This is a genomic window from Caloramator sp. Dgby_cultured_2, assembly GCF_028872215.1.
GTDB classification, from domain to species: Bacteria; Bacillota; Clostridia; order Clostridiales; family Caloramatoraceae; genus Caloramator; species Caloramator australicus.
The window spans coordinates 816,030-931,372 of record NZ_CP118396.1; the positions used below are offsets into that span (position 1 = coordinate 816,030).

Below are 115,343 nucleotides of genomic sequence, written 5' to 3' on the forward strand. Positions count from 1 at the left end.
AGGACTTTACACAGGGCTATTAAAAGGGCTAAGCTTCCAATAGTTTATTCTAAGGGTTTTAACCCACATCCTTCAATATCGATTGCTTCTCCTTTATCAGTAGGGATTGGTAGTTTAGGTGAATATGCAGATATTGAGCTTGAGGGGATTTTGATGAGGAAGTTATTAGGGATAGTTTAAATCAATGCCTTCCTAAAGGCCTATATATTACTGATTGCATAAAGATAAAATCAAAAAGCCTTCAGCTATGAGTGTGGTAGAAGCTGCAAGTTATCAAATACAGCTAGCATGTAACTTTTATAAGTTAGGTGGTGTTATCGAAAAAGTAAAAAATGAAAAGTATATATTAAGAATAAAAAGGACAAAATCAGGAGAAAAGGAAATAAATATAAGACCGATGATCTATGAAATTTCTTTAGAGAATAACGAAAAAATAAGTAACTTGAAGGTGTTAGTTCAAAATAGCAATAAAGGAAGTTTAAATCCTGAGATGCTTATTGAAGTATTAAGGGATTATGGAGTTGACTTTTCAATTTTTGAAATAACAAGATTAGAGCTTTATGCAAAGACAAACGATTTTATAGCATTAGATAAATTTTTAGACTACCATAGAGGTGTTTGGATTGAAGAAAATTTTTGTTGACACTGGAATAACACAAAATAGGTTTTTAGTTTTTGAAGATGAGGAACTAATTGATATTTATATTGAAGATATTTCATATAAAAAATTAGAGGGAAACATATATAAAGCACGGGTAGAGAACATTAACGCTTATTTAAACATAGCCTTTTTAAATATAGGCGAAATCAAAAATGCCTTTATAGATTTAAAAGAAGCTCCAAATTTAAAAATTGGCGATGAAATAATAGTGCAAATAAAGAGGGATTCTGAAGGCAAAAAGCTCATAAAGCTTCCAGTCGAATATTATTTCCTGGGAAAAAATTACATTTGTTAGTGGGCATAAAAGATATAAAATCACCAAATAAAGAAATTTACAAGAAAATAAAATCAATGTTTGAAAATAACATAAAAGAAAATTATGGTGTTTTAGTTGAAGCTGAAGAATTTAATACTGAAGAGTTAATAAATGAATATCATTCTTTAATAGAAAAGTGGGAGAATATTAAAGACAAAGCAAACTACATAAAGGCTCCATGTCTTTTGATGAAGTCAAAAGATTATATTTCAAAACTGATAGATGATCACATTAATGGAAAAGAATCCATAGAACTTTATTTTTCAAAGGAAAAGGATAAATCTTTATTTCAAAAATACATCGACGTCAAAAACTTTAACGTAAGTATAGATATAATTAACACCATCGATAATTGCATTTTGGATACCATGAAAAGGAAGCACTTCTTGATAGGTGAAGCCAATATCGTGATGGATGAAGTAGAGGCATTTACAATAATAGATGTTAATTCAGGAAATATAGATTATCATAATGCTGAAATTAAATCATTGATGGAATTTAATAAATTGGCCGCCCAAAGGATATTTAGACTTTTAAAGCTTAGAAATACAGGAGGAATTATATTTATCGACTTTGTGGATGTAGAAAATAAGCAAAAACAAGAACTATTAAATTTTATTATGGAACTGTCAAAAACGATAATAATATAAGCAGGATTTACGGTTGGACTAAATTAGGAGTTCTTGAGCTTGCAAGGGCAAGAAAGGGTAAGAAACTGAAGGAACTAATCTATTACGATTATTATAAGGATATTTTAAATCCAAGTTATGTTTTAAAGCTTATTGAAAATAAATGCCTCTACAACAAGGAAAAGTTTTTTAAAAAAGAATTTGTCGTATCCATTCCACAAACTACATTTGAATTATCAGAAAAGATTGGCTTTAAGGATAAATTAAAAAAGAGTGGGATATAGAATTAAAATTTTTAATAGAACCAAATGTCATAAATTATGAATTCAAAAATTAGATTGTCCATTGACAAACTAAGGGTATTATGTTAGAATTGCTTTGTAAACCGCTCGCAACGGGCTAAAAGGTAAGACCTGCCTAGATTGCGGCGAGTCTCGGTTGAGGAGGTGTAAAGGAATGTACGCATTAATAATGACTGGCGGAAAACAGTATAGGGTTCAAGAAGGTGACGTGCTATTTGTTGAAAAGCTTGCTGCAGATGTTGATTCAACAGTAGAAATCAAGGAAGTTCTTGCAGTTTCAAAGGATGGCAAGCTAGTTGTTGGAAAACCATTCGTTGATGGTGCTAAGGTGACTGCAAGAGTAGTAAAGCACGGAAAGGCAAAGAAGATAATCGTTTTCAAGTTTAAGAAGAAAAAGGATTACAGAAGAAAACAAGGTCACCGTCAACCATATACTCAAATTAAGATTGAAAAAATCGAAGCATAATTGAAATAGAAGGCCTTCAAAGGAGGTGTAATAAATGGCTCATAAGAAAGGTGTCGGCAGTTCCAAGAACGGTAGAGATAGTGAATCCAAAAGACTGGGGATTAAAAGACATGATGGTCAATTCGTTTTAGCGGGAAATATACTTGTAAGACAAAGAGGAACTAAGATTCACCCAGGAGCAAACGTTGGAAGAGGAAAGGACGATACTTTATTTGCTCTTGTAAGCGGAATCGTAAGATACGAAAGATTAGGAAGAGACAGAAAAAAGGTAAGTGTATATCCACAAGAAGCTGTTCAATAATTAGATTAAAATGCACCCTTAAGGGTGCATTTTTGTGGTTTAATAGAGGTGGATTTTATGGATGAAGAAAAATTAGTCGAATATACAGTTAAACAGCTAAGATTATTAAGACATAATTTTATGAATACTCTCCAGGTTATATATGCTTATTTACAGATAAATAAACCGGATAAGGCTATTGAGTATATGAAAGAAATAAATAAAAATATGTTTAGTTTAAGTTTAATTTATAACCTCGAAAATCCCTTTATTTCTCTGCTTATGCAGGACATAATAATGGAAGTAGAAAAAATCGGGGCAGACTATGAAATAATAACAAATATTGATTACATACCAACTGAAGTTTTTACAAAAATAAAAACGAAATACTAACATTGTTTGAAAACATTAAAAAGTATTTGCTTAATGGCTTAAAAGGCAATAACGTTAGTAAAAAACTCTACATTGAAATAGGCGAAGATGATAAGGCATACTTAATCGACTTTTATAACACTGGCCTAAAGGAAAAAATTAAGTCTACCAATTATGAAACGCCATATAAAATAGATGGTTTAAATTTAAGGCTTTACGAATTTGGAAACTCCTTTCTTTTGGAAGTGAGTATTGAAAAAGTAGGTGATTATATGTTCGTAGATGTTGCTAAAATATATGTCAAAGCCGGAGACGGAGGACATGGAGCAGTATCTTTTAGAAGAGAAAAATATGTTCCGTTTGGTGGACCAGATGGAGGAGACGGAGGAAAAGGCGGAGATGTAATTTTTGTGGTCGACAAAGGCCTTAGAACTCTTTTAGATTTTAGATACAAGAAAAAATATATAGCTATGTCAGGAGAAAATGGGGGAACGAACAACAAGTTTGGTAAGGATGGAGAGGATTTAGTCATTAAAGTTCCACCAGGAACAGTCATAAAGGATGCAGAAACTAATAGAATTATAGCAGATCTTAAGGATGAATCAGATGTGGCAGTTGTTGCAAAGGGAGGACGCGGAGGTAGAGGAAATACGAAATTTGCAACCCCTACAAGGCAAGCTCCTAACTTTGCTGAACCAGGAATGCCTGGCGAAGAAAGATGGATCGTTTTGGAGCTCAAATTATTAGCAGATGTTGGTCTCGTTGGATTCCCGAATGTTGGAAAGTCAACTATATTATCGATGGTTACAGGGGCAAAACCTAAAATTGCCAACTATCATTTTACAACTTTAACTCCTAATTTAGGCGTTGTAGATCTTCCAGGAGTTAAAAGCTTTGTTCTAGCTGATATTCCTGGAATTATTGAAGGCGCCCATGAAGGAGCGGGCTTGGGAATAGACTTTCTAAGGCACATTGAAAGAACAAGGGTGCTTATTCATGTTGTGGATGTTTCGGGAATAGAAGGAAGAGATCCCATTGAAGACTTTTATCAGATAAATGAAGAATTAAAATTATATAACGAAAAACTTTCTAAGAAGCCTCAAATAGTAGCAGCTAACAAAATGGACATTCCTGGTGCAGAAGAAAATTTTGAAAGGCTTAAGGCTGAAATGGATAAACATGGAATAAAGGTCTTTAAAATTTCAGCAGCAACCAATCAAGGCCTTAAAGAACTTATGCAGTATGTAGGACAGGTTTTAGAAAATGCACCTTATGATGAGGAACCATTAGGTGAATTTTATATCCCTGAAGACAAGAAATTCACATATACTATTAAGAGGGCAGATGATGGCGCATTCGAAATAACTGGATCTTTTGTAGATAGACTGCTGCTTAGCGTTAATATTTATGATTCTGAGTCATTAAAATACTTCCATAAGGTATTAGAAAGAAAAGGTATTATCGAAGAATTAAAGCAAATGGGAATTAAGGATGGAGATATAGTAAGGATGAATGATTTTGAATTTGAATTCGTCGAATAGAGGTGAATATATGCTGAAAGGAAAGCAGAGGAGCTATTTAAGAGGCCTTGCCAATAATATTGAATCGATTATCCAGATAGGCAAAAATGGATTAGATGAGGCGGTATTAAAGCAAATAGATGAAGCCTTAACTGCCCGTGAATTAATCAAAATAACCGTTTTAAAAAATAGTCTTTTAGATCCTTATGAAACATGCCAAGATGTTTGCCATAGTTTAAAAGCTGAGCCGGTTCAAGTTATAGGAAACAAATTTGTAATTTATAGACGAAACGACAAAAACCTCAAATAAATTTTCCAAATTAGTCCCTTAAGGAATTATCCTTAAGGGATTTTTTATGATATAATAACATTTGGAATTTTAATTTGGAGTGATGCCATTTGCAAAATATAGGCTTATTTGGAGGAACCTTTAATCCAATTCATTTGGGACACTTAATCATTGCAAACGAAGTTTTGGAAAGCTTGAGATTGGATAAGATAATTTTTATCCCAACCGGTGTTCCACCCCATAAGGACATAGGAGTTGTTAAAGGGAAACATAGATTCGAAATGGTTAAACTTGCAATAGAGGATAACCCCTATTTCGAGGTAAGCGATATAGAAATAAAAAGATTAGATTATTCCTATACATACGATACATTAAAAGAATTACAAAAATATATTATGTAAACAAATTTAGGTTTATTATTGGATACGACGCATTTTTAGAAATAGACAGCTGGAAAAATGTAAAGGAAGTTTTTAAAATGGCACAATTTGTAGTAGTAAATAGAAATGTAGAATCGAGAGAAATGTTAAAATTGATTGAGGAAAAATGTAATAAATTTGATGGAGAAGCTATATATTTAAAAGTTCCAAATATAGAAATATCTTCAACTGAAATAAGAAAAAGAATAAACGAAGGAAAAAGTATAAAGTATTTGCTTCCGGATAAAGTTATTGATTATATCCAAAAAATGACCTATATAGAGGAGATTGATAACATGATTCATAAAATAGAACAAAAATTAAAGGAAATGCTAGATGAAAAAAGATATATTCATTCAAAGAATGTTTTAAAAGCCGCAATAGAACTTGGTAAAAATTTCAATGTTGATTTAGAAAAAATAAAGATAGCCGCATTACTACATGACTGTGCAAAAAATTTAAGGGATGATGAATTGTTAATTAAAGCTTATAAATATGGTATAATTGTTGATGAAATACAGAAAATACAGCCTTTTCTCTTGCATGGTCCTGTAGGAGCATATTTGAGTAAATTTGAATTTGGGATTGATGACGAGGATGTTTTCAATGCAATATACTATCATACAACTGGAAGAAAGGATATGACGACTTTTGAGGAAATAATTTACCTTGCAGATTTTATATCTATTGATCGTAATTTTGAAGGCGTTGAAGAAATAAGAAAAAAAGCCTTTGAAAATTTTGAAGAGGCGCTTTTAATGTCCTGTAACAGCACACTAACTTATGTTATTAATAGAAATCTTCCTATCCATCCCTTGACTATTGAATTTAGAAATTGGCTTTTAATGAAAGGTGGAAAATAGATGAACAAAAGGACTAAAAGGGCTAGAAAGAAAAGTGTAAAAAATTTTTTTAATGTTATTAATTTTCTTTATTTCCTCTATTGGATTAGCTTTTGGATATGGTTTTTACCAGCTTAATAAAATGTCAAATGATGATTTTAAAGGGACAAAATTAAGTTATAACGAACCTGTTAATATATTGGTATTAGGCGTTGATGCAGGAGATTATAAAAATAAAAAATCATCTCATACTCGTTCTGACACAATAATGCTGGTAAATTACAATCCAAATGAAAATAAAGCCTTTATTTTATCTATTCCTAGGGATACAAGGGTAAAAATTAACGGCGATTATTGTAAAATAAATTCTGCCCATTCCATCGGGGGGACGGAACTAACTATTAAAACAGTAGAAAATTTTTTAAATGTCCATATAGATTATTATGTTGAGATAGACTATGAAGGCTTTAGAAGGGCAATAGATGCCATAGGTGGAGTTGATGTAGTAATTCCGAGGGATATGCATTATAAATCCTATGATCTCGATATTAACTTTAAAAAGGGAGAAAAGGTCCACTTAAATGGGGAGCTTGCTGAAAAATTTATAAGATGGAGAAAAAACAACGATGGGACTGGATATGCAACGGGGATTTAGGAAGAATCTCAACTCAACAGGAATTTTTAAAGCTTATTCTTATGAAACTTAAGACTCCGGAAGGAATAATTAGAATTCCCAATTTGTTGAATACAGTTGTAAGATGGACTAAAACGAATATTCCACCTAAATTGATGGTTTATTATGCCTATAAGGCTATCGGAATGCATGCTGACTCTATTGAAAGTGAGACATTAAAGGGGAACCTAAATATATTTCGGGGATTTCATATTTTATTTACGATGAGGATAGCAATAAAGAGCTTCTATCATATTTTAAAAAGGATAATGAGTTTAAAATAATTATATTAAATTCTACTAATGTTAATGGACTTGCAAAGAAATATAAAGAAAGGTTATCACAATTAGGTTATAAAAATATTAAGACTGGAAATTATTCAGTTGCCTATGAAAAAACAGAAATACAAACATCAAATGTTGAAATTGCCCACAAGATTAAGGAATTTTTAAAAATTGGAGAAGTAAATTATTTGAAAGATAACGAAAATGAAATTATAATTATACTTGGGACAGACGCTATTAAATGAAACTAATGTCATAATAAAACATAAAATATACTAAGATAAAATGAGGAGGTTATAATTTGAAAAGTTCAGCAAGCTTAGCTTATTATATTTCTAATGCTGCTTTAAATAAAAAGGCTAAGGATGTTAGGATATTAAACGTATCCCATTTAAGCCCAATCGCAGACTATTTTGTAGTATGTAGCGGAACTTCTACAGCCCAAGTCAAGGCAATAGCCGATGAAATAGAAGAAAAGCTTTCGGAGAAGGGGTTTTACGTAAGGCATAAGGAAGGATATAATTCTGCAAGATGGGTTTTATTAGATTATGGTGATATAATTGTGCATGTCTTTTATACAGAGGACAGGGACTTTTATGATATAGAAAGGCTCTGGGCAGATGCAATTGCAGTAAATGTATAAAACTTTGACAAAATTTAAATATTAATTTATAATATACCATAATTGAATATTGATAGCATATTAAAAGGAGTAGTAAATAGGCACGGCTTTCAGAGAGCTGGTGGAGGGTGCAAACCAGTAAGCACGGCTTATTGAACTCGCCTTTTAGAAATATGCAGGGAGACCTTTATCTAAACGAGAGGGCCTATGGCCAATTAGGGTAGTACCGCGGGGTTCCCCGTCCCTAAAAAGGGATGGAGAACCCCTTTATTTATATAATACTTTAGGAGGTGGAATCATGGCTTTTTATGATTTTTTAGAAATTGAAAAGAAATGGCAAAAGATTTGGGAAGAAAAGAATAATTTTCATGGTGAGGATTTTTCAGATAAGGAAAAATATTACATGCTAGTTATGTTCCCATATCCATCTGGAAAATTACATATGGGCCACGTAAGGAATTATTCCATAGGTGATGTTATTGCAAGATTTAAAAGGATGCAGGGATATAATGTTTTACATCCAATAGGATTTGATGCCTTTGGCCTTCCAGCTGAAAATGCAGCAATAAAACACGGAATTCCTCCAAAGGATTGGACAATAAATAACATGGAGGAGATGGAAAAACAATTAAAAGCACTTGGAATTAGCTACGACTGGGATAGAGAAGTTAAAACTTGTATGCCGGATTACTACAAATGGACTCAATGGATGTTCCTTCAAATGTATAAAAACGGCTTAGCGTATAAGAAAAAGTCCTTTGTAAATTGGTGTCCATCCTGCCAAACTGTTCTCGCTAATGAGCAGGTTGTAAATGGTAAATGTGAACGTTGTGGAACTGCTGTAGGCAAAAAGAACTTAGAGCAATGGTATTTTAAAATCACCGATTATGCAGATAGGCTGTTAAAGGACATTGAAAAATTAAAGGGTTGGCCTGACAAGGTTAAGATAATGCAGGAAAACTGGATAGGAAAGAGCGAAGGTGCCCAAATAGATTTTGCTATTGAAGGAAGACAAGAAAAGATTACAATATTTACAACAAGGCCTGATACCGTATTTGGTGTAACCTATGTTGTTCTTGCTCCTGAACATCCGCTTGTTAAGGAGCTTGTAAAAGGAACAGAATATGAAGAAAAAGTATTAGAGTTTGTAGATAAAATGCAGTATTTAAATGAAATTACAAGAACATCAAATGAAACAGAAAAAGAAGGTGTATTTACTGGCGCCTACGCAATAAATCCAGTTAACAATGAAAGAATTCCAATTTGGATAGCCAATTATGTTCTTTTAGATTATGGAACTGGTGCAGTTATGGCAGTTCCTGCCCATGATGAAAGGGATTTTGAATTTGCTAAAAAGTATAATCTTCCAATAAAGGTTGTAATATCACCCAATGGAGATGAAAGCTCAACCCTAACAGAAGCTTATACAGGCGAGGGAATAATGATTAATTCTGGCAAATTTAACGGGATGAGAAACTCTGAAGCCTATGGTGAAATTGTAAAGTTTATAGAAGAAAATAATTATGGAATAAAAAGGTAAACTTTAGATTGAGGGATTGGCTGATTTCAAGACAAAGATATTGGGGAGCACCAATTCCGATAGTTTATTGTGAAAAATGTGGTGAAGTTCCAGTTCCAGAGGATCAGCTGCCAGTATTGCTGCCAGAGGATGTTGTATTTACAGGTAAAGGGAATCACCACTTACTACATCAGAAAGTTTCCTTAATACAACTTGTCCTAAGTGCGGAGGCAGAGCTACAAGAGAAACAGATACAATGGATACATTTGTATGTTCTTCATGGTATTACTTTAGATATACCGACCCCCATAACGATAAAGAAGCCTTTAACTATGATAAGGCAAAATACTGGATGGCTGTTGACCAGTATGTAGGCGGGGTAGAGCATGCAATACTTCACTTATTATACTCAAGATTTTTGCAAAGGCTTTATATGACTTTAAAATTTCACCAGTTGATGAGCCTTTTACAAACCTTTTAACTCAAGGTATGGTTTTAAAGGACGGGGCAAAGATGTCAAAGTCTAAGGGCAACATTGTAAGCCCGGAAGAAATAAGAGCAAATTATGGAGCAGATACAGCAAGATTATTCATCTTATTTGCAGCACCGCCAGAAAGGGACCTTGAATGGAGCGATCAAGGAGTAGAAGGATGCTTTAGGTTCTTAAATAGAGTATGGAGATTGGTTGATGAGCTGGAACCGATGATTAAAAAGGCAAATAAGTTGGATGTAAATAAGTTAACAAAACAAGATAAAGAAATGAGAAGAATTGCCCATTATACAGTAAAAAGGTAACAGAAGACATAGCACAAAGATTCAATTTTAATACAGCAATAAGTGCAGTCATGGAGCTTGTAAATGCAATGTATCAATATAAAGACATTGAAAATCCAAATTACGATGTTCTTGCTGAGGCAATCGAAAAGATGCTGCTTATATTAGCACCTTTTGTTCCACACATAACAGAAGAACTTTGGGAAAGAATAGGAAAGACTGGCAGCATCCATGAGCAAAGATGGCCAGATTACGATGAAGATGCTCTTGAAGTTGATGAAATTGAAATAGTTGTTCAGATCAATGGTAAAGTAAAAGGAAAACTCATAGTTCCAGTTGATGCATCAAATGAAGAAATATTAAATACTGCAAAGGAAGATTCAAAGATTAAATCCTTCATAGAAGGAAAGACAATTGTAAAGGAAATAGTTGTTTCTGGAAAACTTGTTAATATTGTGGTTAAATAAAAGGAGGTAAAGTTATGGAAAAGGTTGTTCTTTCTACAACTAATGCTCCAGCAGCAATTGGACCATATTCCCAAGGTATTAAGGCTGGCGATTTTATCTTTACATCAGGCCAGCTTCCTATTGACCCTAAGACTGGAGACCTTATCAATAACGATATAAAGGCTGCTGCAAAACAGTGCTTGGAGAACATAAAGGCGATATTAGAATCAGCTGGTTCAAGCCTTGAGGATGTTGTTAAAACTACAGTTTTCTTGAAGGATTTAAATGATTTTGCAAGTGTAAATGAAGTTTATGCTGAATATTTTAAAGAAAAGATGCCAGCAAGATCAGCCTTTCAAGTTGCAAGGCTGCCCAAGGATGCGCTAATTGAAATTGAAGCGATTGCCATTGCAAGATAATAAAAAAGTAAAGGGTCTATCCCTTTACTTTCCTTTTTTATTTTAAATTTTCCTTTTCTTTTAAACTTTTTATAAAAGAATAGGGTTACGACTATTATAGTAGGAATTACAATCCAGTTTGAAGGTCTTTTCTTGTATTTACCAGTTTCAACATATTTAAGATCATAAAACAAACTACCAAAATCTTCATTTGCAATTAAGGGAACGGATTTAAGAAGATTATTATTTTTATAAATATCTACAGAACCTAAGGTTTCACCTTTTGTAAATTTTTCTATATTAGAAACAACATTAATCTTTTTTCTATATCATTAAAATTATCATTTTTCTTTAATGTAATATATATATCTTCAGCTGGATAAAGGGGAATAGATTTGTTATCTATAATTATATGAGTGGCAGCTGTGTTTTTATCTAAAATCAGCTTTGTTTGGAAATCGTTAAAACCGTAATTAAAAAGTTTGATAATATCGTTATAATATTGGGCATTGCTTTTTAAAACTACAGCTATTAGGGTTCTGCCATCCTTAGTTGCAGAACCTACAAAGGCATGCTTTGATTTTATCGTATATCCAGTTTTAACACCATCTGCCCACTGATACCGATATCTTCTATTGCCATTAATAAGTTTATTATGACTATAAAGGTATCGGGTTTGGGGCTGTTTGTTGGTAGGTGGAATTTCATATCTAACTTTTGATACTATTTCTCTAAACTTTGGATATTCGAAGGCTTTTTAGTTATTAGGTATAAGTCATATGCGCTGGTATAATGGTTAGGATCATAAAGCCCTGAAGCATTAACAAAATGAGTGTTTTTACAGCCTAATTCTACAGCCCTTTGATTCATTAATTTTGCAAATTCTTCTTCGCTACCGGAAATATATTCTGCAAGGGCCTGGGCAGCATCGTTGGCTGATTCAATCAAAAGGGCATTTAGAAGCTGTTCTACCGTTAACTCCTCGCCCTCTATGAGATAAATTTTGCTTCCATCTGCAAAGGGAGGCTTTTTCCCTATAATGACTTTATCGTTTAAGTTGCATTTTTCAATTGTTAAAAGAGCTGTCATTATTTTTGTTGTGCTTGCTGGTGCAAGCTTTAGATCCTTATTTTTTTCAAAAAGTATCTTGTCCGATTGCAAGTCTACCAACACACATCCTTCAGCATCAACATTTATGGAAGCATTTACATTTGCAATGTTAAAGAAAATACATATTAACATTAACACTAATACAGCATATTTTTTCATAAACATCTCCTTCCGTCATTCATAAACAAATTTATTTTAACAAAAACTATATAATTATTCAATGTTTAAATGAATTAATTTTTGTCAATATTCTATTTGGGGTGATGTTCATGGATTTAACAAGGAGAGAAAAAATAGGCTTGGCTGTTTTCCTTTTTATTATCCTTTTTATAACCTCTTTTTATTATTACAAGGATAAAAGAAAAAACGAGATGATGGTTATTAAAACTTCAAGGCTTCAAGAAGAACAAAACGAAAATGATATTAAAGAGATAAAGGTGTATATATGTGGGGAGGTTAAGAAACCGGGGGTATATACTTTAATTGAAGGAGAAAGATTGTATAAGTTAATAGATATTGCAGGTGGATTTACTGATAAGGCAGCAAAGGAAAACCTAAATTTAGCTATGAAATTAAAGGATGAAGACTATATATTTGTTCCTTCAATTGAAGGCTTATTAAACAATAGTGAAGGTAAAACAATAAGTTCGAAGATAAATATTAATACAGCAACACTTGAAGAGTTAAAGATGCTTCCAAGAGTTGGTGATGCCATAGCCCAAAGAATTATAGATTATAGAGAAAAAAATGGGCCATTTAGAGATATAAAGGATATAAAGAATGTTAGCGGAATTGGAGATAAGATGTTTGAAAATATAAAGGATAAAATAACAGTAAGATAATATTGAACATATGTGCATTTTTGGCTAAAATTATCATGAGGATAGGATTATTGAATATAGGAAGGATGTGATGAAATGGAAAAGATAAAGCTAACTCAAATGGTTGAAGCATCTGGATGAGCTGCGAAAATTGGGCCGGAGGCCTTATCGGATATATTATCAAGATTGCCTAAATTTTATGATGAAAATCTTATAGTAGGATATGATACATCAGATGATGCAGCAGTTTATAAGATAAGCGATGAAATTGCCATTATTCAAACCTTGGATTTTTTACTCCTGTGGTTGATGATCCATATACCTTTGGACAAATTGCAGCTACAAACTCCTTAAGCGATGTCTATGCTATGGGTGGTAAACCAGTTTTGGCATTAAACATCGTTACCTTTCCACAGTGCAAGGATATGGAAATTTTGGGTGAAATTTTAAGGGGTGGAGCAGATAAAGTAAAAGAAGCTGGAGCAATAATCGTAGGTGGGCATACAGTTGACGATGATGAACCTAAATATGGTCTTTCGGTAATGGGAATTGTCCACCCCAAGAAGGTTTTATCCAATTCCAATGCAAAGGAAGGAGACATATTAATTTTAACAAAGCCAATTGGAACAGGGCTTATAAACACAGCAATAAAGGGAGAGTTAGCCAGCGAAAAGGAAATAAATGAAGCGATAAAATATATGGCTATGCTTAACAAAGGTGCAGCTGAGATTGCAGAAAAATATTCTATTAATTCCTGCACTGATATTACAGGCTTTGGCCTTATAGGACATGCTTTTGAAATGGCAAAGGGAAGTAATGTTACTATAAATATACTAAGCAAGAATATAAGATATATAGAAGGTGCCGTAGAATACGCTAAAATGGGTTTAATTCCTGCTGGAACATATCGAAACAAAAACTATTTGAACGATCAATATAAGAATAATACAACTGAAGATTATGTTCTTGATCTTTTATTTGACCCACAAACTTCTGGAGGACTTATGTATTCGCTACCTGAAAAGGAAGGGCTAAAATTATTAAGTGAACTTAATGAAAATGGAATAGATGCTTATGTAGCTGGATATGTCGAAAAGTTTAAGGATTATCATATTATTATAAATTAATAGGAGGCAAAAGGATGCAAAATAAGAATCTGCTTTTATCAAAGCTGCCTAAGGTTGATAGGATTCTATCTGATGATAGAATACAGGACTTTGATATTGCGCGAAATTTAAAAATTGACATTATAAGAAAAATTTTAGATAGCTATAGAAAAGATATATTAGATGGAAATATAGAAGAATTTACTTATGATGATGTAATAGATAAAATAATAAAACTTTTGAATGTTAAAAGCAAAAATCACTTAAAAAGGGTTATAAACGCAACGGGAACTATTTTGCATACCAATTTAGGTAGGGCAGTTTTATCAAAGGATGCGATTGATGCAGTTGTTGAGATAGCATCAAGATATAACAATTTAGAATATGACCTTGAAAAGGGTGAGAGGGGATCAAGATACAGCCATGTGGAAGAAATCATTTGTAAAATAACTGGTGCTGAAGCGGCGATGGTAGTAAACAATAATGCAGCAGCAGTAATGCTAGTCTTGTCAACCCTTGCCAAGGGAAAAGAGGTTATAGTTTCAAGAAGCCAATTGGTTGAAATTGGTGGTTCCTTTAGAGTTCCTGCAGTTATGGAACAGAGTGGGGCTAAACTTGTTGAAGTTGGAACAACCAATAAAACCCATCTTTACGATTATGAAAATGCAATAAATGAAAATACTGCCCTTATCCTAAAGGTTCACCAAAGCAATTTTAAGATACTTGGATTTACTAAGGAAATTTCCCTTGATGAGCTTGTGGAATTAGGGAAAAATATAATCTTCCAGTTGTTGAAGACATAGGTAGCGGTGTATTGATAGATTTTTCAAAGTATGGACTTCCCTATGAGCCTACTGTTCAGGAGAGCATAAAAAGGGGGCAGATGTAGTTACCTTTAGCGGTGATAAACTCCTTGGAGGCCCACAGGCAGGAATAATTGTAGGTAAAAAGCATTTAATAGATAGGATGAAGAAAAATCAATTAACAAGGGCATTAAGAATTGATAAAATGACTTTAGCTGCTCTAGAGGCAACTTTTAAGCTTTATTTAGATGAAGAAAGGGCAATAAAGGAAATACCTGCTCTTAGAATGATGACTATGGATATTGAGTTAATCCAAAAAAGGGCTAAAAAACTTTATAGTCAATTAAAGAAAATAATTTCAGATAGGGCGGAACTTAATATCGAAAAGGATGTATCACAATTTGGTGGAGGAGCAATGCCCCTTGAGACCATTTCAACATATGTAGTTACAATAAAACCTAAGTTTAAGAAAATCGAAGATGTAGAGTTAGAACTAAGAAGGCAGGAAGTTCCAATTATAGTTAGAATATATAAAGAAAACATTATTATTGATGTTAGAACATTATTTGATGATGATTTTCATATTATTGTTGATTCATTGAATAAAATTTTATAATCAGGGGTGGAATATATGCAGCATGTTATAATCGGAACAGCAGGACACATAGATCACGGAAAAACTACTCTAATTAAAGCCCTAACAGGAAGAGATACAGATACTCTAAAGGAGGAAAAGGAAAGAGGTATTTCTATAAACTTAGGTTTTACCTATTTTGATTTGCCTTCAGGAAGAAGGGCAGGAATAGTTGATGTTCCTGGACATGAAAAATTTATAAAAAATATGCTGGCAGGGGTAACTGGAATAGACATCGTTCTTTTAGTAATAGCAGCTGATGAGGGGATAATGCCCCAGACAAGGGAACATCTAAATATACTCAATCTTTTGGATATAAAAAGGGCATTGTTGTTGTTACCAAAAAGGATCTTGTAGATGAAGAATGGTTAAAGATGGTTATTGAGGATATAAAAACAGAAATAAGTGATACGTTTTTAAGGGATGCACCAATTATACCTGTATCATCCTATACTGGAGAAGGTTTAGAAAAATTAGCTCTAACCATAGATGAACTTACAAAGGATATGGAGGATAGAGATACTTTTACTGATTTTAGGCTGCCGATAGATAGAGTTTTTAGCGTAAGCGGTTTTGGAACTGTAGTTACAGGAACATTAATATCAGGGACGATATACGAAGGGGATATATGTTCTATTTATCCTAAAGAAATAACAACAAAAGTTAGAGGATTACAAGTCCATGAAAAATCCGTTAAAACTGCCTATGCAGGTCAAAGGGTAGCTATAAATCTTGCAAATGTAAAAAGGAAGATATTGAAAGGGGAGATGTTTTATCTAAACCCAACTCCCTTCAAGTTAGTATGATGCTAGGCTGTAGACTAAATTATCTTAAGGATGCACCCTATCCCCTTGAAAATAGGGATAGAATAAGGATATATCATGGCACTAGCGAGCTTTTAGGTAGGGTATATATATTAGATAAAGAAGTGATAAATCCTGGAGAAACAGCTCTAATTCAAATAAGATTAGAATCCCCTATAGCGGCAAAAGGGGAGATAAATATGTCATAAGGACATACTCTCCAATGATTACTGTCGGTGGAGGAACTATCCTTGATCCAAATCCAGTTAAGCATAAAGCCTTTGATGAAAAGGTTATTAATGAGCTTTTATTAAAGGAAAAGGGTGACCCTATCGAAATAATAGAACAAACTATTAAAAATAACAGCAAGGACTTTATCGGCATAAACGATATTATAAAGCTTTCGGGTAAAAACTACAGCAATTTGGACGATATATTGGAAACCTTGATAAGAAAAGAAAAAATCATAAAGTTAAATATAGGTGATGAGGAAGTTTATCTGCATAAGACCTATTTGGAAGAAATAAAGAAAAATATCGCACAAATTTTAGCAGATTATCATAGGATAAATCCATTGAAATTTGGAATAACTAAGGAAGAGTTAAAGATTAAAGTTTTTGGCAAAAATATTAAACAAAAGATTTATGATAAGATCTTAGAACTTTTATGCGATGATACAATAAAGATTGAAAACATTTATATATCTTTAAAGGATTTCAATATTTGTTTTAATCAAAAACAAGAAAATATAAAACAAGAAATTTTAATGCGTTTTGAAGAAGCGAAATATCAACCTCCAAAACCTGAAGATTTGATAAAAGGGTTTGGAAGGGATGAAAGGGATGCAAAAATGGTATTTGAAGCTTTAGTTGATTTAGGGACACTAGTTAAAATTAATGAGGAAATTTACTTAAAAGCTCAAGATTATGAAAGGGCAAAGGACATGCTAATAGATTTTATAAAAAGGGAAGGCAGTATAACCGCAGCTCAATATAGGGATATGCTTTCAACCAGCAGAAAGTATGCAGTAGCAATACTTGAATATTTCGATTCAATAAAGCTTACCAAAAGAATAGAAGATCAAAGGGTATTGGCTTAAATTAAAAAAGCCTGACGTCTTAAGACATCAGGCTTTATCTTATGGCGGGAGTGTGTGGGAATCGAACCCACCCAACGGGGTTTCAGCCCGTCAACACGGTTTTGAAGACCGGTAGGCACACCAGCACCTATCCACCCCCATGAACCGACAAGTTATATTCTATTAAAAAATATATTATTGTCAACTGGTTAATTGGGTCTATAAATAATTCTCAGTTAAAAAATATTTTTTATTTTATATTTTAATAAAACTAAAATTTATGCTATAATTTTATATGTCAATTATAAACTGAGGTGAAAAGACATGGAAAAGTTTTTGGAAAGTTTTATAAATTTTATAAGTAAATTTGGTATAGTTGGACTTTCAGTTCTTTCCTTTACAGAGTCATCTTTTTTCCTGTTCCTCCAGATGTTGTTTTAATACCTATGATGTTAGTTAACAAAAGTTTGGCTTTTTTTATGCTGCAATAACTACTGTTTTTTCTGTTTTAGGAGGTATGTTTGGATATCTTTTAGGTTATAAACTTGGGCGCCCTTTTTTAAAAAGGTGGTTTTCACAGGAAAAAATAATAAAGGTTGAAGAGTATTTCAATAAATATAGCGGATGGGCTGTTGCAATTGCAGGATTTACACCTATTCCATATAAAATTTTTACTGTTTCAGCTGGAGTCTTTAGGATAAGAAAAAACGTATTTGTAATTGCGTCGATAATCGGAAGAGGAATGAGGTTCTTTTTAGAAGCAACGTTGATATTTTTCTTTAAGGATGCAGATAAGTTTATAAAAAACAATTTTGAATACATCACAATTGGAATCACCTTTATATTTTTATTAGCCTTCTATAGCATAAAAATATCGAAGGATAGACTAAACTTGAATAAAATAAAATTATTTTCTAATATAAAAAATTTAGTAGAAAATGTTTACAAAGGATTGCAAAAATACAGGATTTTAGAGAAGATTGGATATTACATGATTGCCACATTTTTATTATCATTGTTTATTTTGATGCTTATTTTTGATTTAATTGAAGATCATAGTTTTTATTTGTTTGAAAGATACGATGCATATATATTTAAGTTTATTCTTGCGCTAAGAAATCCATTTTTAGATGGACTTTTTAAAGCAATTACATCCCTTGGTAATTTTTGGACGGTATTAATTTTAACTTTAATTATTACGATAATATTATTAGTTAAGAACTATAAAATGATTTCCCTTTATTTTGGAGCAAACATTTTTATAGTTTGGATATTTAACGAGTATTTAAAATCCTTATTTAAAAGGCAAAGACCTTATAATTTTAGGCTAATAGATGCAGCTGGCTATAGTTTTCCGAGTGGACATGCAATGATTTTTTTAACATTATCCTTATTTATAATTTATTTGATTAAGTATGTCTTTAAGTTTAAACATCAAAATTTATATAAGGGGTTAGTCTTGCTTTTAGCAGTTTTAGTGGGTTTTAGTAGAATCTATTTAGGTGTTCATTACTTAAGCGATGTTTTAGCTGGTTGGATAGTTGCTGTTGTTTATTATTCTGCTTCAATTATATTGCTAAGGGGCATTAGCAGGAGGGGGATTTTAATGAGTAATAGTGAAGGAAAAATAGGAATTAAATCAGGAAAAATAATTTATGTTGATGGGGAAAATCCGCCTAAAATTATAGTTGGAGAAGGTGTTGAGGTTTATATAAATGAAAAAAGATAGACGGAGAGTGCCATGTAAAAAAGAAGATATAGTTAAAGTTGTCCCCAAAATAATAGAGGGAAAAAGAAATTTGAACATTTACGTTACGGAAGATGCTATGGAAGTTTATATAGATATTTCCTATGAGCCATATATTGAATATGAAATAGAGGATATGGAACCCCAGCATGAATTATTTATAACTGGGAAAATAAAACATAAGAGCATAAAGAAATTCACAAGGGAAGAAATAGAAAAAAGCCTAAGGGAAAAAATATTATTTATGGAATTAAAAAGAAGAAATAGAAAGGGCAATAGATGGGGGCAGATTCCTTGTTGCTGAGGGGAAGAAAATCAAAGAACCTGAGGATGATAGGATTGTTTACTATTTTGGCAATAAAAATGAAGAAGATGTTGAAAATGCAATAAAAGTAGATTATTTTAATAGAATAACATACGAATATGTGGAAAAGGGAGATGTCCTTGCAGAAAAATTTGACGGGAGAGACGGGTCAATAGGTTTTGACGTTTACGGTCGACCGGTTAAGCCAAGAAAAAGGGTTGTTAAAAGGCTTTTATCGGGACCAGGATGTGTTGTAAATGAAAATAAAGCCTATGCTGAAATTTCAGGTATGCCAGAGGTTAAATCAGGAAAGGTATGTGTATTTGAAGTATTAAGGATAAATGGAGATGTTGATATAAAGACAGGAAACATAAAATTTGATGGGAATGTTGAAGTAGTGGGAACGGTAAAGGAAGGATTCAAAATAAGAGCAGGAAACAATGTTATAATCCATGGCGATGTCCTTGAAGCAGAGATTGCAACAAATGGCAATATTGTGGTTAAGAAAAATGTAATTTCATCAAATTTAATAGCAGGGTGTAATCAAATAAACAATGAGAAGGCCCTTAAGTTGATAAAAGATGTATATGATATTCTTAAAACTTCTCTAATTGCTTTAACGGAACTTATAAAGCTTGGCAAAATAAAGATCGATAAAAATATTGGACGCGTTTTAATGCTTATCATTGAATCAAAGTTTCCTAATAAAATGCAGGAGATCATAAAGAACGATGAGTTTATTTCATCAGGTTTTCATAATGATATTTATGTTAACTGGAAAAAATTATTTAATTATATTTTAATGATTAAGAATAATGATCTTTTGGACTATGATGGATTGACTAATATGCTTAAGGAAGTGGGAAATTTTATCGATACTTTTCAACTTCTTAACACTCCAGCAGATGTTTATGTTTCCTATTGTCAAAATTCGAAAATTTTTGCCAGCAACGATGTAGAAATAACTGGACAAGGTTGCTATAATACAAATATAGTAGCTAAAAATCAAATAAGGTTTATCTCCGACAAGGCTATATTTAGAGGAGGCCAGATGGTTGCGGAAAAGGCAATTAAGGCATCTGAAGTAGGTTCAAGCGCAGGGGTTGTAACGATCCTAAAAACATCAAAACATGGAATTATAGAAGCAAGGGTTGCCTTTCAAAACACATTAATCCAATTTGACGATATAACCTACAAAATAGAATATCCTGTAAAAAATTTAAAGGCCTACATCGAAAAGGGTGAACTCATTGTAGAAAAACTAAAATTATAGGGGTGATGCAGTTGGAAAGGAAGGTTATTATTTTTAAGCTGGGCAACGAGGAGTTTGCCTGTGATATTCAACATGTTGAGAGAATATTAGGTTATGTTGAACCTACAAAGATCCCTGAGGCTCCTTATTATGTTGAAGGAGTTATAAATTATCAAGAATCAATTTTACCTATCATTAATTTAAAAGGAAATTTAACATGGATTACAATGAATCATCCGATAAAAAGATCATAGTAGTAAAGAGCAATCAAAAAACAGTTGGCTTTTTAGTGGATACTGTATTAGAGGTTTCAGATATAAGAAATGAAAACATTGAGACTTCACCTGATATTGTTACAGCTTCAAAAAATAGATATATTCAAAACATGATTAAACTAAGCGGTAGAATTATTTTAGAAATTAATCCAGATAAAATTTTAAGTAAAGATGATATCGACAGCTTACTAAACTAAAAAATGGAGTAGATAATATGGAATCAAAGGAAATTAAGGTTGGCATAGGGGATTTGAATACAGCCTTACCACCTGATAAACTAATAACTATTGGATTAGGTTCATGCGTAGGCATTGCTCTTTATGATGGAATAAAAAGAATTGCCGGTTTAGCTCATATTATGCTACCAGAAAGCTCAAAGTTTACAAATAATACCAATCCGATGAAATATGCTGATCTTGCCATACCAATGCTTCTTGATAGGATGTTAGAACTTGGAGCTAAAAAACTAATATTACCGCTAAAATTGCAGGTGGAGCCAGCATGTTTCAAACTAGCGATAAATCTCCACTGATGGACATTGGAAATAGAAATGCTCGGGCTGTTAAGGAAATATTGGAAAAGCTAAATATCAAAGTAGTTGCTGAAGACCTGGGAGGAAACTACGGAAGAACTATGATAATAGATGCAGAAACTGGAAAGGTCTATATAAGGACAGTAGGAAAAGGAACGAAGGAGCTGTAGTTATGGATAAAATTAAGGTTTTAGTTGTAGACGATTCAGCCTTCATGAGAAAAATGATTACAGATATGATAAACAGCCAACCTGACATGGAAGTTCTCGATACAGCAAGGGATGGATTGGATGCAATAAAAAGATAAACTCATTAAATCCTGATGTTATAACGCTTGACGTTGAAATGCCAAACAAAAACGGATTAGAAGTTTTAAGGGAGATCAAGGATAGTAATGTTGCAGTTATTATGTTAAGCAGCTTAACCTCTGAGGGTTCATCGACAACTATTGAGGCTTTAAGGCTTGGGGCCTTTGATTTTATCCAAAAACCTTCCGGTTCTATTTCCCTTGATATAGACAAGGTTAAGGAGGATTTAGTAGAGAAAATAAGATATGCAAAGGTTCACCTTAGAAAAAAACTAAAAAGAGAAAAGGCTATTGATAAATTTTCTCCGATAAACAAAAGTGCATATAATAAGAAAAAATATGAAGCAGTTTTGATTGGTGCTTCAACTGGTGGGCCAAAGGTTTTATTTGAATTAATAACTAAGCTTCCAAAGGATTTAGAGGTTCCCCTTCTTGTAGTTCAGCATATGCCAGCTGGTTTTACCAAAGCCTTTGCTGAAAGATTAGATAAATACAGCAATTTAAAAGTTATAGAGGCAACGGATGGCGATAAAATAGAACCAAACGTTGTTTATATTGCTCCAGGCGGGTTCCACATGCTCGTTAAAAACAAGCAAATAAAACTTGATTTGTCGCCTCAAATTCATGGTGTTAGGCCTGCAGTTGATAAGCTTTTTCTATCTGCGGCAGAGGAATTTCGCGGAAATAATCTTGCAGTAATTTTAACCGGAATGGGAAGGGATGGAGCAGAAGGAATAAAGGCTATCAAGTTAAAAGGCGGAATAACTATTGCACAAGATGAAGCAACATCCACAATATTTGGTATGCCTAAGGCAGCCATCGAAACAGGATGCGTCGACTACGTAATGCCAGACTACCAAATAGCAGAAGAAATAGTAAAAATTATTCGGGGAGAAGTTGATGGACTTTAAGAAAATAGAAACATTTGTTTTTAAACAATACGGAATTGATCTTAGTGCATATAAATCAAAGCAATTAACGAGAAGAATTGAAAGCTTTATGACTAGGGCCGGCGCAACAAATGAAGATGACTTTATTTTAAAATTAAAAACAGATCCCAATCTAAGTAAAAAATTTTTGGACCACTTAACTATAAATGTTTCCGAATTCTTTAGAAATAAGGATCTTTTTATGGACCTTGAGATGAAGGTCAAAGAATTACTAAATCCTGATAAAAAAATATTAAAAATTTGGAGCGCAGCTTGTTCAAACGGCGCTGAGCCTTATACATTAGCCATAATAATGGATAGATTGACTCCAAACAAGAGGCATCAAATTATAGCTACAGATATCGACAAAACTATTCTTGAGGTTGCTAAAAGGGGGTATATAAGCCCCAAGATGTAAGAAATGTGGACAAGGAAATTTTAGATAAATATTTTACTATTGAAGGCGATAATTATATTGTGAAGGATACTATAAAAAATAGAGTAACCTTTAAGCATCATGATTTAATATTAGACAAATATGAGACAGGCTTTGACCTTATTGTTTGTAGAAATGTAGTCATCTACTTTACACAGGAGGTAAAAATCAGATTTATAAAAAGTTTTATGAAGCTATGAACCCGGGAGGACTTTTGTTTGTAGGGGCAACCGAGAGCATATATAATTATAGGGAACTTGGATTTGAAAAGGCGTCAACATTTATATATAGAAAACCAGGAGGCGTGTAATTATGGATATGTCACAATATCTTGATATATTTCTTGAAGAATCAGAAGAAAATATTCAAAGGTTAAATGAAGGCCTTTTATCCCTTGAGAAAAATCCAGATGATAAGGAAATTATAAACTCAATATTCAGAGCTGCCCATACTTTAAAGGGAATGGCTGCCAGCATGGCCTTTGAGAGGGTAGCAGATTTAACCCATAAGATGGAAAATGTCCTTGATAAAATTAGAAATGACCAATTAAATGTTAATTCTGACATTATAACACTATTATTTAAATGTGTGGATAAACTTCAGGAAATGATTGAAAATATAAGGGAAAAAGGGACTGAAGATGCAGAGATCGAAGAAATAATTGAGGCCCTTAAAAACATTGAAAAAGGAAAAGCTGCATCTATTACAGAGAAAAAGTAGAGCTAGAAATAGAATTTAATGAATATGATAAAGATATTATAAAAAGCGCCCTTGAAAAGAACTATAATGTTTTAAAGATAAATGTTACAATATATAAGGACTCCATATTAAAATCTGCAAGGGCATTTTTAGTATATAAAACCCTTGAAGAATTAGGAGAGATTATTAAATCAGTTCCTTCAATTGAGGATCTTGAACAGGAAAACTTTGAAAACCAATTCTATTTAATACTTATAACCCAAAAAAGTGAAAAGGATATTAAATCAAAGATAGAGGGTATCTCTGAAGTTGAAAAGGTAGAGGTTGAAAGGGTAAAAATTAATAAGGATGACAGGAAGGAAGAAACAGTAGAAAAAGTTGAGGGAAATAAACAAAAAGATGTAGTAAATACTTCAGAAATAAAAGAAGAAGATAAAAACACAAAAAGGTATCCCAATCAGTAAGAGTTGATCTTGAAAGACTTGATAAATTCATGAATTTAGTTGGGGAGCTTGTAATCCATAGAACGAGGCTGGAGCAGATAAGCAGAGACTTTAAGTCTCAGGAGCTACATGAAACATTAGAACAAGTTGGAAGAATAACGACAGATCTTCAAGATCTTGTAATGAAGGTTAGGATGCTCCCAATAGAAAAGGTATTTAATAGATTCCCAAGGATGGTTAGAGATCTTGCCCAGGAACTTGGAAAGGAAATAGAATTTGTTATGAAGGGCGAGGATACAGAACTTGACAGAACAGTTATCGATGAAATAGGAGAACCCCTTGTTCACCTTCTTAGAAATGCAATAGATCATGGCATTGAAACACCTGAAGAGAGAATAAAACAAGGAAAAAGCTCAAAGGGGACTGTAAAGCTTGTTGCTTACCAAGAAGGAAATAAAGCCGTTATTAAAGTAGAAGACGATGGAAGGGGCCTTGATGTAAATAAAATAAAGAAAAAGGCAAATCAGCTTGGCATAAATACTGATGGTATGTCAGAGCAGGATATAAGAAATCTCATATTCCTTCAAGGATTTAGCACCAGCGAAAAGGTTACAGATATATCCGGTAGAGGCGTTGGAATGGATGTCGTTAAAACAAAGATAACTTCGTTAGGTGGAAGCATTGAGGTTCAAAGTGAAGTTGGAAAGGGAACAGCCTTTATAATAAGGCTTCCATTAACATTGTCTATAATACAAGCCCTACTGGTAAAGGTTTCAGAAGAAACATTTGCAATATCCTTAGGCTTTATAGATAGGGTTATTAAGATAAATCTTAGTGAAATAAAAATATCCAATAATAAAGAGGTAATAATCTACAGAAACAATGTTATTCCTTTAATTAGACTCTCTGAAAAATTAAACTTAATGGAGGTAGAATTAGAAGAAAAATTCTGTGTTATTGTAAAGGTGGGAGAAAAAACTGTGGGACTATTGGTGGATTCCCTTTTAGGACAGCAGGAAATAGTTATAAAACCTTTAGGGAAGTTATTACAAAAACAAAAAGAATATGTTGGCGCAACTATATTAGGAGATGGCTTGGTAACTCTAATATTAGATGTTGCAGCCTTAGTATAAGCGGGTGATTTGCGTGGAATTTAACTTAAATGATATTCAGCTTGATGCCCTAAAGGAGATAGGCAATATTGGGGCTGGTAATGCTGCAACAGCCCTATCACAACTTATAAATAAAAGGTCGATATGACAGTTCCACAGGTGGATGTCCTACTTTTTAACGATATGGTATCAAGAATTGGAGATGAAGAAGATTTAGTTATTGCTGTTCTTTTAAAGGTTTTAGGAGATGCCCCTGGTAATATTTTGTTTGTTATGAAACCTGATAGTGCAAGGCTAATAGCAGACGAAATGCTCATAGGATTTGACATTCCAAGTGAGGAAATTTATTATTCAGTATACCAGGAGCCTGGCAATATATTAGGCAATTCCTATTTAAACGCACTTTCAAGGTTTACTGAGCTTAATTTAGTTGGTTCAGTCCCTTACGTAGTTGAAGATATGCTTGCAGCAATTTTAAGCACTACCTTTATTGATGCGGAACAATATAGTGATTATGTTCTTGCTATTGATACGACGTTTATGCAGGAAAATAAGGAATCTGGTGGTTACTTCTTTTATATCCCAATGCCAGGTTCTTTAGAAAAAATATTATCAAAATTAGGATTATAAAGGGAGGATTTAACATGCCAAGAGTGTTAATCGTAGATGATGCTGCTTTTATGAGAATGATGTTAAAGGATATCTTAGTAAAGAATGGTTATGAAGTTATAGGTGAAGCTCCAAACGGCCTAAAGGCTGTTGAGATGTATAAACAAGAAAAGCCAGATGTAGTGACGATGGATATTACTATGCCTGAAATGGATGGAATACAGGCTGTTAAGGAGATAAGAGCCTTTGACCCAAATGCAAAAATAATTATGTGCTCTGCTATGGGACAGCAGGCAATGGTTATGGAGGCAATAAAATCTGGAGCGAAGGATTTTATTGTAAAGCCCTTTCAGCCTGAAAGAGTATTGGAGGCATTAAAGAAGGTTTTAGGATAGGAGTGACCTTTATGCAGATAGTGATTTTTACGTTGGGTAATGAAAAGTTTGCCCTTGATACCAAACTTGTTCATGGAATAGAAAAAATGATGAGTATAACAAAAGTTCCAAATGCACCATACTATGTTAAGGGACTTATAAACTTAAGGGGTTCAATTATAACGGTTGTTGATTTAAAAACATTATTAAATAAGCAAAATAAAGATCAGGAGGAAAACATAATAATCGTTGAAATTAATCAGGAGAAAATAGGACTTATTGTCAACAAAGTTGATGAAGTTATTGAAATTGAAAACGATAAAATCGAAAAGCCTGTTGAAAATAATTCCTATATTAAAGGTATAATAAATCTAAAGGAATATATTGTAACACTATTGGAGGGAGAGGCCCTTATAGAAGGATAGGAGGGATTATATGGGAGAAATTTTGTCACAAAGTGAAATAGATGCCCTCCTTTCAGCCCTATCGGCTGGAGAAATTGAGCTTGAGGAACATTCTTCTGCAGAAAAACAAAAGTAAAAAAATACGATTTTAAACGTCCCAATAAATTTTCAAAGGAACATTTAAGAACCCTTGAAATGATTCATGATAATTTTGGAAGGATTGTTGCCAACTATCTGACGGCAAACTTAAGGACGTCAGTTCAAATTAAAGTTATTTCTATAGAACAAATAACCTTCGAGGAATTTATACATTCTGTTCCTAATCCCACAATTTTGATGACATTTTATTTAGAGCCCTTTACTGGGCCCTTTATGTTCGAAACTGGTCCCAATTATGTTTTTGAAATAGTAGACCTTATGTTTGGAGGATCAGGAAAGGGGCAGGTAAAGACAAGGGATTTTACGGATATAGAAAAGAATATAATAAAAAATTAAATCTTAAAATTCTTGAAAACCTAAAAATGGCATGGGAAGATATTATAGATGTTAATATTGTCTTTGACAATATAGAAACAAACCCAATATTAAACCAAGTTATTGCCCCTAATGAACCTGTTTGTCTTATTACATTTTCAACTCAAATTGGTAATAATCAGTGCTATATTAACATGTGTATTCCTTATATATCAATCGAAAACTATGTAGATAAGTTAGTCGTTCAATATAAAAGCACAGCTTCGGATAAGCTGGATCAAGATTTTAAAGAAAAAATTAAGAATAACCTCATGCCAGTTAAGGTGGATTGCTGCGTAGAATTAGGCAAAGCAATTTTAACAGTTGAAGACTTTTTAAACCTTGATGTTGGTGACGTTGTTAAGCTCAATAAAAAGATTAGTGAACCTCTTAATATGTTTATAGAGGATAAACTTCATTTTAAAGTTTATCCTGGAAAAATTGGTAAAAAGTTAGGAGTTCAAATATTTGAAATAAAGGATAAGGATGTGGAAGAGGATGCATGATGGTATACTTTCACAAGCAGAAATAGATGCTTTGCTTAGCGGGGTTACACCTGCTAATATCGGCAGTGATTTGACTGACGATGAAAAGGACCTCTTAGGAGAGATTGGAAATATATCAATGGGTTCAGCCTCAACGGCATTATCCACAATATTAGGCAAAATGGTTAATATAACAACTCCAAGGGTTACTTTAACCACCTTAAACGATATGAAAAAGGAATTTAATGTTCCCATAATGGCCCTTGAGGTTGAGTATATAGAAGGTCTTAAGGGGTCTAACCTATTACTTGTAAAGATTGATGACGCTTCAGTTATTGCCGATATCATGATGGGAGGAACGGGCTCAAACATTAAAACTGAACTTAGCGAGATAGAAGTAAGTGCAGTTCAGGAGGCGATGAACCAGATGATAGGTTCATCGGCAACATCCCTTTCAACTATGCTAAATATGCCTATAAATATCACTCCTCCTGCGGCAAGAATATGGAATAGAGATGTTGATAAAATTTCTGAGCTAATTGATGAAAATGAAAGGATAGTTAGAATATCCTTTAGGCTTACGATTGCTGAACTATTAGATAGCGAAATTATGTTATTACTTCCTGTTGAAACTGCAAAGATGATAATAAACAAGATGACTGGCGGCCTTTCAGAGGAACCAATTGCTGAACCGGAACCTGTTAAAGAGGCTGCCTATGAAAAGGTTGAGGCAAAAGAACAAAAGATTGAGACAAGGCAGGAAATAAAAGAAGAAGTCAATGTTTCAAAGGCTTCCTTTGCTGAACTTACACCACTAACTCCGAAGGAAAAGCAAAACATAGAACTTATACTGGACGTTCCCCTTGAGATTTCTGTCGTTCTTGGAAGAACTAAAAAGACAATAAAGGAAATACTCGAACTCGGTCAAGGTTCATTAATCGAACTTGATAAGCTAACCGAAGAGCCTGTTGAAATTTTAGTAAACGGAAAAAGGGTTGCTTATGGTGAGGTTGTTGTTATAGATGAAAACTTTGGAGTTAGAATAACAAGCATAGTAAATAATGTTGAAAAAATTAAAAGCCTTCAGGGATAATCCTGAGGCTTTAAATTTTTGTGTAAAGTTTAATACTTAAATTACGATATATAATATAGAAAAAATAAGGGAGTGATAAGAGTGAGGATAAGGTTAGATGTCAATAATGTCATAAATATATACAATAAAAACGCAAAGGCTGTAGCAAAGGAAAGCCCATCAAGAAAATCAGATACAATTGAAATTTCAAAGGAAGGAAAGGAAATTGCTAAATTTTTAGAGATAGCAAAAACATTGAAATTGAAACCAAGGATGTTGAAAGGATAAAAAATCTTATTAAAGAAGGAAAATACCAAATAAACGATGAGGATCTTGCAAGGAGTATCCTAAATTTTATGAAGGAAAGTGATAAATGATGGATATAAAAGAGTTATTTTTAGAATTTATTAATCTTTTTCTTCAGCTTACTGAACTTTTAGATAAGGAAAGGGAAGCCCTTATAAAGGACCAAGGTGAGATTATTGCATCATTATTGGAGACTAAAAAGGATATAGCCATAAATATAAATAAGCTTGAGGGTGAAAGGCAAAGGCTTTTAAAGGATAAAAAAATACAAGACCTTGTAAAAGAAGGCCTTATATCTGAAGATTTAGCAAGAGAATTTGAAAGGCTTGCCCTTGAGGTTAAGGAGAAAAACGAAACAAACCTTGCCTTAACAAAGCAATCATTATCCTATATTAGAATGATGAACAATATCCTGTCACCCAACAAGAGTGTAACCTATAATCCAACAGGAGAGATAAACGCAAAATCTTCAAGCAATATATTTAATGCTACCGTTTAGGAGGAAGGGCCATGAGCGGACTTTTTAATACATTTAACATAGTAAAAGGGGAATGTTTGCACAGCAGACAGCTTTAAATGTTGTATCCCACAACGTTGCCAATGCCAATACCGAAGGATATTCTGTCCAAAGAGCAAACCTACAAACAACTAAACCCTTCGGGATGCCCTCATTGACTACAGCAGCAGAACCAGGGCAAGTAGGAACAGGAGTTGAAGTTGCAAGCATCACAAGAACAAGGGATGAGTTTTTAGATTATTATGTTCGAAAGGAAACAAGCACCCTAAAAAGGTTTGAGTCAAGGGAATATTTTTATCAGAAATAGAAGCCATTTTTACAGAACCCTCCGATACAGGTCTTGCAACTCTTTTAACCCGATTTTGGGATGCATGGCAGGGACTTTCTACAAACCCTGAAAGCTCAACAGCAAGAACCCTTGTTGTAAGCAACGCAGAGGCTTTAGTTAACGGCATAAACCAAAACTACGCCCAGCTTGTTGATAGGGAAGTTGGCATCGCTGACCTTATTCAGCAGCAGATTTTTGAAGTTTCGAATATATTAACTCAGATAGCTGATCTTAACGAACAGATTAAGGCGGTTGTAGTTGGAGGAAAAATCCCTAACGACCTTTTAGATAGAAGGGACCTTTACTCGATAAATTATCCGAAAGATTTGATTTTGATATAAAAAGACCGATTACATGGGGATTAAAATTATTCCTAAGACAGGAACCGGCCTTATTGATGAAAACAACCCAATCCTTACCGATTCAAAAATAAATAAAGGTCTTGCCTTTGTTAACGATGTGATAATGAATATAGATGGTAAAGAAATAAAGAAAAAGGATTTTCCATTAATTATTGAAAAGGACAAATTATCAAGTATAAAACTAAATATTAACATCAACGGTGATATAAATAAGCCCTACGATGTAGAAATTAGCGGAATAGATGAAATTAAAAAATATTTAAACATTGAAGAAATAAAGGACTCTAATGGGAATGTAGTATCCTACAAGATTAATTCTATAATGCCCCATGTTGTCCTTTACGATATGCAGGAGTTTAACCAGGGCAATTTAAAGATAGAGAGCATAAATTTTTATAACGGAAGCTTTAAGGGGTTAGATTCCCTTTATGGTGAAATAAACGACTATAAAACACAGCTAAACAATCTAGCAAGAGCCCTTGCAATATCCGTAAATACCATTCATTCAAACTCTTCAGACCAAAGCAAAGGAATCAATTTCTTTAATATAGAAGCAGAGACTGATATAAAGGCAGCAGAAAAATTATCGATAAACGCTAAAATTAAGGAGGATGTATTCCTTATTAATGCAGGTAAAATAATCGACAAGAATGATTCTAATTATGCTCCGGGAAACGGAGAAAGGGCACTTATAATAGGACAGTTAAGAAATATTAGAATGGAAATACTAAAGATAACATCAAGGGAAGAATTTTTGAAAAACGTTTATACAGACTCAAATGGAAATCCTATAACTTCTGTAGAACCAAGCGGTTTAAACCTTGCGGATAGAAATCAGACGAAAATATTTAGCAATAATTCAGGAACTACCATCGACAATTATTTTAAGGCGACCATATCCCAGCTTGGTGTATCAAACCAGGAGGCAAAAAGGATGGTAAAAAATCAACAGGCCCTTGTTGACCAGCTGGTTGTTCGTAGGGAATCCATATCTGGAGTATCCCTTGATGAGGAGATGACCAATATGCTTCAATTCCAAAGGGCCTACGAGGCAAATGCTAAAATGATAAGCGTAATAGACCAGCTTCTTGACGTTGTTGTGAATGGACTTGTAAGAAGGTAGGTGATTAGATGAGGATTACAAATAAAGTTTTAACTAAAAATTTTCTTTCAAATCTTAGGGTAAACCTTGAGGAGATGCAAAAATATCAAGACCAATTATCCTCTGGACATGAGGTAAGAAAACCCTCAGATGACCCCTTTAAGGTTGCAAGAACTATGGAATTAAAGGCATCGATTGCAGCCAATGAAAGATACCATACGAATATACAAGAGGGTATGGACTGGCTTAATACATTGGATGAGGCCCTTGGACAAATAGGGAGGCTCTTCAGACTATCCGTGAAAAGACCATCCAGGGCGGTAACGGCGCCTACACTAAGGAGGAGCGCCTTGCAATTGCAAAGCATATTAGCCAGCTTAAGGAGCACATTATGCAGGTTGGCAATACTGCCTATGACGGAAGATATTTGTTCGGCGGAGATAAGACAACAAATCCACCCTTTAAGATGGAAAACGGAAAGGTTATATATCAAGGTTCTAAAAATGGCCTATTTAAGGAGATGGCAAACGGAGTTATAATTGACATTTCCGTAAAGGGAAGCGATTTTGCAAATGATCCTTCTTCAACTGATGAGGGTGGAATATTTGCAACCCTTTCAAAAATAATCAATAAGCTGGAAAACGATCAAAACCCAAGCGACCTTTTAGGAGAGCTTGATGAGCATTTTAACAATCTATTAAGATTGAGGGCAGATGCGGGGGCAAGACAAAAAGGCTTGAGGATATGCTCTCTAAAAATGAAACAGAGACCTTTAATATGACTGAGCTTTTATCAAAAACTTATGACGTTGATATTGCCAAAAAGGTTATGGAGTATAAGGTTATGGAATCCGTTTATACTGCATCACTTCAGACAGGTGCAAAAATTCTTCAGCCAAGTTTATTAGACTTTTTAAGGTAGGTTGATTTAGATGATAATAGAAACTAAATTTTTGGACAAATTGAAATAGATGAAAATGATATAATCCATTTTGAAAAGGGGATCCCTGGCCTTGAGGAATATAAAAGATTTATCATTTCAAAGGTTGAGGAGGCAAACATTTATTGCCTTCAAAGTATAGAAGAAAAAACATAGCACTGCTTTTAATAATGCCTTGGGATCATGTTAAAGACTATGAATTAGAACTTTCAGAGGATGAGATCAAGGAACTTGATATAAAATCCCATGAGGATGTTTTGGTTTACAACGTAATTACCGTCCGTGAGGACAAAATAACCGCCAATCTCCTTGCCCCGATAATAATTAATGTAAAAAACAACAAAGGAAAGCAAATAATATTAAATGATAAAAAATATAGCATAAGGCAGGAGATAAAATGCTTATCCTAACACGAAAAGAAGGAGAATCCATCCTTATCGGTGAGGGCGTGGAGATTAAGATTTTAGAAATTTCTCAAGGGACAGTTAAAATAGGAATCGAGGCACCTAAGAATGTAAAGGTAATAAGAAAGGAGCTTTTAAAGGAGATCAGAGAAGAAAATCTTGAATCCCTTAAAAATGTTGAAAAAATCCTAAAGGGGCTTTAGGAGGTGAATTTATGCCAAGCACCTTAAGAATTACAGGCCTTGCAACAGGCCTTGATGTGGACAACATGGTCAAGCAGCTAATGCAGGCGGAAAAAACAAAGGTTGACAAAGTAAAGCAGCAAAGGCAGTTAATTCAGTGGAGACAGGACCTTTATAGGGAGATAATAGGCGATTTAAACACCTTTAAAAGCACCTTCTTTGACGTTCTAAACAAGGACAAGTATATATTATCAGCCAACAGCCTTGCACCATATTCTGTTTCAATTGATTCAAATGCTCCAATAAAGGTTACTGCAACTGCTGATGCCCAAGCAGGACAATATGAAGTTGCTGTATCGCAGCTTGCAAAGGGAGCAACGGTTGTTGGAGAGCTTAATGCTGAAAATTTGAATCTAGATACTAAGTTATCAAGTTTAGGATTATCAGGAATAACAAAAATTGATTTAACCTATAATGGGACAGGCACATCCATTGAAGTTAATGGTGATATGTCCATTAGAGATCTAATAAACGAAGTAAATTCTGAAACAAACGGAGCAGTTAAGGTTAGGTTTAGCGAACTTACAAAAATATAACCTTTGAGACTTCAAAAACTGGCGAAAGTGCTTCATTAAAAATTACAGGTGCATCTTTTTTAAATATAAACGATATGACTGATGCAGTAACCGGACAAAACGCTAAATTTAAAATAAAAACCCCTAATAATTCTTCCTTTGTAGAAGTTCAAAGGGAAACCAATACATTTACTATAGATGGCATAACCTATACTTTAAACGGACTGGCTTCTGAAGAAAATCCTGTTAAGTTTACTGTAAATGTTGACTCTAAACCTGTTATTGATAAAATTAAAGAGTTTGTAAATAAATATAACGAAATTATAGACAAAATAAATAAAAAGCTTTCAGAAAAAAGGGCCTATTCCTATCAACCTTTAACTGATGATCAAAAGAAGGAAATGAAGGAAGACGAGATTAAAATGTGGGAGGAAAAAGCCAAAGAAGGTCTATTAAAGGGAGACAGCATCCTTCAAAATATGATCTTTAATTTAAGACAAGCCTTTTTCCAATCGGTAAAGGATGTAGGAATATCCCTCCAGGAAGTAGGTCTCTCAACCTCCAGCGACTATACCCAAAAGGGAAAAATAATAATCGACGAAGCAAAACTAAAAACAGCCCTTGAAACAAGAGGCCAAGACGTTATAAACCTATTTGTAAAAACATCAACCATAGCATACGATCCAAATAAAACCTATAGCGGAAGAGAAGACAGAAATGCAGAAATAGGAATCTTTCAAAGGATTAAGGATATTTTAGAAGATAATATAAGAACAACAAGAAACAGCTCAGGTAAAAAGGGGCTTCTTCTTGAAAAGGCAGGAATAAAGGGAGATTTTACTGAATTTAATAACCTTTTATCTAAAGAATTACAAGAAAAAGATAGACTTATTGATGAGCTTAATAAAAAACTTGCCGAAAAAGAAGATAAATACTATAGAGACTTTGCAAAACTTGAAGCAGCGATGCAAAAATTTAACGACCAGGCAAACTGGCTATATTCCCAAATAGGAGCGATGAATAAATAATGGATGTATTTGATATTTTAGCTCAGTATAAAAATATCTCATTAGAAATTTTAAAAGCCCTTTTAGAGGATGAATTTGATAATCTTGATACTTTGCTTGACAAAAGGCAGGAGCTTATAGATATTCTAAATGATAAAAATAAAAACCAATTAAACAATATAATTGAAGAATTAAACTTATTGGAATTAGAAACAAAAATACAAAATCTTTTAAAGGAAAAATTGCAATCTTTACGAAACCAACTAAAAAACTTCAACGAAAAAAATCAGCCGCAAAGGCTTATACTAACAAAGAAAACCTTGACTCGATATTTTTAAACAAAAATTTTAAAAAACCCCTAAAGTTTATCTAAAACCTTCCGAAACTAATATTAGAAAACAAAAAGCGGCCGCTTTAAGTTAAAGCTAAAATGAGGGAAAGGACTCCCTCTAAAATATAAATCAAGGAGGAGATATCATGATAATCAATCACAATCTTAATGCGATGAACGCACACAGAAATCTTGCTATGAATAACACTGCTTTAGGAAAGTCAGTTGAAAAGCTATCATCAGGTTTAAGAATTAACAGAGCAGGAGATGACGCTGCTGGTCTTGCAATTTCAGAAAAGATGAGAGGACAAATCAGAGGTCTTGAACAAGCTGCAAGAAACGCACAAGATGCTATATCACTTATCCAAACAGCAGAAGGTGCATTAAATGAAACCCATGCAATTTTGCAAAGAATGAGAGAACTTGCAGTTCAATCAGCTAACGATACAAACGTTTCAGAAGATAGAACAGCTATATCAAATGAAATTAGCCAATTAAAGAGTGAAATTGATAGAATAGCAGGACAAACTGAGTTCAATACTCAAAAGCTTCTTGATGGAACATTTAGTTCAAAGGCTTTCCAAATAGGTGCTAATAAAGCTCAAACAATAACATTTGGTATTTCTAATATGAATTCATCTTCACTAGGACTTGGTTCTTTAACTGTTACTAGTGCAGCAAATGCTACTGCAGCTATTTCAACAATTGATGCTGCTATTAATAAAGTTTCATCTCAAAGATCAAAACTTGGGGCTCTTCAAAACAGATTAGAACACACAATTAACAATCTTGGAACTGCTGCTGAAAACTTAACTGCATCAGAATCAAGAATTCGTGATGTTGATATGGCAAAGGAAATGATGCTATTCTCAAAGAATAACATAATTGCTCAAGCGGCACAAGCAATGCTTGCTCAAGCAAATCAGCTTCCACAAAATGTATTGCAATTATTAAGATAATTAATAAAGGCTCTGGAGCATCAGAGCCTTTATTTAATAATTAAGTGAGAGGAGTATATATTATGTTAATAAATGTGTTAAAAGAAAAAATTGTTGGGCTTGCTAAGGCTTTAGATATTGGCAATACTGAAGAAATTAATTTATTAATTATAAAAATAATTGATGATTTAATTCTTTTTCAAATAATATAAATGAAAGTATTTTTGATGTGAACTTTTTTAATGAAAAATTGAATCAAATGCTTTTTGCAATGAAGGAAGGAGATTATTATCTATTTTTAGATACTTTAAAATACGAACTTATTCCTATTATCGAAGAATATTTGAAACTTAGTGATAACTGAGGTGAGCTTATGCCTAAAATAAGCATATGTATGATGGTTAAGGATGAAGAAAAAATATTAGAAGATGCTTAGACAGCATAAAAATATTACTAACTAACGATTTTGCTGAGCTTATTGTTGTAGATACTGGTTCAATTGATAAAACTCCGGATATAGTTAATGAATATACGAATAATTTGTATTTTCATCCGTGGAACAATAATTTTGCAGAAATGAGAAATATTACAATATCCTACGCAAAGGGAGAATGGATATTCATATTAGATGCCGATGAAGAATTAGAGAATGCAAACGAACTTGTAGAGTTATTTAAGTCAATTGATACTAAAAAAATTAATACTATTGGAGTTTTAGTTAAAAATGCATCAAATCTAACTAGTAAAGAAGGATACATGATAAGCATGTCTCCGCGGTTGTTTAAAAATGATGGTAACTTCAAATATATAGGTGCTGTCCATAATCAACCATTGTTTAAAGAACCTATTTATTATTCAAATATTTCAATTTGGCATTATGGCTATATAACTAATGATAAAGCTTTGATGGAGAAAAAATACAAAAGGACTGCTTCTATATTACAAGAAGAACTTAAAAAAATCCAAATAATTTGTATTATAGGTATCAACTTGGCGTTAGTTATTCTATGTATGGTGAAATTAATAAGGCGTTAGAAGAATTTAGGAAAGCATATGAATTATTGAAAAATAAAAAGTCCCAAGATAAATTTGTATATTCTTATATTTACTCTGCTTATGCTAGGGAAGCTTATAGAAATGAAAAATATAGAGAAGTTATAGAAGTAACTGAAGAAGGAATAAAAATTCGAAATGATTTTATCGATCTTTATTACCTAAAGGGATTTGCATATTATAAATTAGGATTAATTAGCGAGGCAATCAATACTTTTCAAAAATACTTGAAATTAAATGATGATATTAATAATCTTAACATTATTAAAGACATGTCGATTTCTTTATATAATATTGATAATAATTCAAAGGATAATGTTTATTTAGTTTACGTTCAATATTATTTAGAGAACAAAAACTATGAAGATGCTTATAAATTCGCTAAAAAATAAGTGACAACAAAAGAAAAATATATGAAATAATTAATATTTTAATAAAAGATGAAAAAATAGACGAATTAAAAAATGTTTATTTAAATATAAACATAGAGGAAGAAAAGAAATATTTTGAATTTGTTTTGGAAGAGCAGATTGATAAAATAGAAAAAGAAAAAGCTTTTTGATTCGCAAAACATTTTCTCAAATAGAAAATAATTATGGCAAATTATGCCTTTCAATAATGTCTGATAATTTATTAGAAGTCTATAATTTTATAAAAAGTTTAGAATTAGATAAAGAACCTATATATTATTTTAAATTATTTAACAAATTAAAAGAAAATATGGAAGTTGTAATCAAGCTGTTAAAAGTTTTAAATCCAAATAAGCAAAGAAACGTGATTAATTTTTGATTAATAGATATGAGTTTGAAGAACATTTCAAAAAATATTTGCATAACGTTAATTTTAATATTCGCGATCTACAAATGATCGTATTATTAAAAATAATTTTAGAGATTTTATTAACTAATTATGTAAGTAATACAGATATAATAATAAATGAATATTATGAATTATTTCTTAAATATATAGATGTTGGAACTATTTATATAGAAAATATGTATCAAACAGACAAAATTAGATTGAATTATAAATATGTAGAAAGTAATGAGATTAAATTTTTAATGATTTTCTACTTAATAAAAGTTCATCTATCAAAGAAAGAATACAAGATTGCTTTCAAGTATCTAAAGGAAATAATTGAAGTTCAACCAAATTATGCAAGATTAATTCAAATGTATATGGAAAAAATTGATTTTGAACTAAAAAATAATTGATTTTTATTTGGTGGTGTTGCTATGATTGAAGAAAGAAAGAAAAAAATTAAATCAATGATAGAAACCCTAATTAATGATAACAAGCTAGAAGATGCAAAGTTAGCAATTGAAGATTATAAAAAAGTTGTTCCAGATGATATAGATATTTATTCAATGCTTGGGGTAATTTATATTTTAAAACATGAATTAGATGATGCAAAAGAGATATTGTTAGAAGGGTTATTAAAAGATGAATCAAATTTTGATATTAATTATAATCTTGCTTTTATTGCTGAAGCAGAAAACAATAAAACTAATGCATATTATTTTTATAAGAGAGCTTATGAAATATGTATTGATGCCGATTTAAAAAACCAAATTGATAATAAATTAAAAATCCTTTTAGAAGAAAGTAGAGAACTGTTAGATTATAATAGAACAAAATTAGCCATTTTCTGCATAAAAGGACTAGATAATTTCTTGTATGATATTATTGTTCATCTTTTATATGATTATGAAGTAAAATTAGTCTTAGTTTCAAACAATGAAGAATTAAGATTAGTTGATAAATGGATGGAATGGGCAGATATTTGCTGGTTTGAATGGTGTAACGAACTTGCAGTGTATGGAAGTAGGTTGCCTATTGCAAATGAAAAAAGGTTATATGTAGATTGCATAGTTATGAAGCCTTTACTGATAATATAAAAAATGTTAACTGGGAAAATATTGATAAAGTTATATTTGTATCAGAGAATTTAAAACAAATAGTTACTAAAAAAGTCAACATAGAAGAAGATAAAATTGAAGTTATACCTAATGGAATTAATCTAAAAAATGGACTTTCAAACAAAGAGATAAGGGGTATAATATTGCATATGTTGGATATATAAATTATAAAAAGGGCCTATGCTCTTGTTGCATACTTTTAAGGCGATTTATGATAAAGATAATAGATACAAATTATATATTGCTGGAGAGTTTCAGGATGAAAGATATGTACTTTATTTTAATCAAATGATAAAAGAGCTAGGATTAGAAAACAACGTATTTTTCGAAGGTTGGCAGAATGACTTGGATAAATGGCTTGAAGATAAAAATTATATTTTGTGTTCGAGCCTTTTAGAATCACAAAACTTAAGTGTGATGCAGGCAATGGCAAAGGGAATTAAACCTATAATTCATAATTTTGTTGGTGCAAAATATATTTATCCAGAATATTTGTTATTTAATAAGATTGATGATGTATTAATAATGCTTAATTTAGACTATAATTCTAATTTTTATAGAGAATATATTAAAAATAATTATAGTTTAATTAAACAAATATCATTGCTAAAGAAAGTTTTTAACAAGTTAGAATATAATAAAATTGAGCATAAGGAAAAACCACTGGTTTCAATTGTAATGACTGTTTATAATAAAGAAAAATTTTTAAAAGATGCGATAGAAAGTGTTTTAATTCAAACTTATAGTAATATTGAATTAATAATAATAAATGATGGTTCTACTGACAATTCAGAAGAAATTATTATGAAATTTAATGACTCAAGAATAAGATATTATAAGATTAAAAATGCAGGTCAATTAGAGGCACTTAAGTTTGGAATACAACAGGCTAATGGAGATTATATAGCTCGTGTTGATAGTGATGATAAAATTGATAGTAAGTATGTTGAAATATGTTTGTTTAATATTATGAAAGACAATGCAGATTTTGTATATACTGATTTTTTACAATAGATGAGAATGGAGAAATTCTTAATAAGATTGAATTTAATGATTATGATAGTCCAAAAGAAATTTTGATTGATATGTTTAATAAATTTACATCGGTGATTCCAGATCATGGATTCTGGAAAAAGATTATATTAAATATGTGATACAAAATTATTGCATTGATAATGTTCCATTTTATTTGAACAACATTTTTGATTGCAAATATAAACATGTTAAATTACCACTATATTTTTATAGGATTCATGGTCAAAATTTTTTATTAACAGGTAATAAAAATAGAGAAATAGTATTTGGAGGAAAAGTTAAGTTTATAGATTATATAATAAGAAGGTATATAATACAAAAGAACATTTTAGGTAACTTTAATAAAAATAAAGTTTATTTTTATAACTTGATAACAAACTATTATTTGAATTTGTTAGAATTTTATAAAGATGAAACGATAGAAATAAAAAAATGTTTTTAAATGAAGCAATTTATTGGTATCGTAAATATCGTCTTCAAAAAGAAAAAGAATATAAATCTAGTAATAACGAGGATATTTTACAAATAAGAGTCGAACAATTAAGTTCAACATTAGGTATTGATATTGATAATCAAAAATATTACTATAAAAATATTAATATATTAATAGTGTCAACAGATAATCCTAATAATGGTAAGGCTGTAGGTGGAAAACATATTCATATTGATTTATTATCTAAGGGTTTGAATAAATTAGGAATATCTAATGATTTAGTAACATATATTCCAGATGAGAATGCGACTTTAAATATTAATGAAATGATTAAAGAGTTTAGTATACAAGAGGACATGATAAAAAATCAAAATATAAATTTTATATATTTAGTTTATATTATTCAAAAACAATTAGAGAAAAAATAATGGATATTATAAATAACAAATATATCAGCCACATTAATTGTCATGATGTTATTTCAATAATTGCAGCCAAAAATGCACTAAAAAATTAAATATAGACATTCCTATAATTTCTACTATACATGGTTATTTTACTTTTGAGAACAAAGATTATGGATTGATAAAAGATCAAGAGGTGTATCAATTCTTCTTAAAGTATGAAAAAAATGCATATGAATATTCTGACTTAATAATTGCTGTTGATACAAAAATTAAAAATTATATTAATGATGAATTAGATAATAAAAACTCAGATAAAATCATAATATTAAAAAATGCAATTAATGATGAGATATTTAAATATGATGAAAAAGAGAATATAAAATATTTTAATGAGAATATTATTTTAATACCAAGACGACTTGTTCCCAAAAATGGTGTTATATTTGCAGTAAAAGCAGCTAATGAACTGGTAAAAAAGGTGTTAAAAACTTTAAAATGTATATTATTGGAGATGGAATTGAAAAACAAAATATAATTAGTTTTATTAATGAGCATAATTTAATTAATTATGTAAAATTATTAGGCCCAATTAGTCATGATAAGGTTTATGATTTTTTTAAGGTATCTAAAATAGTTCTAATACCTTCAATAAAATCTAATTTGGTGGAAGAAGCAACTTCTCTTGCTGCACTTGAAGGTATGGCTTGCGGGAAAATTGTTATAGCATCTAATATTGGAGGCCTTAAAGAAATAATAGTTAATAATAAAAACGGCTATTTATTTCAACAAAAAACTTTAGAGAATTAGCAAAAATAATTGAGAAAGTTCTATCATTGAATTATGATGAATATAAGAGAATATCATATGATGCTTATCAATATGTTAAAAATAATCATAGTTATGTTAATCATGCTAAAAAGTTTATTTCTTTCTTGAATAAAGTATAATTTTTGAATTAATGTTTGATTTTAACAACTTCAGGAAATTATTTTATACTATGGACATAGCTGTTCTATCAATCAATCTAAACCAAGCAAAAATAGCCCAAGAAACAAGCCTTGCAGTGATGAAACTTGTAATGGAAACAGGCAAACAAACTGCTAATGAAATAGTAAAGATGATTGAAAAGAGCATAGATCCAAACTTAGGAAAAATAATAGATGTAAGCGTGTGAAATTATGGAAGATAAAGAAGAATTAATAAAAGAACTTCAATGGGTAAAATATAGGATACATATTCTTGATATGGTAGAGGAACGACTAATAATGATGAGGAAATTAGCTGTTGAAGCTTTTGAAAATGACTTAAGCAAAGCTGAAAGAGAAGAAATAGGAAGGCAGATTCAAAAGCTTCAGCAGGAGATAATGCTACTTGAAATGGAAAATACCAATGAGCAGTAGAAGACCTTAAAGGGTCTTTTTCCTTTAGAAAGTGAATTTAAAATATAAAATCAACTCTCTGAAAAACTTATAAAAATCTCGCTGAAAAACAATTGTCAGAATGTATTATAAATCAAAAATCCATCATTTCCAATACTTCATAAACAATTACATCAAATAAAACTCGTTTAATAATTCAAATTAAGCAACCAGCTAAAGAAATGATGGAAAAAGGTTGAAAATTAAAATTTTAAATAAATATTAAACCTGGGAAATAATAAGGGGAAGGTAAGATAAAAGCCTTCCTCTTTTAGCATTTATGTGGAAATTGCTAATACAATATAAATGGTAGCATAAAATACAAAATCCTGCTAAAATGTAAGTGGTAAAATAAAATGGAGAGATTTCGGAAGTTAAAAATCCCGAAAATTTACCAGTAATATATACAGCAACTATCTTCTCCTGTTAAAATTTAATTAGTTTAAGATAACAGGGGAGATATTGTGGGAATCATAAATGGTAAAAGAAGGGATGGAGATTGTTTTCTGAAATCAAAAACCTAAAGGGAAATGGCTTGAAAAAGTCTCAAATTGCAAGATATCTGGGGGTGGATTACAAAACGGTTAGTAAATACTTCAACATGACACCTGATGAATTTTCAGATTTAAACAGAAAGAGAAAAAGAAAAAGCTTGATATCTACAAGGATCAGATACTTCAATGGCTTAGCACTTATCCTGATTTATCATCGGCTCAGATAACTGACTGGATTAAAGAAAGATATGGCAATGTTCCGTGTTCTGAAAGATCAGTAAGGGCATATATAAGTTCCTTGAGAAGTGAATACAAAATACCAAAGCAGGGACACAAAAGACAATATGAAGCAGTAGAAGAATTAGAAATGGGATTCCAATCACAGGTGGATTTTGGTCAGATTTGGGTTGATACTATAGATGGCTCAAGAATAAAGCTGTATTGCTTTGCCATGGTTCTATCACATTCAAGAATGAAGTTTGCCTACTGGCAGGCCAAGCCTTTTACTACTGTTGATTTTATCGAAGCACACGATAAAGCATTTGAATTCTTTGGTGGAAGCACTAAAGAGATTGTTTATGATCAAGATAGGCTTCTTGCAGTTGATGAAAACTTTGGTGATGTAATATATACTGAAGAATTTCAAAAATATGTGGACTTTATGAAATTTAAAATTAGATTATGTAGACCATATGACCCAGAAAGTAAGGGGAAAATAGAAGCGGTAGTGAAATATGTTAAGAATAATTTTGCAAAACATAGAATTTTTGAAGATATAGATTCATTTAATAAATCCTGCTTAGAATGGCTCGATAGAACAGGCAATGCAAACGTTCATGGGACAATAAAAGAATACCGAAAGAAGTGTTTGCACTCGAAAAACAACACTTAATTCCGGTATCCCCAAAACAAAATTCACCTAAGAACATTTTAACCTATGTCGTTAGAAAAGACAATACCCTATTGTATAAGCAAAATAGGTATCAATTACCCAAAGGAACTTATGAACCTGGTAAAAAGGTTAATGTTGTTATCGAAGGTGAATTTATCAAAGTTTTGGATATTGAAAAAAATAATTTAATAGTTAAGCATAGGATATCCAATGAAAGGGGAAGTTGATAAAACTTTCGCATCCTGAAAGAGATAGAAATACTGAACTTGATAAGCTTTATGATGATGTTTTTAGATTGCTTGGCTTTTCAGAAGAAGCTAAAATCCTGTTAGATGAAATCAGAAAAGAAAAAGCAAGATATTTTAGGGATCAATTAAGTCTTTTAAAAAAAGCAGTAGAAGGCATTGATGCTGATGTAATTAATAAAGCTTTAATGTATTGCTTGGAAAGAAGGATGTATTCAGCTACGCTTTTAAAGAAGCGGTTGAATATTTCAATCTTAAAGAAAAAGAAAAAATAGGCACAGAAAAACAGAAAACAAATCCTATCCCTGAAAAATACAAGAATGTAAAACCTGACATAAGAAGCATTGAAGAATATTGTAAGATAATTGGAGGGATAGGGCAATGGATAAGATAAAGATAATCAAAGATTATGCGAGGAATCTTAAGCTTGGGTATATACGGGATAACGTCCAGAAGATTATTGATGATGCAGATAATAAAGATTTATCATACCATGATTTGATAATAGAGCTATTAAAGGGTGAGATAGAGCAAAGAAATAGAAAGGCACAGGAAAGAAGGCTAAAACAGGCTGGATTTCCTGTGATAAAAACAATAGAAAGCTTTGACACAGAGTTTCAAAGATCAATAACTAAAAAGCAGATAAACAGGCTTTTAGAGATGGACTGGATAGATAATATATATAACCTAATATTTTTAGGACAACCTGGAGTAGGTAAAACGCATCTTGCAATAGCACTTGGATACAAAGCTGTTGAAATGGGATACAAGGTAAGTTTCACAACGATGGACAGGCTAATGTATCATTTAAAAACACAGGATATATCAAGGAAAAGCAAAAGTAAAATAAATAGGATATACTCTTCAGACCTTGTCATAATTGATGAAATTGGATATTTACCGATTTCACATGAAGAAGCAAATATGTTTTTTCAATTAATATCAAATCTACATGAACAAACGTCAATAATTATCACATCTAATAAAGGGTTTGAAGAGTGGAGTGAGCTTTTGCAGGATGTAGCATTAACCACAGCTATATTGGACAGGCTAACCTACCGATGTGAGATTTTTAATATGACAGGCAAAAGCTACAGGTTGGAAAACAGGAAGTCGCTATTTAATGATTAGATGGAAAAATTTCGGGATAAAAAATTTCCGAAATTTCTCCAAAAATACTTGCCGATTACAAATAATAAGGAATTATGAGGTTGATACAATGCCTAATAAGAATAAAATAAAAGAAGTAATTAAAGATGAATTGATTAATAAAGACTATGAAATAATACCACCCAAAATAGATTTTGTGTTTAAGCACATATTTGGCAATGAAAAACACAAACAAGTATTAGTTTCATTTTTAAGTGCAGTTTTAAGAGTTCCAAAGGAAGAATTAGAGGGGCTTGAGATACTAAACAGTGAATTAATAAAGAATCACAAGAAAGATAAAAGGGAGTTCTTGATGTAAGAGTAAAAACGAAAGATGAAAAAGAAATAGACATAGAAGTTCAAATTTAGATAGTGGTTACATGGCAGAAAGGACTCTTTTTACTGGAGTAAGATGTATACTGGGCAAATAGAAGCAGGCGAAAATATACTGACCTTAAAAAGTGTATAACAATAAACATAGTAGATTTTAATGTAACACCATTAAAGAAGTTAAACTCAATCTACCATATATTTAAAGATGAAACAAATTACAAGCTAACAGATGTATTAGAAATACATTTTTTAGAGCTTAAGAAGTTATATGACAAAGAAGTTTCAAGAGATGAAAACGACTCACTAGTAATGTGGATGGAATTCATAGATGGGAACAAGGAGGTGATTGATGTGCTCTCAAAGAAGAATGAGGACATCAACTACGCATATGACCTTCTAAAAGTTATAAGCAAGGACAAAGAAGCAAGAATGGCATATGAAGCAAAGATGGCTGCGTTAAGGGATGAGAAAACAAGGTTAGTTGAAGCAAAAGAAGAAGGAAAAATGGAAGGAATAGAAATAGGAATGAGGAAAGGAACAATAAATGTAGCTAAAAACCTAATATCCTTAGGTGCTGATATGTCAATGATAATTAAAGCAACAGGACTTAATGAAGATGAAATACGAAAAATTAAAGAAGAAATTGAAAACTTCAAACATTAAAGAATAAAATGTCTATTAATAGGAAGTAGCGTATAAGCTATTTCCTTATTTTTGTTTCCGTCCCTAAAGCTCAAAAACTTTTTCCGATAAATAAAATAGAATAAGTAAGGGGTGGGAAGGATGGAAATACAAAGGGTAAATAACATTAATTTTCAAAATTTGAAACAGGTTGAGTTAAATAACATTAAGTTTGATAAGCAAAATAATGAAGTTAATAATGAGGTTAAATATAATAGGAAGGATGTTGAAAAGGCAGTTGAAACTGCTAATAAATATTTAAAGGATTCTACCCATCTTAAGTTTGAGATACATGAAAAAACAAATGATATTATTATAAAAATCATAAATGACAACACTGGGGAGGTTTTAAAGGAAATTCCGCCTAAAAAGATACTTGATATGGTGGCCAGCATGATGGAGGTATTTGGGCTTTTTATAGATGAAAAAGATAGGGGAAGGTTTATGCCGATTAATCCTATAACCCTTGATAAAATAGACCCCCTTGTAATAAGGCAGATTGAAACAAAGATAGTTGATAAAATTGTGCATGAGGCAAAAAGTGCAGAAACAAAAAGGGGTAATGAAGAAAAAAACTTTGATCAGGAAAGACAAAGAAAATTTGCAGAGGAGTTTTCAAGTGTTTTAGCAAAGTATAATATAAAGCTTGAGTATAGGGTGATGAAAAACAAGGTTAAGATAAAGCTAAAGGATGAAAAGGGAAGGGTTTTAATTGAAACAGAGGTTGATGATATAGAATCCCTTTTAGAGTCCTTTAATAAAATGACAGGTAAAATAATTGATATAAGAGGGTGATAAGATGAATAACCTTAATGCACTAAATGCATATCAGCAAAACAGCATTTTTACAGCTTCTAAGGAAAAGCTCCTTTTAATGCTCTATGATGGACTTGTTAAATTTATTAAACTTGCAATCGTAGGAATTGAAGAGAAGGATATAAAAAGGCCCATGAAAACTTTATAAAGGCTCAAAACATAATTTTAGAATTTATGGCAACATTAAATATGGAGGTTGGAGGAGAAATAGCAAAATCATTAATGCTCCTATATGACTATATGTATAGAAGATTGGTTGAAGCTAATACTAAAAAGGACAAGGCAATAGCAGAGGAAGTTTTAGGATTTGCCGAAGAGCTCAAGGAAACCTTCGAAGAGGCATATAGGAGACTTAAAAAGTAGGTGTTTTTATGTTTCATGAAATAATTCAAAATTTAGAAAGGCAATATGAAAGGTATAAGAATATTTATGAATCGATAAAAAAATTCGAACAAGAAGAAAACATTAACATAGAAGAATACAACAGGGAGCTTCAAGAGATCTCCTTTAATCTTGAGATTATAGCAAAGCTATCAAATAGGCTTGAACAGTTGAAGGAGATTTATATAATAAAACATAACATCTCAGATTTTAAGGCAGAAGAAATTGAAAGAATAGAATTAAAGGAAGACGTTTTGAGATTTAAAAAATTAGTTGAGGATGTTGGAAACTTAATAAAAGAAACAAAAGACAGCAAGATAAAGTGATCTCTAAGCTAAATAAACAGCTTATGGATTATAATGCAATAATTAAGGAGAAGAATTTGGATAAATTGGTGAGTCAGTATAAAAAGGAAAAGAAAGAAGAAAAATCTACAATAGACGTCAAAAAATAGCCCTAAATTGTAGGGCTTTTATTTTTGCCAAAATGTTTTATAACAAAATTTAACAAAAACATCTTGAATTCATCACAATTTTTGTAAAATATAACTATGAAAAGGATATTTTAATTTGATTAAAATGTAAATTAAAATCGCATTGTGTTAATTTATATTAATATTTAGTTGACACTTGTCGTTATGTGTAATAAATTAATATTAGAATTTATTGGGGGATGTTGAAGTATGATTAAGAATATTGACGAATTAAGTTATATGATACTTAAAAAATCGTTGGATGCGACAAGTGCAAGGGATAGAGTAATAGCTCATAATATTGCCAATGTAAATACTAAAGGATATAAGGCCTTTAGAGTGGTTTTTGAAGAAAAATTAAATGGCGTCTTAAAGGGAGAAAGGCTAGCTCTTAAGGTTACAAACGAGAAGCATTTAAATGATGGAAGTAGCATCGAAAATTTAAGTTATGACCTTAAAAGGACAACTCATCCTCGATGAGGCTTGATGGTAACAATGTTGATATCGACAATGAAATGGCAAACTTAGCAGCTAATGCGATCCTTTACAATGCCCTTGTATCTCAGGCAAATAGTAAGATCGCTATGAGACGTTTTATAATCAGCGAAGGGAGAAGGTAGTGTATGAATAATCTTTTAATCCCTTGAGAATAAGTGCCAGTGGAATGTCGGCGGAAAGGCTAAGGATGGAGGTTATATCGGATAATATCGCCAATGCAGAAACAACAAGAACTTCTACTGGAGGTCCATATATTAGGAAGGTAGTATCCTTTGAGGAAAATTTAAAAGGGTAATTGATAGGAATAATAGGTTCACAGAAAAGTTAAATGGCGTTAAAGTTTCTGCAATTTCTAAGGATCCAAGCCCCCTAAGAAGGGTTTATGATCCAAGCCATCCCGATGCCGACAAGGATGGATATGTCACAATGCCAAATGTGAATATTCTTAATGAAATGATAGATTTAATAACTGCATCCCGTGCCTTTGAGGCAAATGTAACAGCGTTTAATACATCAAAGCAAATGATGATGAAGGCTTTAGAGATTGGAAGGTAGGGATATAGATGAATATCAATTCAATTACTCTAGATACAAGCAGTCTTTTAAAAGTAAATTCTGATAATTCAAAAAATAATATTAACTTTGAAGAATATCTAAAAAGGCCCTTGATAGGGTGAATGAAAAGCAAGTTGAGGCGGAGAATGCCACAATAGATTTAATAACAGGACAAGCACAGGATATTCACCAGGTTATGCTGGCAACGGAGGAGGCAAGGTTAACATTAGAACTTGCAGTTCAGATAAGGAATAAACTTGTTGATGCTTACCAGGAAATAATGCGAATTCAAATATAGTAGACAATTGAAGGAGTGCTTTTGATGGATAAATTAAAAGAATTATTAGGAAAAATAAAGGAAAAGTGGACCTCCTTTAATTTAACAAAAAAGGTTTTGGTATTATCTTTAATTACTCTATTTTTTACCGGAATCATATTATCCGCTGTTTATCTTACAAAAGAAAAATATGAAGTTTTATTTTCCAACTTACAGCCGCAGGATTCCCAGGCGATAGTGGAAAAGTTAAAGGAGCAAAAAGTTTCATATAAAATTCAAGGAAACTCAATCTTAGTTCCAAAAAGCAAAGTAGATGAACTAAGGCTCACGGTTTTAGAAAATGGATATTTACCCTCCGATGGGCAAGGATGGAGCCTGTTTGACCAAAGCAAATTTGGAGTTACGGATACAGAGGCCAAAATAATGTATCAAAGGGCCCTTCAGGATGAGCTTGCAAGGACGATTGAGAGTTTTGATGAGGTAGAAAAGGCAAGGGTTCATCTTGTTTTGCCTGATGATACGGTTTTTGCAAGGGACACATCAAAGGCAAGGGCATCTGTAACATTAAAGCTTAAATATAATAAAACGTTATCACAGGATAAAGTTAAGGCTATAGTTGCTTTAGTTTCGGGTAGTGTTAAGGATCTTCCAAAGGAAAACGTTGAGGTTATAGATAGCAATATGAATTTATTATCGGAAAACTTATTCGATGATACTTTAAACGGAACCTCATCTGCCCTAAAGCAGAGGGATATAGAAAGGCAGTTTGAAAATCAGCTTGAAAAAGATGTTCTATCGATGCTGGAAACAGTTTTTGGCAAGGACAAGGTTACAGTTAAGATAAATGCTGATATGGACTTTGACTCAAAATCAATAACTACGATTTCCTATGATAAGGATGCTATAATAAGAAGCCAGCATAAGATAAAGGAATCTTCAAATGACTCATCAGGTGCAGGAGCTGGCTCAAGCCCAATCGATAACAATATGAGTAATACCTTAGCAAATGGTTCTAGCCAATCCTCCAATACCCAAAGGGAAGAGGAATTAACAAATTATGAAGTTGGACAAACTGAGGAAAAGATTATAAAGGCTCCAGGTGAGGTAAAAAGGCTTTCGGTATCAGTTATAATCGATGGAAGCTTAAACGATGCTGAAAAGCAAACTATAAAAAATATAGTGGCCGCAGCAACAGGATATGATGAGGCAAGGGGCGACCAAATAAATATAGAGGCTCTAGCTTTTAATTATGAGGCAAAGGAAAAAGCCCAAAAGGATCTTGAGGAGATTCAAAAACAGTTAGAGCAAAAGGAAAAGATAAAGCAGTATTCATATATCGGTGCAGCAGGTTTAGCTTTACTTTTGGACTGATTGCATTTATAAGATCAAGAAGAAGGAAGAAACAAGAAAAAGAATTAGAACAGCAGCATCATTTGGATGTTGTTATTTCCGATGTTTTACCTAAACCTCAAGTGGAATATCAACCTCTTTTAAATGAGGAAGAGGAAATGGATCTTGAAAAGGAAATAAAGAATTATGCATCAAAGAAGCCAGAACAAGTTGTAGAAGTTATCAAAACTTGGCTTGCTGAGGATGAGAGGTGATAGCTTTGCCTAAGGATTCAAACAAGTTAACAGGAGTTCAAAAAGCAGCAATACTTTTATAACCCTTGGTCCTGAAGCCTCGGCACCAATATTAAAAAGACTTCCAGAATCAGAAATACAAAAGATAACCTTTGAAATTGCAAATATGCCTAAGGTTAAAAAGGAAGTTAAGGAAGAGGTTTTAAAGGAATTTGTTAATTTGAATAAAGCAAAGGATTATATCATTGAAGGTGGATTCGAATATGCAAAGACCCTATTAAGTAGGGCCTTAGGAACCCAAAAGGCTATAGAAATAATAGAAAAGGTATCAGAGATAACTCAGCAATACAGACCCTTTGGAATCGCAAGAAAGGCAGATGCAACGCAGCTTCTTAATGTAATTATAAATGAACATCCACAGACGATAGCCCTTATTTTATGTTATCTACAACCTGAAAAGGCAGCACAGATATTATCTGGACTTCCTGAGGATCTTCAGGTGGATGTTGCAAAAAGAATTGCAACTATGAACAACACTTCTCCAATGTTTATAGAGGAAGTAGAAGAAATTCTTGAAAAGAAGCTATCAAATGTAATAAGGCCAGATTTTCAGCAAATTGGTGGTATTCAAACCCTTGTTGATATCATCAATAATGTTGATAGACGAACAGAAAAATCGATACTTGATGAACTTGACAGAGAACAACCAGAACTTGCAGAAAAGATCAGAGAAAGCATGTTTGTATTTGAAGATATCGTTACTCTTGACAATGCTTCAATACAGCGTGTATTACGTGAAGTTGACCAAAAGGATTTAGCCCTTGCACTAAAGGGTGCATCAGAGGAAGTTCAAAACATTATATTCAACAATATGTCAAAGCGTGCTGCACAGTCTTTAAAGGAAGATTTGGAATTTATGGGACCTGTAAGGCTTGTTGATGTTGAAAAGGCACAGCAGGCGATTGTTGCAGTTATAAGAAGACTTGATGAAGCAGGTGAGATTATAGTATCAAGGGGTGGAGATGATGCAATCATACTCTAAGGTTATAAAGTATGGCAAAATAAAGGGTGATGCAGTAATCGCTCCACCCGTTATAGAAAAATTAATAGAGCTACATTCAGATGAAAACAGCCAAGAAAACACAATAGAAACATTAAAGATGGCCATACTAGAGAACGCCCATGAAAGGGCAAGAGGCCTTATTGAAGGGGCAGAAAGGGAAGCAAAAGATATTATAGATAAAGCAAAGGAAAAGGCAAATTCCATATTAGAGGATGCTCAAAAGGAAGGCTACAGCGTAGGATACACGAAGGGTTACCAGGAAGGGTATCAGAAAGGCATTGATGAGGCAAAGATTGAGGCACAAAAATAAAAGAAGAAGTAGATTTATACGCAAAAATGTTCAAATAGAAATAAAGAATTATATAAAAGAAAAAGAAGATGAAATTATAAAGCTATCAATCGAAATTGCAAGGCAGATAATAAAATCAGAAATTACGGTAAATAAAGAGGCTATTTTAAACATATCAAGGAGCATGATTTCAAAAGCCCTAGATAAGCGCCAGATAATTTTAAAATTAAATCCAAGGGATTATGCTTTTTAAAGGGTAGAAGAGATGAACTTGAAATATTTGTTGAAAATCCTAATGATTTAATTTTACTTGCTGATCCTGATGTTCAAGAGGGGATCTTGTAGCAGAAACTCCTTCAGGTTATATCGATGCAAAAATTGAAACTCAAATAAAGCAAATATTAAATAACCTTTTAAGGAATGATTGATATGCTAAGCTTAAGTTTTGAAGCTTTAATGAAGAAGGTAGCTGAGATAGATACTATAAAACTTACTGGAAAGGTTAAAAAGGTTGTTGGATTAACCATAGAAGTAGAAGGCTTAAAGGCCTTTATTGGGGAAGTTTGCAGAATATTTATTAACAGCGGAAACTTTGTTTTTGCAGAGGTAGTTGGATTTAGGGATAATGGACTACTCTTAATGCCCCTTGGAGATATAACAGGGGTTGCAGTAGGATGTCCTGTGGAAAACACTGGAAAAACATTAAATGTTAAGGTTGGTCCAACTTTGCTTGGTAAAGTTTTAGACGGCCTTGGAAACCCAATGGACGGATCAAGCTTATATTATGAAACAGAATATAAGCTTGATAGGGATCCTCCAAATCCTTTATTAAGAAGAAAAATAGACACCGTTATGTCAACTGGAATTAGAGCTATTGACGGATTTTTAACCTGTGGAATTGGACAAAGAATTGGTATTTTTGCAGGAAGTGGGGTTGGAAAAAGCACCCTTTTAGGCATGATAGCACGATATAGCGACGCCGATGTAAATGTAATTGGACTTATAGGTGAAAGAGGAAGGGAAGTTAGGGAGTTTATAGAAAATGACCTTGGCGAGGAGGGACTCAAAAGTCTGTTTTGGTGGTTGCAACTTCCGATCAACCTCCTTTAGTTAGATTAAAGGGTGCCTTTACTGCAACTGCAATTGCAGAATACTTTAGGGATAAGGGGCTTAATGTTATGCTTATGATGGACTCTGTTACCCGTTTTGCAATGGCCCAAAGGGAGGTTGGACTTACAATTGGGGAACCGCCGGCTACAAAAGGTTACACTCCATCTGTCTTTGCGATGCTTCCAAGGCTTATGGAAAGGTCAGGAAATTCAGATAAGGGTTCCATAACCGCCTTTTATACTGTTCTTGTTGATGGGGACGACTTTAATGAGCCTATAGCAGATGCTGTCAGAGGTATTTTGGATGGACATATAGTTTTATCAAGAAAATTAGCAGGCAAAAACCATTATCCAGCGATAGATGTATTGGCAAGTATATCAAGATTGATGCCACAGATTGCCGATGAGAAATTAAAGGAAAAGGCTAGTGAACTTAGGGATATATTAGCTGTTTACAAAGATTCAGAAGATTTAATTAATATAGGGGCATATCAAAGGGGTTCTAATCCTAAAATCGATAGAGCCATCCAACTAATTGATAAAATAAATGCCTTTTGAGGCAGGGAATAAATGAATACAGCGACTATAAAACAACCTATGAAAGAATCCTTTCAATAGGTTAGAAGGTGATTAAATGGATAAGTTTAATTTTAAATTACAAAAGGTCTTAGAATTTAAGGAAAGCTATGAAGAAAAGAAAAAGGAAGAATTTTCAATTGAGCTTATAAACTACTATGAACAGGAAAAAGGCTAAAGGAACTTACGGAGGAAAGGAAAAAGGCTATAAATAATCCTCCTAAATTTAAAATGATTTTTGATTATCAAGGTTTTTATAGATATTTAGACCTTTTAGAAAAAAGAATAGAGAGGCAAACTCAAGCTTTAAACCAGGCAAAGGAAAGGCTTGAAAGGGCAAGACAAGAGCTTATTAAGGCTACAAAAGATAGAAGCATAATTGAAAAGCTAAAGGAAAAGGCCTATGAAGAATTTTTAGAAGAACAAAGCAAAAAGAGCAAAAGCTCAACGATGACTATGCTCTTTATTCATACTTAAGGGGAGAAAGGAGGTGAAGATGTGAAGGTTGAGGCTGTAAAGTTAAAGGATCCTAAGTTAGAAGTAAAAGACAAAAATCCAATAAAAGGCGATGACTTTGAAAGGGTTTTGGATAATGCTGCAAATAATCTAACACTAAGTCAATGGAAAAACATTGAAAGTAAAAACTCTAAGGAAAGCAATAAATTAAGTGAAAATATCGAAGAAAATGAAAAGGAAGAATTACTTCAAATTACAGATGAAACTATCAATTTGAGCCCCAATGTGCAGCTAATATTCAATCAAATATTCAATGTAAATGATAAAAATTACAATAAAGATACTTCTTCTGGGGATAATGAAATATCAATATCGGTGCAAACTGATAAACTTAAGCCTACACAAGAAAAAATTGTGTTTCAAGAAAAATTTAATTTAACTAATATTGATATAGATCAAGAAAAGACAGTTGAAAGTGAAGAATTGCCTAATTTAATAGCACAAGATGAAGTTAAAGAAACGATAACTGTTTTTGATGAGTTACTGAAACAAGAAAATATAAATGCAACAACATTAGAAGCATTAGAAGACGAAAAACAAATATTCAACTCAGAAGAAGAAAAATATTATGAAAAAACAATTTCAATTGAAGAAAAGGATAATGAAATAAAAACAGCTAACTCAAAATTAGATCATAATAAAGATGTAAATATTTTAAATGTTAATCTAGGTAATGAAAAGAAAGCGAAAGAAAATCTTGTTACTTTAAATCAAATAAATGACCATGACATTAAAACAATTGATGTAAAAAGTATGAATGAAAAAGAAACAAACATAGATATTATAGAACCACAGGTAAAGGAAGTGAACGTTCCAATAAGGGAGCTAACAACAAAGCATTTAAAGGACGAGATACAAAGAATAATTTCACCAGCTAAGGCAGAAGAAATAGTAAATATAACAGTTGAAAAATTTAAAAGCCTTAGACTACCTGATATAACAGAAGTTAAAGTGAAACTAAAGCCAGAGGACCTTGGTGAGATAACTGTAAGGGTTGTTTTAGAAAAGGGAGAAATTAAAGGTAATATAATCGTAGAAAAGAGGGAAGTGGCATTAGTTTTACAAAACAATATTGAAAACATGAAACAGGAGCTAAAACAGAATAATGTTAATTTATCTAATGTTTCGGTTTACCTATCCAGCGATGGGTTTAATGAAAATGCTGGAAGAAACTTTAAGGAATTTGCAAGGCAAAATAAACAACATAGTTTAGATTTTGACTTTGAAGAAGAAATTTTTGAAGAGGAATTAGAAGGAATAAATCTATATGCCTAAGGAGGACTATATGGAGGTTTCAAAGGTTAGCAATTTAAATGATATTGCTACAGTTTCAAAAAAAGCGATATCCTTGACAAAGATGCCTTTTGAAGATTTTAACTGTTCAGCTTAGGAATCAAGACCCATTAAATGCAAAGGACAATACAGAATACATTGCCCAAATGGCACAATTTGCTGCATTAGAACAAATGCAGAATCTGAATGCCAATATTCAAAAGCTGCTAATATCACAAAGATTTACAGAGGGAACTATGCTAATTGGCAAGGAAGTTGAAATAATGGTCAATGACAAAGTAATAAAAGAAATTGTAAATGGAGTTAAGGTTGAAGCAAATGAAGTTTATATTAAAACAGAAGGCGGAATGTATAAACTTGATCAAGTAATAGGTGCAGGTGATGTAAAAATTGATAAACAGGATTAGTAACCAAATAAATATAAATGATTTTAATAAAAGAATAGAAAAGACAATTGAGTTTTCCAAATTCCTTGAAAAGGCCTGTGAGGAAGTTAAGTTCTCAGGTCATGCAATTGAAAGATTAAAACAAAGAAACATACAACTTACAAACGAAGATGTAGAAAAAATAAATGGTGCTGTTAGAAAGCTAAAGGACAAAGGGGTAAAGAAGGGCTTATTGTCTATAATAATATAGCCTTTATTGCAAGTATAAAAAATAATACCGTAATAACTGCTATAGATGCTGAAAATTTAAAGGAAAATGTATTTACCAATATCGATAGTGCCATAATACTTTAGGCTGGACCCGAAAGGGAGGCCTAGTCGTGGAAGGACAGAAGCGACTATTAAAAGGAGGAGTAATATGTTAAGATCATTAAATTCTGGTGTTAGCGGAATGAAGTCAAATCAAATAAAGATGGACGTTATTGGTAATAATATAGCAAATGTAAATACAACTGCCTTTAAAGCACAAAGGGTAACTTTTAAGGATATATTAAGCCAAACTTTAGAAAATGCAGCTGCTCCAACTCAAAATTTAGGAGGTTCAAATCCAAAGCAGGCAGGCCTTGGTGTTGCAATAGCAAGCATCGATACAAACATGAATCAAGGTGCTCTTTCGACAACAGGAAGGGCAACTGACCTTGCAATAGAAGGAAATGGATTCTTTGTGATTTCTGATGGAATAGAATACAGATTTACAAGGGATGGGGCCTTTACTTTAGATGCTAATGGAAGCCTTGTAACTTCAGAAGGATTTCATGTTTTAGGTTCATATAATACAGCCTTTTTAGCTGATGTTTATGATCCAGCAAATCCTCCAACAGTAAACGTAGACGAGCCAGCCTATGAACCTGAAATAAGTGCAGAAAATTCACCTAATATTACAGAACTTAAAAGTATAGTAATCCCCTTTGAAGCATTAGATGAAAATGGAACAAAACAAAAGCTTTTAAGCTTTTCAATAGATAAGGATGGAACGATTAAAGGGATATATGGCGATAAAACAGTTGTTATAGGTAAGGTTGCCCTTGCAAGTTTCCAAAACCCTGCAGGGCTTGAAAAGCTTGGAGGAAATACTTATAGAAATACAGCCAATTCAGGTGCACCTTCTATAGGACTTCCAGCATCCTCAGGATTTGGAACTGTAAGACAAGGACTTTTAGAAATGTCCAATGTTGATCTTGCAGAACAATTTACAGAAATGATAGTAACAAGTAGAGCCTTTCAGGCAAATTCAAGGACAATAACAACATCAGATGAAATGCTTCAAGAGCTTTTAAATCTAAAGAGATAATGGGGAGTAGCATATGATTAAACTTACAGGCTTTAATAACGTTGCTTTTTATTTGAATTCAGAACTTATTGAAAAAATAGAGATAACTCCTGATACAGTAATAACAACAATAAACGGAAAAAAATATGTAGTTAAAGAATCTCCAGAGGAGATAATCGAAAAAATTATTGCCTTTAAAAGAAAATTCATGTGGAATCTACCGGAGGTAATAAAATGAAAAAAGTGACTTATCAACAGCGCTAGGATTGGTTTTAGGGTTTTTGTAGTTTTATATGGTATGATTTCAGGACAAGCCTCGATAAAGGATGGGCTTTTAACCTTCTGGGATATTGCCTCTCTTTTATAACAGCTTTTGGATCCTTTTTGCGGTTATGATAGCAGTTCCTATGTCAACTATAAAAAAGTGCCTACAGCAATCAGAAATGCTTTTGTTGATAAACAAGTCCCTGCATCGGAGCTTATAGAAAGATTTGTTGAATTATCAAAAAAGCACGTAAAGAGGGATTATTATCACTAGAGGATGAAGTTCAAAACATTCAAGACGAATTTTTAAAAAATGGAATACAAATGGTGGTTGACGGTATTGAACCTGAAATTATTAGAGAAATTATGGAACTGGAGATTTCGGAAATGGAAAAAAGACATCAAAGTGTTATATCTTTTTCAAGTTATGGGCAGCAATGGCTCCAGCCTTTGGTATGATAGGAACATTAGTTGGGCTTATACAAATGCTTAAGAATTTGCAGGACCAGTCAACCCTTGGGCCATCTATGGCGGTGGCCCTTATAACCTCGTTTTATGGATCTTTATTGGCTAACTTGTTTTTACTCCTTTAGCAACAAAACTTGAAAATAAAAGCAATGAGGAAATAGGAAGAAGAGAAATGATGATAGAAGGAGTTTTAGCGATTCAATCGGGTGTAAATCCAAGAATAGTGGAAGATAAACTTAAGACTTATTTAGCACCCGAAGAAAGATTGGCGATGTTAAAACAAAATGTTGAAAAGGGTGCGGTGGTATCAAATGAGTAGGAGACGTTCTAAAAAAGTGAAATAAATGCTGGAGAATGGCTTACAACCTATGCTGACATGATGACGCTGCTTTTATGTTTTTTCGTTTTACTTTATGCATTTTCAACGATGGACAATATTAAATTTAAAACATTAGCATTTTCACTCGCTAAAGCCTTTGGTGGTAATGTTAATACTGTTGTGAGTGGTGGCAATTTAGGACCTGTTCCAGTTAACACAAATCCAGGAATAGAAACTAAAGATAAGGAAAGACAAACGGGAAAGGTTGAATTGGATGTTCAAAGGGGCGAAACTGAAAGGATATATAGAAAGGTTCAAGAGTTTGTCAAAAATAACAAACTTGAAGCTAAAATTACGATAAGGGAAGATATACGGGGAGTTGTAATAGAACTTCAAGAAAAAATATTGTTCGACTCAGGTAAAGCAGATATAAAACCTGAAAGCATTCCATTGCTTTCGAAGATTGCTCAGCTTTTGAGGATGTTTGAAAATGAAATAGTTGTAGAGGGGCATACGGATAATGTTCCAATCAATAGAGGGTATTATGAGAGCAATTGGGAGCTTTCAGCAGACAGAGCAGTCAAAGTAGTTAGGTTCTTAGTGGAAAATCAAGGTATTAAGCCGGAAAAGATAACTGCTGTTGGTGCTGGGGAATACCGTCCAATTGCATCTAATGCAACGCCTGAGGGAAGGCAAAAAATAGAAGAGTTAATATTTTAATTGTTACTAAGCAAAAAGGAGCGAATTGATATGGCAGAAAATAAAGGTGTTTCAAAACTAATGATAATTATCATAATTTTACTTGTTCTTTTAATTGCAGCTGGAGTTTTCTTAGGTTATATGTTTATGACAAAAACCAAAATGCAACTCCTAAGCCAAAGCCAGAGAAAACTATGGCAATGGATGAATTTGTTGTTAATCTTGCTGATGAAGATATTAGGGTATATATAAAGGCAAAAATATTTTTAGCCTATACAGATACAAAGATTGAAACGGAGCTTAAAGACAAAATGCCCCAAATCAGGGATTTAGTTATAACTACGATTAGATTAAAAAAGTCTACAGAATTCGATGGAATAAAACTTGAAAATATAAGAAAGGAACTTATAGGTAAAATCAATTCTAAATTAACATCAGGGCAAATAACTAATGTTTATTTCTATGATATCATAATACAGTAGGTGATTTAATAATGAATTCAGAAACTTTATTTGCTGTCGTCAAACTGGTAATATTTCTTCCAATGATTATATTTTTAATCATTTTATCGGCAAAATATGGGGAAGATATTTAAATAAATTAGGAAGCGGTAGGTTAATTAAAGTGTATGAGAGGGTCCCCCTTAGCCAAAATTCATTTTTGTCTGTTGTTTCAATTGCTGGAAAGCCCTATATAATTTCAAATACTCAAAATGATGTAAAAATACTATTAGAACTTAGCCAAGATGACTTAGAGGTTTACAAAAATAATTTAGAGGGCTTCGATTTTAATCTAATTAGAAGGAAGATGAAGAATGAAAAGGTTCAATAGAGTTTTTCTAATAGTTTTACTAATTTTCATAGCTACGATCGGAATAGCCTTTGCTGCAACACCAAATATTCCAGTCCCAAAAGTCAATATTTCAATAGATTCAGCTAAAAATCCTAAGGAATATGTGGATAATATAAAATTATTGATTTTGTTGACTTCTTTAACATTTATTCCAGCAATAGTTCTTCTGATGACAAGCTTTACAAGGATAATTGTAGTTCTTGGGTTTATAAGAAATGCATTGTCCACCCAACAATCTCCACCTAATCAGGTTTTAATTGGACTTGCTTTATTTATGACTTTTTTATCATGGCTCCAGTTTATAATAAAATAAACAATGAAGCTATTCAGCCATATATAAAGGGTCAAATTTCACAGCAGCAGGCTATAGAAATTGGCAGTAAGCCATTAAAGGATTTTATGCTAAAGCAAACCAGGGAAAAGGATCTTGCTTTGTTTTATAATGCAGCTAACATTGAAAAACCAAAGGATCGATATGATGTTCCCTTTAAAATTCTAATTCCTGCCTTTGTTATAAGTGAACTTAAGACAGCCTTTCAGATGGGATTTATGATCTTCGTTCCTTTTATTGTTATAGATATGGTTGTGGCAAGTATTTTGATGTCGATGGGAATGTTTATGCTTCCGCCGGTTACTATTTCTCTTCCCTTTAAAATACTTTTGTTTGTTTTAGCGGACGGATGGCATTTAGTTGTTAAATCTTTAATCCAAAGCTTTATGTAGGAGTGATCTTATGAGTTTATCCTTTGCCCTTGCAATCGGCAAACAGGCTATGACGGTGGCTCTTATGATTGCAGCACCTGTTTTAATTGCATCAATGGCTGTAGGACTTTTGGTCAGCATATTTCAAGCTGCAACTCAAATACAGGAACAAACATTAACCTTTGTTCCCAAGGTAATAACTGTAATTGTCGTCTTTTTAGTTTTAGGTTCTTGGATGCTAAAAACTTTAATTCAATTTATTCAAACTATGCTTAGCAATATAATTTTAATTGTAAAATAGGTGGTATATTCTATGAATGAATTTTTGATTCTATTTTTAGCTTCAGTAAGGATAATTGCAATGCTTATGTCATCACCTATTTTTTCAATAAGGCAAATTCCAACAATAGTTAAGATGGGACTTTCTTTAATATTATCCTTATTGGTTACAGCAAATATTAAAATTCCAACCTATCAATTTATAAATAATAATTTTGATCTTGTGTTTTTTATATTTAGAGAAATAGCTATTGGAGTTTCAATAGGGTATATATCTACTTTGATATTTAATGCCATAAGAGTTTCAGCACAAATAATGGATTTTAATGTAGGTTTTTCAATGTCGCAATACTTTGATCCATCAACTTCAGGAAGTTCCACACCCCTTGAGAGGTTTTTTAACTGGTTTGCAATAGTTATATTTGTAACTTTAAATTTTCATCATATATTATTATCGGCAATAATAAAAAGTTTTGAAGTGGTTCCCTTAGAAATTTTAAAGATTAATTCCAATATCTTTATTGTAATTTTAGATGTATTTGCTAAAAGCTTTTATATTGCGATGCAACTTGCAGCTCCAGTTGTTATAGTGGTTTTTCTAACTGATTTTACTTTAGGACTTATAAATAGAGCTGTTCCACAAATAAATATATTTCTTTTAAGTTTGCCAGTAAAAACCCTTGTCGGCTTATTTGCAGTATCTGTGATTTTACCGGGGCTAACCCATATATATATAAAACTATTTGAAAGTTTATCAGGGGATTTAGTAAAACTTTTTAACACTCTGCCTTTTATAGTTCTGATGGCATCGGAGGATAAAACTGAAGAAGCAAGCCCAAAGAAGTTGCAGGATGCAAGGAAAAAGGGGCAGGTGGCAAAGAGCATCGATTTAACTTCATCCATTGTTCTTCTTGGCGTTATGTTTTTGTTTTTGGTGTTTGGACAAAGCTTATATTTGAATGGAAGAAAATTTTTAATAGAGACATTTAATCTGATAACAAAGGAAGATATGAGTATTCAGCAAGTTAAGATTATAGCCTTATATGTTTTAAAGAATGCATCAATAGTTGCACTTCCTTTTTGCTTACAATAATGGTTCTTGGAATTTTAGCAAATATCCTTCAAATTGGTTTTTTATTTACAACAGAAAATTTAAAGTTTAGTTTTGACAAGTTAAATCAATTGAATGGATTTAAAAGATTGTTTTCTAAAAGATCCATTGTTGAACTTATTAAGTCAATGCTTAAAATTATAATTATTATGTATTTAACCTTTAGCTATTTGAGAAACAACCTATTTGAAATATTAAAGACCAGCGATTTGAATCCCTTTGGAATTTATCCTTTTGTAAAGAGTATTACTGATAAACAAATGACAAGACTAGTTGTATTTTTAATAATTGTTGGAGTTGCTGATTTTATATTTCAAAAAAGACAACTTAAAAAGGATTTGATGATGACAAAACAGGAGGTTAAGGAGGAATTAAAACAAACTGAAGGGGATCCACAAATTAAATCTCGAATAAGACAAAAGCAAAGGGAAATGGCAATGAAGAGAATGATGCATGAGGTCCCAAAGGCAACGTAGTCGTAACTAATCCAACTCATTTTGCTGTTGCAATAAAATATGAAAGGAATAAGGATTTTGCACCAATAGTTGTTGCAAAGGGTGCGGATCTTATCGCAAAAAAATTAAAGATATTGCAAAGGAAAACGATGTTCCCATAGTTGAAAATAAAATTTTGGCACGAACTTTATATTATAAAGTAGAAATAAACGAAACGGTTCCAGTTGAGCTTTATCAAGCAGTTGCTGAAATTATAGCATATGTTTACAGTATTAGAGGGATGTGATGGCTAGATGTTCAAGGAAAAGAATTTAAAGGCAAATATAGATGTTTTAATAGCCTTTGTAATTATTTTAATAGTTTTAATGATAATTATTCCACTGCCAACATGGCTTCTTGACATATTTCTTGCTCTAAACATGTCGATAAGTTTAGTAATTTTGCTTTTAACTATGTTTACAACCGAAGTTCTGGAGTTTTCTGTTTTTCCAACCCTACTACTAATTACGACTCTTTTTAGATTAGGACTTAATATCTCCTCGACAAGATTAATTCTTGGACAAGGACAAGCGGGACAAATAATTGAAGCCTTTGGTAACTTTGTTGTTGGTGGTAATTACGTTGTAGGATTCATTCTTTTTATAATCATAGTTGTTATTCAATTTGTAGTTATCACCAATGGTGCAGGCAGAGTTGCTGAAGTTGCAGCAAGATTTACACTTGATGCTATGCCAGGAAAACAAATGAGCATAGATGCAGACTTAAACGCAGGCATTATAACAGAAGAAGAGGCAAAACAGCGAAGAAAAAAATTACAGCAAGAGGCAGATTTTTACGGGGCTATGGATGGTGCCAGCAAATTCGTTAAAGGTGATGCCATAGCTGGTGTTGTTATTGTTTTAATTAATATTATCGGTGGTGTTTTAATAGGAAGTATTTTTGGAGGTTTATCTGCCTTTGATGCGTTGAAAAAATATGCTCTTTTAACCGTAGGTGATGGTCTTGTAAGTCAGATTCCTGCCCTTTTAATTTCAACAGCATCAGGTATTATTGTTACAAGATCAGCAGGGGATTCAACCCTTGGTAAGGAACTTGCAGGGCAATTTACTTCATACCCTAAGGTTTTAGGTATTGCCAGTGCAATTTTAGCGATTTTAGGGTTAATCCCATCATTACCTAATTTACTCTTTCTATCGCTATCTGCAGCTTGCGGTTTTTCATCATATGTCCTAACAAAAGATAGCAAAGGTGAGATGAATTTAGAAACTAAAATTGAAGATATAAAACCTGAAAAAGAGAACCGGAAAACGTTATGCAATATCTTAATGTAGAGCCTTTAGAAATAGAGATAGGGTATGGACTAATACCCCTTGCAGATGTTTCATCGGGAGGAGATCTTTTAGATAGAATAGCAGGCGTTAGAAGGCAACTTGCCCTTGAAATGGGAATAATCGTTCAGCCTATAAGAATCAGGGATAATCTTCAGCTTGCAACAAACGAATATGCTATCAAAATAAAAGGGACAGTTGTTGGAAAGGGAGAAATATTAGTTAATCATTATCTTGCAATAGATGTATTAGGTGATGGAATTCCAATTGAAGGAATAAAAACTGTTGATCCAACCTTTGGGTTACCTGCAGTTTGGATTCCTGACAATAGAAAGGAAGAGGCTGAAATTTTAGGAATAACAGTAGTGGATCCTACGACTGTTTTAGTAACTCATCTTACTGAAATTATTAAAAAACATGCCCATGAGCTTTTAGGAAGACAGGAAGTTAAAATGATTATTGATAATATAAAGGAAAATTATAGTGCAGTTGTTGAGGAATTGATACCTGGACTTTTATCTATAGGTGAGGTTCAAAAGGTTCTTCAAAATCTTTTAAAGGAAAGAGTGCCAATTAGGGATCTTGTTACTATACTTGAAACATTGGCTGATCACGCTGTAAACACAAGGGACATAGAACTTTTAACTGAATACGTAAGGATTTCCCTTGGAAGAACTATATGCAAAAATCTTGTAGATGAAAATAACACGATAAGACTCTTGACTTTGCATCCGTCCCTTGAGCAGCTTATTTCAGATAATATTCAAAAGTCTTTCCAAGGATCATATCCAGCCTTGGATCCTGATACTACAAGGAGGATATTTGAGGCAGTTCAGAGATTGATGGAGATTAGCGATTTTTATAATGGTCAACCTGTAATTTTATGTTCTCCTAAAATAAGACCAGCCTTTAGAAGGATGACCGAACTCGTATTTCCTAATTTATTCGTTTTATCGATGAATGAAATTCCTGCAGACGTTCAGATTGAGTCATTAGGGATGGTGAGCATATGATTGTAAAAAGATATATAGTAGATAATATGCAGGAGGCAATGGTGAAGATAAGATATGAACTTGGAAATGATGCCGTTATTGTTAGTCAAAGAAAAATTAGGCAAAAAGGCTTTTAGGATTTTTTAAGCCTAAAAAATAGAGGTTACAGCAGCAGCTGATGATAAGGACAAAAAGAGTTCAAAACATGCTGTTTCAAGTGATATTGAAAAGGAAATAGCAGAACTAAAAAATATGGTAGAGAATTTAGTTAAAAACAACAACAAAGAAACAAAAGGTATGAAAAAATCACAGAAAATAAGGATAAAGGAAAATCTATTGAATAATGATGTCCCTGAGGAAATTATAGAGAATATAATTGAATCTATTAAAAAAGAAAATGGTGACGGTAAAATAAATGCTAAAAATCTAGAAAAATTGCTAATTAAGTATACCAAGGAATTACTTAAAGAGGATGATAAAACTGATTCAAGAGTTCAGGCTTTTGTCGGACCAACTGGTGTTGGAAAAACGACAACTGTAGCAAAGCTTGCAAGTTTATATTCTTTATATAAGAACAAAAAAGATGGACTCATTACTATAGATACCTATAGAATTGGTGCAATTGAACAGTTAAAAGCCTATGCGGAAATATTAAATATTCCTTTTGGTGTAATATATTCTATTAAAGATATTCCCAAAGTTTTAAATCAGATGAAGGAATGTGATATAATATTAGTTGATACAACTGGAAGAAGTAGTAAAAATGCTATGCAAATAGCAGAAACCAAAAAATTTATCGAAGAAATAAAGCCAGATAAAATAAGCCTTGTTCTTAGTGTAACAACCAAACAAAGGGATATAAAATCTATCATAGAAAATTATAAAATGCTTGATTATAACAATATCATCTTAACCAAGCTTGATGAAACTGATATTTATGGTAGTATCTTAACAGCAGCTTATTACAGCAAAAACCAATTTCTTATATTACTGTTGGACAAAATGTTCCAGATGATATTGAAGAAGCCAACTCTGATAAACTCATTAAGCTTGTTTTGGGGGAATAAATTATGGATCAGGCAGAAAAATTAAGAAGGCTTGTTAATGACAAAACAACACAAAAGAAAAATAAATTCCGAGTAATAACCGTAACAAGTGGTAAAGGCGGAGTTGGCAAGTCAAGCTTTGTTGTAAATTTGGCAGTAGCATTGAAATTAAGGGGACTTAAAGTTGCAATACTTGATGCTGATATAGGAATGGCAAATGTAGACATTATGTATGGAGTGAAATCAAAATATAGTTTGTTTGATTTAGTTTTTAATAACAAAAATATCAATGAAATAATTGAGTTGACTCAAGAAGGTGTTAAAATAATACCAGGTGGTTCCGGACTTAAGGATATTGTTGATTTGAATGAAGAACAAAGAGCGAGATTAATTAAAGAATTTGAAAAATTAGATGATATTGATATTTTAATTGTTGATACGGGAGCAGGAGTTTCAAAAACTATACTAAACTTTGTTGCAATTTCAGATGAAGTTATTGTAATAACAACTCCGGAACCTACGGCATTAACAGATGCCTATAGTTTAATTAAAATAATAAAGAATAAATTTCAAGATGCTAATATAAACGTTGTTATAAATAAAGTAAAAAATATAAAGGAAGCACGAGAAACCTTCGAAAAGTTAAGTAATACTGTTAATGTGTTTTTGAAGTCTAAGATAAACTATAGGGGATTTTTATTCGAAGATAAAAAAGTTCCTATATCCATTATTGAACAAAGACCATATCTAATTAGTTTTCCTAAAACTGAGGCTAGTATGTGCATAATGAAGATAGCTTCAGATGTTATAGGACTTGAAAAGGAAAATAAAAACAATACAATTAAAGATGTATTTTTTAAACTTTTCGGAAGGATGGGGTTAGGTTCATGAATGGACTAAATGTAAACCTTAAAATTGGACAAAAAATTGATGTTATCCAGGATGGAATAACCTTTGTCAGCAAAATTCAAGATATTAACGAGAATTTCTTATTAATAGATGTTCCCGTTGCTGGTAATAGATATTTTATAGCTCATCATGGTAGAGTTATTGAATTTTATGTTCCAAATGAAAAGGACGTTACTAAATGTAGAGCTATAATTTTAGGTAAAAAAGAGAAAACAACATCGATATGCTTGTTTTAAGTTTACCTGAAGTGATTGAAAAGGTTCAAAGAAGAGAATACTTTAGGCTTCCAATTACTATGGAAATTAAGTATTCTATATTGCCTCAGGATAAAAGATTTTTCGATTTAAAGGATGTTCCAGCTTTATATTACAAACAATTACAAAAAGGTTTAACGGTAGATATCAGCGGGGAGGAATAAAAATCTTAACAAAGGAGAAGGCACCATCAGGGAATAATGTATTGCTTTTATTAACTATCCCCCATGAAGTCATGATTTTGGCTTCGGTTGTAAGAACTGAGGATGTTGATAATAAAAATTTTAAGCTTGCCTTAAAATATGAAAACATAGACGAAAAGACAAGGGATAGTATAATAAAGTTTATATTTAATAAAATGAGGGAACAACTTAAGCTCTTGAAATAGAGGTGAAATAATGAAATGTTATAAACAATTCGATGAAAGAGAGGAAATGATTTTAAGGTATCTTCCCTATGTAAAATATATAGCTTCTCGCCTTGTTGCAGGAAAGCCTCCTGGAGTTGAGTTTGAGGATCTTGTAAGCTATGGGATTATAGGACTAATCGATGCTATAGAAAAGTTTGATCCAACAAAGGGAATAAAGTTTGAAACCTATGCCACCTTAAGAATTAAAGGGGCAATCATTGATGAACTTAGAAAGATAAGTTGGATACCAAAAAGTGCAGTTTCAAAACTTTCCCTCCTTAATCAGGCAAGGGAAGAATTAGAATCTAGTCTTAACAGAGAGCCAACAGACAAAGAGCTAGCTGATAAATTAAATATTTCTGAAGAGGAACTTAAAACTATAGAATCCTATGTAAATTATGTATCTTTAGTATCCTTAGAGGAAATATTTTTTAAATCAGATGAAGAGGACATGCAGGTTAAGGATTTTGTTGAGGATGCAAACAGCCCACACCCTGAGACCATTGTAGAGAATGAAGAAAGACTTAAGATTTTGCGGGAAGCTATTTCAATGCTTCCAGAGAAGGATAAATTGATTTTAAATCTATATTATTTTGAAAAACTTACTTTAAAGGAGATAGGGAAGATTTTGGAAGTGTCGGAATCCAGGGTATCACAGCTTCATAGTAGAGCTATTATCCGCCTAAGGGAAAATCTAAAAAGACTTAAATATATATTGGAGGAATAGTAATGAATTTTATCCTAATTATATTAGGTCTACTATTTATTTATTTAAGTTTTTGGTAAAAAAATTAAAACCTAAGGAAATAATGGAAATAAATCCAATAATGGACTTTGAAAATATAATTTCTGAAAAATTATATTATGAGGAAAACAAATTAGCTTTAAAGGAAATAAAAGAAACCCTGAAGGAAATCCTAGATAGAATTGAAAATGTTGAGCTTTCTTTAATTTCTTTAGGTGAAGAAATAGAAAATCTAAAAAAGGATGAAATTAAAGAGGAAAAGACAACCATTAAAGATGCTAAAGCTGTAGAAACAAATGAAATGGACGGAAAGGATATCAATGACAAAATTTATGAAATGACACTGGCCGGTTTAACAGTAGACGAGATTAGTTCAAAACTAAATTTAGGAAAGGGTGAGGTGCTATTAAGGCTTGGTTTAATGAAGGCAAGAAAATAAATTGGAGAGCAATTTATGATATAATATTAGATAGTAGATTTGTTTTGGGACTAGGAATTGGATTAATTATATCAGGTATACTTTATACCTTTTATAGACCTACTAATATTTCAAAAGAAAAGATAGAAATCATGGCAAGGGAACTTGGAATGAGATATCCTGATGAGATAAAGGCTTACTTTGAAAATGATAAAAAGTGAGGGATTCTTATGTTAAGGGGATTATATACTGCTGCCTCAGGCATGATCACAAGGCAAATTCAAAGTGAAAATTTGAGTAACAATGTTTCTAATATAAATACTCCTGGATATAAAAAGCAAAAGGTGGTTTTAAAATCCTTTGAGGAGATGATTGTCCAAAATAAGGATAAACAAATTGGGAATAAGAACTTTAAAAGAAACATTGGAAGCTTAGAGCTTGGAGTTGGGATAGCTGATACGGTTGTTGATTTTGGACAAGGAGTTTTAGAAAAAACGGATAGGAATTTAGATTTTGCGATAGATGGGAATGGATTTTTGTATTAACAAATGAAAACAATGAAAAAGATATACCCGAGATGGTAGATTTTTAATAGACGAAAGGGGATTCTTAAAGCATTCATCTGGCTTGTATGTGCTTGGTGCTGATAATAAACCAATAAGGGTTAACACGGATAATATAGATGTTAACCAATTAAAATTATTGATTGTTGATTTTGAAGATAAAGCAAGCCTTAAAAAGGATAAAGAAGGTGTGTTTATAGCAGCATCAGAAGGAAAAGCAGTAAATGCTCATATAAAGCAAGGATATCTTGAAAAATCCAATGTAGATGCAATAGAAGTCATTACGGAAATGATTAGCATAATGAGAAGCTATGAATCGAATCAGAAGGTTATTCAATCATTAGATGAAACGCTGAATAAAACGGTTAATGAAATTGGGAGTATTAAATAAGTAGGTGAGTAGCATGCTAAGGGTTTTATGGAACGGTAAATCGGGGTTAATATCAAATCAAAATAGAATAGATGCCATATCGAATAACATAGCTAATGTCGATACAAATGGATATAAGAGGGTGGATGTAGCCTTTTTAGATATTCTAAATGAGAGCGTAAATAGGTTAGGAGTTCCTATAACTTCTGATGATAAAGATAACCTCTCCGTTGGAAGCGGGACAAAAGGTGAACGTATTGTCAGGGATTTTTCACAAGGAATTCTAAAGGAGACAGGAAGGAAAACTGATTTAGCTATAGAAGGGGAAGGATATTTTAGATTGGTGGATAATGAAGGAAGAAATTTTTATACAAGGGATGGAGCCTTTAAAATAGATGCAGATGGTAACTTTGTTCATTCATCAGGTTTAATTTTAAATATAGAAAATTATAATAACAATTTATCAGATAACGATAGAATTAGGATTAGCCACGATGGGAATATATTTAAAATAAATAATGATGAGGAAGAATTAGTAGGCAAAATTAACCTTTATAGAATAATCGGACAGGATGCTATTGTTTCAAAGGGTGAGAATGTTTATTCAGCTGATAATGTTGAAGCTTTGGAAAACTTTCATTTAAGGCAAGGCTTTTTAGAAACATCCAATGCAGATATAACTAAGGAGCTTACTAACATGTTAGTTACACAAAGGGCCTTTGAATTAAGTGCTAGAACTGTAAAATCAGCAGACGAGATGTGGCAAATCGCTAATAATTTGAGGGGAAGATAAAATTTGAATAAAAACCTCCTTATAGGTAAATAATTACTAAAAAAGCCTATAGGGAGGTTTTATATTAATGGATGAGAAAATAGTAAAATTAATTTCAGATAAAAAATTGAATGAAGCAAAGGTTTTGGCTATGAAAACTTATTTTTGAACAAGAAAAAGTATTATTATTACTTGGGATTATGTTATTGTGCAGAAGGAAAGTATTCAGAGGCCATAGAAAAGTTTTTAAAAGCTGAAAAACTTGGTTTAAAACACTATTTGCTATATTATAATCTTGGAACTGCATATATTGAAATTAACAAACTTGATAATGCCAAGGAATGCCTAAAAAGTCCATTGAGTTAAATAACAATTATAATAATAGCTTTCTAAACTTAGCATATATCTATATAAAGGAGAAAAATCTAAAGGCAGCCTATAGAATTATAAAGAGCGTTTCCTGTTTTAATGATGTCCCTTTGCTTTATGAAATTGAGGAAAATATTTATAAAGAATTAATTAAATAGGGAGGATATATGAAGCCTAAAAAGTTAAATAAGGGGGATAAAATTGGAATTATAGCTCCAGCAAGTCCTTGCTATAATCAAGATTTATTTATGGAGGGAGTTAAAGTCCTTAGAAATTTGGGGTTTGAAATTGAATTAGGAAAAGCTGCTTTGCAAGGGAGGGCTTTCTTGCAGGAGATGACTATTTGAGGGCAGATGATTTTAATACTTTTTTAAAAGAAGGGATATCGATGCAATTTTTGCCTAAGGGGAGGATATGGTTCAATAAGATTGCTGGATAAAATCGATTGGAACGGCGTTAGAAATAATCCAAAGATATTCGTCGGATACAGCGATATTACCGCACTTTTGAATGTTATTTATAATAAAACAAAATGTATTTGCTTTCACGGACCGATGGTGGCAACAGGTGATCTTTTTAACGATATTAATTTGAAAATGCTTTTAGAGTGTTTGCAAGGGAATATAGGAAAGATTAAAATAAATTTAAAATGTATAAATTCTGGACAAGCAGAAGGAATTATAATAGGAGGGAATCTTTCAATATTAGTTTCCCTCATTGGAACAAAATATAATATTGATTTTAAAGATAAGGTTTTGTTTATTGAGGATATAAACGAAGAACCTTATAAAATCGATAGAATGCTCCAAACATTGAAATATGCCGGTATATTTGATAAACTAAAAGCAATAATAATTGGACAATTTACAAACTGTGAATCTCTTGATGAAAAAAGCTTTACCCTACATCAAGTTTTAATGAACTTTTTCAGAGAAATTAAAATTCCTGTTTATTATGGATTGGAAGCCGGACATGGAAAGATAAAAATCACTATTCCAATTGGAATAAAAGTAAAAATTGAAGATAATATTCTTTCTTTTTCAGAGGAGGCAGTTTTTTATGATTAATTTTTTTAATGAAGCAAAAACATTCAAAGGGAACTTGTATTTATAAGGAGGGAATTACACAAAAACCCAGAGATTGATAGAGATTTAAAATTTACAGCAGGACTTGTTGAGTCATATTTAAAAGATTATGGAATTAAATACAAAAGATACGATAATTGTGGAATTGTTGCTGAGATAGGGGAAGGTGAAAATATAGTTGCATTACGTGCGGATATGGATGCCCTTGAAATTGAGGACTTAAAAGATGTTTCATATAAATCATTAAAACCAGGTCTTATGCATGCCTGTGGTCACGATGCCCATACAGCAATCCAGATAGGTGCAGCAATCATTTTGAAAAAATATGAAGATAACTTAGGGGAAGGGTTAGGCTTATATTCCAACCGGCAGAAGAAACTGACGGTGGGGCAAGGGATATGATTGAATTTGGAGCGTTAAAGGATGTAAAGGCAATATATGCTTTACATATTGACGAAACTTTGGATGTTGGGACTATTGGTGTAAAAAGGGAATAGTTGCAGCTGCGTCGAATCCTTTTAAAATTATTGTTGAAGGTAAAGGTTCCCATGGTGCATATCCCCAAGATGGAATTGATAGCATCTTAATTGCAGCAAAAATTATAGATAATTTGCAATCTATAATTTCAAGGGAGATTGCAGCAACAGATTCGGCTGTAATAACTGTTGGAAAAATAAGTGGAGGAACAGCGGCAAATGCAGTGGCAAGAAGGGTTGAATTAGAGGGTATTATAAGAACTTTAGGTGATGATGTCAGAAGTTTTGTCCTAAAAGAGTAGAAGAAATTGTAAAAATGACTGCCAATATGTATAGAGCCAAAGTCACATTAGACTTAAAAGAAAGTTATCCTTCTTTTTCGAATGATGATAAACTTTATAACACATTTATAAAGGAACTTAGTGAACTGGATAAGATAAGGGTTATTGAACTTCCAAAACCAGGTATGGGGGTAGAGGATTTTGCATATTATACTAAAATAGTGCCTGGATTATATTATAAATTAGGCTGTAGGAATGAGTTGAAGGGCATTGTAAATCCTGCCCATGGAAGCTATTTTGATATCGATGAAGAATGTCTATGGATAGGGACAGCTATTCAATGTATTAATGCATATAGTTTTTTAAATAATCATAAGTAATATTATCATAACTGATAAATGTATAAAAAACAAATAATAAAAATATAATCATATAAAAGAATATTTCAAGGTGCTTTTTATGAAAAAAGAATATCCGAACTTAACAAATATATAACAGATGAATATCTAAAAAAATAAATACAATACTATTAAACCATTATAATATTACCCCAACATCAGTAGAAAAGGTAAGAAGTGCCTTTAAAGTAAATACAGAAAGGTCTATTTATTGCTTAAAGGAATTTAAACATAATGATAAAAAGCTTCAATAGGATATCATTTAACAAGATTTTTAAAGGACAATGGTTTTGATGGGGTGGCCGATTATATTAAAACGGTGGATGGAAAAGATGTTATAAAATATAATAAAAGATATTATTATCTGACCAGTTGGATAGAAGGTTCTGAGTGTGATTTTAAAGATATAAATGTTTTAAAGCAGGCTTGTGCTTTTTGGCAGACTTTCATAATAAATCGAAGGGCTTTCATATAAATTCATTTAAAATAAAAAGCAATTATAACAAATGGGAAAAGAAAGTTTTGAGTATAAAAAAGGACCTTTTAAAATTTAAGAGCATTATTACAAGTAAAATCTTAAAAACATATTTTGATGAGGAGTATTATAAATTAATAGATTTCAATTTAAAGCTTTGCGATAAAGCGCTTCAAATATTTAGCCAGGAATCCTATAAAAGACTTTGTGAAAAGGCCAAAAATGAAAGATTAATTTGTCATGATAGTTTTTATTATCAAAATCTTTTAATCAATAATAATGGTAAAATGTTTCTAATTGATTTAGACAGCGTTATATATGATCATCCTATATATGATTTGGCAAAGTTTATAAGAAGAATAATGAATAAAAGCTATATTGAATGGAACTTTGAGATAGCAAAGGACTTAATTTTTGCTTACGATGAAATTAGAAAAATTGAAAGGGATGAATTTGAGATATTTTTGGGACATTTGATTATTCCTCATAGATTCTGGAAGCTGGGGAAGAAAAGATACTTAAAAAGAAAGGAATGGAGCGAGGAAAAATATTTAAAAAAGCTAAACAAAGAAATAAGGTTAAAGGATAAAAGAGAAGAGTTTATTAATAAATTTATTGAAAATTATTTGATAAAATAAAAAGCAGCTTAAAAGCTGCTTTTTGGTGGCCAGAGCCGGAATCGAACCAGCGACACGGGGATTTTCAGTCCCCTGCTCTACCTACTGAGCTATCTGGCCATATTAAATTGGTGGGCCTTCAGGGACTCGAACCCCGGACCGACCGGTTATGAGCCGGTTGCTCTAGCCAGCTGAGCTAAAGGCCCTAATGGTGACCCCTAGGGGATTCGAACCCCTGTTACCGCCGTGAAAGGGCGATGTCTTAACCACTTGACCAAGGGGCCATATTCAGTTACAATCTTTATAAGAGCGACCTGACATGTAATAATATATCATGGTATTAACGATATGTCAATACTTTTTTATAAATTTTTTAAGGGGGATATTATGATAAAAATAAAATTTTGCGGGGCAGCTAAATCTGTTACAGGTTCCTGCTATTTAATTGAAACAAGTAATAGAAAATTTTTAGTAGACTGTGGTTTGTTTCAAGGTAAAGAATCAAAGACCAATCAAAGCAATTTTCCATTTAATCCAGAGGAAATAGACTTTGTAATTTTAACCCATGCCCACATAGACCATTCAGGAAGATTACCACTACTTGTAAAGAAAGGCTTTAAAGGATCGATTTTTGCACCTCTGCAACTCAAGATCTTGCAAAAATAATGTTAGTTGATAGTGGGCATATTCAAGAAATGGATGCCATAAATGAGAACAAAAACGCCAAAGAAAGGGATTGCCATTAATAGAACCTTTGTATACCGCAGAAGATGGAGACAAAGTAAAAGACTATTTAGTTGCAGTTCCATACAACCACGTGCAAAGAATTGATAATGATATATATATAAATTTAAAGGATGCGGGGCATCTATTAGGTTCATCAATTGTAGAATTATTTATAAAAGATGATGGTGTTACAAAGAAAATTGTATTTTCTGGGGATTTAGGAAACATAAATATACCTATTATTAAAGATTATGAGTATATAGATTATGCGGATTACTTAATCATTGAGTCTACCTATGGAAATAGATTCCATTTTATTCCAAGTGAGGTTCAAAGCTTATATGCAATCATATTAAATACTATAAAAAATAATGGTAATGTAATAATTCCATCCTTTGCAGTAGGAAGAACCCAGGAGATATTATATCTTTTAAATAAATATATTGATATTGAAAAGCGAAAAGATTTTACTAATATCCAAATATATCTTGATAGTCCCTTAGCAGAAGAAGCAACTGAGATTTTTAAAAAACATAAGGAATGTTATGATGAAGAGGCATTAAATATGTTATCTCTTGATAATGATGTTTTAGAATTTAAAAATTTAACTTTTGTAAAAACAAAAGAAGAATCAATGGAGCTTAACAATAAAAGCGGAGTTGTAATCATTTCCTCAAGTGGAATGTGTGAGGCAGGGAGGATTAAACATCATTTAAAATATAATCTGTGGAAAAAGGAATCAGCGATTGTTTTTGTTGGTTATCAGGCAGAAGGAACATTAGGACGAAGAATCTTAGACGGGGCAAAAAGGTAAAAATATTTGGTGAAGAAATTGCAGTTAATGCAAAGATAATTAATATGCCTGGTCTTTCTGGACATGCCGATTTACAAGGTCTATTAAAATGGTATAAAGGAATTAATAAAGAAGTCAACAAAAAGTATTTATAACCCATGGTGAAATAGAAGCAGCTATGAATTTAAAGGCTATACTGGAAACAGTAAGTTCGACATCTTGCGTTATCCCAGAATACCTTGAAGAATATATTTTGTAGATTGTTGGTGAAATTTTTGGACTAAAAACCCCATTTATATAAAGGATTATTCAATTTATCGAAGAAATATTAAAATGGGGTGATTTTATGGAAAGGTCATATACCTTTAAAGAAATATGTGAAAAAACTGGTTATAGGCCATCTGCCGTAAGATACTATGAAAAGGAATTCGATTTAAAAATAGAAAGGGATGTCAATGGAAGGAGAATATTTAAAGAAAGAGATCTAAACTTACTTTTGCTTATTAAAAAATATCAAGAGGAAGGATACAGCAATCAACAGATAAAAAAGCTAATAGGCAGCATAGATGTTTCTGCTAATGAAGAAATCGCTGTAACAAGTGTTGGAAAAATGGAAGTAATAAATGGTATCAACAAGTCTTCTAATGATGTTTTACTTGTTTTTGAAGAAAAATTTAGAGAAATAAACGAATTGTTAAATCAATTAAACCAAAATATAAATTCTAAAGAGAGGGATTTACTTTTAACCGAAAATATGAAGCTTAAAATGGAACTAAAACAAAAATCCTATGAAATAATGGAATTAAAAGAAAAATTAAGATATGAAAGGGAAAGAAAAAAGGGATTTTTTCTAGACTTTTAGTAAGAAAAGATGAAAGGAGCAGGTATGGTCAAAATTATAAAGGCAGGATGGAGAGATTATTCAAAAGTAAAAGCTTTGTTGTTAAAAACAATAGATTATGACTTTGATATATTTAGCAATTATGATGGAAACATATTATTAGATATGATGGCTAAAAGATGCTTTAAAATAGTTGATAGTAACAAAATAATAGGTTTAATTGTAAAATATGATTTTAAAAGAGAAATACTTTTTATTCCGTTTGAAACAAATGTTTCTTTTAATGAAATAATTAAAGAGTTACAAGATAATTTTTTAGGCGGTTATAGGATTGAATTTTATTATAGAAATATTGAAATATTAAAAAAACTTATTCATGAGTGCAATATTAAATTGCTAAAGGACTATAAATTGATGATTATTGATCTTTCAAAATTTAAATCGATTAATCGATTCACAAATTTGAATAATCTGAGGATAAGAACCATGATCATCAACAAAGAGGAAGATAAAAGAGTTATTCTGCAAAATAGTATATTTGGAGAAAATGTAAAAAGAAAGGCATTATCTTTAGAGGAAGTAAAAAGCGAAGAAAGAAAAAAGAATTTATTTCAGATTTATGTTTTTTCTTAACATACAACGAAGAAGATATTGGATATGGACAAATAATAAAAAGTTCTGAAGGATATTATCTTATTAATTTTGGGGTGATTCCAGAATATAGAGGGCAAGGAAACGGAAAATTCTTTTAAATGAAATATTAACTAAGGCAAAGGAGTATGGAATAAAGGAACTTTTTTAAAAGTTGAAAATGATAACACAAGAGCAGTTAATTTATACTACAATATGGGATTTGAGGAGATAATAAATGCTGCAACGATATTGATTTAAGGGCTGCTTTTGCAGCCCTTAACCATTATATATTTTCTTTCAAAACCTTTCCCAATCTTTTTATTCCTTCAATTATTTTATCTTCTGGCATATTTGAGAAATTCAATCTAAAATGATTTGGATGTCCACCATTTGGGAAGAAGGAACCACCAGGCACGAAGGCTACCTTATCCCTCAATGCGATTTTTAGTAGTTCAGCAGCATCTATACCTTCTGCTAGAGTAACCCATGTAAATAATCCACCATTAGGATAGGTATACTTAATATTTTCTGGGAATTCTTTTTGATCATATCAATCATTAAATCTCTTCTTCTTCTATATACTTCTTTTATCTTATTAATATGCTCATCCAAATTATAAACCTGCATAAAGGCTGCAGCTTCTCTTTGTGATATTGAGCTTGACTGCAAATCTGCACCCTGCTTAACAATAATATACTTATTTAAAATATCTTTATCTGCACATATCCAACCGAGTCTTAATCCTGGGCAGAAGGTTTTAGAAAATGTTCCAAGATAAATAACAAGTCCCTTTTTATCTAAACTTTTAATGGAAGGAATCATGTCGCCCTCAAATCTTAGTTCACCATAAGGATTGTCCTCAATTATAGGAATATTATATTTTTCAGCAAGTTCTAACATTTTTACTCTTCTTTCAAAACTTAGGGTTTTTCCAGTAGGATTTTGAAAATCGGGTATAGTATAGATAAATTTTGCATTTGGATGCTTTTCTAATGCCTTTTCAAGTTCTTCTATAATCATTCCGTTATCATCCATAGGAATTTCAACGAATTTAGGCATATATGCTTTAAAGGCATTAATAGCCCCTAAATAGCTTGGGCTTTCGCAGATTACTATGTCATCCTTATCAAGAAAAACTCTACCAGTAAAATCTAACCCTTGTTGTGAACCGTTAGTAATTAGTATATTTTCATAAGTAGCATTAACTCCAACAGCCTTCATTCTTTGCTCAGCTATAATTTTTCTAAGTGGAGTATAACCTTCGGTAGGACCGTATTGAAGTGCAGCTTTTCCTTCATCATTCAAAACCTTATGAGATATGACTTTCATTTCTTCTATTGGGAAAAGTTCAGGTGCAGGAAGACCACCAGCAAAGGATATAATATCAGGTTCCTCAGTTAGCTTTAAAAGCTCGCGTATTTCAGAAGCTTTCAAATGATTCATTCTTTCTGATAACCTAAATTCCATAAAAGATACCCCCATAATATTATTATAAATTGTGGAGAAAATAATGATATATTAAAATTTTCTGACATTAATTATTATAGCAAATTTATTGCGAGGCAACAACAAAAATTGCAATATTCTGAATCTATATTGAAATTTTCTATAATTGAGGTGATTGTATGCTAAACATGATTGCAATAGCTCTTGCACCAACGATTGCACTCTTGATTTTTATTTATCAAAAGGATAGATATGATAGGGAACCTGCTCAAATACTTTTTAAGCTTTTTATCTTCGGCTTTTTTCAACTATTCCAGTTTATTATGTTGAAAAGTTTTTATTGAGCTTTAATCAAAGTCCTCTTTATGTAGCCTTTGTTGTGGCAGGATTAACAGAAGAGCTATTTAAATTTTGGGTTACTTATAACATTGCATTTAAAATATATGAATATAATGAAAAGTTAGATGGCATTATTTATTCCGTATTTACCTCCCTGGGATTTGCTACAGCTGAAAATCTTTTATATGTTCTAAATCAAAGGAACTTTATATATACAGGCATTTTTAGAGGGATATTCTCCGTCCCAGGGCACATGCTGTTTGCAATAAGCATGGGTTATTACCTTTCTATAGCTAAATTTGCCAATGATAAAGGTAGCACATATTTAATAATGTCACTTGTTATCCCGATTATTTTACATGGAATTTATGATTATATACTCTTTTCAAGAGTTTACGGATATTTTATTTTATTCATAGCCTTTATCCTTTTCCTCTGGAAATCCGGACTTAAAAAACTTAATTTATATGTTCGTGAGTCAAAGGAAAGGTTTGAAAAAATAATAAACATAAATAATTTTATGTAAACAAAAATAAGTATTGATTAACAATCGATGAAATAGTATAATTACATTCGTAACTTACACAGGGAGGAATAAATATGAGTTTAAATAGACAAAGGTATTATCACATTATAACAATGGGATGTCAGATGAACGAAGAGGATTCTGAGAAAATTGCAGGTATGCTTGAAAAAATGGGATATGTAAAAACAGATGATAAAGAAAAGGCTGATGTTATTGTAATGAATACCTGTGCAGTTAGGGAAAATCCTGAGACAAAAACCTATGGAAATTTAGGGCAGCTCAAAGCTCTAAAGGCTAAAAAACCAGAACTTATTATAGCTATTGGCGGATGTATGATGCAACAAAAGGGAGTAGGTGAACTTGTAAAAAGAAATTCCCTTATGTAGATATAATATTTGGAACATTTAATATTCATAGATTCCCAGAGCTCTTGAATAATGCGATGCAGAGTGATACAACAATATTAGAGGTTTGGGAAAAGGAAGGCGAAATAGTAGAGGGGCTTCCAATTCATCGTGAGAGTGATATAAAGGCTTTTGTTACAATTATGCATGGCTGCAATAATTTCTGTTCATACTGCATAGTTCCATACACAAGGGGTAGAGAAAGAAGCAGAAAACCAGAAGCTATTATTAATGAAATAAAACAATTAGCTAAGGATGGCTACAAAGAAGTTACTTTACTTGGACAAAATGTAAATTCTTACGGTAAAGATCTTGATAATATGAGTTTTGCAAAGCTATTAAGGATGGTAAATGAAGTTGAAGGTATTGAAAGGATAAGATTTACAACATCCCATCCAAAGGATCTTACTGATGATGTCATAGATGCAATAAAGGAATGCGAAAAGGTTTGTGAGCATATTCATCTTCCTGTTCAATCTGGCAGCACAAGGATTTTGCAGAAGATGAATAGAAAATATACTAAGGAACAATATTTAGAATTAGTTGAAAAAATTAAAAGCAAAATAGAGGATGTTGCTATAACTACAGACATCATAGTAGGGTTTCCAGGTGAGACTGAGGAGGATTTTGAAGAGACATTGGATGTTGTTAAAAAAGTAGAATATGATTCAGCATTTACCTTCATATACTCAAAAAGGCCGGGAACTCCAGCTGAAAAGTATGAGGATCAAGTTCCTGAAGATGTAAAGCACGAAAGGTTTAACAGACTGGTTGAAATAGTAAATCAGGTGGGTGAAAAAAGAAGTAAGAGGTATCAAGATAGGATCGTTGAAGTATTAGTTGAAGGTCCAAGTAAAACCGACGAAAATAGATTAACAGGTAGAACGAGAACTGGTAAACTAGTTCACTTTACAGGTGGAGATGCATCATTAAAGGGTAAGCTTGTTAATGTTAAGATTACTCAAGCACAAATGTATATTTTGTTAGGAGAATTAGTAGAAGTTATAAGGTAATAAGGAAAGCCGCTGCAAGTTTATCTTTCAGCGGCATTGTTTTTATTATATAATAATAATACACTTAATTTAGGGAGGAATCAGAATTGGGATTAACGCCTATGATGCAACAATATCTTGAAATAAAAGAACAGCATAAGGATTGCATACTTTTTTTAGATTAGGGGATTTTTATGAAATGTTTTTGAGGATGCAGAAATTGCATCAAGGGAACTGGAAATTGCTTTAACCGGTAGAGACTGTGGCCTTGATAAAAGAGCACCAATGTGTGGGGTTCCATATCATTCAGCAGAATCCTATATAGCAAAACTTATTGAAAAGGGATATAAGGTTGCTATCTGCGAACAGGTAGAAGATCCTAAACTTGCAAAGGGAATAGTAAAAGAGAAATAACAAGAATAATAACACCTGGAACTATAATAGAAGGTAGCATGCTCAATGAAAAGGCTAACAATTACATAATTTGCATTTATAACTCAACATCAAAATTAGGCCTTGCTATTTGTGACGTTTCTACTGGAGATTTTTTGTAACTTCTTTTGATAATGAAAAAATAAATTAATAGATGAATTGTCTAAATACGCACCTTCGGAACTATTGATTATTGAAGAAAAGCCTAATTCTACAATAAATGAACAATTAGAAATAATAAAAGGAAGATATAATTGTTTAATAAGCCAAATTGAAAAATATGATAATTTAGATATTTTAGATAAGTTCAAAACTGATAATTTCAACGGGGAAGAAATAATATCAGCGGCAACTTTATTGAAATATTTAACGGATACTCAAAAAGCAGCTTAGGCCATATAACAAGCATAAAAAATATAATATAAGCGATTTTATGATTCTTGATTCTTTTACAAGAAAAAATTTAGAGCTTACGGAAACATTAAGGACCAGAAGCAAAAAGGGAACGTTAATTGATGTTTTAGATAAAACACTTACTGCGATGGGTGGAAGACTTTTAAGAAAATGGATTGAGGAACCCCTTATGAATATAAAAGAAATAAATAAAAGACTAGAAGCAGTTGAAGAGTTTATAGATAATATTTATATATCATCAGACCTTAGAGAATTTTTAAGAAATATTTATGATATTGAAAGGATATTAAGTAAAATAAGCTGTGAAAGTGCAAATGCAAGGGATTTAAACGCCCTAAAGCAGTCAATATCAATGCTTCCTGATATTAAAGCAGCCTTAAAGGAGTGCAGAAGCGATCTTATAAGAGAAATAGAAAATGATTTTGATACACTAGATGATATATATAATCTTATAAATGCTGCAATCATTGAAAATCCTCCAGTTTCTGTAAAGGAAGGTGGAATTATAAAATCCGGCTATAACCAAGAGGTAGATAAACTAAGGGATGCAATGCTAAACGGGAAAAACTGGATTGCAGAACTTGAACAAAGGGAAAAGGAAGAAACAGGTATCAAATCATTAAAGGTTGGCTATAACAAAGTATTTGGATATTATATTGAAATTACAAAGGCTAATTTGAGTTTAATCCCTAAGGATAGATATATACGCAAACAAACATTAGCTAATGCCGAAAGATTCATTACCCCTGAGCTTAAAGAGATAGAAGAAAATATCTTAGGCGCTGAATCAAAAATAGTCGAACTTGAATATGAACTCTTTGTAGATGTTAGAAATAAAGTCTACTCACAGGTTGAAAGGATAAAAAGATAGCACAATATTTAGCTATAATAGATGTATTGCTATCCTTTGCTAGGGTTTCCTTTGAGAACAATTATGTTAAACCCGAAATAACAAACGACGGAATTATAGAAATAATAGATGGAAGACATCCAGTTGTTGAAAAGGTTATATCAAGCCCCTTTGTTCCAAACGATACCATTCTTGATAATAAAGAAAATATGATAATCATAATTACGGGACCTAATATGGCAGGTAAATCAACATACTTAAGGCAAGTTGCTTTAATTACATTACTTTCCCAAGTTGGATGTTTTGTTCCTGCAAGGAAGGCTAAAATATCAATAGTAGATAGGATTTTCACAAGGATAGGTGCTTCAGATGATCTATCCTTAGGTCAAAGCACATTTATGGTTGAAATGACGGAAGTATCGAATATTTTAAAGAATGCAACTAAAAATAGCTTAATTATATTAGATGAAGTAGGAAGAGGAACAAGCACCTATGATGGATTAAGTATTGCCTGGTCGGTAATTGAATATATAAATAAAAGTATCGGTGCAAAGACATTATTTGCAACCCATTATCATGAATTAACAGAACTTGAAGGCAAAATAAAGGGTGTTAAAAATTATTGCATTTCCGTAAAGGAACATGGAGATGATATTATTTTCCTTAGAAAAATTGTAAGAGGTGGTGCAGATCAAAGCTATGGAATACAGGTGGCAAAATTAGCTGGCCTCCCAGATGAGGTTATTAAAAAGGCTAAGGAAATACTCGCCAAATTAGAAGAAAATGATATAAACAAAATTAAAAAGGATGAAGTAATAAAAGAAGTTGCTACAACTTCTTCCTTTGAAATCAACCTATTTAATTACCAAGAAAATGAGATAATAGAGGAGCTTAAAAATATCGATATTCTAAATATAACTCCTATTGAAGCTCTTAATAGATTATATTCATTAACAAATAAAGCAAAGAAATTAGGGTGATAAAATGTCAAAAATAAGAATATTAGATGATGATTTAATAACAAAAATTGCTGCAGGGGAAGTAGTCGAAAGGCCGGCGTCCGTTGTTAAAGAATTGATTGAAAACTCAATAGATGCAGGAGCAAGTATTATAGAGGTTGAAATAGAAAATGGCGGAATAAGCTTAATAAAAATAACAGATAACGGGCATGGTATAGAAAAAGACGATGTTGAGATTGCATTTTTAAGACATACTACATCAAAAATCAAAAATGAGGATGATCTTTATAATATAAGAACATTAGGCTTTAGAGGAGAAGCTCTTGCAAGTATATGTGCTGTTTCAAAGGTAGAGATGATAACCAAAACAAAAGATGATCTGACTGGAACTAAAATTTATATTGAAGGTGGAGAAATTATAGATAAAATTGAATGCGGTGCACCCGACGGAACTACCATTATTGTAAAAGATTTGTTCTATAATACACCTGCAAGGCTAAAATTTTTAAAAACTCCTTCAAGGGAAGCCATGATTGTTTCTGAGATAGTTCAAAGTCTTGCATTATCTAAGGAAAATATATCATTTAAATATAAAAATAATGGTAAGATAGTTTTCGCAACAAAGGGTGATGGAAATTTATTAAATGCTATACTTTCATTATACGGAAGACAAGTCAAGGATAATCTATTAAAGATCGATTATGAAGAAAATGATATAAAAATCGAAGGGTATATAGGAAATAATGCCTTAGGGAAGAATAATAGAAACTATCAAACGCTTTTTATAAACGGAAGATTAATAAAAAACAAAACAATAAATGCTGCAATTGAAAATGTATATAGATCCTATTCAACTTCGGATAAGTTTCCATTTTATGTTGTCAAAATAACAATGAATCCCCAATTGATAGATGTAAACGTTCATCCAACTAAAGCCGAAGTTAAGTTTCAAAATGATCAGGAGATTTATAGATTGGTTTACAAGGCCCTTCAAAATGCCTTTGCAACTACAGCATCCGTCCCTAAGATTATTATAGATCTAAATGTTGAAAAAAATTTTTCACCAGAAATAAAATCAGAAGAAATAACATTTAGCTTCAATAAGCAAGATAAACAAAGTCTAGAAAAAAATGATTCAGATATTTTCATTAGTTATAAGCCTAATGTAAAAGAAGATAAGCAAGAATATATAAATGAAAATATAAATAAAGATAAATCTATAGAAGAGGTTAAAAATTTTGAAGATGAGGAAATAATAGATAATAAGACTTCTACTTTATTTCCTAAATTAGTTCCAATCGGTCAAATACATTTGACATATATTATTGCAGAGGCAGAAAATGATTTTTATATAATAGACCAGCATGCAGCCCATGAAAGGGTATTATATGAGAAGTATTTAGATGAATATCAAAGAACAGCTATCCATAGCCAAACATTGTTAACTCCCAAAATTATTGATTTGAAGACTTCTGATAAAGAATTCCTTCTTGAAAATATCGATAATTTTGCTAAAATAGGTTTTGTTATAGAAGATTTCGGAGGTAATTCTATATCATTAAGATCTGTTCCAGTTATTTATGGAAATCCTAATTATATTGATGTATTTAATGAGATTTTGAACGAAATTGTGCAATCTTCAGGCGGTTTTCTAAATTCTATTAATAAAATCATATATACGATGGCATGCAAAGGTGCAATAAAAGCTGGGGATAAATTAACTTTAAGCGAAATGAATAAACTGATCGATGATTTAAGACGTTGTAAGAATCCTTATTCTTGTCCCCATGGAAGACCAACTTTAATAAGGATGACTTATGATGATCTTGAAAAAAATTTAGAAGAATCTTGTAAGGTGATTATATGAAAAAAATATAGTTATAATAGCAGGTCCGACAGCATCAGGCAAGACAAAGATAGGAATAGAACTTGCAAAAAATAGATGGTGAAATAGTATCTGCCGATTCAATGCAAATTTATAAATATATGGATATTGGTTCTGCAAAACCTACAAGAGAAGAAATGCAGGGAGTTCCCCATCACATGATAGATGTTGTAGATCCTAAAGAAGAATTTAGTGTTGCCCTTTACCGTCAAATGGCAGTAGACTGTATAGATAATATTATAAAAAGGGGCAAAGTCCCAATAATAGTTGGTGGAACAGGATTATATATAAATTCCTTAACTTATCCTTTGGATTTTACAGAAACGGCAAAGGATGAAGAATATAGATTTTATCTTCAAAATTTGGCTGAGGAAAAGGGTAGTCACTTTATCCATGAAATGCTAAAGGAAGTTGATCCAGAATCATATAATAGGTTACATCCTAACGATTTAAAAAGGATAATAAGGGCATTAGAGGTATATAAAAATACAGGCAGACCTATATCGGAATTTCAAAGGGAATCAAAAAAAGAGAAATAGATTTTAATCTTGCATATTTTGGACTTACTATGGATAGAACAAAACTTTATGAGAGAATAAATCAAAGGGTAGATGAAATGTTTGAGAAAGGATTAATAGATGAAGTTAAAAAATTAAAGGAAATGGGTTATACTAAGGATATGACTTCTATGCAGGGAATTGGCTATAAGGAAGTTTTTGATTATCTCGATGGTTATTTGACATTAGAAGAAGTAAAGGATATAATAAAACAAAATACAAGAAGGTATGCTAAAAGACAATTAACTTGGTTTAGAAGGGAGGATAGGATATTCTGGATAAACTTAGATGAATTTAGCAGCATTGATGAAGTTTTAAATGTTATGATAAATTACATAAAGGAAAAATTTATGATAATTTAGAATCTTAATTGACAAATAATAATCTATAGAATAAACTAAAAGTAATAACCAAAATTAAGCAATTTTTGCCTAAAATAAATGGGGGCAAATTATTATCATAATAACTTTGGAGGATGATGGTATGGTTAAAAACGCTAATAATTTACAAGATGTGTTTTTAAATGGGGCTAGGAAAAATAAAATACCCGTTACAATTTTCTTAGTATCAGGGGTTCAGTTAAAGGGTAATGTTAAAGGTTTTGATAGCTTTACAGTTATTTTAGAATCAGAAGGAAAACAAATGATGGTTTATAAGCATGCAATATCTACGATAGTTCCAGCAAAGCCCATTTTATATACAACAGTAAATCAAGAAGAAAAAGAAAATAAAGAAGTATAAAAAACTCGCTTATGGCGAGTTTTTTATAATGTATTTTACTTGGAGGTGCAAAATGCTAGATATTACTAAAAAATTTTTGCAGGAAAAATATAATTTTAGTCCTGTTGCTATTGAAATTGCCGATAAAGCATTAAAGGACGTTGAAAAATATTTTAATGAAATAGATCAAATAAAGGAATACAATCAAATCAAAGTATTAAAGGCTATGCAGGATGAAAAGTTATCTGACTCACATTTTACTTATTCTACCGGTTATGGTTATGGTGACATAGGCAGGGATACATTAGATAGGGTTTATGCCCGTGTATTTAATTGTGAAGATGCCTTGGTAAGGCCCCATATAGTCTCTGGAACTCATGCCATAACAATTGCCTTATTTGGAAATTTAAGACCTAATGATACATTGCTATCAATTACAGGAAAGCCCTATGATACTTTGCTGCAGGTAATAGGAATAGAAGGATCAGAAATGGGATCGTTAAAGGATTACGGAGTAAATTATAGACAAATTGACCTTTACCTAATGGTAAAATAAATCTAAAAAAGTAGAAAGGGTATTAAAGGAAGATTCTACAATTAGAATGATAGCAATTCAAAGATCAACTGGATATGCTTGGAGACCTTCGCTACAAATTAATGATATTGAAGAAGCTATTAAATTAATAAAATCTATAAATAAAGATATAATATGTTTTGTTGATAACTGCTATGGAGAATTTATAGATATTAAAGAGCCAACGGATGTGGGTGCTGATATAATAGCAGGTTCTTTAATTAAAAATATAGGTGGAGGTATAGCACCTACAGGGGGATATGTTGCAGGTAAAAAGAATTTGTAGAAAAGGCAGCGTTCAGATTGACTGCTCCTGGAATTGGAAGAGAGTGTGGATCAACCTTTGGTGTTATAAGGCAAATGTTTCAAGGCTTATTCCTTGCTCCTCACATTACAGCTGAGGCCTTAAAATCAGCAATATTTGCATCTAGACTGCTTGAACTTGCTGGATTTGAAGTTTCGCCAAAATATAATGAAAAAGAAGTGATATAATTCAAGCTGTTAAATTTAATGATAAAGATAAACTAATTAAATTTATTAAAGGTATTCAAAAAGGATCTCCTGTTGATTCCTTTGTTGATTGTGAGCCATGGGACATGCCAGGCTATACTGATCAGGTAATAATGGCTGCAGGTGCATTTATTCAAGGTTCTTCAATAGAACTTAGCGCAGATGCACCTATTAGACCGCCATATATAGCTTATATTCAAGGTGGCTTAACCTTAGAACACGCTAAGGTTGGTATACTAAAGGGGCTATCAAATATACTAGAATAAAATTTTAAGGGCTGCATCTTGCAGCCCTTAATTTATTATTAATACTTTCTTATTAATCCCTTTACCTTACCAAGTATTTTACAATCTTTAACTATAATTGGCTGCATTGATGAATTTTCAGGCTGCAGCCTTATATATCCGTTTTCCTTATAAAAGGTTTTAACTAGTTGCGCTATCGTCAACTAATGCAACAACAATATCGCCATTATTAGCAGTTGATTGCTGTTCAACAATTAAGTAATCCCCATCATAAATCCCCTTTTCAATCATGCTATCTCCCTTAACTTTTAATATAAAGGCATTATTGTTTATCTTTATAAAATCGCTTGGCAAAGGGAAGGAATCTTCAATATTTTCTATAGCCAAAATAGGTTGTCCAGCTGCTACATTCCCGACGATAGGAACGTTAATTACTTCTTTTATTGTAGAGCTATTTACTAATTCAATAGCTCTTGGCTTGCTTGGATTACGCCTTATTAGGCCCTTTTTCTCAAGTCTTTCAAGATGACCATGAACAGTTGAGGTGGATCTTAAACCAACAGCTTCACATATCTCTCTAACAGATGGAGGATATCCCCTTGTTGCAATTTCCTTCTTTATAAATTCAAGTATTTCCTGCTGCTTATCTTTATTATTGTTAGCCATATCTTATGCACCCCTTAATGATTATCTAGCTTTATTATAACATAAATTATTTTATCAGGCAAACTAATGTTCGACCATATTGACAACCGAACACCTGTTCGTTATAATATTAATAGAACATATGTTCGGGAGGGGTCGTTATGAAAAATAAAAAACTATTAGCTGTAGCTTTAATATTAATCATCCTTATTATTCCTTTTTATAAAAAAGCAAATAGCCAGAGCCAAAGCAAAATCAACTACATATATGTTACAGTTGAATCCGGAGATACCCTTTGGAAGATAGCTAAAAAACATAAAACAGATAAACAAGATATAAGAAAATTAGTTTATGAAATAAGAAAAGCAAATAATTTAGAATCATTAATAATATATCCTGGCCAAACAATAAAAGTGCCTATAGAGGCTGATTAAAGCTGCATTTTGCAGCTTTTTATTTGCCTTGCTTTAAATTGTGTATAGTGTTATAATAACCTTAAAAATTTAAATGCAAGGGGATTGATAAGATGCAAATGTGTATTTTCGATAAAAATAAAATATGTGATAATTGCAGCGATTGTAATACGTGCGACCTTGTAGAAGGTAAAATATGCGACAATTGTGGTAAGTGCTTAGAATTAGATTCTGATTATAAAGAAATATTGATCGATGGAATAATCGAAGATGAAAGTGAAATCGACGATTACTTATATGAGGAAAATACATTAGATTTCGAAGAAGATGAAAATGTATTATACATCGAAGACATTCCTGAATTAAAAGAAAAACTTTTAAAGGAATATAACGAATAATAAAATAGCCCCAAATGGGGCTTTATTTATTCTTCAGACAAAGGATTTGATTTAACTGCATCCCTTAATATTTCATCATCAATATGGGTGTATATTTGAGTAGTAGAAACGCTTTCATGGCCAAGGATATGTTGAAGGGCTCTAATATCTACTTTCCCATATTTATACATCAAAGTAGCAGCTGTATGCCTTAGTTTGTGGGGAGTATATTTATCGTTTAAAAGTCCGGCACTTACAATATATTTTTTAACAAGTTTTTCTACGGTTCTTTTATCTATTCGCTTTTTTCTTTCGCTTAAGAAAAGAGCATCTTTATCTACAACACCATCTTTTGGCCTTACAGCAAGATAAGAATTTATAGCTTTTATACAAGCTTTATTTAAATAAACTGTTCTTTCTTTATTCCCTTTACCAACGACAGTTAATGTATCTCCCTTTATTTTGCTAATATCGATACTAACAAGCTCCGACAATCTTAAGCCACAATTAAGGAAAAGAGTAATGATAGCAAAATCCCTTTCTTTATTTCTTCCCTTTATTGAATCAAGAAGTTTTTGCTTTGTTCAAGGGTTAAATAAACAGGATGTCTTTTATTGATTTTAGGAGATTCCAACTCTCGAGCCGGATTTTCTTTGATTATTTTAGCTTTTGTTTCTAAGTAATTAAAAAAGGACCTTATTGCAGCAATTTTTCTTGCCCTTGCGTAAGTGCTGTTTTGTCTTTTAATCGAAACATAGTTTATAAAGGAGTAGATATCACTTAAGATAATTTGTTTAATCAGTTCTGCATTAACATCCGAAATATCGATATCATCAATTTCATTTTTTAAATTATATTTTATTTTTTTATATATTTCAAAAACAATCTCAGATCAACTTTATAACCATCAATTGTGTTTAAGGATTTTCCTTTAACTGTATATAAATATCCAAGAAAGTCATTTAATATATAAGGTAGGTTCTCGTCAAATAGTGCATCTAAATTTTTATTATCCATTGTCACTCCCCATCGTTTTTCATTTGGACATTCTACTAAATTGATATTTAGCGAAATGTTTTTTATCCCTACTTTCTCGAGACATTATCAAATTTTTTCTTTTTGTTTTTAGTTTTTAATCCTGATATAAGTAAAATACAAAATATCAAATATATAATTATAACAACAATTAGCAATAAATATCTAATCACAACCATAAAATTATCACCTTATATCTTTGATATTTAAGTTCTTCTTATATGTATTTACAACACATTCAATAATCGCACTTCGAAATCCCTTTTCCTCTAAGGTTCTAATACCTTCAATTGTGGTTCCTGCTGGGGATGTTACCATATCTTTAAGTTCACCAGGATGTTTACCTGTTTCTATAAGAAGTTTAGAACTTCCAATAAGCATTCTTGCTGCAGCCTCATAAGCATCCTTTCTTGGAATTCCCAAAAGAACGGCTGCATCCGCCATAGCTTCTATAAAAAGAAATGCAAAAGCAGGTCCACTTCCTGTTATGGCTGAATATGCATTTATTTGTGATTCATTTATTATTTTTACTTCTCCTAATGACTTTAATAAATTGATGACATATTCACCTTCAACTTTATCTATATTTTCATTTAATACGACCACGTATATCCTTCACCAATTAATGAAGGTGTATTAGGCATAATTCTAATTACTTTAGCTTCATTCCCAAGTTTTTCTTCTATTTTTTCAGTATCATATCCTGCTGCCATAGAAATTATAACCTTATCGTTAGCAACAAGGTCTTTTATATCGTTTAATAATTTATCATATGCTATAGGTTTAACAGCAAGAAAGATGTATTTAGATTTATTAATAACTTCCTTTTCATTATTACATATATTAACATGCGAATTAATATTTAATATCTTTTCTTTACTATGATCATAAGCATATATATCTTTTGGATCATAACCGGAACCTATAATTCCTTTTAAAATAGCTCCTCCCATATTTCCACAACCAATAATACCTATCACGTTTATCACTCCTTATTTTTTCTATATAAATATTTTAAGTTAAAGTGTTTATTAACACAAGTGAATAACCATGTTAATAATAATGAATAAATGAATTTTTAATTATTCTCATTTGGCTACCTAATTCGACTTTTCAAATGATATTAGTTATCATATTAAATTTGAAAATAAGATGTTATATGAAGTAATATTTTGTAGAAAGAATTTTCGACTTTATGTTTCAATTATTTTTCTATTGTTAAATTATTAACATTTATTCTAATAAAATACCAAGATATGTGCTACTTTCAACATACCTTGGCTTTTAAATTAACAACTTTGCTTATTTATCAAACTATTAATTAAACATTTATTTCCACGTTTATTTCATCTACTTCATTATTTAAAAGTATAGGCTCTACAATTTCACTTAAAAATTCTTCAACCTGTTCCTTTGAGCGACCTATGTAGTTATGTGGATTTAGAGCGTCTTTTAATTCATTTTTATCTAAATTAAATTTTGGATCATTTACAATTCTATCTATAAGATCGTTTTCACGACCTTCTTCTTTAACTACCTTACCAGCTTCCATTGAGTGAACTCTTATTCTCTCATGTAATTCTTGTCTGTCTCCCCCTTTTTCACTGCTTCCATCATGATATTTTCGGTAGCCATGAAAGGAAGTTCTTCCATAACTCGTTTTTGTATTATCTTTGGATATACAACTAAATTTTCAGAAACATTAATATATAGGTTTAGGATTGCATCGATAGCCAAAAATGCTTCTGCAACTACGATTCTTTTATTAGCTGAATCATCTAGTGTCCTTTCAAACCATTGGGTCGAAGCTGTAATCGATGAATTTAATACATTTACTATTACATATCTTGCTAAAGCAGATATTCTTTCACTTCTCATTGGATTGCGCTTATAGGGCATTGCAGAAGATCCAATTTGATGCTTTTCAAAGGGCTCTTCTATTTCCTTAAAACTTTGCAATATTCTAAGGTCATTGCTAAACTTATATGCACTTTGTGCAATTAAACTTAAAGTATTTAAAACTATCATATCTTGTTTACGAGGATATGTTTGACCAGTTACTTTAAAAAACTTATCTTTAAACCCAAGCTTTTCACATACAAGCTCATCAAGTTTTTTACCTTTTCATGATCACCATTAAATAACTTTAAAAAACTTGCCTGTGTTCCAGTAGTTCCTTTAACTCCAAGTAATTTTAAAGAATCAATACAATTATCTATATTTTCAAGATCTACAATAATATCCTGGATCCAAAGACACGCTCTTTTTCCGACGGTAGTTAGTTGAGCTGGCTGCAAGTGTGTATAGGCTAATGTTGGAAGTTGTTTATATTTATCTGCAAATTGGCTTAAATTTTTTATTATCTTTATTAACTTTTTCCTTATTATGTTTAATGCTTCCTTCATGATTATTACATCTGTATTATCGCCAACATAACAACTTGTTGCACCTAAATGTATTATTGGTTTAGCTTTTGGGCATTGTTCACCATATGCATAAACATGGGACATTACATCATGCCTTGTTTTCTTTTCATATTCTCTTGCAACATCATAATTTATATCATAAATATGTTCCTTCAATTCATTAATCTGCTCATCAGTTATATTTAGACCCAATTCTTTTCGGCTTCCGCTAAAACTACCCATAATTTTCTCCATGTAGTAAATTTGTATTCTTCAGAAAAAGATAAGACATCTCTTTTGATGCGTATCTTGTAACTAATGGACTTTGATATTCCCTGTGCATATGATCCACTCCTTTTAAGATATTAACATAATAATTATAATATTATATTTAACCTTTCTTCAAGTAAAATAAACTTTAAATAATTTATAGAAAATACAAAATAAAAAACAAAAAGAAAAAGGGGTAACTCCCCTTACTTTAAAAAGCCTTCAATTCTGTTTAAGCCCTCTATTATATTTTCCATTGAAGTTGCATAGGATAGTCTAATATAATCATCATCTCCAAAGCCTTCTCCTGGAATTGCTGCAACCTTCGAATATTCTAAAAGTGCATTGCAAAAATCAACCGAGCTATTAATATTATAACCCTTAATATTTTTGCCTTTAATCTTTGTTATGTTTATCATTACATAAAAGGCACCTAATGGTTTAACGCAGGATAAGCCTTCTATAGAGTTTATTTTATCAACCATATAATTTCTTCTTTTTCAAATTCTTTTCTCATTATTTCGATATCTTCCTGTGGACCGTTTATAGCTTCTAAGCTAGCATATTGAGCAATTGTGTTTGGATTGGATGTCTCATGGCTTTGAAGATTAGACATAAGTTTTGCTATTTCTTCATTTGAAGCAGTATATCCTATTCTCCATCCTGTCATAGCATAAGCTTTAGATACTCCATTTATTACTATAGTTCTTTCTTTAATCTCATCTCCTAACGAAGCAATGCTAATATGTTCAGTTCCATCATAAATTAATTTTTCATAAATTTCATCTGAAATTATAATTAAATCATGTTTTATTGCTATTTCAGCAATAAATTCTAAATCATTTTTGTCATATACCGTTCCAGTTGGATTGTTAGGACTATTTAAAATAATCGCCTTGGTCCTTGGTGTTATTGCAGCCTCTAATGATTCCTTGGTATACTTGAAATTATTTTCTTCTTTTGTTTTGACAAAAACAGGAACCGCATCTACCAATTTTATCAATTCCGGATAACTTACCCAGTAAGGAACAGGAACGATAACTTCATCTCCTGGATTGCAAATTGCTTGAAGTGCATTATATATAGAATGTTTAGCTCCATTTGAGATAACAATTTGCGACGGTTTATATTCTAATGAGTTTTCTAGTTTTAGTTTATCGCAAATGGCTTTTTTAAGTTCTAGTATACCTGAAGCTGCAGTATATCTTGTCAATCCTTTTTTATTGCTTCTATTGCAGCATTTTGAATGTTTAAAGGCGTATTAAAATCTGGCTCTCCTGCACCAAAACTTATAACATCTATTCCCTCATCCTTCATTTTTTTGCCTTTGCAGTAATCTCAAGGGTAACAGATGAACTAATTTCTTTTGCTTTTCTTGAAAGTTCCATATATTTTTCCTCCTTGTTAATTTTTATATATTTCCTTTAATGTGTTATTAATAATATTTAAGGATTCATCTAATAAAGGTTTATATAAAGCTTTTATTTTTTCATAATGCCTTAGTCCATCATCGGTTATACGATATATTCTTTTAGTCTTTTTATCCGGCTCTTCCCACCATCCCTCAATAAGTAAGTTTTCTTCCATACTTCTAAGTAGAGGATATATAAGTCCAGGGCTAGGCCTCCAGCTATAGTTTAAACATATTTCAATTCTATCTATAATTTCATTACCATAATGCTCCCTTTCCTTTAAAAAATGCAAAATAAACAATTTAACCAATGAAGTTATATTAACCTTACTAATTAATTGTCTATTTCTTACACTTCCATCCTTCATATATTCACCTCTATTAAAAGATAGGTTTTAAATGTTTATTTATTTTTAATATAGCATGAAATTCTGCATATGTCTATATCATTTTGAAAGAAATCCTTCATTATTTTAAGTAACCATAATATAAATTATGTTAACTATATTCGCATAATAAAAGGGCTAATCAAAGCCCTTTTAAAAATTACCTTGGTTGAACTATAAATTTAATAGCAGTTCTTTCTTCTCCTTCTATTATTATGTCTGTAAATGCTGGGATGCATACTAAATCGATACCGCTTGGAGCAACAAAACCTCTTGCTATTGCAACAGCTTTAACAGCTTGATTGATTGCTCCTGCACCGATTGCTTGTATTTCTGCAGATCCCTTTTCTCTTATAACGCCAGCTAGAGCACCTGCAACTGAATTTGGATTTGACTTTGCTGAAACCTTTAACACTTCCATTATAATACCTCCTTGAGAATCTATTATTTTGTCTATTATATTAATTCTACAAAAATTTTGAAAATCCTTCTAAAAAATAAAATAAACCCCAAATTTTTGGGGTTTATTTTGCATATTCTATTGCTCTTACTTCACGTATTACATTTACCTTAATTTGTCCTGGATATTCAAGTTCACTTTCAATTTTCTTTACTATTTCTCTAGCCATATGAATTATTTCATCATCGCTAATTTGTTCTGGTTTAACCATTATTCTTATTTCTCTACCTGCTTGAATAGCATATGATTTTTCAACACCTTCAAAGGAGTCTGCTATTTCCTCAAGCTTTTCTAAACGTTTAATATATGCTTCAAGAGTTTCTCTTCTAGCGCCTGGGCGTGCAGCAGAAATAGCATCTGCAGCTTGAACAAGAACAGCTTCAACTGTCATTGGTTCAACATCACCATGATGTGCTGCAATTGCATTTATTACTGCAGGAGATTCATTATACTTTTTAGCAAGTTCACTTCCAAGAAGTGCATGTGGTCCTTCAGTTTCATGATCAATTGCTTTACCTATGTCATGAAGAAGTCCAGCACGTTTTGCTAAGTTAACATCTGCTCCAAGTTCTGCAGCCATAAGTCCTGCTAAATATGCAACTTCAATTGAGTGCTTTAAAACGTTTTGACCATAACTTGTTCTGTATTTTAATCTTCCTATAAGTCTAATAAGTTCACCATGTAGGCCATGAACTCCTGTTTCAAAGGCTGCCTGTTCACCTTGTTCTCTTATTTCATTATCAATTTCTTTTCTTGCCTTTTCAACCATTTCTTCAATTCTTGCTGGATGGATTCTACCATCAGCAATTAGTTTTTCAAGGGCAAGTCTTGCTATTTCTCTTCTTATAGGATCAAAACCTGATAAGATAACTGCTTCAGGAGTATCGTCGATAATTAAATCGATACCTGTTAAAGTTTCTAAGGTTCTTATGTTTCGTCCTTCTCTACCAATTATTCTACCCTTCATTTCATCGTTAGGTAAAGTAACAACAGAAACAGTGGTCTCTGCAACATGATCAGCAGCACATCTTTGTATTGCACATGATATTATTTCTCTAGCCTTTTTGTCGGCCTCCTCTTTTGCCTTTGTTTCTATTTCTTTAATTAACATTGCAGCTTCATGCTTAACTTCTTCTTCTACGTTTTTAAGTATTATCTGCTTTGCTTCTTCAGAAGTTAGGCCAGCAATTTTTTCTAATTCTTCATGTTGCTTTTTATAAAGTTCTTGAATTTCATTTTGTAATTGTTCAATTTCTTGCTGCTTTTTGTTTAGATTTTCTTCACGAAGTTCTAGAGCCTCAACTTTTTTATCTAAAGTTTCCTCTCTTAAAATTAATCTTCTTTCCATACGTTGTAATTCATTTCTTCTTTCACGAACTTCGCGCTCAAATTCATTCCTTAATTTGTGAACTTCTTCTCTGGCTTCAATGACAGCTTCCTTCTTTTAGATTCCGCTTGTTTTTCTGCCTCTGATATTATCCTTTTTGCTTCATCTTCTGCACTTTTAATTTTACGTTCAGCAATATTTTTTCTAACTATATATCCAGCTAAAAAGCTATTGCTCCAACAGTTGGAATTAAAATTATTGTAATTATAGTTTGAATAATTACACCTCCTTTGCTTTGTGCATAAACTTTTGTTGAATTTATACGAAAGAAATATAAATTCAATTATCATTTCTTGAAGCATATAAACGTGCTAAACTTCTCATGACCATTTAATTTAGGAAATGCCTACCATACATAATTATATCATGGCCTATTTGTTTAATGCAAGAAAAAAGAACTTATAATGATTTTACTATAATAATAAAAAATTTCTATATTTATTGAAAAATTTATTTTATATCACCCTTTATTTTTTCAGCCATACTGATTCCATTATTTAATGTAACCCTATAAACATAATCTCCACTCTCCAACAAATGTGAATTATGGGTTACCATAATTATTTGTCTATTAAACATACTAGATACATTTTTAAGAAATTCTGCTACATTTACTATATAATCATCGCTTACATGTTTAGCTGGTTCATCCAATATTAATGGTCCTTCAATTTTAGGGTAATGAATTTCCATCATAGCAATTCTTATCGCTAGGGATATAATATCAACAACTCCCCGCCTCGTGAATCTTGTGGTTTTGTTATAATCTTATTGTTATTTTGTTCCGATATTACATAAAATTCTGCTTCGATTTTTTCTCCTTTTTCCTTTATATCTATAAAAAATTCCATTTTTGAATCAAAAATGTATTGTAAGCATTGTGTTATAAGATATTCCATTTGTTTTTTGATTGTTCCCTTGCAAATTGAGAAGTCTTCTGAAGAAGAATTTTAACTTTCTTTAGGTTATCAATTTCTAATTCTAATTTCTTCAACTTTTCTTCTTCCTCATCTTTGTTTTTCTTTAAATTTAACATCATAGCCTCTTTTATATGGTATTCTTTAAGTTCTTCATTAAGTTTATTTTCAATATTATTAATCATTGAATCAAACATCATATCACCCTTATTTATTATTGTAAAGAATATTATCAGGCGGAAGGGACTCTTCAATTTCTTTAATCAAAGTAATTATTTCACTTTCTAATCTTTTTATTTCCTTCTCTAATTCATTTGGGTTAATACCCATTTCTTCTAATTGCTTAATTATCTCTTCCTTTTGTTTTTGGAGAGCTTCTAATTTAGTTTCAGCTTTTATTTTTATATTTTTTGCCCTTTCGATTTTTTCCTTTAAAATTTGAAGCTTTTCTTCATAATTAACTTTCATCTAGTTTCACTCCTTTTAATTCATTAATAATATGATTGATTGCATTTTCCTCTATATTTGATAAGCAAACTGGACATTTGCCAATGTGACCTAATAGCTTAGCGTATTCCTCTATAAATCTATCAATTTGAACATCTAATTCCTTTAATTGTTTTTGTTCCTTTCGAACTTCATCCTCGATATTTTTATATTTATTATATAAGTCATTAAGCTTATTCGATATTTGCAATTTTTCTAAGAATGTTGAAAATTTTAATAGGGCCTTATCTGTATCCATAAAATGCTTTACGTAATTTGTCCCTATGTCTATAGAATTGCTTATTTTTTTATATTCATAATACTTGTCATATAAATATATTAGTCTACTATAGTTATACTCTAATCTTGAATATTTTTCTTTTGCGTCATCTATCTTTCCTAAAGTTGCTAGTATTTTATTTATTGTAATATTAACTTGTTCTACATCATTTAAGCGTTCATTAATATCTTTCATAGTCAAAAAATTAGAAACATTATTTATTAAATGCCTATAAGTTTCATCTACATCATGTATATTTTTTATTGTATTCAAAATATTTTGTAATTTTTCTATTTCAATTTCAAGTGTCTTTATTTTATTATAATCATTAATTAACAACGAATTACGGTTAATAGCATTAATTAACGTTAAAATCTTATATTCCGCATTTTGAATTGAGTTAAAATACTGTAATAACGCTTTTATATTATTTATTTCACTATCAATAAGATTTAAGCTTTCTCTTAAATTTATAAGTTTCTTTAATCTTTCATTATTGATTTTAACTTTTGATAGTTTGTCTTGCTTAACCCTTAACTTTTCTAAAATCATTGGAAGATTTGAGAATTCTTCGAGTTTTTTAGTTAAGTCATCTATCCTTTCAACGGTTTCTTTTCTTTGATTTTCAATTTTTGTAAATCTTTATCTACAAGCTTAATTGCAGTGTCTACATAGTGAACACCGATTAGTTTACCAATCGCTTTAGCTTTAATAGTTCCAGGCTCACTAAGCAGGAATGGAGATTCCAATTGTTCCGCTATATTTATACTTTCAATAGAGTTAGGATCAATGTATATTTTTCTTATTCCATGTTCTTTTAAAACTTCTAATGGAATATCATTTCCAAAACCTTCAAATTTAATTTCTTCACCAGTTGGCCTTATTATTATATATGAATTTTTATTCTTATATTTTTCTCTTGTAATGATTACATCATTATCAAGAACGATAGAAACTTTACATCTATTTTCACCCTGCCTTATAAATTCACTGCCTTTAGGCTCGTTATAAAGAACCCATTTTAATGCCCTTATAATAGCTGTTTTACCGTTATCCGATGGTCCTGTAATAACATTCAATCCATTAACAAAATCAATAATAGTATGTTTATGGGATTGAAAATTTTCAATTTCTATTTTTTAATATATCTCATTCTAAGTTCACTTCCTCTTTAGATATAAGATCTTGAGCTAGTGCAATTTTTTCTAAAGCCTCTTTTTTAATTTCATCACCTAATTTTTCGTGTTCTGCGATTTCAGAAATTATATTTTCAAGTTTTAATATTTCAAAATTGCCATATGATGTTATTTGATGAACAAATTCATTAAACAAAATAGTCTTATTCTGTTCAACAAATAATTTTTCTCTATCTAGAACATCCTCACCTTTTTGGCACACTGTAATTTTGAAATAGATATATTTATATTTTCATCGATTTCAATTATTGCATAGGATGGAGTTCTGTAGATTTCAGAAACAGTATTGCTTATTCTAGAAATAGCACCTGGATTTACAAAAATTTATCATTATATTTTTTTACTCCAAATCCGCTATGATAATGCCCAACTAATGTTATATCTGCTAAAGTTGTGCTTGCTATATCATCAATCAGAGTATATTTAACTTCATTATTGAATGGCTTTTCAAGTAAAAAGCCATGAGCTACATGAATAGCATAATCACATTTTTTTCTTTAACTATATATGAAACTTTATCCGGACCATCTATATCATAAAAGTAATGGCTACCAGTTATTTGAATAGTTTTATTATGTTCTGTGTTTATAATCTTAGGGGTATTGCTCAAAAACTCAACTATTCCTAGCTCCTCCAATAATCCCAAGACAGTTCTATTAACAGTGTAAGGATTCTGTCCATAAACATCATGATTACCTATAACACATAAAATAGGTAATGGAAAATTTTTGATTATTTTAATAAAATCCTTAACTACCGCTAGGGATATATCCGGTCGATCAAAAAGATCCCCGCCAAAAATAATATGGTCTATTTTATTATCTTGTGCAACATCAACTAATTCATTTAATTTTTCCTTTAAAGTTTCATAAAAGTTGTCCTTTCTAGATCTTGGATTATTTCCTCTAATATGAGCATCGGTAAAAATAAAAACTTCATAATAGATCACCGTCATATTCATTTAATATTTCTTTTAACACTTTAAATATTACCTCATTGTCATATCCTCTGTAAACAAGATAATTATATAATTTTTGTTTTACATTCTTTTTGTCTTTTGCCATAATATTAAGTTTTTTCAAAGCAAGTAATTTAGCATTTTCATATAATGTTTCACTATTTATGTCGATATCCTTTTCCTTTATATATAATCCCTTTTGTTTTAAATTAGTAATTATTCTTCTACTGCCGAACTTTTTTGTTATACTATATTCAATATATTTTTTGATATACTCTTCATCGTTTACAAAACCATACTCCTTTAATTTAGATATCGTCTTTTCAACCACCATTTCATTAAAACCTTTTTTAAAAGCTTATTTCTTACTTGATTTTCAGGATACATTTTTCTCTCTAATAAATGCAATGCATAATTATATGCTGATTTAATTTCATATTCTTGTAAAATTGTATCGATGTCTTCTTGAGTTAAATCTTTACCTTCAATAATATTGTATTTTATTAACATTTCAAGACCTATTTTAATATTCCTTTCATTTTCAAAAACAACTAAATACAAATTTTCGCTTTTTAATTTTCTTATTTCCATCACTTTCATAGTTCACCTCAAAAAACATCCCATTAGGGATGTTTTATTCTACCTTTTTAAGTTCTTGGTCATCGTTTTTAATTTGGAGGATTGGCAAATTAAATTTTTCTCTTATTTTGTTTTCTATTTCTAAAGCTAAATTAGGATTTTCCTTTAGGTATTGTTTTGCATTTTCCCTACCTTGTCCTAATTTAATATCTTTATATGAAAACCATGCACCACTTTTTTGAATAATATCACAATTTACTCCTACGTCTAAAATATTGCTTTCCCTTGATATTCCTTCTCCATACATAATATCAAATTCTGCCTGTTTAAAGGGAGGAGCAACTTTATTTTTAACAACTTTTACTCTTGTTCTGCTTCCTGTTATATCTTCTCCTTGTTTTATTCCATCAACTTTTCTGACATCAAGTCTAACAGAAGCATAGAACTTTAAAGCCCTTCCTCCTGGAGTGGTTTCAGGATTGCCAAACATTACTCCAACCTTTTCTCTTAATTGATTAATAAATATTGCAACACATCTTGATTTGTTAATTGCTCCTGCTAGTTTTCTAAGCGCTTGAGACATTAACCTTGCTTGCAATCCAACATGGGAATCTCCCATCTCCCCTTCAATTTCTGCCTTAGGAACAAGGGCTGCAACGGAGTCGATAACTATAACATCAATAGCTCCAGACCTTACAAGTGCTTCAGCAATTTCTAAAGCCTGTTCCCCTGTATCAGGCTGTGAAACAATAAGATTTTCTATATCTACACCAAGTTTTTAGCATAAACTGGATCTAGTGCATGTTCAGCGTCAATAAAGGCTGCAGCACCACCTAATTTTGGGCTTCTGCTATTATATGAAGGGCAACTGTTGTTTTACCAGATGATTCTGGACCAAAAATTTCAACAATTCTTCCCCTTGGAACGCCGCCGATGCCAAGAGCTATATCAAGATCCAATGAACCAGTAGAGATAGCTTCAATATTTAATTTTGAATTCTCGCCTAATTTCATCACTGAACCTTTTCCAAATTGCTTTTCAATCTGGCTTATTGCCAATTCCAAAGCTTTTATTTTTTCATTATTCATTTATATCTCTCCTTTGCGAACATTTGTTCTTTTAGTATTATACATTATTTTAAATTTTAGGTCAATAAATTTAGGTTGATTTTGAAAAATAATATAATTTTTATAGATTATTCTCAATAAGTGATAATCTTAAACATATGCTATCAATTATGATAATGTTAATTATGATTAATACGAAAAAATACTTTATTTAAAGTAAACAAATTAGCCCTGGAAGGATTTAATCTTTAGCAATAACAATTGCTACGCTCAGAACATATATAAAAAATCCTTCACAGGGCTTAACAACATGAATACCAAATAACTAAAGTGTTATGATTTAAAATCAATAACGTCTATATTTTTCGAAAAATAATCCACTCCAGAGATTATCGTTATTATTATTGCAATCCACATCAAAATGTTACTAAAAGGAAGACCTAATAAGGATGCTATAATAGCAATAATTTGAAAAACAGTTTTTGCCTTTCCCCACTTGCTTGCTGCTATTATGCGACCTTCCGATGCAGCTAATGACCTTAATCCGGTTACAGCAAATTCCCTTGCTACAATAATCATAACAGCCCAAGAGGCTATTTTCCCTAATTCAACTAATGAAATTAAGGCAGCTGTAACAATTAGCTTATCGGCAAGAGGATCCATGAACTTGCCAAATTTAGTTATTTCCTTCCTTTTTCTCGCTATATATCCATCTAATGTATCAGTTATTGCAGCAATAATAAATATAATAGCAGCCAACACATTACCATATTTTATCCTTACTGCAATAAAAAATAAAAATACAGGGACCAAAATAATTCGTAAAATAGTTAACCTATTCGCTAAATTCATACCTCAACAACCTCTCCCATCAAATCGTAAGTATATGCTTTAGTTATTTTAACTTTAATAATATCACCTTTATTTAAATTTGTCCCTTCAATAAATACATTTTGATCTATCTCAGGGGCATCTCCATAGGTTCTTCCATAGAACAATCCCTTTTTATTAACACCATCTATTATTACATCAATTATTTCCCCAATTAATTTTTGGTTTTTGATGCCGATATATGGGCTTGATTCTTCATTAAAATATCTCTTCTTTTTCTTTAATGTCATCATCAATTTGGTCCTCCATATAAAAGGCTGGAGTATTTTCTTCTGGTGAATAAGTAAAAATTCCAACCCTATCTAGTTGATATTCATTTAAAAATTCCTTTAACTCGTTAAAATCCTCTTCAGTTTCACCTGGAAAGCCGACGATTATTGAAGTTCTTATAATAGAATCTGGAATAGAAAATTTAATTTTTGTTATTAAATCGATTATTTGCTCCTTGGTTGTTCTTCTATTCATCCTCCTTAATATCTTGTTGCTTATGTGCTGAAGAGGGATGTCAAAATAATGAAGTATCTTTTTACTATTTTTTATTGTATCAATCAGTTCGTCTGTTATTTCTTCAGGATAACAATACATTAGCCTTATCCATTCTATTCCATCAATTTTTTCTAATTCTTTTAATAAATTTGATATCATTTTTATGCCATAAAGGTCAACTCCATAAAGCGTAGTATCTTGGGCAACTAATATCAGTTCTTTTACTCCCATATTCGCAAGAGAATTTGCTTCATTTAATATATCTTCCATTTTTTTACTTCTAAACTTTCCCCTAAGTTTAGGTATTATACAATAGGAACAATTATTATTACATCCCTCTGCAATTTTAAGGTATGCATAATGACTTGGCGTAGTAAGTATCCTTTCCTCCATATCTAAAATATAATCAATCGAATCAGTTTTTATTATTCCTTTATCTCCCTTTAATGTCCTATCAACTATATTGCATATATCCCGATAGCTACCAACGCCAACAACTGCATCTATTTCTGGCATCTCCTTTAATAATTCATCCTTATATCTTTGAGCCATACATCCTGTAACTATGAGGGATTTACACCTACCTTCTTTATTTTTAGCCATTTCTAATATGGTTTCAATGGATTCCATTTTAGCAGACTCTATAAAACCACATGTATTAACAATAATCACATCAGCCTCTTCTTCCTTGTTTGTAATATTATATCCATTCTTAGATAATAGCGAAAGCATTATCTCTGCATCTACTCTATTTTTATCGCATCCAAGTGACACGAAACCTACATTAAACATGTCAAATCATCTCCTTATTATTTCCTGGGTAATTTTCGAAATTATCTTTCACATTCTTTATTTTACATATTATTTTTCATTTTTTCTTGTTTTTTCATAATAATACATTAATATATATGATTCTACAAAATAATTAACATATATATAATAGCAAAAGCACTTAAATTCGACAATATTTTCTTTTAAAATTTAAAACTAGGGCATTGCCCTAGTAATTATTTTTATCTATTAATACTTGTCTTGGTTTGCTTCCATCTTGGGGTCCGATAATACCCTTTTTTCCATTTCATCTATTAGCCTAGCTGCTCGATTAAATCCAATCCTAAATCTTCTTTGCAACATAGAAGCAGAAATTTGACCAAGATCTATAGCAAGCTCAATTGCTTGTGGCAATAATTCATCGTTATCATCATAGTCATTTGCAATTTCTTTACCTTCTTTAATTTTTTCCATAATATCCATATCATATTCTGTATTAAATGTTTTCTTTAAGTATTCAACTATATTTTCAACTTCTTTTTCAGAGATAAAGGCTCCTTGTATTCTAATTGGTTTGTTTTCTCCAATCGGAAGGAATAGCATATCACCACGACCCAATAATTTTTCAGCGCCTGCCATATCTAATATCGTCCTCGAATCTATCTGGCTTGAAACAGCGAAGGATATCCTTGATGGAATATTAGCTTTAATAACCCCAGTTATTACATCAACGGAAGGCCTTTGGGTTGCAATAACAAGATGTATTCCTGCAGCTCTTGCCATCTGAGCAAGCCTTGTTATGGAATCTTCTACTTCATTTGGAGCTACCATCATAAGATCAGCAAGCTCATCGATTATTATTACAATTTTAGGCAGTTTATTTTCAGGCGATACATCTTCCATCAGTTTATTATAACTTTCTATATTTCTGACATTATTATCAGCAAATAACTTATACCTAGAGGTCATTTCTGAAACCGCCCATTCTAAAGCTGAAGCTGCCTTACGTGGTTCTGTTACTACAGGTATTATTAAATGAGGAATTCCATTATATACGGATAGCTCTACAACTTTTGGATCTATTAGAAGCATTTTAACATCGTTTGGAGGTGATTTATAAATCAAGCTTGTTATCAGTGTGTTAATACAAACGCTTTTACCTGATCCCGTAGCCCCTGCAATCAATAAATGGGGCATCTTTGCTATATCAGCAACAATGCATCTGCCACTAATATCCTTACCTAGGGCAAATGCCAAAGATGAATTAAATTGCTGAAATTCATCAGACTCAATAACTTCTCTAAGATAGACAGGGGTTACCTCCTTATTTGGAACCTCTATTCCAATGGCTGATTTTCCAGGGATTGGTGCCTCAATTCTAACGCTGGGTGCTGCAAGATTTAATGCAATATCATCGGATAAATTAACTATTTTGCTAACCTTAACCCCTACTCCAGGATGCAATTCGTATCTAGTTACGGATGGTCCCTTTGTCACTTGAGTTACTTTAGCATCTATTCCAAAACTTGCAAGGGTTTCTTCTAAGGACCTTGCACTCATTAGCAACTCCTTCTTATCATTTCCATTGATTTTTGTTCTATTTTCATTAAGAAGTTCTATGGGTGGAAATGTATATTTTATATTACAAGTTGATATATTTTCTGCAGATAGATTAATCTTTATCTTTTCTTTTGCTTTGTTATCACTTCTTTCATTAACTCCTATAAAATCATCTTTATAAGAAGCTTCATTATTTACATTAGTGTTTTGGACATTTACCTTTTCGTCATTTAATAAATCATTGTTCGTTGCTTTTTCTTCATCTTTATCATGAAGGTCATCCTCAAAACTCTCAAATTCTTTTTCTTTTTCTTAATATTTATCTTTTTAAATGGTTGTATTAAAAATAATAAAATATCCTTAACAGGCTTTTCAGTTGCTAAAACTAAAAAAACTAAAATGCTAGAAATAATAAATATGTAAGATCCTATCTCGCCGAATAACAAAAGGAGGGGAAAATCAACTAATTCTGAGATAATACCTCCACCTTTTTTATTAATTCCTAATTTATAAGCCTCGTATATTCTTTGAGTCAGCTTTTTAGCCTTAAAATTATTAGAATATCTTAAATGGCCAAGAAGCAGGAGAGAATAAATAGCAAATACAATAGATATAAATCTTTGTCTTATTTTTAATGAGCTTTTGTTTAAAATCATAGCTATTCCAATTAGAATCGTTATGAATGGCAAAATATACGCCCCAAGGCCCACTGCACCAAAGAAAAAGTCAACAAAAATTTTCCAATCATTCCTGTTGGTTTAATCATTATACTAATTAAGAATAGTAAGGAAAAAGCTATTAGTATTATTCCATAAATATCATAAATAACTTGATTGTTTTTATTTTTCTTTTACCCATCCTATCACCCCATAGTATTATTTCTATATCCAAGCAAAATTCCCTTCACAAAGTAAAAAATTATAACACAAAAGAAAATAAATCAAAGGCGTTTTATTCAAGCCTTTGATTTATCATTTCTTTTAATTTTTTATTGCTTGACTTATTCCTCCCACCTCATCAATTAATCCTTCTTCAACCGCCTGCTTACCTATTAATATCGTCCCCATATCGTTTAATAATTCATCTGTTTGAAGCATCATTTCCCTTAATCTTTCTTTTGTTATTTTAGAGTTTCTGACTATAAAGTTTAATATTCTATCCTGCATTTTACTGAAATATTCAAATGTCTGTGGAACCCCTATTACTAATCCATTCATTCTAATTGGATGTATAGTCATTGTTGCGGTAGGTGAAATGAAAGAATAGTTTGTAGCTACTGCAAGAGGAACGCCTATGCTATGTCCTCCTCCTATCACAAGTGAAACCGTAGGTTTTGAAAGGCTGTTTATCATTTCTGCAATCGCAAGACCTGCTTCAACATCACCACCAACAGTGTTTAAAATAACTAAAACCCCCTTTATATTTGGATTTTCCTCAATAGAAACTAATTGAGGCAAAAGATGTTCATATTTTGTAGTTTTTGTCTGAGGTGGTAAAACTGTATGCCCTTCTATTTGACCTATAATAGTAATCGGAAAAATGTCTGAACTAATATCAGGAATATTGGGGCTACCAACTTCCTTTAAATTCTCTAGATTTTGATTTTCTTCCAACTTTTCTTTTTTTCCTCCTCTTTAACTACAGTTAATTCTTCTTTTTCTTTTTTGGCATATCATCACCTCACTTTTTCAATAATAGTTTAACCAATAAGTAAAATAATAATACAAAAAGCCTTGCACTTTGCAAGGCTTTAAACATTTTTTATAGTTCAAAGGCTTTGTGTAAAAGATTTATAGCTTTAATCGTATCCTCATCTTTGACTAGACACCAGATGGTAGAATGAGAATCCGCTGTTTGCAAAACTTTAATTCCATTTTCATTTAATGTTTTTAATATTTTAGCCATAACACCAGGGACACCCTTCATGCCGTTACCTATAACAGCTATTTTACTACAATTATTTATAATATTATATTCTAGCTTTAACTCTTTTAATATTTCTTCTACCTTATAGATATCTTTTGTATCTACAGTAAATACTTTGTATTTAGGAAATACGTTTATTAAATCAATGCTTATTTTATTATCAGCAAGAATATCGAATATTTCATTGCTATCATCTTCATTAAAATGGACACTAACCTGTGATCTATTTGACATATGGGTTATTCCTGTTATTATTTTATTTCTACTTTCCCTCGAGGAAGTAATTATCGTTCCTGGAGCATTTGATAATGTATTTTTAATATATAAAGGAATATTTCCCCTCATTGCATACTCAACTGCTTTAGGGTGTATTACCTTTGCTCCCTGATCTGCAAACTGAAAAACTTCGTTATAACTAATTCTATTGATCACCTTAGCATCAGGAACTATCCTTGGATCAGCAGTCATAATACCATCGACATCCGTATATATTTCGATAAACTCCGCCTTAAGAGCTTCTCCTAAAATAGCACCTGTAACATCACTTCCACCTCTACCAAGGGTAGTAAAATCCCCCTCCTGTGTCATACCTTGAAAGCCTGTAACAATAGGAATAGCGCCTGAATAAAGCAAGTCCATTATTTTTTTCGTTTCTACTTTTAAAACTTCTGCATTTCCAAAATCATTATTTGTAATAATTCCAGCCTGACCACCTGTCAAAACTGTTACATTATAGCCCCTCTTTTCTAATGTTTCAGCCATAACTACAGCTGAAATTATCTCACCGCAACATAAAAGAAGGTCTACCTCTCTTTTGCTTATACTGCAATTTCCATTGTTAATCAATGATAAAAGGGTATCTGTTGCATAAGGATCGCCTTTTCTTCCAATTGCAGAAACAACAACGACTGGCTTATATCCCCTATCAATTGCATCTATAATCCTATCTGCAACCATTTCTCTCCTCTGTTGGGTTGCTACCGAAGTTCCACCAAATTTTTGAACGACTATTTTCATGAATATTCCCCCTTAATCCTGTGGCTACTAACATAAATCCATAATATATTATACATCTTTTTTGGGGAAGTGTGATAAAAAATAAAATTATTCTTTATAATCGATTATCAATGTTTTTTCTCCTATCTTTATTTTAGTATTCCAAGGAATTTCGATAAAATCCCTCCCTTTAAAAAATAATAATCTGCCTTTATCATCTTCTACTAATACATTAACTATTTCTCCTGTTTTTTTATTAAAAACCAATTCACTATCACCAATATATCCGTATTTATAGCCATTATAGATATTAACAATTTCAAGATCTAGAATATCACTTAATCTTATTCCCATACCATTTCACCTCCTTAAAACATTATATTAAAAAAGATGGTTTATAGACCTGTCGATCCAAAACCACCTTCTCCTCTTTCTGTGCTATCTAATTCTTCTACTTCAATAACTTCAGGAATTTCAACTTTATTTATAACCATTTGAGCTATTCGATCTCCACGCCTTACAGTAAATGGTTCTTTCCCAAAATTTATTAAAATTAAATTTATTTCCCCCTATAATCACTATCTATCGTTCCAGGTGTATTAACAAGTGAAATTCCATGCTTTAAAGCAAGCCCACTTCTTGGCCTAATCTGTGCTTCGTAGCCATCAGGCAATGATATAGATATTCCTGTCGGTATTAATCTGATTTCATTTGGAAGGATAATTGTATCCTCCTTAACATTAGCATATAAATCCAATCCCACAGATCCCTTTGTCATATACTTTGGCAAAGGAAGATCCTTTGCATCATCTAATCGCTTTATAAATAGTCTCATTACAATCACCTATAATTTTTTTAATTTTTTCTTCTTTTATATCCTTACCAACCATAGCCACAGCCATAAAACCTTCTTTAAATACATGTTCAATCACTTCATCAAATTCTTGTCGTGTTATTGAATCTATTTTCTTTAAAATTTCCTTAGGTTCATAAACCTTATTTAACATAAGCTCAGATTTACCTATGCCAAACATTCTACTTGAAACGCTCTCTAATCCTAAAATGTAGCTACCCTTTAATTGTTCCTTGGCCTTTGATATTTGTGTGTCATTCATCTTATTCTTTAATAAATTTACTATCTCTTCTGTAATAAGATGCATTGATTTTTCCAAATACGCTTTATTTAAAGCAAATTGAATATTAAACATTCCCTTATTTTTATATGCCGAGGTATAAGAATAGATAGAATAAACAAATCCAAAATCTTCCCTTAATTTTTGGAATAGTCTAGAACTTGTTCCACCACCAAAATAATTATTTATAGCCAACAATGTATATAACTTATCATTTCCAAGTTCAATGCCATTCAGAGTAACTGCAACATGCACTTGTTCTATATCTTTATTTTTTATAGCCATTCCTTTATTGATTAATGGTGAAGAATATTCTATTTGAACATTTTTAGGTGGATTCCAGTTCTCAAATCGATCCTTTATTAATTCTATAATTTTTTCCTCATCAAAGTTTCCGGCTAAAGAAATTACAATATTAGATGGAACATAAGTCTTACTATAATAATCTACAATCATATCTCTGTTTAAATTTTTAATAGTAGTTTCGTATCCTAATATTGGTAAAGCTAAAGTATCTTCCTTCCAAGTAGCAATTGAGAGCAAATCGAAAACAAGATCTTCTGGCGAATCTTCATACATATTTATTTCTTCAATGATTACTCCCTTTTCCTTTTCGATATCATCAACTGCAAATTTAGGGTTAAGAAGCATATCACTTAATACGTTTATACCTGTTGCATAATGTTCATCCAACAATTTAACATAATAGCATGTAGCTTCTTTGCCTGTAAATGCATTAATTTGTCCACCTAACTCTTCAATTTCTTCTGCTATCTGTTGTGACGTCCTATTTAATGTTCCTTTAAACATCATATGCTCAATAAAATGTGATACCCCATTATTATACGTTTCTTCTAATCTTGAACCGCTACCTACCCAAATTCCAATAGTAATTGAGTTTACATAAGGTATTTTCTCGTAAACTATTCTTAATCCATTTTTCAAAGTAAGCTTTTTTAACATATCTGTTTCTCTCCTGTCAAATATTTTTTCAATCATTATAAATTTAAACTATAATTTTAGTTTAGTCAAGGAATAAGGTTTATGAATTAAAAAAGGCTTATTAAAAGCCCTTTTATTGATTAGAATTATTTTGTTCTTCTGGTTTGGGAATAGCATCCTTTCTTGATAGGTTTATCCTACCTAAATTATCTATTTCAGTTACCTTTACTAAAATTTCATCTCCTACATTTACTACATCTTCAACTTTATTTACTCTTTCATGTGCTAACTTAGAAATATGACAAAGTCCTTCTTTTCCTGGTAATATTTCTACAAAGGCACCAAATGGAGTTATTCTGTTAACTCTACCAAGATAAACTTCACCAACTTCTACATCTCTTGTTATTCCTTCGATCATCTTTTGAGCGATTTTGCCCTTTTCTGGATCTGGGCAGCTTATGTATAAACGACCATCCTCTTCTATATCGATTTTAACTCCTGTTTCTGCTATAATTTTGTTTATAGTTTTTCCACCAGGTCCTATCACATCCCTTATTTTCTCAGGATCAATAACCATGCTAATTATTCTTGGAGCATATTTGGATAATTCTTTTCTTGGCTGTGGAATCCTTTCAAGCATCACTTTTAAAATCTCTAGTCTTGCTTTTCTTGCTTGATAAATAGCTTTTTAATTATTTCTTCAGGTAATCCCTTAATCTTTGTATCAACTTGTATAGCTGTTATCCCCTTCTCTGTTCCTGCAACCTTAAAATCCATATCTCCAAAGAAATCTTCTATCCCTTGAATATCTGTCAAAATCTCCGCCTGAGATAAATCCTCACTTGTTACAAGGCCCATTGCAATTCCAGCAACTGGTCTTTTAATAGGAACTCCAGCATCCATTAAGGCTAAAGTGCTTCCGCATACGCTAGCTTGAGAAGTTGACCCATTTGAACTTAAAACTTCTGACACCAATCTAATTGTATATGGGAATTCTTCTTCGCTTGGGATAACTGGTTCAAGAGCTCTTTCTGCTAAGGCACCATGTCCTATTTCCCTTCGTCCAGGCCCCCTTAAGAATTTCACTTCGCCTGTTGAATATGGTGGGAAATTATAATGATGCATGTATCTTTTAAACTCCTCATCGCCAAGGCCATCAAGTATTTGCACATCTCCTAATGCACCTAATGTTGCAACAGTTAAAACTTGTGTTTGCCCTCTTTGGAATAATCCTGAACCATGCGTTCTTGGTAAAATGCCTACATCACAATATAGAGGTCTTATTTCTTCAAAGCTTCTTCCGTCAGGTCTTCTTTTTCCTCCAATATCATCTTACGAACATGTTCCTTCATTATTCTATACATTACATCGTCAATATCCTTTTCACATTCTGGGAAAATTTCTGCAAAATGTTCAAACACCTCTTCTTTAACTTTGTCAACATGGTCTTGTCTTTCTACTCTATCGGTATGTTGCATCGCTTCCCACAATTTATCTGTTGCATATTCCCTTACAGCATTTTCAATTTCATCTGGAACTTTATAAAGTTCAGGAATAACTTTTTCTTTGCCTATTTTTTCAGCTATTTCTGCTTGGAAATCATTTATTTCTTGGCAAGCCTTAAATCCAAACATTATTGCTTCAAACATATCCTCTTCAGTTACTTCCTTTGCTCCAGCTTCGATCATCATAACCCTTTCTTTAGTTGCTGAAACGATTAAGTGTAAATCGCTTTTCTCCCTTTCTTCAGCCGTTGGATTTACAATAAGTTTTCCATCAACCCTTCCAATTAAAACCGAAGATACCGGGCCTTCAAAGGGTATATCAGATATGCACAGAGCTAAAGATGCAGCATTCATAGCAACTATTTCTGGTGGATTATCAGGGTCTACCGACAAAACTGTGCAAATAATTTGAACATCATTTCTATATCCCTTGGGGAATAAAGGCCTTATTGGTCTGTCAATTGCTCTTGCAGATAATATAGCCTTTTCAGTAGGCTTACCTTCCCTTTTTATAAAACCTCCTGGAATTTTACCTATAGCATAAAGTCTTTCTTCATAATCTACACTTAGCGGGAAAAAATCAATTCCTTCTTTAGGTTCTGGGGAAGCATTTGCAGTTGCTAATATAACTGTATCCCCATAGCTTAGCAAAACAGCTCCATTAGAAAGTAGGGCATACTTTCCTATATCCGCTTTAAATGTCCTTCCCGCAACTTCTTTTTCAAAAACATGATGCATTATTTTACCTCCCTTCATTTCTCTCTAATTTTATTTTTACTATTTATTTCATTTTTAAACTATAATTTAGTAAAAAAGTATTTAAAATAATAGAGCGGTAAATCCGCTCTATTACTTTCTTATTCCTAATTCTTCAATAATTTTTCTGTATCTTTCGATATCATTTTCCATAAGGTAGTTTAAAAGTCCTCTTCTTTGACCTACCATCTTTAAAAGGCCTCTTCTTGAATGATGATCCTTCTTGTGAACCTTTAAATGCTCTGTTAGATGATTAATTCTTTCTGTTAATAACGCAATTTGAACTTCTGGAGATCCTGTATCTCCTTCATGTCTTTGAAACTTAGCTATAAGCTCTTGCTTTCTTGCCTTATCCATTTATTACACCTCCATAAATTTATAATCGCCTCATGCTGAGAATACGCCGGAGCTACGTTAATCCCAGCACAGGTTACAAACTATATTTTAGCAGATATCATAAGAGTTGTAAATATTATATCTTGAAATAATTTTCCGCTAGCTTAATATCTTTTTTATCCTTGACTGCAAATCAAAAATACTATTAAATTTTCTTTCTTCCCTCAAATATTTCATGAATTCTATTTTTATAATTTTATCGTATATGTTTTTTTCAAACTTCAATATATGTGTCTCACATACCCTTTGTTTTTGTCCAAAGGTTGGATTATATCCTATATTGGTTATAGAAGGATAACTATTGCCTTCATAATGGGTAAGTGTTATGTAAACACCATTTTTTAAACAAAGATTCCTATCGACAATAATATTTGCCGTTGCAAATCCAAGTCTTGATGCAAGGCTCTTACCCCTAATAACTCTTCCCTTTAAATAGTAATTATATCCTAATAATTTATTTGCAAGTTCAACATCTCCCGACAATAAACATTCTCTAATTAAGCTACTTGAAACCCTTAGGTTCTCCATTAAAATTTCTTCAAAAACTATAACATTAATATTATATTTTTCAGAATTTTCCTTTAAGTATTCTATATCACCCTGGGCATTTTTCCCAAAGGTATAATTATAACCACAAACTATAATTTCTGCGTTTAAATTATGTTTAAGATATTCCAAAAACTGTTCCGGAGGTAAATTAATAAATCCATCCTCCAAATCAACATATATTAGGTAATCAACACCAAAGCTACTTATGATTTCAGTTTTTATATCTATTGGATTAATCAGATAATTAGTTGCATTTTTATTAAAATAAGAAAAAACAGGTTTTTTAAAAGTTAAAACAGCACTATTTAAATTATTTGTCTTAGCTTCTTTTACGGCACCTTCAATTATTTTTCTGTGTCCAAAATGTATACCATCAAAAGTTCCCAAAGCAATAACTGTTTTTCTATTAATAAATATCTCATTATATTTACCCTCAAAGATAATCATATGTCAACACCTTAAATTAATAGTTTTTCTATTTTTAAAGTTTTGTCTTCAATCTTACCGATTCCTAAAAACTCACTTTGACAGTATATTTTAACTAATTGACTTGCCAAGTCATCTTTTATTTTAATTTTGTTACCGTTTAAAATCATTTTTTTATAATCTAAACCTACATCATATCTTGGTAATTCTAATGCATCCTCCATTTTATTTACATATTTATGATAATTATCCTTGTTTATTATATCTAAAGGGACTGCATTTTTTATATTAAATTTACCCGTTCTAGTTCTTAAAAGAAAGCTCATATACCCTTTAACCTTAAGCTCTTCTCCTATATCGTTACATAAGGATCTTATATAGGTTCCCTTTGAACATTCAACTTTTAAAAGTGCCTTAGGAGAATTAAAGCTTAATACCTCAATATTGTATATTGTAACTTTCCTTGATGGAATATCAAAGTCTAGTCCTTCCCTCGCAAGATCATATGCCCTTTTGCCGTTAATTTTTATAGCTGAAAACTTTGGTGGTTTTTGTTCAATTTCTCCAATAAATTTCTTGATAGCTTTGTTTAGATCATTAAAGTTTATAAAACTACAATCAATATCTTCGTAAAGAAAATTGCCGTATTTATCATAGGTGTCAGTAGCATTTCCTAAAGTCAACTCACATATATATTCCTTTGTATCCCTTGTTAAAAACTCAACTATTTTAGTTGCTTTTCCAATACAAACAGGTAATACCCCTGCAGCTCCTGGATCTAACGTCCCTGTATGACCAATTCTTTTAATTTTAATAATTCTTCTTAAATAATCAACAACGTCGTGGGAAGTCATACCAGGAGGCTTTAGTATATTAATTACTCCATCCACCGTATCACATCCAATGGTTTATAATTTCATTTAATACCTTATTCTTAACTTCATCCAAATCTCCGTATACTGTGCACCCGGCTGCCCTTATATGACCTCCACCATTGAATTTTTCAGCAATAATCCTGACATCAATCTTGTTTTTGATCTCAAACTTACTCTAAATTTTCCTTTTTCAACTTCCTTAATAAAAACTCCCACCTCAACGGTATCTATATCCCTTGCATAATTTACCATTTCTGAGGCATCGTTCTCATTAGCACCACATTCCTCCATCATATCTTTTGTCACATGCAGCATCGCAATTGAATTGTTATTATAAAGTTCAAGGGTTGAGGTTACCCTAGATAATAATTTTACCTGTTGAGCTGTTAAGGAGTCAAAAAGTATTCTATTGATTTCTGGAAAATCTATTCCTGTATTAATGAGATCACCTGCAATGTTTAATGTCATTGAAGTAGTATTGCTATATTTAAAGCCTCCTGTAT

The 115,343-nt window shown here is 31.7% G+C and carries 128 protein-coding genes, 4 tRNA genes and 41 pseudogenes (2 of these 173 cut by a window edge); 132 read left to right on the top strand and 41 right to left on the bottom strand.

The window, feature by feature from the left end; genetic code table 11:
- From PWK10_RS05435 to PWK10_RS05510, 17 genes and pseudogenes are all read left to right on the top strand, one after another.
- Window positions 1-180, top strand: the 3' portion of a protein-coding gene (locus PWK10_RS05435) for a TIGR03936 family radical SAM-associated protein (protein ID WP_274767625.1). It extends 66 nt beyond the left edge of the window; 180 of the gene's 246 nt are visible here — the last part of the coding sequence; the start codon falls outside the window, past its left edge; its stop codon occupies window positions 178-180.
- A 34-nt stretch (window positions 181-214) separates the two neighbouring features.
- On the top strand, window positions 215-643 hold the full coding sequence (locus PWK10_RS05440; RefSeq protein WP_274767626.1) for a DUF2344 domain-containing protein: 429 nt from the start codon (window positions 215-217) through the stop codon (window positions 641-643).
- On the top strand, window positions 624-956 hold the full coding sequence (locus tag PWK10_RS05445; protein ID WP_274767627.1) for a hypothetical protein: 333 nt from the start codon (window positions 624-626) through the stop codon (window positions 954-956). Before PWK10_RS05440 ends, PWK10_RS05445 begins: the two co-directional genes overlap by 20 nt.
- Window positions 956-1,627 carry a ribonuclease E/G gene (locus PWK10_RS05450; protein ID WP_274768127.1) on the top strand — a complete coding sequence of 224 codons (672 nt, stop codon included), beginning with the start codon at window positions 956-958 and terminating at the stop codon, window positions 1,625-1,627. Before PWK10_RS05445 ends, PWK10_RS05450 begins: the two co-directional genes overlap by 1 nt.
- Before the next feature lie 435 nt (window positions 1,628-2,062).
- Window positions 2,063-2,374, top strand: coding sequence for a 50S ribosomal protein L21 (gene rplU, locus PWK10_RS05455; protein ID WP_008908687.1), 312 nt, complete (start codon window positions 2,063-2,065; stop codon window positions 2,372-2,374).
- A 34-nt stretch (window positions 2,375-2,408) separates the two neighbouring features.
- The gene (gene rpmA / locus PWK10_RS05460; protein WP_008908688.1) at window positions 2,409-2,675 is read left to right on the top strand and encodes a 50S ribosomal protein L27; all 267 of its coding nucleotides are present in this window, start codon (window positions 2,409-2,411) and stop codon (window positions 2,673-2,675) included.
- Window positions 2,676-2,732: 57 nt separating this feature from the next.
- Window positions 2,733-3,047 carry a Spo0B domain-containing protein gene (locus tag PWK10_RS05465; RefSeq protein ID WP_274767628.1) on the top strand — a complete coding sequence of 105 codons (315 nt, stop codon included), beginning with the start codon at window positions 2,733-2,735 and terminating at the stop codon, window positions 3,045-3,047.
- A 251-nt stretch (window positions 3,048-3,298) separates the two neighbouring features.
- Window positions 3,299-4,567, top strand: coding sequence for a GTPase ObgE (gene obgE, locus PWK10_RS05470; protein ID WP_274768128.1), 1,269 nt, complete (start codon window positions 3,299-3,301; stop codon window positions 4,565-4,567).
- 10 nt (window positions 4,568-4,577) lie between these two features.
- Window positions 4,578-4,856: a YhbY family RNA-binding protein gene (locus PWK10_RS05475; RefSeq protein WP_274767629.1), complete on the top strand. Its 279-nt coding sequence runs from the start codon at window positions 4,578-4,580 to the stop codon at window positions 4,854-4,856.
- Window positions 4,857-4,945: 89 nt separating this feature from the next.
- A complete protein-coding gene (locus PWK10_RS05480; RefSeq protein WP_274767630.1) occupies window positions 4,946-5,236 on the top strand; it encodes a nicotinate-nicotinamide nucleotide adenylyltransferase in 291 nt (96 codons plus the stop codon).
- Window positions 5,237-5,253: 17 nt separating this feature from the next.
- The gene (gene yqeK, locus PWK10_RS05485) at window positions 5,254-6,117 is read left to right on the top strand and encodes a bis(5'-nucleosyl)-tetraphosphatase (symmetrical) YqeK (protein WP_274768129.1); all 864 of its coding nucleotides are present in this window, start codon (window positions 5,254-5,256) and stop codon (window positions 6,115-6,117) included.
- A gap of 121 nt (window positions 6,118-6,238) precedes the next feature.
- Window positions 6,239-6,751 (top strand): LCP family protein, encoded by a 513-nt coding sequence (locus PWK10_RS05490; protein WP_274767631.1) that lies wholly within the window; start codon window positions 6,239-6,241, stop codon window positions 6,749-6,751.
- A gap of 41 nt (window positions 6,752-6,792) precedes the next feature.
- On the top strand, window positions 6,793-7,053 hold the full coding sequence (locus PWK10_RS05495; RefSeq protein ID WP_274767632.1) for a hypothetical protein: 261 nt from the start codon (window positions 6,793-6,795) through the stop codon (window positions 7,051-7,053).
- A 2-nt stretch (window positions 7,054-7,055) separates the two neighbouring features.
- The gene (locus tag PWK10_RS19500; RefSeq protein ID WP_446715337.1) at window positions 7,056-7,298 is read left to right on the top strand and encodes a LytR C-terminal domain-containing protein; all 243 of its coding nucleotides are present in this window, start codon (window positions 7,056-7,058) and stop codon (window positions 7,296-7,298) included.
- A gap of 56 nt (window positions 7,299-7,354) precedes the next feature.
- Complete coding sequence (gene rsfS, locus PWK10_RS05500) at window positions 7,355-7,696, top strand: ribosome silencing factor (RefSeq protein WP_274767633.1); 342 nt, start codon at window positions 7,355-7,357, stop codon at window positions 7,694-7,696.
- 277 nt (window positions 7,697-7,973) lie between these two features.
- Window positions 7,974-10,435, top strand: a pseudogene (leuS, locus tag PWK10_RS05505) (leucine--tRNA ligase).
- 14 nt (window positions 10,436-10,449) lie between these two features.
- Window positions 10,450-10,833 carry a RidA family protein gene (locus PWK10_RS05510; protein ID WP_274767634.1) on the top strand — a complete coding sequence of 128 codons (384 nt, stop codon included), beginning with the start codon at window positions 10,450-10,452 and terminating at the stop codon, window positions 10,831-10,833.
- A gap of 274 nt (window positions 10,834-11,107) precedes the next feature.
- Here the strand turns inward: PWK10_RS05510 and PWK10_RS19505 are convergent, their stop codons facing one another.
- Together PWK10_RS19505 and PWK10_RS05515 are read right to left on the bottom strand one after the other, a co-directional pair.
- Window positions 11,108-11,539: a hypothetical protein gene (locus tag PWK10_RS19505; RefSeq protein WP_446715338.1), complete on the bottom strand. Its 432-nt coding sequence runs from the start codon at window positions 11,537-11,539 to the stop codon at window positions 11,108-11,110.
- Window positions 11,536-12,081 (bottom strand): D-alanyl-D-alanine carboxypeptidase family protein, encoded by a 546-nt coding sequence (locus PWK10_RS05515; protein WP_274767635.1) that lies wholly within the window; start codon window positions 12,079-12,081, stop codon window positions 11,536-11,538. Before PWK10_RS05515 ends, PWK10_RS19505 begins: the two co-directional genes overlap by 4 nt.
- Window positions 12,082-12,191: 110 nt before the next feature.
- On the opposite strand from PWK10_RS05515, the gene PWK10_RS05520 reads away from it, so the two are divergent.
- The 4 genes and pseudogenes from PWK10_RS05520 to selB all read left to right on the top strand — a co-directional run bounded on the left by PWK10_RS05520 (window position 12,192) and on the right by selB (window position 17,188).
- Window positions 12,192-12,764, top strand: coding sequence for a ComEA family DNA-binding protein (locus PWK10_RS05520; RefSeq protein ID WP_274767636.1), 573 nt, complete (start codon window positions 12,192-12,194; stop codon window positions 12,762-12,764).
- A 75-nt stretch (window positions 12,765-12,839) separates the two neighbouring features.
- Window positions 12,840-13,870, top strand: a pseudogene (gene selD / locus PWK10_RS05525) (selenide, water dikinase SelD).
- A gap of 14 nt (window positions 13,871-13,884) precedes the next feature.
- Window positions 13,885-15,268 (top strand): annotated as a pseudogene (selA, locus tag PWK10_RS05530) (L-seryl-tRNA(Sec) selenium transferase).
- Window positions 15,269-15,283: 15 nt separating this feature from the next.
- Window positions 15,284-17,188 (top strand): annotated as a pseudogene (gene selB, locus PWK10_RS05535) (selenocysteine-specific translation elongation factor).
- Between the two features lie 42 nt (window positions 17,189-17,230).
- Here the strand turns inward: selB and PWK10_RS05540 are convergent.
- Window positions 17,231-17,327, bottom strand: a tRNA-Sec gene (locus tag PWK10_RS05540).
- Between the two features lie 321 nt (window positions 17,328-17,648).
- Between PWK10_RS05540 and PWK10_RS19510 the strand changes: the two are divergent.
- From PWK10_RS19510 to PWK10_RS06000, 97 genes and pseudogenes are all read left to right on the top strand, one after another.
- Window positions 17,649-17,924, top strand: a pseudogene (locus PWK10_RS19510) (YqaA family protein); the annotation flags it as partial.
- Window positions 17,910-18,896: a phosphatase PAP2 family protein gene (locus PWK10_RS05545; protein ID WP_446715339.1), complete on the top strand. Its 987-nt coding sequence runs from the start codon at window positions 17,910-17,912 to the stop codon at window positions 18,894-18,896. The pseudogene PWK10_RS19510 and the gene PWK10_RS05545, both read left to right, overlap by 15 nt.
- Window positions 18,883-19,218, top strand: a complete 336-nt coding sequence (locus PWK10_RS05550; RefSeq protein WP_274767638.1) for a hypothetical protein — start codon at window positions 18,883-18,885, stop codon at window positions 19,216-19,218. The genes PWK10_RS05545 and PWK10_RS05550 overlap by 14 nt, the downstream gene beginning before the upstream one ends.
- Window positions 19,219-19,252: 34 nt before the next feature.
- Window positions 19,253-20,491, top strand: coding sequence for a FapA family protein (locus PWK10_RS05555; RefSeq protein ID WP_274768130.1), 1,239 nt, complete (start codon window positions 19,253-19,255; stop codon window positions 20,489-20,491).
- Window positions 20,492-20,496: 5 nt separating this feature from the next.
- Window positions 20,497-20,942, top strand: a pseudogene (locus PWK10_RS05560) (chemotaxis protein CheW).
- A gap of 17 nt (window positions 20,943-20,959) precedes the next feature.
- Window positions 20,960-21,447 (top strand): annotated as a pseudogene (locus PWK10_RS05565) (chemotaxis protein CheD).
- Between the two features lie 2 nt (window positions 21,448-21,449).
- Window positions 21,450-22,495 (top strand): annotated as a pseudogene (locus PWK10_RS05570) (protein-glutamate methylesterase/protein-glutamine glutaminase).
- Window positions 22,485-23,259, top strand: a pseudogene (locus PWK10_RS05575) (CheR family methyltransferase). The pseudogenes PWK10_RS05570 and PWK10_RS05575 overlap by 11 nt, the downstream one beginning before the upstream one ends.
- 2 nt (window positions 23,260-23,261) lie before the next feature.
- Window positions 23,262-25,224, top strand: a pseudogene (locus tag PWK10_RS05580) (chemotaxis protein CheW).
- Window positions 25,225-25,237: 13 nt separating this feature from the next.
- A pseudogene (locus PWK10_RS05585) lies at window positions 25,238-25,833 on the top strand (chemotaxis protein CheC).
- A gap of 14 nt (window positions 25,834-25,847) precedes the next feature.
- On the top strand, window positions 25,848-26,207 hold the full coding sequence (cheY, locus tag PWK10_RS05590; RefSeq protein WP_008909038.1) for a chemotaxis protein CheY: 360 nt from the start codon (window positions 25,848-25,850) through the stop codon (window positions 26,205-26,207).
- Between the two features lie 11 nt (window positions 26,208-26,218).
- Window positions 26,219-26,611 carry a chemotaxis protein CheW gene (locus PWK10_RS05595; protein WP_008909039.1) on the top strand — a complete coding sequence of 131 codons (393 nt, stop codon included), beginning with the start codon at window positions 26,219-26,221 and terminating at the stop codon, window positions 26,609-26,611.
- Between the two features lie 10 nt (window positions 26,612-26,621).
- Window positions 26,622-27,609, top strand: a pseudogene (fliM, locus tag PWK10_RS05600) (flagellar motor switch protein FliM).
- Window positions 27,602-28,681: a flagellar motor switch phosphatase FliY gene (gene fliY, locus PWK10_RS05605; RefSeq protein WP_274767639.1), complete on the top strand. Its 1,080-nt coding sequence runs from the start codon at window positions 27,602-27,604 to the stop codon at window positions 28,679-28,681. Before fliM ends, fliY begins: the two are co-directional and overlap by 8 nt.
- A gap of 81 nt (window positions 28,682-28,762) precedes the next feature.
- Entirely contained in the window at window positions 28,763-28,948 is a 186-nt protein-coding gene (locus tag PWK10_RS05610; protein ID WP_274767640.1) for a hypothetical protein, read from the top strand.
- Between the two features lie 8 nt (window positions 28,949-28,956).
- Window positions 28,957-29,037 (top strand): hypothetical protein, encoded by an 81-nt coding sequence (locus PWK10_RS19515; RefSeq protein WP_446715341.1) that lies wholly within the window; start codon window positions 28,957-28,959, stop codon window positions 29,035-29,037.
- Window positions 29,034-29,465 (top strand): flagellar protein FlgN, encoded by a 432-nt coding sequence (locus tag PWK10_RS05615; RefSeq protein ID WP_274767641.1) that lies wholly within the window; start codon window positions 29,034-29,036, stop codon window positions 29,463-29,465. The genes PWK10_RS19515 and PWK10_RS05615 overlap by 4 nt, the downstream gene beginning before the upstream one ends.
- A gap of 52 nt (window positions 29,466-29,517) precedes the next feature.
- Complete coding sequence (locus PWK10_RS05620; RefSeq protein ID WP_274767642.1) at window positions 29,518-29,790, top strand: flagellar basal body protein; 273 nt, start codon at window positions 29,518-29,520, stop codon at window positions 29,788-29,790.
- Window positions 29,791-29,795: 5 nt separating this feature from the next.
- Complete coding sequence (locus PWK10_RS19520) at window positions 29,796-30,152, top strand: FlgK family flagellar hook-associated protein (protein WP_446715342.1); 357 nt, start codon at window positions 29,796-29,798, stop codon at window positions 30,150-30,152.
- Between the two features lie 13 nt (window positions 30,153-30,165).
- Window positions 30,166-31,296: a flagellar basal body rod C-terminal domain-containing protein gene (locus tag PWK10_RS05625; protein WP_274767643.1), complete on the top strand. Its 1,131-nt coding sequence runs from the start codon at window positions 30,166-30,168 to the stop codon at window positions 31,294-31,296.
- A gap of 74 nt (window positions 31,297-31,370) precedes the next feature.
- Window positions 31,371-31,663, top strand: a pseudogene (locus PWK10_RS19525) (flagellin N-terminal helical domain-containing protein); the annotation flags it as partial.
- A gap of 3 nt (window positions 31,664-31,666) precedes the next feature.
- Entirely contained in the window at window positions 31,667-32,056 is a 390-nt protein-coding gene (locus PWK10_RS05630) for a hypothetical protein (protein WP_274767644.1), read from the top strand.
- Window positions 32,053-32,196: a hypothetical protein gene (locus PWK10_RS05635; RefSeq protein ID WP_274767645.1), complete on the top strand. Its 144-nt coding sequence runs from the start codon at window positions 32,053-32,055 to the stop codon at window positions 32,194-32,196. The genes PWK10_RS05630 and PWK10_RS05635 overlap by 4 nt, the downstream gene beginning before the upstream one ends.
- Before the next feature lie 114 nt (window positions 32,197-32,310).
- Window positions 32,311-32,624, top strand: a pseudogene (fliW, locus tag PWK10_RS05640) (flagellar assembly protein FliW).
- On the top strand, window positions 32,612-32,821 hold the full coding sequence (csrA, locus tag PWK10_RS05645; protein WP_274767646.1) for a carbon storage regulator CsrA: 210 nt from the start codon (window positions 32,612-32,614) through the stop codon (window positions 32,819-32,821). The pseudogene fliW and the gene csrA overlap by 13 nt, the downstream one beginning before the upstream one ends.
- A gap of 11 nt (window positions 32,822-32,832) precedes the next feature.
- Window positions 32,833-33,396 (top strand): flagellar cap protein FliD N-terminal domain-containing protein, encoded by a 564-nt coding sequence (locus PWK10_RS05650; protein ID WP_274767647.1) that lies wholly within the window; start codon window positions 32,833-32,835, stop codon window positions 33,394-33,396.
- A gap of 74 nt (window positions 33,397-33,470) precedes the next feature.
- Window positions 33,471-34,403 carry a flagellar filament capping protein FliD gene (gene fliD / locus PWK10_RS05655; RefSeq protein ID WP_274767648.1) on the top strand — a complete coding sequence of 311 codons (933 nt, stop codon included), beginning with the start codon at window positions 33,471-33,473 and terminating at the stop codon, window positions 34,401-34,403.
- A complete protein-coding gene (locus PWK10_RS05660) occupies window positions 34,403-34,720 on the top strand; it encodes a hypothetical protein (RefSeq protein WP_274767649.1) in 318 nt (105 codons plus the stop codon). Before fliD ends, PWK10_RS05660 begins: the two co-directional genes overlap by 1 nt.
- 139 nt (window positions 34,721-34,859) lie before the next feature.
- On the top strand, window positions 34,860-35,672 hold the full coding sequence (locus PWK10_RS05665) for a flagellin N-terminal helical domain-containing protein (protein WP_274767650.1): 813 nt from the start codon (window positions 34,860-34,862) through the stop codon (window positions 35,670-35,672).
- 62 nt (window positions 35,673-35,734) lie between these two features.
- Entirely contained in the window at window positions 35,735-35,863 is a 129-nt protein-coding gene (locus PWK10_RS05670) for a hypothetical protein (protein WP_274767651.1), read from the top strand.
- A 17-nt stretch (window positions 35,864-35,880) separates the two neighbouring features.
- Window positions 35,881-36,015 carry a hypothetical protein gene (locus PWK10_RS05675; RefSeq protein WP_274767652.1) on the top strand — a complete coding sequence of 45 codons (135 nt, stop codon included), beginning with the start codon at window positions 35,881-35,883 and terminating at the stop codon, window positions 36,013-36,015.
- Window positions 36,016-36,071: 56 nt separating this feature from the next.
- Window positions 36,072-36,686 carry a glycosyltransferase gene (locus tag PWK10_RS05680; RefSeq protein WP_274768131.1) on the top strand — a complete coding sequence of 205 codons (615 nt, stop codon included), beginning with the start codon at window positions 36,072-36,074 and terminating at the stop codon, window positions 36,684-36,686.
- Window positions 36,659-37,096: a tetratricopeptide repeat protein gene (locus tag PWK10_RS05685; protein WP_274767653.1), complete on the top strand. Its 438-nt coding sequence runs from the start codon at window positions 36,659-36,661 to the stop codon at window positions 37,094-37,096. Before PWK10_RS05680 ends, PWK10_RS05685 begins: the two co-directional genes overlap by 28 nt.
- Window positions 37,097-37,567: 471 nt before the next feature.
- Window positions 37,568-37,918 carry a hypothetical protein gene (locus tag PWK10_RS05690; protein WP_274767654.1) on the top strand — a complete coding sequence of 117 codons (351 nt, stop codon included), beginning with the start codon at window positions 37,568-37,570 and terminating at the stop codon, window positions 37,916-37,918.
- A gap of 21 nt (window positions 37,919-37,939) precedes the next feature.
- Window positions 37,940-38,602, top strand: a complete 663-nt coding sequence (locus PWK10_RS05695) for a tetratricopeptide repeat protein (protein WP_274767655.1) — start codon at window positions 37,940-37,942, stop codon at window positions 38,600-38,602.
- Window positions 38,569-38,787: a glycosyltransferase family 4 protein gene (locus PWK10_RS05700; protein WP_274767656.1), complete on the top strand. Its 219-nt coding sequence runs from the start codon at window positions 38,569-38,571 to the stop codon at window positions 38,785-38,787. Before PWK10_RS05695 ends, PWK10_RS05700 begins: the two co-directional genes overlap by 34 nt.
- Before the next feature lie 16 nt (window positions 38,788-38,803).
- Window positions 38,804-39,637 (top strand): glycosyltransferase, encoded by an 834-nt coding sequence (locus PWK10_RS05705; RefSeq protein WP_274767657.1) that lies wholly within the window; start codon window positions 38,804-38,806, stop codon window positions 39,635-39,637.
- A gap of 136 nt (window positions 39,638-39,773) precedes the next feature.
- Window positions 39,774-40,100: a hypothetical protein gene (locus tag PWK10_RS05710; RefSeq protein WP_274767658.1), complete on the top strand. Its 327-nt coding sequence runs from the start codon at window positions 39,774-39,776 to the stop codon at window positions 40,098-40,100.
- Window positions 40,091-40,519 carry a hypothetical protein gene (locus tag PWK10_RS05715; protein WP_274767659.1) on the top strand — a complete coding sequence of 143 codons (429 nt, stop codon included), beginning with the start codon at window positions 40,091-40,093 and terminating at the stop codon, window positions 40,517-40,519. Before PWK10_RS05710 ends, PWK10_RS05715 begins: the two co-directional genes overlap by 10 nt.
- Before the next feature lie 172 nt (window positions 40,520-40,691).
- The gene (locus tag PWK10_RS05720; protein ID WP_274767660.1) at window positions 40,692-41,033 is read left to right on the top strand and encodes a hypothetical protein; all 342 of its coding nucleotides are present in this window, start codon (window positions 40,692-40,694) and stop codon (window positions 41,031-41,033) included.
- Window positions 40,994-41,305 carry a glycosyltransferase gene (locus tag PWK10_RS05725; protein WP_274767661.1) on the top strand — a complete coding sequence of 104 codons (312 nt, stop codon included), beginning with the start codon at window positions 40,994-40,996 and terminating at the stop codon, window positions 41,303-41,305. Before PWK10_RS05720 ends, PWK10_RS05725 begins: the two co-directional genes overlap by 40 nt.
- A gap of 190 nt (window positions 41,306-41,495) precedes the next feature.
- Entirely contained in the window at window positions 41,496-41,672 is a 177-nt protein-coding gene (locus PWK10_RS05730; RefSeq protein WP_274767662.1) for a YjfB family protein, read from the top strand.
- 4 nt (window positions 41,673-41,676) lie between these two features.
- On the top strand, window positions 41,677-41,898 hold the full coding sequence (locus tag PWK10_RS05735) for a hypothetical protein (RefSeq protein ID WP_274767663.1): 222 nt from the start codon (window positions 41,677-41,679) through the stop codon (window positions 41,896-41,898).
- A 633-nt stretch (window positions 41,899-42,531) separates the two neighbouring features.
- Entirely contained in the window at window positions 42,532-43,302 is a 771-nt protein-coding gene (gene istA, locus PWK10_RS05740; RefSeq protein ID WP_342455696.1) for an IS21 family transposase, read from the top strand.
- 71 nt (window positions 43,303-43,373) lie between these two features.
- The gene (locus tag PWK10_RS05745; protein WP_274767664.1) at window positions 43,374-43,529 is read left to right on the top strand and encodes a hypothetical protein; all 156 of its coding nucleotides are present in this window, start codon (window positions 43,374-43,376) and stop codon (window positions 43,527-43,529) included.
- Window positions 43,526-43,822 (top strand): hypothetical protein, encoded by a 297-nt coding sequence (locus PWK10_RS05750; protein ID WP_274767665.1) that lies wholly within the window; start codon window positions 43,526-43,528, stop codon window positions 43,820-43,822. The genes PWK10_RS05745 and PWK10_RS05750 overlap by 4 nt, the downstream gene beginning before the upstream one ends.
- 106 nt (window positions 43,823-43,928) lie before the next feature.
- On the top strand, window positions 43,929-44,678 hold the full coding sequence (istB, locus tag PWK10_RS05755; protein WP_274766318.1) for an IS21-like element helper ATPase IstB: 750 nt from the start codon (window positions 43,929-43,931) through the stop codon (window positions 44,676-44,678).
- Window positions 44,679-44,766: 88 nt separating this feature from the next.
- Window positions 44,767-45,015: a PD-(D/E)XK nuclease family transposase gene (locus PWK10_RS18405; RefSeq protein WP_342455629.1), complete on the top strand. Its 249-nt coding sequence runs from the start codon at window positions 44,767-44,769 to the stop codon at window positions 45,013-45,015.
- Between the two features lie 158 nt (window positions 45,016-45,173).
- Complete coding sequence (locus PWK10_RS18410; RefSeq protein ID WP_342455697.1) at window positions 45,174-45,692, top strand: Rpn family recombination-promoting nuclease/putative transposase; 519 nt, start codon at window positions 45,174-45,176, stop codon at window positions 45,690-45,692.
- A gap of 120 nt (window positions 45,693-45,812) precedes the next feature.
- The gene (locus PWK10_RS05765; protein ID WP_274767666.1) at window positions 45,813-46,505 is read left to right on the top strand and encodes a flagellar protein FlaG; all 693 of its coding nucleotides are present in this window, start codon (window positions 45,813-45,815) and stop codon (window positions 46,503-46,505) included.
- A gap of 4 nt (window positions 46,506-46,509) precedes the next feature.
- Window positions 46,510-46,889: pseudogene (gene fliS / locus PWK10_RS05770) on the top strand (flagellar export chaperone FliS).
- A gap of 8 nt (window positions 46,890-46,897) precedes the next feature.
- Window positions 46,898-47,233, top strand: a complete 336-nt coding sequence (locus PWK10_RS05775; protein ID WP_274767667.1) for a hypothetical protein — start codon at window positions 46,898-46,900, stop codon at window positions 47,231-47,233.
- A 356-nt stretch (window positions 47,234-47,589) separates the two neighbouring features.
- Window positions 47,590-47,999, top strand: a pseudogene (gene flgB / locus PWK10_RS05780) (flagellar basal body rod protein FlgB).
- 44 nt (window positions 48,000-48,043) lie between these two features.
- Window positions 48,044-48,432 (top strand): annotated as a pseudogene (gene flgC, locus PWK10_RS05785) (flagellar basal body rod protein FlgC).
- A gap of 118 nt (window positions 48,433-48,550) precedes the next feature.
- A complete protein-coding gene (fliE, locus tag PWK10_RS05790; RefSeq protein WP_274767668.1) occupies window positions 48,551-48,730 on the top strand; it encodes a flagellar hook-basal body complex protein FliE in 180 nt (59 codons plus the stop codon).
- Between the two features lie 24 nt (window positions 48,731-48,754).
- Window positions 48,755-50,080 (top strand): flagellar basal-body MS-ring/collar protein FliF, encoded by a 1,326-nt coding sequence (fliF, locus tag PWK10_RS05795; protein WP_274767669.1) that lies wholly within the window; start codon window positions 48,755-48,757, stop codon window positions 50,078-50,080.
- 62 nt (window positions 50,081-50,142) lie between these two features.
- On the top strand, window positions 50,143-50,313 hold the full coding sequence (locus PWK10_RS05800) for a hypothetical protein (protein WP_274767670.1): 171 nt from the start codon (window positions 50,143-50,145) through the stop codon (window positions 50,311-50,313).
- A 5-nt stretch (window positions 50,314-50,318) separates the two neighbouring features.
- A pseudogene (gene fliG, locus PWK10_RS05805) lies at window positions 50,319-51,334 on the top strand (flagellar motor switch protein FliG).
- Entirely contained in the window at window positions 51,318-51,665 is a 348-nt protein-coding gene (locus PWK10_RS05810; RefSeq protein ID WP_274767671.1) for a hypothetical protein, read from the top strand. Before fliG ends, PWK10_RS05810 begins: the two are co-directional and overlap by 17 nt.
- Window positions 51,649-51,897: a FliH/SctL family protein gene (locus PWK10_RS05815; protein WP_274767672.1), complete on the top strand. Its 249-nt coding sequence runs from the start codon at window positions 51,649-51,651 to the stop codon at window positions 51,895-51,897. The genes PWK10_RS05810 and PWK10_RS05815 overlap by 17 nt, the downstream gene beginning before the upstream one ends.
- Window positions 51,898-52,073: 176 nt before the next feature.
- Window positions 52,074-53,376: pseudogene (gene fliI / locus PWK10_RS05820) on the top strand (flagellar protein export ATPase FliI).
- Between the two features lie 184 nt (window positions 53,377-53,560).
- Window positions 53,561-53,806 carry a flagellar export protein FliJ gene (locus PWK10_RS05825; RefSeq protein ID WP_274767673.1) on the top strand — a complete coding sequence of 82 codons (246 nt, stop codon included), beginning with the start codon at window positions 53,561-53,563 and terminating at the stop codon, window positions 53,804-53,806.
- A 21-nt stretch (window positions 53,807-53,827) separates the two neighbouring features.
- Window positions 53,828-55,120 carry a flagellar hook-length control protein FliK gene (locus PWK10_RS05830; protein WP_274767674.1) on the top strand — a complete coding sequence of 431 codons (1,293 nt, stop codon included), beginning with the start codon at window positions 53,828-53,830 and terminating at the stop codon, window positions 55,118-55,120.
- Between the two features lie 89 nt (window positions 55,121-55,209).
- Window positions 55,210-55,545 carry a flagellar hook capping FlgD N-terminal domain-containing protein gene (locus PWK10_RS05835; RefSeq protein WP_274767675.1) on the top strand — a complete coding sequence of 112 codons (336 nt, stop codon included), beginning with the start codon at window positions 55,210-55,212 and terminating at the stop codon, window positions 55,543-55,545.
- Window positions 55,529-55,774: a hypothetical protein gene (locus PWK10_RS05840; RefSeq protein ID WP_274767676.1), complete on the top strand. Its 246-nt coding sequence runs from the start codon at window positions 55,529-55,531 to the stop codon at window positions 55,772-55,774. Before PWK10_RS05835 ends, PWK10_RS05840 begins: the two co-directional genes overlap by 17 nt.
- A gap of 41 nt (window positions 55,775-55,815) precedes the next feature.
- Entirely contained in the window at window positions 55,816-55,878 is a 63-nt protein-coding gene (locus tag PWK10_RS05845; RefSeq protein WP_274768133.1) for a hypothetical protein, read from the top strand.
- A 64-nt stretch (window positions 55,879-55,942) separates the two neighbouring features.
- Window positions 55,943-56,875 carry a flagellar hook-basal body complex protein gene (locus tag PWK10_RS05850; protein WP_008907884.1) on the top strand — a complete coding sequence of 311 codons (933 nt, stop codon included), beginning with the start codon at window positions 55,943-55,945 and terminating at the stop codon, window positions 56,873-56,875.
- 13 nt (window positions 56,876-56,888) lie between these two features.
- On the top strand, window positions 56,889-57,092 hold the full coding sequence (locus PWK10_RS05855) for a flagellar FlbD family protein (RefSeq protein ID WP_008907885.1): 204 nt from the start codon (window positions 56,889-56,891) through the stop codon (window positions 57,090-57,092).
- Between the two features lie 350 nt (window positions 57,093-57,442).
- Window positions 57,443-57,711, top strand: a pseudogene (locus PWK10_RS19530) (MotA/TolQ/ExbB proton channel family protein).
- Between the two features lie 47 nt (window positions 57,712-57,758).
- A complete protein-coding gene (locus tag PWK10_RS19535; RefSeq protein ID WP_446715298.1) occupies window positions 57,759-57,905 on the top strand; it encodes a hypothetical protein in 147 nt (48 codons plus the stop codon).
- Between the two features lie 108 nt (window positions 57,906-58,013).
- Window positions 58,014-58,625 carry an OmpA/MotB family protein gene (locus PWK10_RS05865; RefSeq protein ID WP_274767677.1) on the top strand — a complete coding sequence of 204 codons (612 nt, stop codon included), beginning with the start codon at window positions 58,014-58,016 and terminating at the stop codon, window positions 58,623-58,625.
- A gap of 30 nt (window positions 58,626-58,655) precedes the next feature.
- Window positions 58,656-58,856, top strand: a complete 201-nt coding sequence (locus tag PWK10_RS05870; protein WP_274767678.1) for a hypothetical protein — start codon at window positions 58,656-58,658, stop codon at window positions 58,854-58,856.
- Window positions 58,805-59,086, top strand: a complete 282-nt coding sequence (locus PWK10_RS05875; protein ID WP_274767679.1) for a flagellar basal body-associated FliL family protein — start codon at window positions 58,805-58,807, stop codon at window positions 59,084-59,086. The genes PWK10_RS05870 and PWK10_RS05875 overlap by 52 nt, the downstream gene beginning before the upstream one ends.
- Before the next feature lie 94 nt (window positions 59,087-59,180).
- Window positions 59,181-59,435: a flagellar biosynthetic protein FliO gene (locus PWK10_RS05880; RefSeq protein ID WP_274768134.1), complete on the top strand. Its 255-nt coding sequence runs from the start codon at window positions 59,181-59,183 to the stop codon at window positions 59,433-59,435.
- Window positions 59,419-60,179, top strand: a pseudogene (fliP, locus tag PWK10_RS05885) (flagellar type III secretion system pore protein FliP). Before PWK10_RS05880 ends, fliP begins: the two are co-directional and overlap by 17 nt.
- Before the next feature lie 10 nt (window positions 60,180-60,189).
- The gene (gene fliQ / locus PWK10_RS05890) at window positions 60,190-60,459 is read left to right on the top strand and encodes a flagellar biosynthesis protein FliQ (RefSeq protein ID WP_274767680.1); all 270 of its coding nucleotides are present in this window, start codon (window positions 60,190-60,192) and stop codon (window positions 60,457-60,459) included.
- 12 nt (window positions 60,460-60,471) lie between these two features.
- Window positions 60,472-62,289, top strand: a pseudogene (gene flhB, locus PWK10_RS05895) (flagellar biosynthesis protein FlhB).
- 7 nt (window positions 62,290-62,296) lie between these two features.
- Window positions 62,297-64,344, top strand: a pseudogene (gene flhA / locus PWK10_RS05900) (flagellar biosynthesis protein FlhA).
- Window positions 64,341-65,390 (top strand): annotated as a pseudogene (locus PWK10_RS05905) (flagellar biosynthesis protein FlhF). Before flhA ends, PWK10_RS05905 begins: the two co-directional pseudogenes overlap by 4 nt.
- A 3-nt stretch (window positions 65,391-65,393) precedes the next feature.
- Window positions 65,394-66,260: a MinD/ParA family protein gene (locus PWK10_RS05910; RefSeq protein WP_274767681.1), complete on the top strand. Its 867-nt coding sequence runs from the start codon at window positions 65,394-65,396 to the stop codon at window positions 66,258-66,260.
- Complete coding sequence (locus PWK10_RS05915; protein WP_274767682.1) at window positions 66,257-66,514, top strand: flagellar brake protein; 258 nt, start codon at window positions 66,257-66,259, stop codon at window positions 66,512-66,514. Before PWK10_RS05910 ends, PWK10_RS05915 begins: the two co-directional genes overlap by 4 nt.
- A complete protein-coding gene (locus PWK10_RS05920; RefSeq protein WP_274767683.1) occupies window positions 66,502-66,696 on the top strand; it encodes a hypothetical protein in 195 nt (64 codons plus the stop codon). The genes PWK10_RS05915 and PWK10_RS05920 overlap by 13 nt, the downstream gene beginning before the upstream one ends.
- Window positions 66,697-66,737: 41 nt before the next feature.
- Window positions 66,738-66,920 carry a hypothetical protein gene (locus tag PWK10_RS05925; protein ID WP_274767684.1) on the top strand — a complete coding sequence of 61 codons (183 nt, stop codon included), beginning with the start codon at window positions 66,738-66,740 and terminating at the stop codon, window positions 66,918-66,920.
- Between the two features lie 10 nt (window positions 66,921-66,930).
- Entirely contained in the window at window positions 66,931-67,668 is a 738-nt protein-coding gene (locus tag PWK10_RS05930; protein ID WP_274767685.1) for a FliA/WhiG family RNA polymerase sigma factor, read from the top strand.
- Between the two features lie 82 nt (window positions 67,669-67,750).
- Entirely contained in the window at window positions 67,751-68,125 is a 375-nt protein-coding gene (locus PWK10_RS05935) for a DUF6115 domain-containing protein (protein ID WP_274767686.1), read from the top strand.
- A gap of 44 nt (window positions 68,126-68,169) precedes the next feature.
- Window positions 68,170-68,325: a flagellar protein gene (locus PWK10_RS05940; RefSeq protein WP_274767687.1), complete on the top strand. Its 156-nt coding sequence runs from the start codon at window positions 68,170-68,172 to the stop codon at window positions 68,323-68,325.
- A 9-nt stretch (window positions 68,326-68,334) separates the two neighbouring features.
- On the top strand, window positions 68,335-68,649 hold the full coding sequence (locus PWK10_RS05945; RefSeq protein ID WP_274767688.1) for a flagellar hook-basal body complex protein: 315 nt from the start codon (window positions 68,335-68,337) through the stop codon (window positions 68,647-68,649).
- A gap of 88 nt (window positions 68,650-68,737) precedes the next feature.
- Window positions 68,738-69,058, top strand: coding sequence for a flagellar basal body rod C-terminal domain-containing protein (locus PWK10_RS05950; RefSeq protein WP_274767689.1), 321 nt, complete (start codon window positions 68,738-68,740; stop codon window positions 69,056-69,058).
- Window positions 69,059-69,071: 13 nt separating this feature from the next.
- Window positions 69,072-69,830, top strand: a complete 759-nt coding sequence (locus PWK10_RS05955) for a flagellar hook-basal body complex protein (RefSeq protein WP_274767690.1) — start codon at window positions 69,072-69,074, stop codon at window positions 69,828-69,830.
- A 144-nt stretch (window positions 69,831-69,974) separates the two neighbouring features.
- A complete protein-coding gene (locus tag PWK10_RS05960) occupies window positions 69,975-70,175 on the top strand; it encodes a tetratricopeptide repeat protein (RefSeq protein ID WP_274767691.1) in 201 nt (66 codons plus the stop codon).
- Between the two features lie 170 nt (window positions 70,176-70,345).
- Entirely contained in the window at window positions 70,346-70,525 is a 180-nt protein-coding gene (locus PWK10_RS05965; protein WP_274767692.1) for a hypothetical protein, read from the top strand.
- Between the two features lie 54 nt (window positions 70,526-70,579).
- Window positions 70,580-70,717: pseudogene (locus tag PWK10_RS05970) on the top strand (LD-carboxypeptidase); the annotation flags it as partial.
- 57 nt (window positions 70,718-70,774) lie between these two features.
- Window positions 70,775-71,245 (top strand): S66 peptidase family protein, encoded by a 471-nt coding sequence (locus PWK10_RS05975; RefSeq protein WP_274768135.1) that lies wholly within the window; start codon window positions 70,775-70,777, stop codon window positions 71,243-71,245.
- A gap of 213 nt (window positions 71,246-71,458) precedes the next feature.
- A pseudogene (locus PWK10_RS18415) lies at window positions 71,459-71,760 on the top strand (M20/M25/M40 family metallo-hydrolase).
- Window positions 71,761-71,834: 74 nt separating this feature from the next.
- Window positions 71,835-72,041 carry a peptidase dimerization domain-containing protein gene (locus PWK10_RS05990; protein ID WP_274768137.1) on the top strand — a complete coding sequence of 69 codons (207 nt, stop codon included), beginning with the start codon at window positions 71,835-71,837 and terminating at the stop codon, window positions 72,039-72,041.
- Window positions 72,042-72,055: 14 nt separating this feature from the next.
- Window positions 72,056-72,400 carry a M20/M25/M40 family metallo-hydrolase gene (locus PWK10_RS05995; RefSeq protein ID WP_274767694.1) on the top strand — a complete coding sequence of 115 codons (345 nt, stop codon included), beginning with the start codon at window positions 72,056-72,058 and terminating at the stop codon, window positions 72,398-72,400.
- A 453-nt stretch (window positions 72,401-72,853) separates the two neighbouring features.
- A complete protein-coding gene (locus PWK10_RS06000) occupies window positions 72,854-73,531 on the top strand; it encodes a CotS family spore coat protein (RefSeq protein ID WP_274767695.1) in 678 nt (225 codons plus the stop codon).
- Window positions 73,532-73,554: 23 nt separating this feature from the next.
- Here the strand turns inward: PWK10_RS06000 and PWK10_RS06005 are convergent.
- The 3 genes from PWK10_RS06005 to PWK10_RS06015 all read right to left on the bottom strand — a co-directional run bounded on the left by PWK10_RS06005 (window position 73,555) and on the right by PWK10_RS06015 (window position 73,794).
- Window positions 73,555-73,630 (bottom strand) — tRNA-Phe (locus tag PWK10_RS06005).
- 9 nt (window positions 73,631-73,639) lie between these two features.
- Window positions 73,640-73,716 (bottom strand) — tRNA-Ile (locus tag PWK10_RS06010).
- Between the two features lie 3 nt (window positions 73,717-73,719).
- Window positions 73,720-73,794, bottom strand: a tRNA-Glu gene (locus PWK10_RS06015).
- Window positions 73,795-73,897: 103 nt separating this feature from the next.
- Between PWK10_RS06015 and PWK10_RS06020 the strand changes: the two genes are divergently transcribed.
- From PWK10_RS06020 to PWK10_RS06035, 5 genes are all read left to right on the top strand, one after another.
- Window positions 73,898-74,176, top strand: coding sequence for an MBL fold metallo-hydrolase (locus PWK10_RS06020; protein ID WP_274767696.1), 279 nt, complete (start codon window positions 73,898-73,900; stop codon window positions 74,174-74,176).
- Between the two features lie 70 nt (window positions 74,177-74,246).
- Window positions 74,247-75,050 (top strand): MBL fold metallo-hydrolase, encoded by an 804-nt coding sequence (locus PWK10_RS06025; RefSeq protein WP_274767697.1) that lies wholly within the window; start codon window positions 74,247-74,249, stop codon window positions 75,048-75,050.
- 44 nt (window positions 75,051-75,094) lie between these two features.
- Window positions 75,095-75,184 (top strand): MBL fold metallo-hydrolase RNA specificity domain-containing protein, encoded by a 90-nt coding sequence (locus PWK10_RS19540; protein ID WP_446715299.1) that lies wholly within the window; start codon window positions 75,095-75,097, stop codon window positions 75,182-75,184.
- A gap of 191 nt (window positions 75,185-75,375) precedes the next feature.
- Window positions 75,376-75,891 (top strand): MerR family transcriptional regulator, encoded by a 516-nt coding sequence (locus PWK10_RS06030; protein ID WP_274767698.1) that lies wholly within the window; start codon window positions 75,376-75,378, stop codon window positions 75,889-75,891.
- A gap of 24 nt (window positions 75,892-75,915) precedes the next feature.
- A complete protein-coding gene (locus tag PWK10_RS06035) occupies window positions 75,916-76,503 on the top strand; it encodes a hypothetical protein (RefSeq protein ID WP_274767699.1) in 588 nt (195 codons plus the stop codon).
- 283 nt (window positions 76,504-76,786) lie between these two features.
- On the opposite strand, the pseudogene PWK10_RS06040 reads toward PWK10_RS06035, so the two are convergent.
- Window positions 76,787-77,970: pseudogene (locus PWK10_RS06040) on the bottom strand (aminotransferase-like domain-containing protein).
- Between the two features lie 358 nt (window positions 77,971-78,328).
- Here PWK10_RS06040 and PWK10_RS06045 point away from each other — a divergent pair.
- The 7 genes and pseudogenes from PWK10_RS06045 to PWK10_RS06075 all read left to right on the top strand — a co-directional run bounded on the left by PWK10_RS06045 (window position 78,329) and on the right by PWK10_RS06075 (window position 87,377).
- Complete coding sequence (locus PWK10_RS06045; protein ID WP_274767700.1) at window positions 78,329-78,814, top strand: PrsW family glutamic-type intramembrane protease; 486 nt, start codon at window positions 78,329-78,331, stop codon at window positions 78,812-78,814.
- Between the two features lie 74 nt (window positions 78,815-78,888).
- Window positions 78,889-80,231: pseudogene (gene miaB / locus PWK10_RS06050) on the top strand (tRNA (N6-isopentenyl adenosine(37)-C2)-methylthiotransferase MiaB).
- An 86-nt stretch (window positions 80,232-80,317) separates the two neighbouring features.
- Window positions 80,318-82,886: pseudogene (gene mutS, locus PWK10_RS06055) on the top strand (DNA mismatch repair protein MutS).
- Between the two features lie 4 nt (window positions 82,887-82,890).
- Window positions 82,891-84,732, top strand: a complete 1,842-nt coding sequence (mutL, locus tag PWK10_RS06060; protein ID WP_274767701.1) for a DNA mismatch repair endonuclease MutL — start codon at window positions 82,891-82,893, stop codon at window positions 84,730-84,732.
- Between the two features lie 7 nt (window positions 84,733-84,739).
- Window positions 84,740-85,669, top strand: a pseudogene (gene miaA, locus PWK10_RS06065) (tRNA (adenosine(37)-N6)-dimethylallyltransferase MiaA).
- Between the two features lie 121 nt (window positions 85,670-85,790).
- Complete coding sequence (gene hfq, locus PWK10_RS06070; protein WP_008907916.1) at window positions 85,791-86,048, top strand: RNA chaperone Hfq; 258 nt, start codon at window positions 85,791-85,793, stop codon at window positions 86,046-86,048.
- A 52-nt stretch (window positions 86,049-86,100) separates the two neighbouring features.
- Window positions 86,101-87,377 (top strand): annotated as a pseudogene (locus tag PWK10_RS06075) (methionine gamma-lyase family protein).
- Between the two features lie 38 nt (window positions 87,378-87,415).
- Here the strand turns inward: PWK10_RS06075 and lexA are convergent.
- Window positions 87,416-88,022: pseudogene (gene lexA / locus PWK10_RS06080) on the bottom strand (transcriptional repressor LexA).
- A 140-nt stretch (window positions 88,023-88,162) separates the two neighbouring features.
- On the opposite strand from lexA, the gene yneA reads away from it, so the two are divergent.
- A complete protein-coding gene (gene yneA / locus PWK10_RS06085) occupies window positions 88,163-88,435 on the top strand; it encodes a cell division suppressor protein YneA (protein ID WP_008909084.1) in 273 nt (90 codons plus the stop codon).
- Window positions 88,436-88,527: 92 nt separating this feature from the next.
- Window positions 88,528-88,812 carry a hypothetical protein gene (locus PWK10_RS06090; RefSeq protein WP_274767702.1) on the top strand — a complete coding sequence of 95 codons (285 nt, stop codon included), beginning with the start codon at window positions 88,528-88,530 and terminating at the stop codon, window positions 88,810-88,812.
- A 26-nt stretch (window positions 88,813-88,838) separates the two neighbouring features.
- Here PWK10_RS06090 and PWK10_RS06095 read toward each other — a convergent pair.
- The 33 genes and pseudogenes from PWK10_RS06095 to PWK10_RS06245 all read right to left on the bottom strand — a co-directional run.
- A pseudogene (locus PWK10_RS06095) lies at window positions 88,839-89,808 on the bottom strand (tyrosine recombinase XerC).
- Between the two features lie 204 nt (window positions 89,809-90,012).
- Window positions 90,013-90,432: a pyrroline-5-carboxylate reductase family protein gene (locus PWK10_RS06100; RefSeq protein WP_274767703.1), complete on the bottom strand. Its 420-nt coding sequence runs from the start codon at window positions 90,430-90,432 to the stop codon at window positions 90,013-90,015.
- Window positions 90,420-90,806 (bottom strand): pyrroline-5-carboxylate reductase family protein, encoded by a 387-nt coding sequence (locus tag PWK10_RS06105; RefSeq protein WP_274767704.1) that lies wholly within the window; start codon window positions 90,804-90,806, stop codon window positions 90,420-90,422. Before PWK10_RS06105 ends, PWK10_RS06100 begins: the two co-directional genes overlap by 13 nt.
- 341 nt (window positions 90,807-91,147) lie before the next feature.
- A pseudogene (gene purB / locus PWK10_RS06110) lies at window positions 91,148-92,574 on the bottom strand (adenylosuccinate lyase).
- A 133-nt stretch (window positions 92,575-92,707) separates the two neighbouring features.
- A pseudogene (locus PWK10_RS06115) lies at window positions 92,708-93,889 on the bottom strand (pyridoxal phosphate-dependent aminotransferase).
- A 16-nt stretch (window positions 93,890-93,905) separates the two neighbouring features.
- Entirely contained in the window at window positions 93,906-94,280 is a 375-nt protein-coding gene (locus PWK10_RS06120) for a PadR family transcriptional regulator (protein ID WP_274767706.1), read from the bottom strand.
- Between the two features lie 178 nt (window positions 94,281-94,458).
- Entirely contained in the window at window positions 94,459-94,719 is a 261-nt protein-coding gene (locus PWK10_RS06125; protein WP_274767707.1) for a stage V sporulation protein S, read from the bottom strand.
- Window positions 94,720-94,822: 103 nt separating this feature from the next.
- A pseudogene (rny, locus tag PWK10_RS06130) lies at window positions 94,823-96,447 on the bottom strand (ribonuclease Y).
- A gap of 148 nt (window positions 96,448-96,595) precedes the next feature.
- On the bottom strand, window positions 96,596-96,838 hold the full coding sequence (locus PWK10_RS06135; protein WP_274767708.1) for a hypothetical protein: 243 nt from the start codon (window positions 96,836-96,838) through the stop codon (window positions 96,596-96,598).
- A 190-nt stretch (window positions 96,839-97,028) separates the two neighbouring features.
- Window positions 97,029-97,262, bottom strand: coding sequence for a hypothetical protein (locus PWK10_RS06140; protein ID WP_274767709.1), 234 nt, complete (start codon window positions 97,260-97,262; stop codon window positions 97,029-97,031).
- Between the two features lie 7 nt (window positions 97,263-97,269).
- Window positions 97,270-97,530, bottom strand: a complete 261-nt coding sequence (locus tag PWK10_RS06145; protein WP_008909071.1) for a hypothetical protein — start codon at window positions 97,528-97,530, stop codon at window positions 97,270-97,272.
- Window positions 97,520-98,380 carry a hypothetical protein gene (locus tag PWK10_RS06150; RefSeq protein ID WP_274767710.1) on the bottom strand — a complete coding sequence of 287 codons (861 nt, stop codon included), beginning with the start codon at window positions 98,378-98,380 and terminating at the stop codon, window positions 97,520-97,522. Before PWK10_RS06150 ends, PWK10_RS06145 begins: the two co-directional genes overlap by 11 nt.
- A gap of 41 nt (window positions 98,381-98,421) precedes the next feature.
- A complete protein-coding gene (locus PWK10_RS06155) occupies window positions 98,422-98,964 on the bottom strand; it encodes an AAA family ATPase (protein ID WP_342455698.1) in 543 nt (180 codons plus the stop codon).
- A gap of 13 nt (window positions 98,965-98,977) precedes the next feature.
- The gene (locus PWK10_RS06160; RefSeq protein ID WP_274767711.1) at window positions 98,978-99,226 is read right to left on the bottom strand and encodes a hypothetical protein; all 249 of its coding nucleotides are present in this window, start codon (window positions 99,224-99,226) and stop codon (window positions 98,978-98,980) included.
- A 264-nt stretch (window positions 99,227-99,490) separates the two neighbouring features.
- Window positions 99,491-99,979 (bottom strand): metallophosphoesterase family protein, encoded by a 489-nt coding sequence (locus tag PWK10_RS06165; RefSeq protein WP_274767712.1) that lies wholly within the window; start codon window positions 99,977-99,979, stop codon window positions 99,491-99,493.
- On the bottom strand, window positions 99,960-100,316 hold the full coding sequence (locus PWK10_RS06170; protein ID WP_274767713.1) for a regulatory protein RecX: 357 nt from the start codon (window positions 100,314-100,316) through the stop codon (window positions 99,960-99,962). The genes PWK10_RS06165 and PWK10_RS06170 overlap by 20 nt, the downstream gene beginning before the upstream one ends.
- Window positions 100,286-100,573 carry a hypothetical protein gene (locus PWK10_RS06175; RefSeq protein WP_446715343.1) on the bottom strand — a complete coding sequence of 96 codons (288 nt, stop codon included), beginning with the start codon at window positions 100,571-100,573 and terminating at the stop codon, window positions 100,286-100,288. The genes PWK10_RS06170 and PWK10_RS06175 overlap by 31 nt, the downstream gene beginning before the upstream one ends.
- Window positions 100,574-100,616: 43 nt before the next feature.
- Window positions 100,617-101,649: pseudogene (gene recA, locus PWK10_RS06180) on the bottom strand (recombinase RecA).
- Between the two features lie 312 nt (window positions 101,650-101,961).
- A complete protein-coding gene (gene pgsA / locus PWK10_RS06185; protein ID WP_008909066.1) occupies window positions 101,962-102,480 on the bottom strand; it encodes a CDP-diacylglycerol--glycerol-3-phosphate 3-phosphatidyltransferase in 519 nt (172 codons plus the stop codon).
- Window positions 102,477-103,797 (bottom strand): annotated as a pseudogene (rimO, locus tag PWK10_RS06190) (30S ribosomal protein S12 methylthiotransferase RimO). The gene pgsA and the pseudogene rimO overlap by 4 nt, the downstream one beginning before the upstream one ends.
- A 208-nt stretch (window positions 103,798-104,005) precedes the next feature.
- A pseudogene (locus PWK10_RS06195) lies at window positions 104,006-105,417 on the bottom strand (DNA translocase FtsK); the annotation flags it as partial.
- A 149-nt stretch (window positions 105,418-105,566) separates the two neighbouring features.
- Window positions 105,567-106,025, bottom strand: coding sequence for a hypothetical protein (locus PWK10_RS18420; RefSeq protein ID WP_342455630.1), 459 nt, complete (start codon window positions 106,023-106,025; stop codon window positions 105,567-105,569).
- Window positions 106,026-106,316: 291 nt separating this feature from the next.
- Window positions 106,317-106,949: a ClpP family protease gene (locus PWK10_RS06200; RefSeq protein WP_274767715.1), complete on the bottom strand. Its 633-nt coding sequence runs from the start codon at window positions 106,947-106,949 to the stop codon at window positions 106,317-106,319.
- A gap of 148 nt (window positions 106,950-107,097) precedes the next feature.
- Window positions 107,098-108,279 (bottom strand): aspartate kinase, encoded by a 1,182-nt coding sequence (gene dapG, locus PWK10_RS06205; protein ID WP_274767716.1) that lies wholly within the window; start codon window positions 108,277-108,279, stop codon window positions 107,098-107,100.
- 87 nt (window positions 108,280-108,366) lie between these two features.
- A complete protein-coding gene (locus PWK10_RS06210) occupies window positions 108,367-108,612 on the bottom strand; it encodes a YlmC/YmxH family sporulation protein (RefSeq protein WP_274767717.1) in 246 nt (81 codons plus the stop codon).
- A gap of 41 nt (window positions 108,613-108,653) precedes the next feature.
- Window positions 108,654-109,093: pseudogene (dut, locus tag PWK10_RS06215) on the bottom strand (dUTP diphosphatase).
- Window positions 109,065-110,354: a M16 family metallopeptidase gene (locus PWK10_RS06220; protein ID WP_274767718.1), complete on the bottom strand. Its 1,290-nt coding sequence runs from the start codon at window positions 110,352-110,354 to the stop codon at window positions 109,065-109,067. The pseudogene dut and the gene PWK10_RS06220 overlap by 29 nt, the downstream one beginning before the upstream one ends.
- 112 nt (window positions 110,355-110,466) lie before the next feature.
- Window positions 110,467-112,576 (bottom strand): annotated as a pseudogene (locus PWK10_RS06225) (polyribonucleotide nucleotidyltransferase).
- Between the two features lie 111 nt (window positions 112,577-112,687).
- Window positions 112,688-112,951 carry a 30S ribosomal protein S15 gene (rpsO, locus tag PWK10_RS06230; RefSeq protein WP_008908804.1) on the bottom strand — a complete coding sequence of 88 codons (264 nt, stop codon included), beginning with the start codon at window positions 112,949-112,951 and terminating at the stop codon, window positions 112,688-112,690.
- A 138-nt stretch (window positions 112,952-113,089) separates the two neighbouring features.
- Window positions 113,090-113,986 carry a bifunctional riboflavin kinase/FAD synthetase gene (locus tag PWK10_RS06235; protein ID WP_274767719.1) on the bottom strand — a complete coding sequence of 299 codons (897 nt, stop codon included), beginning with the start codon at window positions 113,984-113,986 and terminating at the stop codon, window positions 113,090-113,092.
- A gap of 11 nt (window positions 113,987-113,997) precedes the next feature.
- Complete coding sequence (gene truB / locus PWK10_RS06240) at window positions 113,998-114,855, bottom strand: tRNA pseudouridine(55) synthase TruB (RefSeq protein ID WP_274767720.1); 858 nt, start codon at window positions 114,853-114,855, stop codon at window positions 113,998-114,000.
- Window positions 114,856-114,859: 4 nt separating this feature from the next.
- The gene (locus PWK10_RS19545) at window positions 114,860-115,003 is read right to left on the bottom strand and encodes a DHH family phosphoesterase (protein WP_446715344.1); all 144 of its coding nucleotides are present in this window, start codon (window positions 115,001-115,003) and stop codon (window positions 114,860-114,862) included.
- Window positions 114,943-115,343: the 3' portion of a DHH family phosphoesterase gene (locus PWK10_RS06245; protein ID WP_342455631.1), read on the bottom strand. It continues 337 nt past the right edge of the window; 401 of the gene's 738 nt are visible here — the last part of the coding sequence; its start codon lies beyond the right edge, outside the window — the gene reads right to left on this strand; the stop codon is at window positions 114,943-114,945. The genes PWK10_RS19545 and PWK10_RS06245 overlap by 61 nt, the downstream gene beginning before the upstream one ends.

Excerpts from the sequence above, each read along its gene's own strand:
- rplU (WP_008908687.1), top strand. The coding sequence starts at position 2,063 with ATGTACGCATTAATAATGACTGGCGGAAAACAGTATAGGGTTCAAGAA.
- rpmA (WP_008908688.1), top strand. The coding sequence starts at position 2,409 with ATGGCTCATAAGAAAGGTGTCGGCAGTTCCAAGAACGGTAGAGATAGT.
- PWK10_RS05465 (WP_274767628.1), top strand. The coding sequence starts at position 2,733 with ATGGATGAAGAAAAATTAGTCGAATATACAGTTAAACAGCTAAGATTA.
- obgE (WP_274768128.1), top strand. The coding sequence starts at position 3,299 with ATGTTCGTAGATGTTGCTAAAATATATGTCAAAGCCGGAGACGGAGGA.
- PWK10_RS05475 (WP_274767629.1), top strand. The coding sequence starts at position 4,578 with ATGCTGAAAGGAAAGCAGAGGAGCTATTTAAGAGGCCTTGCCAATAAT.
- PWK10_RS05490 (WP_274767631.1), top strand. The coding sequence starts at position 6,239 with ATGTCAAATGATGATTTTAAAGGGACAAAATTAAGTTATAACGAACCT.
- PWK10_RS05495 (WP_274767632.1), top strand. The coding sequence starts at position 6,793 with ATGAAACTTAAGACTCCGGAAGGAATAATTAGAATTCCCAATTTGTTG.
- PWK10_RS05510 (WP_274767634.1), top strand. The coding sequence starts at position 10,450 with ATGGAAAAGGTTGTTCTTTCTACAACTAATGCTCCAGCAGCAATTGGA.
- PWK10_RS05515 (WP_274767635.1), bottom strand. The coding sequence starts at position 12,081 with ATGAAAAAATATGCTGTATTAGTGTTAATGTTAATATGTATTTTCTTT.
- PWK10_RS05520 (WP_274767636.1), top strand. The coding sequence starts at position 12,192 with ATGGATTTAACAAGGAGAGAAAAAATAGGCTTGGCTGTTTTCCTTTTT.
- PWK10_RS05545 (WP_446715339.1), top strand. The coding sequence starts at position 17,910 with ATGAGGTTCTTTTTAGAAGCAACGTTGATATTTTTCTTTAAGGATGCA.
- PWK10_RS05550 (WP_274767638.1), top strand. The coding sequence starts at position 18,883 with ATGAAAAAAGATAGACGGAGAGTGCCATGTAAAAAAGAAGATATAGTT.
- cheY (WP_008909038.1), top strand. The coding sequence starts at position 25,848 with ATGCCAAGAGTGTTAATCGTAGATGATGCTGCTTTTATGAGAATGATG.
- PWK10_RS05595 (WP_008909039.1), top strand. The coding sequence starts at position 26,219 with ATGCAGATAGTGATTTTTACGTTGGGTAATGAAAAGTTTGCCCTTGAT.
- fliY (WP_274767639.1), top strand. The coding sequence starts at position 27,602 with ATGCATGATGGTATACTTTCACAAGCAGAAATAGATGCTTTGCTTAGC.
- PWK10_RS05615 (WP_274767641.1), top strand. The coding sequence starts at position 29,034 with ATGATGGATATAAAAGAGTTATTTTTAGAATTTATTAATCTTTTTCTT.
- PWK10_RS05620 (WP_274767642.1), top strand. The coding sequence starts at position 29,518 with ATGTTTGCACAGCAGACAGCTTTAAATGTTGTATCCCACAACGTTGCC.
- PWK10_RS05625 (WP_274767643.1), top strand. The coding sequence starts at position 30,166 with ATGGGGATTAAAATTATTCCTAAGACAGGAACCGGCCTTATTGATGAA.
- PWK10_RS05630 (WP_274767644.1), top strand. The coding sequence starts at position 31,667 with ATGCAGGTTGGCAATACTGCCTATGACGGAAGATATTTGTTCGGCGGA.
- PWK10_RS05635 (WP_274767645.1), top strand. The coding sequence starts at position 32,053 with ATGACTGAGCTTTTATCAAAAACTTATGACGTTGATATTGCCAAAAAG.
- csrA (WP_274767646.1), top strand. The coding sequence starts at position 32,612 with ATGCTTATCCTAACACGAAAAGAAGGAGAATCCATCCTTATCGGTGAG.
- PWK10_RS05650 (WP_274767647.1), top strand. The coding sequence starts at position 32,833 with ATGCCAAGCACCTTAAGAATTACAGGCCTTGCAACAGGCCTTGATGTG.
- fliD (WP_274767648.1), top strand. The coding sequence starts at position 33,471 with ATGACTGATGCAGTAACCGGACAAAACGCTAAATTTAAAATAAAAACC.
- PWK10_RS05660 (WP_274767649.1), top strand. The coding sequence starts at position 34,403 with ATGGATGTATTTGATATTTTAGCTCAGTATAAAAATATCTCATTAGAA.
- PWK10_RS05665 (WP_274767650.1), top strand. The coding sequence starts at position 34,860 with ATGATAATCAATCACAATCTTAATGCGATGAACGCACACAGAAATCTT.
- PWK10_RS05670 (WP_274767651.1), top strand. The coding sequence starts at position 35,735 with ATGTTAATAAATGTGTTAAAAGAAAAAATTGTTGGGCTTGCTAAGGCT.
- PWK10_RS05685 (WP_274767653.1), top strand. The coding sequence starts at position 36,659 with ATGTATGGTGAAATTAATAAGGCGTTAGAAGAATTTAGGAAAGCATAT.
- PWK10_RS05690 (WP_274767654.1), top strand. The coding sequence starts at position 37,568 with ATGATCGTATTATTAAAAATAATTTTAGAGATTTTATTAACTAATTAT.
- PWK10_RS05695 (WP_274767655.1), top strand. The coding sequence starts at position 37,940 with ATGATTGAAGAAAGAAAGAAAAAAATTAAATCAATGATAGAAACCCTA.
- PWK10_RS05705 (WP_274767657.1), top strand. The coding sequence starts at position 38,804 with ATGCTCTTGTTGCATACTTTTAAGGCGATTTATGATAAAGATAATAGA.
- PWK10_RS05715 (WP_274767659.1), top strand. The coding sequence starts at position 40,091 with ATGTTTTTAAATGAAGCAATTTATTGGTATCGTAAATATCGTCTTCAA.
- PWK10_RS05725 (WP_274767661.1), top strand. The coding sequence starts at position 40,994 with ATGTATATTATTGGAGATGGAATTGAAAAACAAAATATAATTAGTTTT.
- PWK10_RS05730 (WP_274767662.1), top strand. The coding sequence starts at position 41,496 with ATGGACATAGCTGTTCTATCAATCAATCTAAACCAAGCAAAAATAGCC.
- PWK10_RS05735 (WP_274767663.1), top strand. The coding sequence starts at position 41,677 with ATGGAAGATAAAGAAGAATTAATAAAAGAACTTCAATGGGTAAAATAT.
- istB (WP_274766318.1), top strand. The coding sequence starts at position 43,929 with ATGGATAAGATAAAGATAATCAAAGATTATGCGAGGAATCTTAAGCTT.
- PWK10_RS18405 (WP_342455629.1), top strand. The coding sequence starts at position 44,767 with ATGCCTAATAAGAATAAAATAAAAGAAGTAATTAAAGATGAATTGATT.
- PWK10_RS05765 (WP_274767666.1), top strand. The coding sequence starts at position 45,813 with ATGGAAATACAAAGGGTAAATAACATTAATTTTCAAAATTTGAAACAG.
- PWK10_RS05775 (WP_274767667.1), top strand. The coding sequence starts at position 46,898 with ATGTTTCATGAAATAATTCAAAATTTAGAAAGGCAATATGAAAGGTAT.
- fliF (WP_274767669.1), top strand. The coding sequence starts at position 48,755 with ATGGATAAATTAAAAGAATTATTAGGAAAAATAAAGGAAAAGTGGACC.
- PWK10_RS05810 (WP_274767671.1), top strand. The coding sequence starts at position 51,318 with ATGCAATCATACTCTAAGGTTATAAAGTATGGCAAAATAAAGGGTGAT.
- PWK10_RS05825 (WP_274767673.1), top strand. The coding sequence starts at position 53,561 with ATGATTTTTGATTATCAAGGTTTTTATAGATATTTAGACCTTTTAGAA.
- PWK10_RS05850 (WP_008907884.1), top strand. The coding sequence starts at position 55,943 with ATGTTAAGATCATTAAATTCTGGTGTTAGCGGAATGAAGTCAAATCAA.
- PWK10_RS05855 (WP_008907885.1), top strand. The coding sequence starts at position 56,889 with ATGATTAAACTTACAGGCTTTAATAACGTTGCTTTTTATTTGAATTCA.
- PWK10_RS19535 (WP_446715298.1), top strand. The coding sequence starts at position 57,759 with ATGATGATAGAAGGAGTTTTAGCGATTCAATCGGGTGTAAATCCAAGA.
- PWK10_RS05865 (WP_274767677.1), top strand. The coding sequence starts at position 58,014 with ATGGACAATATTAAATTTAAAACATTAGCATTTTCACTCGCTAAAGCC.
- PWK10_RS05870 (WP_274767678.1), top strand. The coding sequence starts at position 58,656 with ATGGCAGAAAATAAAGGTGTTTCAAAACTAATGATAATTATCATAATT.
- PWK10_RS05875 (WP_274767679.1), top strand. The coding sequence starts at position 58,805 with ATGGATGAATTTGTTGTTAATCTTGCTGATGAAGATATTAGGGTATAT.
- fliQ (WP_274767680.1), top strand. The coding sequence starts at position 60,190 with ATGAGTTTATCCTTTGCCCTTGCAATCGGCAAACAGGCTATGACGGTG.
- PWK10_RS05910 (WP_274767681.1), top strand. The coding sequence starts at position 65,394 with ATGGATCAGGCAGAAAAATTAAGAAGGCTTGTTAATGACAAAACAACA.
- PWK10_RS05915 (WP_274767682.1), top strand. The coding sequence starts at position 66,257 with ATGAATGGACTAAATGTAAACCTTAAAATTGGACAAAAAATTGATGTT.
- PWK10_RS05920 (WP_274767683.1), top strand. The coding sequence starts at position 66,502 with ATGCTTGTTTTAAGTTTACCTGAAGTGATTGAAAAGGTTCAAAGAAGA.
- PWK10_RS05930 (WP_274767685.1), top strand. The coding sequence starts at position 66,931 with ATGAAATGTTATAAACAATTCGATGAAAGAGAGGAAATGATTTTAAGG.
- PWK10_RS05935 (WP_274767686.1), top strand. The coding sequence starts at position 67,751 with ATGGAAATAAATCCAATAATGGACTTTGAAAATATAATTTCTGAAAAA.
- PWK10_RS05945 (WP_274767688.1), top strand. The coding sequence starts at position 68,335 with ATGTTAAGGGGATTATATACTGCTGCCTCAGGCATGATCACAAGGCAA.
- PWK10_RS05955 (WP_274767690.1), top strand. The coding sequence starts at position 69,072 with ATGCTAAGGGTTTTATGGAACGGTAAATCGGGGTTAATATCAAATCAA.
- PWK10_RS05965 (WP_274767692.1), top strand. The coding sequence starts at position 70,346 with ATGAAGCCTAAAAAGTTAAATAAGGGGGATAAAATTGGAATTATAGCT.
- PWK10_RS05975 (WP_274768135.1), top strand. The coding sequence starts at position 70,775 with ATGCTTTTAGAGTGTTTGCAAGGGAATATAGGAAAGATTAAAATAAAT.
- PWK10_RS05995 (WP_274767694.1), top strand. The coding sequence starts at position 72,056 with ATGACTGCCAATATGTATAGAGCCAAAGTCACATTAGACTTAAAAGAA.
- PWK10_RS06020 (WP_274767696.1), top strand. The coding sequence starts at position 73,898 with ATGATAAAAATAAAATTTTGCGGGGCAGCTAAATCTGTTACAGGTTCC.
- PWK10_RS19540 (WP_446715299.1), top strand. The coding sequence starts at position 75,095 with ATGCCTGGTCTTTCTGGACATGCCGATTTACAAGGTCTATTAAAATGG.
- PWK10_RS06030 (WP_274767698.1), top strand. The coding sequence starts at position 75,376 with ATGGAAAGGTCATATACCTTTAAAGAAATATGTGAAAAAACTGGTTAT.
- PWK10_RS06035 (WP_274767699.1), top strand. The coding sequence starts at position 75,916 with ATGGTCAAAATTATAAAGGCAGGATGGAGAGATTATTCAAAAGTAAAA.
- mutL (WP_274767701.1), top strand. The coding sequence starts at position 82,891 with ATGTCAAAAATAAGAATATTAGATGATGATTTAATAACAAAAATTGCT.
- hfq (WP_008907916.1), top strand. The coding sequence starts at position 85,791 with ATGGTTAAAAACGCTAATAATTTACAAGATGTGTTTTTAAATGGGGCT.
- yneA (WP_008909084.1), top strand. The coding sequence starts at position 88,163 with ATGAAAAATAAAAAACTATTAGCTGTAGCTTTAATATTAATCATCCTT.
- PWK10_RS06090 (WP_274767702.1), top strand. The coding sequence starts at position 88,528 with ATGCAAATGTGTATTTTCGATAAAAATAAAATATGTGATAATTGCAGC.
- PWK10_RS06120 (WP_274767706.1), bottom strand. The coding sequence starts at position 94,280 with ATGAAGGATGGAAGTGTAAGAAATAGACAATTAATTAGTAAGGTTAAT.
- PWK10_RS06125 (WP_274767707.1), bottom strand. The coding sequence starts at position 94,719 with ATGGAAGTGTTAAAGGTTTCAGCAAAGTCAAATCCAAATTCAGTTGCA.
- PWK10_RS06135 (WP_274767708.1), bottom strand. The coding sequence starts at position 96,838 with ATGGAAATTCATTACCCTAAAATTGAAGGACCATTAATATTGGATGAA.
- PWK10_RS06140 (WP_274767709.1), bottom strand. The coding sequence starts at position 97,262 with ATGATGTTTGATTCAATGATTAATAATATTGAAAATAAACTTAATGAA.
- PWK10_RS06145 (WP_008909071.1), bottom strand. The coding sequence starts at position 97,530 with ATGAAAGTTAATTATGAAGAAAAGCTTCAAATTTTAAAGGAAAAAATC.
- PWK10_RS06150 (WP_274767710.1), bottom strand. The coding sequence starts at position 98,380 with ATGATTTTAGAAAAGTTAAGGGTTAAGCAAGACAAACTATCAAAAGTT.
- PWK10_RS06165 (WP_274767712.1), bottom strand. The coding sequence starts at position 99,979 with ATGACGGTGATCTATTATGAAGTTTTTATTTTTACCGATGCTCATATT.
- PWK10_RS06170 (WP_274767713.1), bottom strand. The coding sequence starts at position 100,316 with ATGGTGGTTGAAAAGACGATATCTAAATTAAAGGAGTATGGTTTTGTA.
- PWK10_RS06175 (WP_446715343.1), bottom strand. The coding sequence starts at position 100,573 with ATGGAAATAAGAAAATTAAAAAGCGAAAATTTGTATTTAGTTGTTTTT.
- pgsA (WP_008909066.1), bottom strand. The coding sequence starts at position 102,480 with ATGAATTTAGCGAATAGGTTAACTATTTTACGAATTATTTTGGTCCCT.
- dapG (WP_274767716.1), bottom strand. The coding sequence starts at position 108,279 with ATGAAAATAGTCGTTCAAAAATTTGGTGGAACTTCGGTAGCAACCCAA.
- PWK10_RS06210 (WP_274767717.1), bottom strand. The coding sequence starts at position 108,612 with ATGGGAATAAGATTAAGTGATATTCTAGATCTTGAAATTGTTAATATC.
- PWK10_RS06220 (WP_274767718.1), bottom strand. The coding sequence starts at position 110,354 with ATGTTAAAAAAGCTTACTTTGAAAAATGGATTAAGAATAGTTTACGAG.
- rpsO (WP_008908804.1), bottom strand. The coding sequence starts at position 112,951 with ATGGATAAGGCAAGAAAGCAAGAGCTTATAGCTAAGTTTCAAAGACAT.
- PWK10_RS06235 (WP_274767719.1), bottom strand. The coding sequence starts at position 113,986 with ATGATTATCTTTGAGGGTAAATATAATGAGATATTTATTAATAGAAAA.